Source organism: Shewanella sp. 2_MG-2023, assembly GCF_030548905.1.
In the GTDB taxonomy this organism is placed as follows: Bacteria; Pseudomonadota; Gammaproteobacteria; order Enterobacterales; family Shewanellaceae; genus Shewanella; species Shewanella electrodiphila.
The window spans coordinates 57,672-173,014 of record NZ_JAUOSO010000005.1 but is presented as its reverse complement, the minus strand read 5'-3'; the positions used below and the strand labels follow the sequence as shown (position 1 = coordinate 173,014).

The 115,343-nt window shown below is 40.9% G+C and carries 81 protein-coding genes, 1 tRNA gene and 1 riboswitch (2 of these 83 cut by a window edge); of the genes, 43 read left to right on the top strand and 39 right to left on the bottom strand.

Features of this window, described 5'->3' with window-relative positions; translation table 11 throughout:
* On the bottom strand, positions 1-4,131 hold the 5' portion of the coding sequence (locus Q4600_RS07265) for a PAS domain S-box protein (RefSeq protein ID WP_303514620.1). The gene continues 1,161 nt to the left of window position 1, outside the view; only the first 4,131 of its 5,292 coding nucleotides appear in the window; the start codon lies at positions 4,129-4,131; its stop codon lies beyond the left edge, outside the window.
* A 381-nt stretch (positions 4,132-4,512) separates the two neighbouring features.
* Between Q4600_RS07265 and Q4600_RS07260 the strand changes: the two genes are divergently transcribed.
* The 5 genes from Q4600_RS07260 to Q4600_RS07240 all read left to right on the top strand — a co-directional run bounded on the left by Q4600_RS07260 (position 4,513) and on the right by Q4600_RS07240 (position 12,520).
* Entirely contained in the window at positions 4,513-5,193 is a 681-nt protein-coding gene (locus Q4600_RS07260) for an ABC transporter ATP-binding protein (protein ID WP_229368535.1), read from the top strand.
* Positions 5,186-7,768: an ABC transporter permease gene (locus Q4600_RS07255; protein ID WP_303514628.1), complete on the top strand. Its 2,583-nt coding sequence runs from the start codon at positions 5,186-5,188 to the stop codon at positions 7,766-7,768. The genes Q4600_RS07260 and Q4600_RS07255 overlap by 8 nt, the downstream gene beginning before the upstream one ends.
* A 59-nt stretch (positions 7,769-7,827) precedes the next feature.
* The gene (locus tag Q4600_RS07250) at positions 7,828-9,000 is read left to right on the top strand and encodes a lipocalin-like domain-containing protein (protein ID WP_303514867.1); all 1,173 of its coding nucleotides are present in this window, start codon (positions 7,828-7,830) and stop codon (positions 8,998-9,000) included.
* 503 nt (positions 9,001-9,503) lie between these two features.
* Entirely contained in the window at positions 9,504-11,987 is a 2,484-nt protein-coding gene (gene napA, locus Q4600_RS07245) for a nitrate reductase catalytic subunit NapA (protein WP_229368533.1), read from the top strand.
* Positions 11,988-12,094: 107 nt separating this feature from the next.
* Positions 12,095-12,520 (top strand): nitrate reductase cytochrome c-type subunit, encoded by a 426-nt coding sequence (locus tag Q4600_RS07240; protein ID WP_303514633.1) that lies wholly within the window; start codon positions 12,095-12,097, stop codon positions 12,518-12,520.
* A 198-nt stretch (positions 12,521-12,718) separates the two neighbouring features.
* Here the strand turns inward: Q4600_RS07240 and Q4600_RS07235 are convergent, their stop codons facing one another.
* Positions 12,719-13,186, bottom strand: a complete 468-nt coding sequence (locus Q4600_RS07235) for a GNAT family N-acetyltransferase (RefSeq protein ID WP_303514637.1) — start codon at positions 13,184-13,186, stop codon at positions 12,719-12,721.
* Positions 13,187-13,773: 587 nt separating this feature from the next.
* Between Q4600_RS07235 and katG the strand changes: the two genes are divergently transcribed.
* Both katG and Q4600_RS07225 read left to right on the top strand, forming a co-directional pair.
* Complete coding sequence (gene katG, locus Q4600_RS07230; protein WP_303514642.1) at positions 13,774-15,921, top strand: catalase/peroxidase HPI; 2,148 nt, start codon at positions 13,774-13,776, stop codon at positions 15,919-15,921.
* Between the two features lie 148 nt (positions 15,922-16,069).
* The gene (locus Q4600_RS07225) at positions 16,070-16,540 is read left to right on the top strand and encodes a Dps family protein (protein WP_102526564.1); all 471 of its coding nucleotides are present in this window, start codon (positions 16,070-16,072) and stop codon (positions 16,538-16,540) included.
* 524 nt (positions 16,541-17,064) lie between these two features.
* Here Q4600_RS07225 and fusA read toward each other — a convergent pair.
* The gene (fusA, locus tag Q4600_RS07220; RefSeq protein ID WP_102526565.1) at positions 17,065-19,149 is read right to left on the bottom strand and encodes an elongation factor G; all 2,085 of its coding nucleotides are present in this window, start codon (positions 19,147-19,149) and stop codon (positions 17,065-17,067) included.
* Positions 19,150-19,602: 453 nt separating this feature from the next.
* Positions 19,603-24,159, bottom strand: coding sequence for a biotin carboxylase N-terminal domain-containing protein (locus Q4600_RS07215; RefSeq protein WP_303514648.1), 4,557 nt, complete (start codon positions 24,157-24,159; stop codon positions 19,603-19,605).
* 124 nt (positions 24,160-24,283) lie between these two features.
* Between Q4600_RS07215 and Q4600_RS07210 the strand changes: the two genes are divergently transcribed.
* From Q4600_RS07210 to Q4600_RS07160, 11 genes are all read left to right on the top strand, one after another.
* Entirely contained in the window at positions 24,284-25,195 is a 912-nt protein-coding gene (locus Q4600_RS07210) for a LysR family transcriptional regulator (RefSeq protein WP_102526567.1), read from the top strand.
* Positions 25,196-25,253: 58 nt separating this feature from the next.
* Positions 25,254-26,423, top strand: coding sequence for a hypothetical protein (locus Q4600_RS07205; RefSeq protein ID WP_303514652.1), 1,170 nt, complete (start codon positions 25,254-25,256; stop codon positions 26,421-26,423).
* A 162-nt stretch (positions 26,424-26,585) separates the two neighbouring features.
* Complete coding sequence (locus Q4600_RS07200) at positions 26,586-27,170, top strand: SprT family zinc-dependent metalloprotease (RefSeq protein ID WP_303514655.1); 585 nt, start codon at positions 26,586-26,588, stop codon at positions 27,168-27,170.
* A gap of 158 nt (positions 27,171-27,328) precedes the next feature.
* On the top strand, positions 27,329-28,048 hold the full coding sequence (locus Q4600_RS07195) for an endonuclease (protein ID WP_303514870.1): 720 nt from the start codon (positions 27,329-27,331) through the stop codon (positions 28,046-28,048).
* Between the two features lie 9 nt (positions 28,049-28,057).
* The gene (gene rsmE / locus Q4600_RS07190) at positions 28,058-28,792 is read left to right on the top strand and encodes a 16S rRNA (uracil(1498)-N(3))-methyltransferase (RefSeq protein WP_102526571.1); all 735 of its coding nucleotides are present in this window, start codon (positions 28,058-28,060) and stop codon (positions 28,790-28,792) included.
* Between the two features lie 37 nt (positions 28,793-28,829).
* On the top strand, positions 28,830-29,783 hold the full coding sequence (gene gshB, locus Q4600_RS07185; protein WP_102526572.1) for a glutathione synthase: 954 nt from the start codon (positions 28,830-28,832) through the stop codon (positions 29,781-29,783).
* Between the two features lie 76 nt (positions 29,784-29,859).
* Positions 29,860-31,362, top strand: a complete 1,503-nt coding sequence (locus Q4600_RS07180) for an alkaline phosphatase (protein ID WP_303514658.1) — start codon at positions 29,860-29,862, stop codon at positions 31,360-31,362.
* 232 nt (positions 31,363-31,594) lie between these two features.
* Positions 31,595-32,629 carry a methyltransferase gene (locus Q4600_RS07175; protein ID WP_303514660.1) on the top strand — a complete coding sequence of 345 codons (1,035 nt, stop codon included), beginning with the start codon at positions 31,595-31,597 and terminating at the stop codon, positions 32,627-32,629.
* Positions 32,630-32,805: 176 nt separating this feature from the next.
* Entirely contained in the window at positions 32,806-34,473 is a 1,668-nt protein-coding gene (locus Q4600_RS07170; RefSeq protein WP_303514661.1) for a DUF342 domain-containing protein, read from the top strand.
* A gap of 20 nt (positions 34,474-34,493) precedes the next feature.
* The gene (locus Q4600_RS07165) at positions 34,494-34,874 is read left to right on the top strand and encodes a DUF4144 family protein (RefSeq protein ID WP_303514665.1); all 381 of its coding nucleotides are present in this window, start codon (positions 34,494-34,496) and stop codon (positions 34,872-34,874) included.
* A gap of 125 nt (positions 34,875-34,999) precedes the next feature.
* Positions 35,000-36,130 carry a site-2 protease family protein gene (locus Q4600_RS07160; RefSeq protein WP_229368519.1) on the top strand — a complete coding sequence of 377 codons (1,131 nt, stop codon included), beginning with the start codon at positions 35,000-35,002 and terminating at the stop codon, positions 36,128-36,130.
* 181 nt (positions 36,131-36,311) lie between these two features.
* Here Q4600_RS07160 and Q4600_RS07155 read toward each other — a convergent pair whose 3' ends face one another.
* The 3 genes from Q4600_RS07155 to Q4600_RS07145 form a co-directional block, all read right to left on the bottom strand.
* Positions 36,312-37,451: a succinylglutamate desuccinylase/aspartoacylase family protein gene (locus Q4600_RS07155; protein ID WP_102526577.1), complete on the bottom strand. Its 1,140-nt coding sequence runs from the start codon at positions 37,449-37,451 to the stop codon at positions 36,312-36,314.
* Positions 37,452-37,472: 21 nt separating this feature from the next.
* On the bottom strand, positions 37,473-38,822 hold the full coding sequence (lysC, locus tag Q4600_RS07150) for a lysine-sensitive aspartokinase 3 (protein WP_102526578.1): 1,350 nt from the start codon (positions 38,820-38,822) through the stop codon (positions 37,473-37,475).
* A gap of 141 nt (positions 38,823-38,963) precedes the next feature.
* Positions 38,964-39,140: riboswitch (Lysine riboswitch) on the bottom strand.
* Positions 39,141-39,673: 533 nt separating this feature from the next.
* Positions 39,674-40,108 (bottom strand): DUF3293 domain-containing protein, encoded by a 435-nt coding sequence (locus tag Q4600_RS07145; RefSeq protein ID WP_229368516.1) that lies wholly within the window; start codon positions 40,106-40,108, stop codon positions 39,674-39,676.
* 682 nt (positions 40,109-40,790) lie between these two features.
* Here Q4600_RS07145 and arcA point away from each other — a divergent pair.
* Positions 40,791-41,507, top strand: coding sequence for a two-component system response regulator ArcA (gene arcA / locus Q4600_RS07140; RefSeq protein WP_102526580.1), 717 nt, complete (start codon positions 40,791-40,793; stop codon positions 41,505-41,507).
* A 284-nt stretch (positions 41,508-41,791) separates the two neighbouring features.
* Here the strand turns inward: arcA and Q4600_RS07135 are convergent, their stop codons facing one another.
* Both Q4600_RS07135 and Q4600_RS07130 read right to left on the bottom strand, forming a co-directional pair.
* Complete coding sequence (locus Q4600_RS07135; protein ID WP_303514672.1) at positions 41,792-44,068, bottom strand: S9 family peptidase; 2,277 nt, start codon at positions 44,066-44,068, stop codon at positions 41,792-41,794.
* Between the two features lie 105 nt (positions 44,069-44,173).
* Positions 44,174-44,308, bottom strand: a complete 135-nt coding sequence (locus Q4600_RS07130) for a hypothetical protein (protein ID WP_267869067.1) — start codon at positions 44,306-44,308, stop codon at positions 44,174-44,176.
* Between Q4600_RS07130 and Q4600_RS07125 the strand changes: the two genes are divergently transcribed.
* Positions 44,307-45,299: a class 1 fructose-bisphosphatase gene (locus Q4600_RS07125; RefSeq protein WP_102526582.1), complete on the top strand. Its 993-nt coding sequence runs from the start codon at positions 44,307-44,309 to the stop codon at positions 45,297-45,299. The two genes, Q4600_RS07130 and Q4600_RS07125, sit on opposite strands and share 2 nt — an antisense overlap.
* Before the next feature lie 93 nt (positions 45,300-45,392).
* Here the strand turns inward: Q4600_RS07125 and Q4600_RS07120 are convergent, their stop codons facing one another.
* The 6 genes from Q4600_RS07120 to Q4600_RS07095 all read right to left on the bottom strand — a co-directional run bounded on the left by Q4600_RS07120 (position 45,393) and on the right by Q4600_RS07095 (position 53,983).
* Positions 45,393-45,605, bottom strand: coding sequence for a hypothetical protein (locus Q4600_RS07120; RefSeq protein ID WP_303514681.1), 213 nt, complete (start codon positions 45,603-45,605; stop codon positions 45,393-45,395).
* A 33-nt stretch (positions 45,606-45,638) separates the two neighbouring features.
* The gene (locus tag Q4600_RS07115; protein WP_303514873.1) at positions 45,639-46,148 is read right to left on the bottom strand and encodes a thioredoxin family protein; all 510 of its coding nucleotides are present in this window, start codon (positions 46,146-46,148) and stop codon (positions 45,639-45,641) included.
* Between the two features lie 430 nt (positions 46,149-46,578).
* A complete protein-coding gene (locus Q4600_RS07110) occupies positions 46,579-47,823 on the bottom strand; it encodes a dicarboxylate/amino acid:cation symporter (RefSeq protein WP_102526584.1) in 1,245 nt (414 codons plus the stop codon).
* A gap of 579 nt (positions 47,824-48,402) precedes the next feature.
* Positions 48,403-49,623 carry a phosphoenolpyruvate carboxylase gene (locus tag Q4600_RS07105; protein ID WP_248956254.1) on the bottom strand — a complete coding sequence of 407 codons (1,221 nt, stop codon included), beginning with the start codon at positions 49,621-49,623 and terminating at the stop codon, positions 48,403-48,405.
* Entirely contained in the window at positions 49,620-50,309 is a 690-nt protein-coding gene (locus tag Q4600_RS07100; protein ID WP_303514683.1) for a hypothetical protein, read from the bottom strand. Before Q4600_RS07100 ends, Q4600_RS07105 begins: the two co-directional genes overlap by 4 nt.
* Complete coding sequence (locus tag Q4600_RS07095; RefSeq protein WP_303514686.1) at positions 50,309-53,983, bottom strand: ATP-binding protein; 3,675 nt, start codon at positions 53,981-53,983, stop codon at positions 50,309-50,311. The genes Q4600_RS07100 and Q4600_RS07095 overlap by 1 nt, the downstream gene beginning before the upstream one ends.
* A gap of 330 nt (positions 53,984-54,313) precedes the next feature.
* Here Q4600_RS07095 and Q4600_RS07090 point away from each other — a divergent pair, with 330 nt between their 5' ends.
* A complete protein-coding gene (locus Q4600_RS07090; protein ID WP_229368508.1) occupies positions 54,314-55,009 on the top strand; it encodes a hypothetical protein in 696 nt (231 codons plus the stop codon).
* Between the two features lie 161 nt (positions 55,010-55,170).
* Here Q4600_RS07090 and Q4600_RS07085 read toward each other — a convergent pair whose 3' ends face one another.
* The 5 genes from Q4600_RS07085 to Q4600_RS07065 all read right to left on the bottom strand — a co-directional run bounded on the left by Q4600_RS07085 (position 55,171) and on the right by Q4600_RS07065 (position 61,746).
* Positions 55,171-56,790, bottom strand: a complete 1,620-nt coding sequence (locus Q4600_RS07085) for a methyl-accepting chemotaxis protein (RefSeq protein ID WP_102526589.1) — start codon at positions 56,788-56,790, stop codon at positions 55,171-55,173.
* Between the two features lie 200 nt (positions 56,791-56,990).
* On the bottom strand, positions 56,991-58,100 hold the full coding sequence (locus tag Q4600_RS07080; RefSeq protein WP_303514691.1) for a GGDEF domain-containing protein: 1,110 nt from the start codon (positions 58,098-58,100) through the stop codon (positions 56,991-56,993).
* Between the two features lie 216 nt (positions 58,101-58,316).
* A complete protein-coding gene (ahpF, locus tag Q4600_RS07075) occupies positions 58,317-59,894 on the bottom strand; it encodes an alkyl hydroperoxide reductase subunit F (protein ID WP_303514693.1) in 1,578 nt (525 codons plus the stop codon).
* A 231-nt stretch (positions 59,895-60,125) separates the two neighbouring features.
* Positions 60,126-60,695, bottom strand: a complete 570-nt coding sequence (gene ahpC / locus Q4600_RS07070) for an alkyl hydroperoxide reductase subunit C (protein ID WP_102526592.1) — start codon at positions 60,693-60,695, stop codon at positions 60,126-60,128.
* Positions 60,696-61,002: 307 nt separating this feature from the next.
* Entirely contained in the window at positions 61,003-61,746 is a 744-nt protein-coding gene (locus Q4600_RS07065; protein WP_303514697.1) for a spermidine synthase, read from the bottom strand.
* Positions 61,747-61,908: 162 nt separating this feature from the next.
* On the opposite strand from Q4600_RS07065, the gene Q4600_RS07060 reads away from it, so the two are divergent.
* Positions 61,909-62,505 carry a mechanosensitive ion channel family protein gene (locus tag Q4600_RS07060; RefSeq protein ID WP_102526594.1) on the top strand — a complete coding sequence of 199 codons (597 nt, stop codon included), beginning with the start codon at positions 61,909-61,911 and terminating at the stop codon, positions 62,503-62,505.
* A 152-nt stretch (positions 62,506-62,657) separates the two neighbouring features.
* Here Q4600_RS07060 and Q4600_RS07055 read toward each other — a convergent pair whose 3' ends face one another.
* Both Q4600_RS07055 and Q4600_RS07050 read right to left on the bottom strand, forming a co-directional pair.
* Positions 62,658-63,395, bottom strand: coding sequence for a dienelactone hydrolase family protein (locus tag Q4600_RS07055; RefSeq protein ID WP_248956261.1), 738 nt, complete (start codon positions 63,393-63,395; stop codon positions 62,658-62,660).
* A 76-nt stretch (positions 63,396-63,471) separates the two neighbouring features.
* A complete protein-coding gene (locus Q4600_RS07050) occupies positions 63,472-64,461 on the bottom strand; it encodes a 2-hydroxyacid dehydrogenase (protein ID WP_303514704.1) in 990 nt (329 codons plus the stop codon).
* A gap of 187 nt (positions 64,462-64,648) precedes the next feature.
* Between Q4600_RS07050 and Q4600_RS07045 the strand changes: the two genes are divergently transcribed.
* The 5 genes from Q4600_RS07045 (at position 64,649) to Q4600_RS07025 (ending at position 70,999) form a co-directional block, all read left to right on the top strand.
* Positions 64,649-65,068, top strand: a complete 420-nt coding sequence (locus Q4600_RS07045) for a hypothetical protein (protein WP_303514706.1) — start codon at positions 64,649-64,651, stop codon at positions 65,066-65,068.
* 36 nt (positions 65,069-65,104) lie between these two features.
* Complete coding sequence (locus Q4600_RS07040) at positions 65,105-65,395, top strand: hypothetical protein (RefSeq protein WP_102526598.1); 291 nt, start codon at positions 65,105-65,107, stop codon at positions 65,393-65,395.
* A gap of 187 nt (positions 65,396-65,582) precedes the next feature.
* The gene (gene rluA, locus Q4600_RS07035; protein ID WP_102526664.1) at positions 65,583-66,260 is read left to right on the top strand and encodes a bifunctional tRNA pseudouridine(32) synthase/23S rRNA pseudouridine(746) synthase RluA; all 678 of its coding nucleotides are present in this window, start codon (positions 65,583-65,585) and stop codon (positions 66,258-66,260) included.
* Between the two features lie 155 nt (positions 66,261-66,415).
* A complete protein-coding gene (gene asnC, locus Q4600_RS07030; RefSeq protein WP_055022683.1) occupies positions 66,416-66,877 on the top strand; it encodes a transcriptional regulator AsnC in 462 nt (153 codons plus the stop codon).
* Positions 66,878-67,132: 255 nt separating this feature from the next.
* Complete coding sequence (locus tag Q4600_RS07025; RefSeq protein WP_303514717.1) at positions 67,133-70,999, top strand: S8 family serine peptidase; 3,867 nt, start codon at positions 67,133-67,135, stop codon at positions 70,997-70,999.
* Between the two features lie 101 nt (positions 71,000-71,100).
* Here the strand turns inward: Q4600_RS07025 and Q4600_RS07020 are convergent, their stop codons facing one another.
* Positions 71,101-72,423 carry an anaerobic C4-dicarboxylate transporter gene (locus Q4600_RS07020; RefSeq protein ID WP_248956264.1) on the bottom strand — a complete coding sequence of 441 codons (1,323 nt, stop codon included), beginning with the start codon at positions 72,421-72,423 and terminating at the stop codon, positions 71,101-71,103.
* Between the two features lie 647 nt (positions 72,424-73,070).
* Between Q4600_RS07020 and Q4600_RS07015 the strand changes: the two genes are divergently transcribed.
* Entirely contained in the window at positions 73,071-73,631 is a 561-nt protein-coding gene (locus Q4600_RS07015) for an outer membrane beta-barrel protein (RefSeq protein ID WP_303514722.1), read from the top strand.
* A gap of 142 nt (positions 73,632-73,773) precedes the next feature.
* Here Q4600_RS07015 and Q4600_RS07010 read toward each other — a convergent pair whose 3' ends face one another.
* A complete protein-coding gene (locus Q4600_RS07010) occupies positions 73,774-74,706 on the bottom strand; it encodes a LysR family transcriptional regulator (protein WP_303514725.1) in 933 nt (310 codons plus the stop codon).
* A 183-nt stretch (positions 74,707-74,889) separates the two neighbouring features.
* Here Q4600_RS07010 and Q4600_RS07005 point away from each other — a divergent pair, with 183 nt between their 5' ends.
* The 5 genes from Q4600_RS07005 (at position 74,890) to Q4600_RS06985 (ending at position 80,206) form a co-directional block, all read left to right on the top strand.
* Complete coding sequence (locus tag Q4600_RS07005) at positions 74,890-76,860, top strand: alkyl sulfatase dimerization domain-containing protein (RefSeq protein WP_303514729.1); 1,971 nt, start codon at positions 74,890-74,892, stop codon at positions 76,858-76,860.
* 48 nt (positions 76,861-76,908) lie between these two features.
* On the top strand, positions 76,909-77,388 hold the full coding sequence (locus Q4600_RS07000; protein ID WP_303514733.1) for a hypothetical protein: 480 nt from the start codon (positions 76,909-76,911) through the stop codon (positions 77,386-77,388).
* Positions 77,389-77,433: 45 nt separating this feature from the next.
* Entirely contained in the window at positions 77,434-77,940 is a 507-nt protein-coding gene (locus tag Q4600_RS06995) for a magnesium transporter (protein WP_248956269.1), read from the top strand.
* A gap of 4 nt (positions 77,941-77,944) precedes the next feature.
* Entirely contained in the window at positions 77,945-78,934 is a 990-nt protein-coding gene (locus Q4600_RS06990; RefSeq protein ID WP_303514737.1) for an efflux RND transporter periplasmic adaptor subunit, read from the top strand.
* A 75-nt stretch (positions 78,935-79,009) separates the two neighbouring features.
* Entirely contained in the window at positions 79,010-80,206 is a 1,197-nt protein-coding gene (locus Q4600_RS06985; protein ID WP_303514740.1) for an OmpP1/FadL family transporter, read from the top strand.
* 351 nt (positions 80,207-80,557) lie between these two features.
* Here the strand turns inward: Q4600_RS06985 and Q4600_RS06980 are convergent.
* Positions 80,558-80,642: transfer RNA gene (locus Q4600_RS06980), tRNA-Leu, on the bottom strand.
* 362 nt (positions 80,643-81,004) lie between these two features.
* Between Q4600_RS06980 and Q4600_RS06975 the strand changes: the two genes are divergently transcribed.
* Positions 81,005-81,136, top strand: a complete 132-nt coding sequence (locus Q4600_RS06975) for a DUF3149 domain-containing protein (RefSeq protein ID WP_065109785.1) — start codon at positions 81,005-81,007, stop codon at positions 81,134-81,136.
* Between the two features lie 124 nt (positions 81,137-81,260).
* On the opposite strand, the gene Q4600_RS06970 is transcribed toward Q4600_RS06975, so the two are convergent.
* The gene (locus Q4600_RS06970; RefSeq protein ID WP_102526602.1) at positions 81,261-81,872 is read right to left on the bottom strand and encodes a superinfection exclusion B family protein; all 612 of its coding nucleotides are present in this window, start codon (positions 81,870-81,872) and stop codon (positions 81,261-81,263) included.
* A gap of 94 nt (positions 81,873-81,966) precedes the next feature.
* Positions 81,967-82,761 carry a tRNA cyclic N6-threonylcarbamoyladenosine(37) synthase TcdA gene (gene tcdA, locus Q4600_RS06965; protein WP_102526665.1) on the bottom strand — a complete coding sequence of 265 codons (795 nt, stop codon included), beginning with the start codon at positions 82,759-82,761 and terminating at the stop codon, positions 81,967-81,969.
* Positions 82,762-83,206: 445 nt separating this feature from the next.
* Between tcdA and Q4600_RS06960 the strand changes: the two genes are divergently transcribed.
* Together Q4600_RS06960 and Q4600_RS06955 are read left to right on the top strand one after the other, a co-directional pair.
* Positions 83,207-84,265 carry a porin gene (locus Q4600_RS06960; RefSeq protein WP_102526666.1) on the top strand — a complete coding sequence of 353 codons (1,059 nt, stop codon included), beginning with the start codon at positions 83,207-83,209 and terminating at the stop codon, positions 84,263-84,265.
* A gap of 486 nt (positions 84,266-84,751) precedes the next feature.
* Entirely contained in the window at positions 84,752-85,774 is a 1,023-nt protein-coding gene (locus tag Q4600_RS06955; protein WP_303514747.1) for a porin, read from the top strand.
* 101 nt (positions 85,775-85,875) lie between these two features.
* Here the strand turns inward: Q4600_RS06955 and Q4600_RS06950 are convergent, their stop codons facing one another.
* Positions 85,876-86,535, bottom strand: a complete 660-nt coding sequence (locus tag Q4600_RS06950) for a thiopurine S-methyltransferase (RefSeq protein ID WP_303514750.1) — start codon at positions 86,533-86,535, stop codon at positions 85,876-85,878.
* A gap of 204 nt (positions 86,536-86,739) precedes the next feature.
* Entirely contained in the window at positions 86,740-87,090 is a 351-nt protein-coding gene (locus tag Q4600_RS06945) for a hypothetical protein (RefSeq protein ID WP_248956273.1), read from the bottom strand.
* Between the two features lie 301 nt (positions 87,091-87,391).
* On the opposite strand from Q4600_RS06945, the gene Q4600_RS06940 reads away from it, so the two are divergent.
* Complete coding sequence (locus Q4600_RS06940) at positions 87,392-89,200, top strand: protein kinase (protein ID WP_102526606.1); 1,809 nt, start codon at positions 87,392-87,394, stop codon at positions 89,198-89,200.
* A gap of 77 nt (positions 89,201-89,277) precedes the next feature.
* On the opposite strand, the gene Q4600_RS06935 is transcribed toward Q4600_RS06940, so the two are convergent.
* The 5 genes from Q4600_RS06935 to Q4600_RS06915 all read right to left on the bottom strand — a co-directional run bounded on the left by Q4600_RS06935 (position 89,278) and on the right by Q4600_RS06915 (position 100,919).
* Positions 89,278-91,656 carry a zinc-dependent metalloprotease gene (locus Q4600_RS06935; RefSeq protein ID WP_303514752.1) on the bottom strand — a complete coding sequence of 793 codons (2,379 nt, stop codon included), beginning with the start codon at positions 91,654-91,656 and terminating at the stop codon, positions 89,278-89,280.
* Between the two features lie 115 nt (positions 91,657-91,771).
* A complete protein-coding gene (locus Q4600_RS06930) occupies positions 91,772-95,476 on the bottom strand; it encodes a response regulator (protein ID WP_303514755.1) in 3,705 nt (1,234 codons plus the stop codon).
* 438 nt (positions 95,477-95,914) lie between these two features.
* The gene (locus tag Q4600_RS06925) at positions 95,915-96,670 is read right to left on the bottom strand and encodes an oligogalacturonate-specific porin KdgM family protein (protein ID WP_229368485.1); all 756 of its coding nucleotides are present in this window, start codon (positions 96,668-96,670) and stop codon (positions 95,915-95,917) included.
* Between the two features lie 91 nt (positions 96,671-96,761).
* A complete protein-coding gene (locus Q4600_RS06920) occupies positions 96,762-99,329 on the bottom strand; it encodes a hypothetical protein (RefSeq protein ID WP_303514762.1) in 2,568 nt (855 codons plus the stop codon).
* Between the two features lie 39 nt (positions 99,330-99,368).
* On the bottom strand, positions 99,369-100,919 hold the full coding sequence (locus tag Q4600_RS06915; protein WP_303514765.1) for a polysaccharide lyase 6 family protein: 1,551 nt from the start codon (positions 100,917-100,919) through the stop codon (positions 99,369-99,371).
* Between the two features lie 299 nt (positions 100,920-101,218).
* On the opposite strand from Q4600_RS06915, the gene Q4600_RS06910 reads away from it, so the two are divergent.
* From Q4600_RS06910 to Q4600_RS06900, 3 genes are all read left to right on the top strand, one after another.
* The gene (locus Q4600_RS06910) at positions 101,219-102,172 is read left to right on the top strand and encodes a polysaccharide lyase family 7 protein (protein ID WP_303514768.1); all 954 of its coding nucleotides are present in this window, start codon (positions 101,219-101,221) and stop codon (positions 102,170-102,172) included.
* Between the two features lie 107 nt (positions 102,173-102,279).
* Complete coding sequence (locus Q4600_RS06905) at positions 102,280-104,145, top strand: putative nucleotidyltransferase substrate binding domain-containing protein (protein ID WP_303514771.1); 1,866 nt, start codon at positions 102,280-102,282, stop codon at positions 104,143-104,145.
* Entirely contained in the window at positions 104,145-104,864 is a 720-nt protein-coding gene (locus Q4600_RS06900; RefSeq protein ID WP_102526614.1) for a 3'-5' exonuclease, read from the top strand. Before Q4600_RS06905 ends, Q4600_RS06900 begins: the two co-directional genes overlap by 1 nt.
* Before the next feature lie 229 nt (positions 104,865-105,093).
* Here Q4600_RS06900 and Q4600_RS06895 read toward each other — a convergent pair whose 3' ends face one another.
* Positions 105,094-105,585, bottom strand: a complete 492-nt coding sequence (locus Q4600_RS06895) for a GNAT family N-acetyltransferase (RefSeq protein ID WP_102359995.1) — start codon at positions 105,583-105,585, stop codon at positions 105,094-105,096.
* Between the two features lie 1,139 nt (positions 105,586-106,724).
* Complete coding sequence (locus Q4600_RS06890) at positions 106,725-107,978, bottom strand: alginate lyase family protein (RefSeq protein ID WP_303514779.1); 1,254 nt, start codon at positions 107,976-107,978, stop codon at positions 106,725-106,727.
* Between the two features lie 651 nt (positions 107,979-108,629).
* Between Q4600_RS06890 and Q4600_RS06885 the strand changes: the two genes are divergently transcribed.
* On the top strand, positions 108,630-110,408 hold the full coding sequence (locus Q4600_RS06885; protein WP_102526619.1) for a transporter: 1,779 nt from the start codon (positions 108,630-108,632) through the stop codon (positions 110,406-110,408).
* Positions 110,409-110,512: 104 nt separating this feature from the next.
* Here the strand turns inward: Q4600_RS06885 and Q4600_RS06880 are convergent, their stop codons facing one another.
* Positions 110,513-111,328, bottom strand: a complete 816-nt coding sequence (locus Q4600_RS06880) for a FadR/GntR family transcriptional regulator (RefSeq protein ID WP_229368476.1) — start codon at positions 111,326-111,328, stop codon at positions 110,513-110,515.
* Positions 111,329-112,095: 767 nt separating this feature from the next.
* Between Q4600_RS06880 and Q4600_RS06875 the strand changes: the two genes are divergently transcribed.
* Together Q4600_RS06875 and Q4600_RS06870 are read left to right on the top strand one after the other, a co-directional pair.
* On the top strand, positions 112,096-112,806 hold the full coding sequence (locus Q4600_RS06875) for a FadR/GntR family transcriptional regulator (protein ID WP_102526620.1): 711 nt from the start codon (positions 112,096-112,098) through the stop codon (positions 112,804-112,806).
* Between the two features lie 126 nt (positions 112,807-112,932).
* Positions 112,933-114,306 carry an MATE family efflux transporter gene (locus Q4600_RS06870; RefSeq protein WP_102526621.1) on the top strand — a complete coding sequence of 458 codons (1,374 nt, stop codon included), beginning with the start codon at positions 112,933-112,935 and terminating at the stop codon, positions 114,304-114,306.
* Positions 114,307-114,400: 94 nt separating this feature from the next.
* Here Q4600_RS06870 and Q4600_RS06865 read toward each other — a convergent pair whose 3' ends face one another.
* Positions 114,401-114,886: a VOC family protein gene (locus Q4600_RS06865; RefSeq protein ID WP_303514784.1), complete on the bottom strand. Its 486-nt coding sequence runs from the start codon at positions 114,884-114,886 to the stop codon at positions 114,401-114,403.
* Positions 114,887-115,240: 354 nt separating this feature from the next.
* A protein-coding gene (locus Q4600_RS06860; RefSeq protein ID WP_303514786.1) for a heparinase II/III family protein crosses the window boundary here: on the bottom strand, positions 115,241-115,343 show its final stretch. The gene runs 2,072 nt beyond the window's last position; only the last 103 of its 2,175 coding nucleotides appear in the window; its start codon lies beyond the right edge, outside the window — the gene reads right to left on this strand; the stop codon is at positions 115,241-115,243.

The window sequence follows — 115,343 nt, the reverse complement described above, 5'->3', positions numbered from 1 at the left end:
TCCCATGTCATTGATAGAATCTGTAAATTCCGTTGTTGCATGAGCTGAAACCATAATGGTAAGCGGTGGGTTTGCACTTTGCTGGATGATGGTTTCAGCTGTAGCAAGGCCATCAAGCCCTGGCATTTTCCAATCAATTAAGGCTAGTTGATATTCATTAGAATGGCACATTGATATCGCTTCTGTGCCATCTTTGGCCAGCGCGACGTTAAAGCCCATGCTTTTAAGCATAGTGTGCAAAATGTCTCGTGCGGTTTGATTATCATCAACCACTAAGATTTCCATCCCTTCCAGCTCTTGAGTCACTTTAAGCTGCAGGTCATCAGCCTTACTGACATTAGCAGAAAAGTAAAAAGTGCTGCCGATACCGCGCTTACTTTCAACACCAATTTCACCCTCCATCAGCTCTACAAGTTGCTTACAAATCGCTAAACCTAACCCTGTTCCGCCATACTTTCTGGTTGTTGAACTGTCAGCTTGGCTAAACGACTTAAACAGTTTGTTACATTGCTCCGGAGTTAAACCGATACCGCTATCTCTCACACTGAACTTAAGCTCAAGTTCATCACCTTGCTGACTAATAGATTCAATCGCTAAAATCACTTCACCACGATCAGTAAACTTAATCGCATTATTCATCAGGTTTATCAGCACCTGGCTTAACCTGAGCGGATCGCCCATTAAATGACTTGGAATATTTGGCGCAACAGAGAACAGCAACTCTAATTGTTTCTCAGCCGCTTTTGCGGCAAACATGTCACTGAGATCTTCCAACATGGTATCAAGCTGGAATGGCACGATTTCAATCTCCATTTTTCCAGCTTCAATTTTTGAGAAGTCCAAAATATCATTAATAATCCCAAGTAAGGATTTAGACGCTCGCTCTATTTTCTCAACAAAATTATGTTGTTTCTTATTTAAATCGGTTTGCAGACACAGGTGTGACATACCAATAATGGCGTTCATGGGGGTTCTAATTTCATGGGACATATTCGCTAAGAAATCACTTTTAGCTTTACTGGCAGCATCAGCTTCGTCTTTGGCTTGTTTCAACTCGTTTGATACTGTCATTAAACTGGTTATATCTGCCATTGAAACCACTGAAGATGTCACTTCTCCTTGCTCATTTTTAAGCGCGGCAAAGGTCATGTCCATCCAAATATTTTCACCATTTTGGCTGAGTACCCGTGGTTCAATATTAAAGTTTTCAAACGCCCCACTGATTAACAAATCAAATCTTTCTCTGGCTAATACTTTATCTTCTACAACCATGAACTCGAAAAACAGCTTACCTTCTAAATCATTGGAGTTGATGCCAATATTACGACCAAAATGCTCATTGCAATTAATAATCACACCATGAGTATCAATATTAACAATGCCCATCTCTGCTGTATTAAGTAAGGTGCGTAAGTGCTTTTCCCTATCAGCTAAACTAGTTTCAGCATTCTTACGATCGGTAATATTCATCAAATAGCCATTCCAGAGAATGGCATCATTTGCTAATGCTTGACCTTTAGCACCAGCTTGTAACCAAATCACCTCACCAGAGGGGTGTCGGTACCTAAATTCAGTGACCCAATGTAAACCGTCTTCGCCTTTACCCGACAAATCATCAATAACCGTTTGTCTTTCAGTGTCAATAATACGCCCGATTAATAAATCTAAATCTTGCATTAACATGTCGCGAGGAAAACCGATGATGCTAATACACGCCTCAGAGAGGAAGCTAAACTCTCGTTCAGTCTCCGAGTGCCATATCATTTGATACACTAAGTTAGGTAAGGATTCGGTGATGTTTTCTAACTGTTTTTGTGAGTTTTGAATCGCTTCTAAAGCCTTTTTACTTTCAGTGACATCATTAATACTGCCATCGAACCATAATGGTTTTCCTTGCTCATCATAGCTGGCTTTGCCTTTCTCATGGATCCATTTGACGCTACCATCACGATGAAAAATACGATACTCAACATCAAAGTTTTGCTGAGTTTCAATTGCCTGAGATATTGCCGTAAAACAATCGGCATCGTCATCAGGATGGATAATGGTATTAAACTGAAGTTTATGGCTTTCTATCAGATCTGAGGCTGGATAACCGGTTATGTCTGCGATGTTATTACTGACATATTCCATCGTCCAATTATCACTTATGCGGGTTCGATATATTGCACCCGGTATATTAGCCACCAAGCCTCTAAAACGGCTTTCGCTGTCTTTTATCTTACGTTCGATAGCCATCTGACTGGTGAGATCGCGAATAGTGGCAGCAATTTGTTTCTTGCCATCATGGGCTATCGGCAATAAGGCTAAGTTAATTTCTACCCTAATTTCTGTGTCATCTGATTTTAACGCCACCCAACCTTCTTTCGGGGTGGTGAAACGGGTTAACCCTTGCTCTAAAAAGACAGCCCTTACTGCATCATGCTTTTCTCTAAAACGCTCAGGAAATAGCAATTCAACATTAATATCTAAAAGTGCATCAGCTGGATAGCCAAATAATTCCTGGCAACGTGTATTAGTAAAAATAATACCGCCATGTTCATCAACAATTAACATGGCTTGAGGCGATGACTCTATCACTGCATTTGACCATAGCGCTGCAGAAAATTGCTCTGTCACATCAGTAAATAGCATCTCTACAGAAATGATGTCACCAGAGTCAGCAACAAGAGGCTGCATAAAGACATCCAAGCGTCTTATTTGGCTATCGGCAGCGAGCATTTCAACTTGGTGTGCAGGCACAATTTTTCCTTCCAGTGCTTGCTCCATATAATTCCAATTAACCTCATTAATTGGATCAGCAGTAAACATCCGCTGGTACTTCCTTTTCAAAGTATCAGCATCAACCCCTAGTACTTTCTTTACTCCATCACTCACTTGAGCTAACTGCCCTTTTGGGTCTAAAGAACAATAAAATGACTTATCACTCATACCATCGATTAGACTTGCAAAGCGGCTGCCAGTAGAGTCTTTTAACGCCAACTCTCTTTCTGCTAGTAGGTCAGCTAATTGATTAAACTTATTGGTTAATGTCGACACTTCCGAAATGTTAACTTTATCAGAGGGCAAGCGATCAATTTTCCCTTCACCAAAGTCCATAATGCCATTTTCTAGGTTTTCTAGAGGACGGCTTAAACGTTTAGATGCAAGAATGCTAGTGAATAACAGCGCAATTGATAACAACAATAATATGAAGGCTAATCTTGAAAGGTTGGATAGAAAATACTGATTGAGCTCACTGTCACTGGTCGCAATAACCACTTGCCAATTTAGCGATGACACGATTGCGACACTGACAAGAAAACGGTCGCCTGAAACAGTAATCGCTTCAGTTTGACCAGCTATGTTGTTTGCCAGTAAAGATCTTAATTGATCATTTTGTGGGTCATCAGACAGCCACTTGTCACTACTGCCTTTTAAATCACTGTTAGCCGAATCGTAAAAAATGACTTTGTCGTTGTCATCAAGAACGACTAAATTTTTACTTGGGATCTTCATTATTTGCGGCAGTTTGTTTAATGCAACATCTGCAGTAACGACTCCGTAACGATCATCAAGACTCCCGAAAGCTTTAGAATAAGTCACCATTAAGATGTTACTCGCGCCTTCGTCAAAATACGGTTCAGACCAAACACCAGTGTTACTGTTCATCGCATCAGTCCACCAGCTCCAACTACCATCGGTATAATCGTAAGCCTCAGCACCAATATCGATAATATTGATATCATTACCTTCCCGATATGCAAAGGGAGCGTAACGAAGTTTGTCGGTCAAAAAATTAGGACGATAAGCGATCGCACTGCCAAAAATACTCGGGTTACGCTGAAGTCGATTAATTAATAACAGCTCAATTTTTTCAATGTCACCATATATATTATTACTATCGATATAAGTTAAATAGTCAGAAAGACCGCGAGTAGTATTTTGAACGGAATCCAAAACAAAATTAAGGTGATTAGCAGAAAGTACCGCCTGTTGCTCTAGGCGTTGATATACATCTTCTTCATGTTCTAAGTAATTAATCCAGCCATTAAAGCCATAGACTAACGTCATGATTAAAATCAGCGGCAAGGCAATAAAAGCCAAAATTCGACTTCGAAAACTGTGTAATATCTGCTTATTTTTATCCATAAATACAAGTCTCATTTACAAGTCAAAATTTGATTATTGCCAATCTTAAACAGCGGTTTTCCTTAACTTGGCTTATTCATACCATGCCCACAGTAAATCATGGGCTGACATTAACCAATACATCATAAGAAGGATTGGACTGCTCAAAAAACACCCTTATTACTATAACCCTTAAGCCTATGATTGCAATTACAAATGTGCTGAAACAATAATCAAATATTTAATCTTCATTGTATTTAAAGCCTAATCAAGAAACATAAAACAGTACAACTAAAGTACTAATCTTGATTTATAAGGGATTTCTTCAGTTCATCAATATTCGATCTTTTATATAAAATCTATCGTATGATGATGTAATTCATAGATTTACTGGGCCTTAATATGCAAACAGTCGAAACCAATCTTGTTAGTCAACTCTCACTTGTTTCTAAAGGGTTTACTGACGGCGACAGATACCATCAGGTTCTCGATTGCGTAGATTTAGCCTTGCACTCTGGGGATACCATCGCACTCACAGGTCCTAGCGGAACAGGGAAAAGTACCTTACTCAATATTATTGCCGGATTTGAAAAAATCGATAGCGGTGAATTACAGCTTTTAGGCCAGCAAGCCCAGTGTTGGCAAGACAACCATTGGAGCCACTTTCGTCGCCAACAACTTGGCATCGTATTCCAACAGTTTAATCTACTTACCCCACTCAATGTCCTCGACAATATCCGATTTCCGTTACAGCTAAACAAACTCAAGTGGAGCCCTTGGGCTGATGAACTTATCAATCAACTTGATTTACGTGAAGTCCTTGCAAGGCCAGTAGAAACCTTATCAGGCGGTCAGCAGCAGCGGGTTGCGATAGCAAGAGCCCTCATTCATAAACCCAGTTTATTGCTGGCTGATGAACCCACGGGGAATCTCGATGAAAAAGCGGGACAGCAAGTGATGCAGTTACTATGTGAATTGGCACAAGCGGCTAATACAACAATATTAATGGTAACCCATAGCGATACTTGTGCTAATTACATGCAAAGGCGCTGGCATCTAGAGCAAGGAAAAATCCATGAGTAGCCTTGCCGAGATAAGATTAAGCTTAAATGTTTTCTTGGCTCATTATAAGCATGCTCCACTGCAAGCTGGTGCCATTTTGCTCGGCATCATTTTAGCCGTCACATTACTGATTGGGGTTAAATCAACCAATGAGAATGCTGTTCGTAGTTACAGTGAAGCAACCGAGTTACTCAGTCAGCGTGCAAGTTTGCTCATAACACCGAATCCAGGTGAGCGATATTTAACCGAAGAGGTATATTTTAGATTACGCCAATCAGGTATCAGCAACGCATTAGCGATAGTTAGTGGGCTCGCTGTAGATCCAGAAGGTCGACGCTGGCAGGTTCAAGGCAGTGATTTGTTTGCGGCAATCAACCTACAAACGACTCAAGCTACTGTAAATGAATCAATTACAAATGATGAAAATACCCGTCAGCAAAACAATCTAGTTAACTCAGATATTCCTATTGCTAAACTGCTTGCTGCTGAAAACATTTTATTAATGAGCCAATCATTAGCCAATAAAGTGGCACCTAATGGTGAGTTTTATCTGCAAGATCCAATAGATAAGCAGAAACCGATCAAACTTGAAGTGGTTGGCTTAGATGATGATTTAGGACTTGGTAATGCCATTGTTGCCGATATTTCTCTGGCACAAAGACTGTTAAATCAACCTCAACAGCTGTCTTACATCGCACTGTTTGATGAACCTGAGTCATTGATAAATCAAATAACTCAACGCAATCTATTGCAACAACAAGCCAATATTACCGAGCAAGACCAAGGCCAAGCGCTGCAAGAGTTAACTCGTAGCTTCCATTTAAACCTTAATGCAATGAGCATGCTTGCCTTTGTAGTTGGGCTTTTCATCGCCTATAACGGTGTCCGCTACAGCTTAATGAAACGTCAAAAATTACTGGTTCAATTACTACAACTTGGCATTCAAAAAAATCATTTAATGATTGCATTAATCTGTGAGCTGACTTTACTGGTGTTAATCGGCTCTATTATCGGGTTTATTTTGGGGCTTCAACTGAGTTTATGGCTACAACCAATGGTGGCAATGACCTTGGAGCAACTTTATGGCGCCAGACTTATGCCGGGATCTTGGCAGTGGCAATGGTTAGTTCAAGCGATGTTGCTTACACTGTTCGCAGGCCTGCTGGCATGTTTGCCACTCTATCGACAACTGACCAATCAGCCACTAGCGAGAATAAGCACTAAAATAGGCCAAGTCAGTCACTTAATCCGAACCCATCGAATCCAGTTTACAATTGCAATATCTAGTCTTGCTTGCTGTGCAATTGCCTTCCCTTTCGCAAAGCAATATCAAGTTAGCTTAGGGTTAATGGGCGTTGTGATTATTGCCATTCCTCTTTTGTTGCCCTTAACTATCTATAAAATCAGTCAATGGCTTGCTCGGCTTTGTCCTGCTGGAATTTGGCATTACATGATTGCAGAAACCAAAGAACTCATAGGCCCTTTATCACTCGCGATGATGGCAATGCTGTTAGCCTTAACTGCAAACATTTCAATGAATACCTTAGTCGGGAGTTTTGAGGTCACGTTAAAAACTTGGCTTGAGAGTCGCCTACATGCGGATTTATACATGCGTCCTGCCAGTGATAAAATCTTAGACATAAATGACTTTTTAGACCAAAACGACAAGGTCACTGGCATATATAACCAATGGACAATTAATTCCACCTATCAAAATATGCCGATAGAACTTGTCAGTCGAGACTTATATTCAACCAAGGTAACCAGCTCATTAAAAGCCCAAACCAATGATTTATGGTCTGAGTTTCAATCAGGTAACCAAATCCTCATTAGTGAACCCATTGCGATTAAATATGGTTTGAATTTGGGCGACAGCTTTTCTATTGCTCCATTTACCAAAGCGCTCTCCATTACATCACAGCCCATTTCATCACAGCCCAATTCATCGCTACCGACGATTGGTGGAATATTTTTTGATTATGGTAACCCTAAAGGCCAAGTGGTGATCGACCAGCTATTTTGGCAAAACATAGGCTTGCCTAAAAAACCCAAAAGTATTGCAGCCAGTTATCAAGGTGACGTTACTGAACTTGAACAACTATTAGTCGACACTAAGCTTATTGGCACTGCGCAAATGTACAATCAAGCCAAAATAAAACAGCAAGCGATTGCAATGTTCAAACAAACATTTTCCATCACTATGGTGCTGAATAGCCTCACTCTCATCGTCGCTGCAATTGGTTTATTTAGTGCCTGTTTAATGCTCACACAAGCAAGGCAAGCGCCGCTTGCAAAACTATATGCCTTAGGGCTCAGTAAAGGCCAATTAAGACTGATGACATTCGTGCAGATGCAGCTCATAGTATTGCTCACTTGCTTAGTGGCATTGCCAACAGGAGCAATCTTGGGTTATTTACTGATAAATAAAGTCACGCTGCAGGCCTTCGGTTGGAGTATCGCCATGCTATGGGACTGGCATGCCTACATTCGCGTGGTTGTTATTGCGCTCACCACAAGTGCTGTCGCTATTGCTATTCCTTTATATTGGCAGACAAGAAAACCATTGATAAATAGCTTGCAGCAGGAGGCATTATGAAGCGGTTGCCCGATATATCGTTAACAGTAATCAAAAATGCCCAACGGGCTAGCATATTCATGATTGCTTTAGTCACGTTAAGTGCCTGTCAGCCAGAGCCTGCATCATCTATTAGTATGGGCGGGATATTGGGTGATTCCTCCTCTCAATTAAACCAATACGCTACTGTTACCCCAGGTTATCAATTATCTTTTCCAGCAGATCATTTAAGTCATGATGATTTTCGCCAAGAGTGGTGGTATTTAACGGCCAATATGCAGACTGAATCAGGGGAGCAACTCGGTATTCAGTGGACACAATTTAGGATTGCACTTGCGCCCGAATCTGCGCAGTCTGCTATTTCAGACTTAGATGCTGCAAACTCAGATGCATTAAACCCTGAAGTATTAAACTCTGAAGCTTTAAACTTAGATAACTCAAATTCAGAAGCATCAAATTGGGCAACATCACAAATGTATATGTCCCATGCAGCATTAACGTCATCAGTAGCCCATCAAGCTGCAGAAAAATGGTCAAGAGGTCACCCAGAACTGGCTAACGTTAGCGCAAAGCCATTCACAGCCAAACTGGATGATTGGCAATGGTTGAGCGGATCAGATGGCCTTTTCCCCGCTACGTTATCTGTCGCAACGAATGAATTTAGTTATCAGCTTTCTTTAACCAGCCATGCGCCAATGCAATTGCAAGGTGACAAGGGTTACAGTATCAAAAGTGCTGATGCTGCTGTTGCCTCTTATTATTACAGCCAGCCATTTATTGATTTAAGCGGCACCGTCACAAGAAATGGAAAGCAAGAAGCTGTGACTGGTAAAGCTTGGTTAGACAGAGAGTGGAGTTCTCAGTTTTTGACTAAAGCACAACAAGGCTGGGATTGGTTTTCTATCCGTTTAGATGATGAGTCTGCATTAATGCTATTTCAGCTACGCGGGGCAAATAAAGATTTACCTGCTTTTTACAGTGCCAGAAGAATGTTTGCTGATGGCACAGGCCGCAATATCAGCGGCGATTCAAATGAACTCATCGCGATGACAGCACTTCAGTGGCAACAAACCGCCAGTGGGCGTTATCCAGTGAGTTGGCAGTTAAGTATTCCTAGTGAACAGATTGATGTCACAGTTTCAGCACTCAACCCTAACAGCAATATGCCTTTATCCATCCCTTACTGGGAAGGCCCAATTGAAGTGAGTGGCAGCCACAATGGCAATGGTTATATGGAGCTCACAGGTTATTAGTCAATATATTTTAACCCGTTGAATATCAACGAGCGATATATAAACCAAGATTAAGTCAACTAAAGGTATTAACTTATGCTACCCCATACGTAATACCCAGCCTCTTATATCAATTAATGATAATGACGATTTATCGATTTAATATATTCATGGCAGATTATAATTACATCAATGATTGCACAAAATAAAAACAATTAAAAAAAGTGTAATTTTGGCCTTGTATAAGCTTTAATTTCTACCATCTTCACCTAGAATCAATATACTGGTTAAATTACCATCAACTAATTAAGTGACTGAGTAACTTCTAAAATGTGCCACAGATCACATCGTAAAACGTGATCTACAACAACAAACACTCAGTATACTCATTGCGAGGTATACCCTTGCGAAATGTGAGGTTTAAACTCAATTCTATAGAGATGAAAAAGCCATTATTTGGCATACAAAACGATGATTAGCCTGTTTAAGGGCTAACAACTAACAGCAAAGAGTGAGGAAACACCATGAGCATAAGCCGTCGCGAGTTTCTAAAAGCCAATGCCGCTACAGCAGCCGCGTCGGCTGTTGGGCTTGCCTTACCAATCAAAATGGTCCAAGCAGAAGAGAAAGCTGCAGAAATAAAATGGGATAAAGCCCCATGTCGTTTCTGTGGTGTAGGTTGTAGTGTATTAGTCGGAACAAAAGGCGGTAAAGTTGTTGCGACTCAGGGCGATCCAGAAAGTCCGGTTAACAAAGGTCTTAACTGTGTTAAGGGCTACTTCCTATCTAAAATCATGTACGGTAAAGACCGTTTAACTTCGCCATTATTAAGAATGAAAGATGGCAAGTATGACAAAGAAGGTGATTTCACTCCTGTTAGTTGGGATGTTGCTCTAGACACTATGGCTGACAAGTGGAAAGAAAGCATCGCTAAAAAAGGTCCTACTTCTGTTGGTATGTTTGGTTCAGGTCAATGGACTATTTGGGAAGGTTACGCTGCATCTAAACTGCATAAAGCCGGTTTCTTAACCAATAACATCGACCCGAACGCACGTCACTGTATGGCATCAGCGGTTGGTGGTTTCATGCGTACCTTTGGTATCGATGAGCCAATGGGTAGCTATGATGACTTTGAAGCTGCAGATCACTTCGTGCTTTGGGGCGCGAACATGGCAGAAATGCATCCAATCCTTTGGTCACGCTTAACAGATCGTCGTTTGAGCCACGCTGGCAGCAAGGTTCATGTGTTATCGACGTTTGAAAACCGCAGCTTCGAACTTGCCGACAACGCAATGGTATTTAAGCCGCAATCTGACCTAGTTATCTTGAACTACATTGCTAACTACATCATCCAAAACGATGCGGTTAATAAAGACTTCGTTAGCAAGCACACTAACTTTGCTGAAGGTGTGACTGACATCGGTTACGGCTTACGCCCTGAGCATCCGCTTGAGCAAAAAGCGAAAAACCCAGGTAACGGCAAATCTAAGCCTATCTCTTTTGAAGAATACGCAAAATTCGTCAGTACTTATACTGCTGAATACGCTTCAGAAATGAGTGGTGTACCAGTTGAAAATCTTGAAGAAATGGCTAAAGCGTATGCTGATCCTAACATCAAGATCATGAGCTTATGGACTATGGGTATTAACCAACATACTCGTGGTGTTTGGGCAAACAACATGCTTTATAACATTCACTTGTTAACCGGTAAAATCGCCACCCCTGGTAACAGCCCGTTCTCACTAACAGGTCAACCATCAGCGTGTGGTACCGCTCGTGAAGTCGGTACATTCTCACATCGTCTACCGGCCGATATGGTTGTAGCAAACCCTAAACATCGTGCAATGACTGAAGAGTTATGGCAGCTACCTGAAGGTACGATTCCGCCAAAACCGGGTTATCACGCGGTACTTCAAAGCCGTATGCTTAAAGATGGCAAGCTAAATTGTTACTGGACAATGTGTACCAATAACATGCAAGCCGGTCCAAACATTAACGATGAAATTTACCCAGGTTTCCGCAACCCAGAAAACTTCATTGTGGTATCAGACCCATACCCAACAGTGACAGCAACTGCTGCAGATTTAATCCTTCCTACTGCGATGTGGGTTGAGAAAGAAGGTGCATACGGTAACGCTGAACGTCGTACTCATATGTGGCACCAGCAAGTTCCAACTCCTGAAGGTGCTAAGTCTGACTTATGGCAGCTTGTTGAGTTTTCTAAGCGCTTTAAAGTGTCAGAAGTATGGCCTGCAGAGTTAATTGCTAAAAAGCCTGAATACGCTGACAAGACTTTATATGACATTCTATTTGCAAACGGCGTAGTGGATAAATTCCCTAGCTCTGAATGTAAAGGTGACTACAACGACGAAAACGATGCATTCGGCTTCTACCTGCAAAAAGGTCTATTCGAAGAATATGCTCAGTTTGGCCGTGGTCATGGTCATGATTTAGCAGACTTTGATACTTACCATGAAAACCGTGGTGCACGTTGGCCTGTAGTCAATGGTAAAGAGACGGTTCGTCGTTTCGTTGAAGGAAGCGATCCATACGTTAAAGCTGGTGAAGGTTATAACTTCTACGGTAAGCCTGATGGACGCGCGGTTATTTTTGCACTGCCATTTGAGCCTGCAGCGGAAGAGCCAAATGAAGAGTTTGACCTATGGATGTCAACTGGTCGCGTACTTGAGCATTGGCATACAGCCAGTATGACAGCTCGTGTACCAGAGCTGCATAAGTCTTACCCTGATGCACAAGTATTCATGCACCCTAAAGACGCGAGCAGTCGCGGCCTGAAAAATGGTGATGAAGTGAAAGTAATTTCTCCACGTGGTGAAGTGAAAACGCGTGTTGAAACTAAAGGCCGTAACAAGCCACCTGTCGGCGTGGTATTTATGCCATTCTTTGATGCTAGACAGCTGGTAAACAAACTATTACTTGATGCAACGGATCCATTATCGAAAGAGACGGATTTCAAGAAGTGTCCTGTGAAGATTGTTAAAGCCTAATTTGACTGAAATGTGATGCCTTCTCAAAAGGAAAAAGGCATCACTAAATCACTAATTTTCTCTATCCATTTATAAACAGATATAATGGATATGACGGAGTGTAAACCATGAAGAAAATACTCAGCCTTGCTGCGATAGTGCTCAGTCTTAGCGCATGCTCAGGTCAACAAACAGCAGAAACAACAGCTCCAGTAACTGTTAAATCACTCGCTGGCGATGTAGCGATTACCGCAACAATGCCAGCAGATGCTAAAGCGACTTACCCAAGCCGTGGTACTGCTTTAGCAAGAGATTTTGTGCATATGCCACCGCTCATCCCGCACAGAGACTCATATAAAATTACAGCTAAAAAGAATGGTTGTTTAACCTGTCACAGCACTGAGAAAGCAGCGCGTATGAAAGCGACACCTGTTGATAAATCTCACGTCAAAGCTGATGGCACATTTGATGATAAATACTACTTCTGTGTACAGTGTCATGTGGCACAAGCAGACAACAAACAAGCGATTGTTGAGAATACACATACCAACTAAGCTTTATTAGGTTGCTATTTATAGAAAATAAAATGCCACCGTCTTTTGACAGTGGCATTTTTACTTCTTGATTCTTGCTTCTTGCTTCTTGATTCTTGCTTCTTGCTTCTTGCTTCTTGATTCTTGATTCTTGATTCTTGATTCTTGATTCTTGATTCTTGATTCTTGATTCTTGATTCTTGATTCTTGATTCAAGCATCAGCCAAGTAATTTACGCATCACAAAGTTATTAATTTTTTGACCTCTTACCGCCACACTTTGGGCCTCTTCTTCCACAAAGCCATAGCGACTGAAAAATGGTTTTGCGGTAATACTCACTTCAGCATATAAACTATTAAGCGTTAACTTTGCAGCCTTGTTGAAGATCGCTTGCATTAATGCATCACCCACACCTTGCTTTTGAAAATCAGCACTACAATAGAAATGATCGATATAACCGTCATCTTGAAGATCGGTAAAACCTGCGATAACACCATTAACTTCAGCCACAAACGGATTAATTTTTGTCACTCTTTGTGCCCAAGCGCTTTCATTGTATTCATGAGGCGCCCATGCCGTTACCTCAGCTAACGAATAGTGCTGACTATTAACATTATGGATGGTATTAAGCTTTAGCTGCCACAAAGGCTTTATGTCGCTTATGGTAAAACGCCTTACGTTAATCATGAGCCTTCCTTGATACTTGTGTTTTTACTTATATGATTGAACCCGATCTTTTCTCGACAGACAAACGCCCAAACGATATCTAGCTCTAGGCTTATTTTTTCCAACCTACATTCAGTTTCCACACAAATCAAAGAGTAAACCTTAACTCCCTCTATCACCTCGTTGTTGATAAAAACATCAAATTTACAATACTTGACCTGAAATGAGTGTTCATAAAACAGGCAAATAAAGTTAGATCAACGTCACAAGTCAGCTTTCAAAATTGAAGTAGCATCAAAAGCCAAAGACATAATCAATACGACAACCGGATATCAATTTTTGTAGAAATAGATCGCTTATTGAGTAAGCAAACGTACTAATCAATGGCTTTTTATAAGAGAACATCACGCTCATAGCACACTTATGCTGTTTCATTAATTGTAACGAGTTAACAGTAATTTAATTTTCCCTAATTAAGCAGTACACGAATAAAGCGATTACGCTGATTTGTTTAATCAATTTTAAAACAACACAGAAATACTCAATACTGTAAATATTAAGTTTGAGAATGGTTTGCACATTATTTTATGGATGAAGGAGATTAACCGATGACTAAAGGTAAATGCCCAGTAATGCACGGCGGCGCAACTGAAAGCGGTATGTCCAATATGGAGTGGTGGCCTAAAGCCCTGAACCTCGACATATTACATCAGCACGATAGTAAGACTAACCCACTTACTAATGATGTTAACTATCGAGAAATAGTTAAAACACTGGATGTATCTTCCCTCAAAAATGACTTACATGCTCTCATGACTGATAGCCAAGCGTGGTGGCCTGCTGATTGGGGCCACTATGGTGGTTTGATGATACGCATGACTTGGCATGCTGCAGGGACTTATCGAGTTGCAGATGGCCGAGGTGGTGCTAGCACGGGTAATCAACGATTCGCGCCACTTAATTCTTGGCCTGACAACGTTAACCTAGATAAAGCCAGACGCCTACTTTGGCCAATAAAGAAAAAATACGGCAATAAGCTCAGTTGGGCAGATTTAATCGCTTATGCCGGCACTATTGCCTATGAATCAATGGGTTTGAAAACCTTCGGATTCGCATTTGGACGAGAAGACATTTGGCATCCAGAAAAAGACATTTATTGGGGCTCAGAAAAAGAATGGCTTGCACCAAGTGGCGGTGAAGGCAGTCGTTATTCTGGAGAACGTGATTTAGATAACCCCCTTGCTGCCGTCATGATGGGATTGATTTATGTTAATCCTGAAGGCGTAGATGGGAAACCAGATCCCCTCAAAACAGCCCAGGACGTTCGAGTAACATTTGAACGTATGGCAATGAATGATGAAGAAACTGTTGCTCTTACAGCGGGCGGACACACAGTAGGTAAGTGCCACGGTAACGGTGATGCTAATTTATTAGAAGCAGATCCAGAAGGCGCTGAAATAGAAGACCAGGGCTTTGGTTGGTTAAACAAGACTAAACGAGGTATTGGCCGAAATACCGTATCAAGTGGTATTGAAGGTGCTTGGACAACCCACCCAACAAAGTGGGATAACGGTTACTTCCAACTATTGCTAAACCATGAGTGGCAACTACAAAAAAGTCCCGCTGGTGCATGGCAGTGGGAACCTATCGATATCAAGGAAGAAGATAAACCTGTCGATGTTGAAGATCTAACAACCCGATACAACCCGATCATGACCGATGCCGATATGGCCATGAAGGTAGATCCTGAGTATCGAAAAATATCTGAGCGATTTTATCAAGATCCAGCCTATTTCTCAGAAGTCTTTGCTCGTGCGTGGTTTAAATTGACTCACCGAGACTTGGGACCTAAAGCTCGCTATATCGGACCTGATGCACCGCAAGAAGATTTAATTTGGCAAGATCCAGTTCCTACTGGTGCAACTGATTATGATATTCAATCAGTTAAAGACAAGATTATAGAATCAGGACTCAGCACTAACGAGATGGTAACCACAGCTTGGGACAGCGCTAGAACGTTCCGTGGTTCTGACAAGCGAGGCGGCGCCAATGGAGCACGCATTCGTCTAGCACCTAATAAAGACTGGCAAGGTAACGAACCAGAGCGTTTAGCTAAAGTGCTTTCTGTCTATGAAGATATTGCTAATCAAACAGGTGCCAGTATTGCAGACGTTATTGTATTAGGTGGTAATGCGGGCATTGAAGCTGCAGCCAAAAAAGCAGGTGTCGATATTGTTGTACCATTCTCTGCTGGACGCGGCGATGCTACAGATGCAATGACAGATGCAGCTTCTTTTGACGTACTTGAGCCACTTCATGATGGCTTTAGAAACTGGCTGAAAAAAGACTATGTGGTCAGTGCAGAAGAACTCTTGTTAGATCGTTCTCAACTCATGGGACTAACTGCATGTGAAATGACATTACTCGTCGGTGGTATGCGTGTTATTGGTACAAACTATGGCGGTACTAAACACGGAGTCTTTACTGATAACGAAGGCGCATTGACCAACGACTTCTTCGTTAATCTGACCGATATGAAGTACAGCTGGAAACCAGCTGCAAAGAACCTATATGACATTGTCGACCGTCAAACTGACCAGCTAAAGTGGACTGCCACTCGCGTTGATCTTGTCTTCGGCTCAAACTCTATCTTACGTGCTTATGCCGAGTTATACGCACAAGATGACAACAAAGAAAAGTTTGTAAACGACTTCGTCGCAACATGGGTGAAATTAATGAATGCTGACAGGTTTTAAACAAAGCTAACCGCCTAACACCAAACTAGCCTGTGGTGAGTAGCACGCCTACTCAGCCGCAGGAAGACTTTTAAACATATTAATTTTTACACCTCAAGTAACACTTAAGGTGTAACAGCTTACAAATATCAGATACGAGGAATGAGTTATGACAGATATTGATATTGGCATTAGTAAAGAAAACAGAGCAGAGATTGCATATGGTCTAAAACGATTGCTTGCTGACTCTTACACCTTATATTTACAAACTCATAATTTCCATTGGAATGTAACAGGCCTGCAATTTCGCGAATTACACTTAATGTTCGAGGAGCACTATACCGAACTAGCAACTGCAGTCGACGACATAGCAGAACGTATTCGTACGCTTGATGAACCTGCTCCAGGTACTTATAAAGAGTTTGCCGAACTCAGTTCAATTACTGAAGTTGATGGTGTACCTACATCAATAGAAATGGTTAAGCTACTGACAAAAGGACATGAGCAAGTGATAAAAACGGCGCGAAGCGTGTTAAAAATAGCCCAAGAGGCTGATGATGAATCAACGGCTTCACTGGTGTCAGATAGAATGGGGATCCATGAAAAAACGGCTTGGATGTTAAGAGCAACCGTTAAGTAATAAACCCTTATTTTAATACTTACTCTCTGCAGAGAAATGGAGCTGTGCTAATTATTATATTGGCACAGTTTCATTATCAACACCTGCACCTGCCCGCAGTCAACACAGTCAACACAGTCAACACAGTCAACACAGTCAACACAGTCAACACAGTCAACACAGTCAACACAGTCAACACAGCCAACACAGCCAACACAGCCAACACAGTCAACCAGTGATTAAAGCCCTATCTCAATGCTTTTAAACTACAGCTTGCAACAACCGATTTCAGAATAGACGATTCAAGTTAGCAACCGCAGTTTTCTACTAAATGCTGACATTGTCTATTAATGACTTTTGTCGGTAAGCATGATTCTAAAGAGTAAATAAATGAAGTAAAAAGAAATGAATTTCTTCTCTCACCTTCTCAGTTAATACAAAGTTAATACAAAGTTAAATACTTATTTGAATCTAAGCTTGAAAATGACCCATAAAAAAACCGCTGCAAAGGCAGCGGTTTTTTAATTAAAGAGTTTAGTTAATAATTACTTATTAGCTTCACGTTCTTTAACTTCAGCAATTACTTTTTCAGAAACACTGTTTGGACATGGTGAGTAGTGAGCGAATTCCATAGAGAATTGGCCACGACCTGATGTCATAGTACGTAGTGAACCGATGTAACCGAACATTTCTGATAACGGTACGTCAGCTTTAATACGAACACCAGTAACACCAGCCATTTGGTCTTTGATCATACCACGGCGACGGTTAAGGTCACCAATAACGTCACCGACGTTATCATCTGGGCTGAATACATCAACGTTCATGATAGGCTCAAGAAGTTGTGCACCGGCTTTAGGCATAGACTGACGGAATGCGCCTTTAGCAGCAATTTCGAACGCGATAGCTGACGAATCAACTGCGTGGAAAGCACCATCTAAAAGTTCTAATTCAACATCTAATACTGGGAAACCAGCAACAGTACCAGTTCCCATCAATGATGCGAAACCTTTCTCAACTGCAGGCCAGAATTCTTTCGGTACGTTACCACCAACAACTTTAGAGCTGAAAGTGAAACCAGTGTTTTGCTCACCTGGACGGATGATGTAGTCAATTTTACCAAACTGACCAGAACCACCAGACTGTTTCTTATGCGTGTAGCTATCTTCGATTTCACGAGTAATAGTTTCACGGTAAGCAACTTGAGGTTCACCAACGATTAAGTCAACACCGTAAGTACGCTTAAGGATGTCTACTTTAATGTCTAAGTGAAGCTCACCCATACCTTTAAGGATGGTTTCGCCTGAATCTTCATCAGTTTCTACGCGGAAAGATGGATCTTCTGCAATCATTTTACCGATAGCGATACCCATTTTCTCTGAACCACCTTTATCTTTAGGTGCTACAGCGATAGAGATAACTGGCTCTGGGAATACCATTGCTTCAAGAGTACAAGGATGTTTAACATCACATAAAGTGTGACCAGTTTGAACATTCTTCATACCAACGATAGCGATAATATCACCAGCTTGCGCTGAATCTAATTCGTTACGCTCATCAGCTTGCATCTCAACCATACGACCAACACGTTCAGTTTTACCTGTAAACGAGTTAAGGATGGTGTCACCTTTCTTGATTTTACCTGAGTAAATACGTACGAAAGTAAGTGCACCGAAACGGTCATCCATGATTTTGAATGCTAAAGCTTTGAATGGCTCGTCAACTGAAACTAAAGCGTGCTCGCCTGTTTCGTTACCTTCTTCATCAGTAAGAGGCTGAGGATCAACTTCAACTGGATCAGGTAGGTAGTCAACAACAGCATCAAGAAGAAGCTGCATACCTTTGTTCTTGAACGCAGAACCACAGTATGTTGGGAAGAATGCCATTGTACGAGTACCCTTACGGATACAACGCTTGATGTCTTCCATAGCAGGCTCTTCGCCTTCCATGTAAGCTTCCATTAGATCGTCGTCTTGCTCAACAGCAGTTTCGATTAACATTTCACGGTATTCTTCTACCATGTCAACCATGTCAGCTGGAACGTCTTCGATCTTGTAGTTTTCAGCTTCACCAGTTTCATCCCATATCCAAGCTTTACGAGTTAATAGGTCAACAACACCTGTAAACTCATCTTCGATACCAATCGGTAAAACCATAACTAATGGGTTAGCTGCAAGAACATCTTGAGTTTGCTTAACAACGCGTAAGAAATCAGCACCCATACGGTCTAATTTGTTTACGAAGATGATACGAGCTACTTCTGATTCGTTAGCATAGCGCCAGTTAGTTTCTGACTGAGGCTCAACACCACCAGAACCACAGAATACACCAACACCACCATCAAGAACTTTAAGCGAACGATATACTTCAACAGTGAAGTCAACGTGGCCTGGAGTGTCGATAACGTTAAAACGGTGGTCATTCCAGAAACAGCTTACTGCTGCTGACTGAATGGTAATACCGCGCTCAGCTTCCTGTTCCATGAAGTCAGTAGTAGATTCACCATCATGCACTTCACCGATCTTGTGGATCTTACCGGTTAGCTTAAGGATACGCTCGGTGGTCGTGGTTTTACCCGCGTCAACGTGAGCGAAGATACCAATGTTTCTGTATTTGGATAATTCGGTCATGATTCAACTTTAATGATTAGTTAAGAGGTACACGGAGTATGAAAAAAGCTTAACACACCGCACATCTGGTTATTTTAGGCGCATATTGTAAGTGGGAACCTTCAAATGCGCAAATAGGACTTGCAAAATTTATCACATTTTGCAAAAAAAAATTGCCTTTAATTTCATTATTCCTAAATAAAACAATAAAATAAAAGTTATTGTTTATTTTTCAAACAACTTAGTTTTTCAGACCCAAATCGTGTATTTTTTATGACGAATAGGTTGAGTAAGACATTTTTTCTGCAATCGGCAACAAAAAAGCGAATTTGTATCAATTAATTCAATCTTAATTACGTTAATTTGTGTCGAGTTCAATCTTGCATAGCGATAAAAAATCCCCAGTTTTTCAACTGAGGATTTAGTTAAGCAATTTAGTTAGCGTAATAGCATTGCTATCACGCTAATTGATTGTTACTCACCATCAATAGGTAAAATAACAAACAGTAAATCGCCTTGAGAAACCTGCTGGCCATTACCATTCAGAATACGCTCAATTCGGTATTTCTGATTTTCAGGGTACAGCACAGCGTTTTGACGGTTAAATCCAGCTAGAGTTACTTGCGAGAACATCTTCATCGCTTCTGTAAGCGCTAAATTCTGATCCACAGTAACAATGTCACCTTCTTTAACAAAGTCTGGCTCACCTGGTGCTGGTGAGGTATAGAAGATACCTGCACCTTGTGCCAATACTTTAAGCTCATTACTTTCAGCAACACGCAGTGATTCAGTGTCTAAACCTACTGTTTCAGCAGCCGCTTCCATCTCTGCGACAAGTGCAGGCACGTCTAGCTCAGCCATTAGGCGTGGTAAGTAATTGGTATCGTAAACACCTTCATTAAACGTCGCATCCTTGAGGATAAGCTTCAATAATGGAATGTTAGTTGCGATACCTTTAATTACTACGCTATCAAGATAAGCTGACATCTTAGTCACAACATCTTCACGTGATTCACCGCGAATAATGATTTGAGCAATTAAGCTATCGTAGTAAGGCGATACTTCTTTACCAGTCTCAGCGATAGAGATAATTTCAATACCTTCACCTTCAGGCATGATGCACTCAGTGATCATTCCTGGATTAGGTAATAACTGCAGCACACCATCGCTATCAAGCGCGGCTTTTTCAGCAGTCACACGCACTTCCATCGCGTAACCTTGATCAACAGGTTGTAAATCTTCAATTGAGCGGCCCGCAGCAATATCAAACTGCGCGCTAACAATATCAATACCTGAAGTTGCTTCAGTAACAGGATGCTCTACTTGAAGACGTGTGTTCATTTCCATGAAGTACACTTCGTTAGCATCAAGGTTGTAAATAAATTCAACCGTACCAGCGCCCATGTAATCAGTCGCATCACCTAAGGCACGAGTATATTCAAGTACACGTTGTTTCAGCTCTTCAGGCAACATAGTAGAACCAGACTCTTCAATCACTTTCTGGTTGTTACGTTGTACTGAACAGTCACGAATACCCAATACTTTGGTGTTACCAAATTTATCGCGTAGTAACTGTACTTCGATGTGACGTAGAGACGTGACATACTTCTCTAAGTACAAGTCACCATTACCAAATGCTGCAGCAGCTTCTGTCGATGTCTTTTGGAATAATCCAATCATATCTTCAGGTTTAGTTACAACTTGAATACCTTTACCGCCACCGCCTTGTACTGCTTTAAGCAATACTGGATAGCCAATTTCAAGCGCAACATTCACCGCTTGTTCAGCATTGGTCAAAATACCGTGCGAACCAGGTACTACAGGTACATTTTGGTCTTGTGAAGTTTTAATCGCATTCGACTTGTTACCCATCGTCGTCATTGAATGCACGCTTGGACCAACAAAGTTAACACCGTTGTTCACACATAAAGCGGCAAATTGTGGGCTTTCAGATAAGAAACCAATACCTGGGTGAAGCGCATCAACATTTTCGTAATCAGCGACTTTAAGTACTGAATAAGCATTCAAGTAACTTTCGTCTGATGTATTACCACCAATACAAACCAGCTTATCGTTTACTTTAAGCATGTCAGCTGGGACTGAAGTCATATCTGGATCTGATGCCACTAACACAACGTTAATCTTGTTGTCGTGGGCCTTACGGATCAATTTAACTGCTGTACAGCCACGAGCATGCACTAAGACTTTATCGATAGGCTTCATCAGCTCACGAGGATCGTCTTGAACAATCTTTTCTTCTATTGCTTTTACTTCAGGCACTAAGCTTGATAGTGCTTTAGCAATGATTTCATTGGCATGTAAATTAGGTAGCGGCATTAATGGGTCAATGCTTGATAAATGGCTATCTAACGTATCGCTGAACGGGTTGTGAACCAAGCCAGTCATTGCACCAGGTACTTTCGACAAGTAGTTCGATAGCGTTGCTGTAGACGGTAAGTAAGCAGGTACTACCATTTGGCCAGCAAATGGCATGTTGGTGCCAGATAGGTAATAAGTTTGCACTAATGGATGGGTAACAAAACTTGCTTGTGCACCACCGGTACAATCACCAAAACCGAACATCAACACTGGTAACTCGTTATCACGAACAAAACGAGTGATACGGTCATTAACCACAGCCATTGAGAATAGTGCAGCTGCACCTTCTTTGGTTTGCATACCACCAGAACTGATGAAACACACCACTGGCAATTTACGCTTAGCACATTCAATTAATAGCGCGCTGAATTTTTCAGCACTGGCCATATCGAATGCACCCGCTTGGAAAGCAATATTTGATACGGCAACACCAACGCGATGTTTGTTATCACCATGCTCAAAGTCAGCGACACCGGTAATCAAACCACATGGGCGAATGCCTTTGTCTAATGCATCTTCAATTGATAAACGGAAACCTGGGAAGTTAAGTAAGTTAGCCGACATTTTGTCGCCATTTAACTCTTCAAATTCGCTGAAGAACTTACCTATAACATTCTCCCAACCCATTTTTCCTTGGCGCTTTTCGTCGCGAAGTACTTTTTGGATTAATAGATCTTGATAGCCCATGGTGAGGCGGTTCCAGAAATCTTTACGACGACCAATACGCACAGGGTTAATTGCACCGGTGTACTTGCTTTGGTCTTCTTCACTGTCAAAGTATTCAGGTAATAAACGCTCAAAGAAATAGGTCAAGATAACGAATAAGCTGTCGTTTAATTGTGGGTTACCAACACTCTTCCATTGCTCTACACGTGTCAGTAATTCTGCACGGTTAGATTGGTCCATGAAGAATTTAAGCCATTTATAGAACTTAGCTTTATCGTTTGCGTCATCATTTTTTGAGAGTGCAATATCGATAGAGGTATGTAGTAGCTTATCAACTGACTCACGAGAAAGACTCTTAGACATCATCGCTTCTTTCGAAATCGACGCTAAGTTCTGAACCACATTGTCGTATAACGCATTAAAGATAAGTACGTTATGACATTGCCAAATGAAATCTTCACGCAGCTCATCGTTAACCACAATATCCAGTACTGTTAACTGGTTTAATTCTGGCCAAGGTGCTTGCGTTTTAGATGCTGGCAGTGATTCAAGATGCTTAATCAAGCCTTTGAAGTTGTTAGCTGCGTTACTCTTCCAGCGATGGTATAAAGACCAACCAATGTTGAACAATAATGCCTTACGGGCTTTCTTATAGTTCTCTTTTGGCTCACCCAAAATGAAACGTGTAATCACGTTACGCTCAGTAGAGATTTCATTACGCTTACTATCGAACGTGCCCCAAAGCTTATTCAATTCTTCATCGTAAACGAGTTTATCAGGTGTTGATAACCAAGCTTGGAAGACACTGTCTTGCTCTTGTTGGATACGCTCAAGTAAGTCCCCTTCTGGCACACTCACTTTTGATAAACGACCGTACTGTTCAACAGAAATTGAATGAATACGGCTACGCAGTGTTAGGTAACGTAAATAACGGTATGCACTACCAAATAAGTTGTGGTGCATGGTTGGGCTGCTAGCAACGGCCAAACCTTGGTTATTCTCTAACGCCACTAAGTTCTTAGATGGGTCCAAGTAACGGGTCAAACTACGATCGTAATGCTCACGTAAGTCTTCTGATTCACGTACGAAATTAATGGCAGCAGTTTCTACCGCTTCGATACTACTGATGATGGCGCGGCGTAAATTATGCTGACGCTCATCTTTATCGTATGGAGAGAAGTCAACGATACCATCGATACAACCTGCAGTAAGTAACTCTTCAGGCGAAACACCCACTGATTTGGCACATTCTTGCCAAGATAAGTTGTACTTACGCGCGATAGATTGCAAACCTTGTGGCTGAATCGTATTGAAAATACCATCGCGTAATGAAAGTAAGATATTCGCTGCAGCTAATGGAATTGCGCCACCTGAGTAACCTGCGCCGATAACAATACCGACGGTAGGCACGTCAACGTTAGCACTTTCAGCAATCGCTTTAGAAATTGTGTGAGCTTGGTTTTGGCTGTTAGCGACTTCACCCGCATCGGCACCTGGAGTATCAATTAAATAAACGATTGGCATTGATAGTTCAGAGAAGTGACGAATAGCTTTACATGCAGCTAAGTGATGTTCTGGCATCCAAGCGCCATTACCCGTGGTTCTTTCTTGGGCAATAAAACCAACACGACGAGTACGAGAACCAAAGTTTAATTCGATTTCCGCACTGTAGAATGCACCAAGGTGAGTTTCGCTAATCATCTTACCTTTAAGATCAGCAATAACACGCTTTGCACTTGGGCGATTCTTATCTTGAGTTGGCTGAATGACTTTCGTCACGTAGGTATCGACATCTAATGTCGCTAACTCTTTTAAGTTTGATTGAATTGCATCTTCAGATAACAATCCTTTAATTTCTTCGGCCAAAGATTGCTTGCTATGAGCAGGAAATAATGAAAAATCTTTAGCTAAATGTTCCGCTTGTAAAAATAGCGGATCAGCCGCTTGAGCTGTTGTCTTGTTTACGGGCTGCTTTTTGCTAGTCATCAAAAGATCCTCTGCTTATATAGCCTCTAAAATTTTTAGACGGTAAATATAACTTTGTTCCCTGTCAAATTACCATTAAACTATCGGAGACGCTTTGTTCCATTTTTGAGACAGTGAGGCTAAGGTGCCTGATTTAAACGGTATGATGCTGTTTGCAGCAGTAGTTAGAGCAAAAGGTTTTTCCCAAGCAGCCCGAGACATCGGACAACCAAAATCAACCATTAGTCGCAAGGTTGCTCAGCTAGAAGAGCAGCTAGGCGTGCGGTTACTGCAACGTGACACCCGTAATTTAAGTCTCACTCAAGTCGGTTCGTTATTCTTTCAACACTGTGATTCTATCAGTCAAGAAATCGATGCAGCCAAAGCCATTATTGAAAATACCCATAGTGATATCTCAGGTTCACTACGAGTGGCCATACCAGTCTCATTCTCCCAAGAAGTGATCGCTAACTTATGCAGTAGCTTTATGCGCCTTTATCCTAATATCGAACTGGACGTTCAATTTACCGACAGTAACGTTGGCTTAGTCGGTGAAGGATATGACATCGCCATTAAATATGGTCCACTAGAATCTTCTGACTTAGTGGCTAAACTGCTATTTGAACGTCAACCTATTTTAGTCGCAAGTCCCGGATATCTCAAAAAATCAGGCACCCCTGCTACCCCACAAGAGTTGGCACAACACAGCGGCATATTATTAGGCACCAGTTTATCCGCGCCAATTTGGCCTGTGGGTAAAGGTAGTCGCAAGACCATGGCAAGCTTTCAACGTAAAGTGAGAGTGAACAGTGCCAGTATGGTCAAACGCTTAGCACAAGATGACTTTGGCATTGCGATGTTATCAAATAACAGTTGTAAGCAAGAGCTTGCTGCAGGCAGCCTAGTGCCGATATTACAAGAATGGCCAATGGAATCATTTAAAGTTTATGGCGTCTATTCAAGCCGTAAGCAATTAGCCAATAATATTAGTGCCTTTCTAGACTTTTTTGCCAAACGATATAGTAGCCAAGAGTCTTTGCAATCAATAATGAATTAGTATGAAAGCCGTGGTAAATTAAACCATAACAACGAAAAGACATCCTAAAGGAATAGCCATGTTCAAGCCCTTAATTATCAGCACCTTAATTGCTGCAGCACTGTTAACGTCAGCAGCCAGTTGTGCCAAAAATGATGCCGCAAACCTAGACGTTGAAGAATTACGTTTACCTAAAGTGATGGATGTTATGGCGGATGTGGCGAACCGTTTTGATAATTTAAATAGTCAATTAGATAGCCAGCTTAGTGCCTCAACAGATGAGTTAGCCATTACCCAAATGGTTGCCTCACAAGGTACAAAATTATGGCAACAAGCTGTCGCAGATGTAAAAGCGGGCAACTACGATGACCGCGCGCTTTACTGGAGCCGATTGGCAATGCGCCAAACCTTAAAAACCGCTGATGCAGGCTATAACATCGTCCCTTGGCAACGAGACATTCTTGTTAAGGCATTTGAAAAGTCTTCTCGTGGTTTAAGCGATATTCACTTTAAACCAGAAACTCGCATCAAAATTTTACTGACAGGTTTTGATCCTTTCTTTTTAGATAAAGACATCACCCAAAGCAATCCATCAGGCTTAACAGCATTAGCACTCGACGGTATGACGTTTGATGTTAATGGACAGCAAGCACAAATTGAAACCGTGATGATCCCAGTCAGATTTGCCGACTTTGATAACGGCATTATCGAATCATTACTCACACCAATGTATCGCGATAACAGCATCGATATGATTTTCACTGTGAGTATGGGACGCGATGACTTTGATATTGAACGCTTTCCGGCTCGCGGCAGAAGTGCAGCAGCCCCAGATAACTTAAATGTTTATACTGGCGCGAACAAAGCAGCACCTAAAGCGCCGTTTTTTAATGGTGGCACATTAAATGGTCCAGAGTTTGTTGAGTTTTCCTTACCTGTAAGCGCCATGCAAAAAGCAGAAGGCCAATGGCAGGTGAATGATAATCATCAGGTCACTACTATCAGCCGTGGACAGTTTGATGCGAAATCAATTTATGAATTGGCAAATGAAACCTCGGTAGAAGGTTCAGGTGGTGGTTATTTATCAAATGAGATTTCATACCGCAGTATCTTACTCAAACAACAATTTAACCGTGATATTCCAGTAGGTCACATTCATACCCCGAGAGTCAGCGGCTATGATGCAGATACTGAATGGGCTATCGTTGAGCAAATCGTTGAAATGGTAAAACTGGCAGCAGCTGAATAATCAATGCTATAAATGGATTTGCTGCAACCGGATTGCAGCAATCCAGCTCCACAAAATATACTCACTGATATCGCCATTGTTGGGTACCACTCTCCATAACAATGTATTGTGATTATACATTCATGAACCACGATTATTTGAGTCAGGTACAAGCCAGCTTCTATGTTCAAAACCTTGTTTAGTCGCCCAACAAAGCTCTCTTCTACCAAAGCAAGCAGTGTGGGTTCATCCCATGCCCGCTCTATAGCTAAAAGCTGCCTACCTAAAACTGAAGTTCAACAATCTGTACTTAAAAAGATTGAAGCTGATTACCAACAGGCAGAGGCAATTCTCGGCCGTCAATTCCCAAGACCCATTGTTCAATTTACCTTAAGAGGAAAAAGTGCAGGTACAGCACATTTACAGCTGAATAAATTACGCTTTAATCCTGTGTTACTTGAAGAAAACAGTACGGAATTTATTGAACAAGTCGTGCCACATGAAATTAGCCATCTGTTAAGTTATCAATTATTTGGGCGAGTAAAGCCCCATGGCGTTGAATGGCAGCGCATCATGCACCAAGTTTATAACGTCCCAGCACACACCACTCATCAACTTAATACCCAGTCTGTAGCAGGTAAACAGTTCGAGTATTATTGTGCATGTGGCCCAGTGCAGTTATCAATTAGACGCCACAATAAAGTATTGCGCAATCAAACCCAGTATCGCTGTAAAAACTGCTCGCAAGTGCTGGCAGCAAAAGCATAATAAATAGCTTATTTGATTAGTTAATCTGATTGCATCACAGGTACCAATCCCTTACCATCCTTCGCAAATATCAACTGATACCAACCCGTATCAATTGTGCCGTATTAATGAAGTTAGGGTTTATTGTGTCGTACCATAAAACAAACAAAATATATCAACTGCCAACACTGCTGTTTATCTTTCTTGCTGTCATTATCACAAGTTATAGCGCGCAAGCAGCAAAGCACCCCACTAGTTTTAGAAGTGCTAAAAAAGTCGCTCAAAAAATTTATAGTACTTCTTTGCCTATGACGAGCTTCTATTGTGGTTGTGATATCAATGTCGTTGGTAAACAATGGAAACCAGATTTAGAAAGTTGCGGTTATCAAGTCCGTAAGCAAATCCCAAGAGCCAATAGAATTGAATGGGAACATGTAGTCTCGGCGTGGGAGTTTGGTCATCAGCTGCAATGTTGGCAAGATGGTGGGCGTAAGAATTGTGGCAGAACCAGTAGCCAATTTAAAAAAATGGAATCTGACTTGCACAACCTAACCCCTGCTGTCGGTGAAGTGAACGGCGATAGAAGTAACTACCGATTTAGCGAATGGAATGGACAAGCCACTCAATACGGCCAGTGTGCTATGGTAGTCGACTTTAAAGGTCGTAAGGCTCAGCCGCCAAAGCAAAGTCGCGGCGCCATTGCTCGAACCTATTTTTATATGCAACAAGACTATGGATTATCTATTTCTTCCAGCCAAAAACGTTTATTTGAAGCATGGAATAAAACTTATCCAGTTGATCAAGTAGAATGTCTACGGGATCAACTTATTGCAAAAAACCAAGGCAATCATAATAGTTTTGTTTTAAAACAATGTCAGAATCTCGGCCTCATTGATTAAGGATCTACTATGCGCGTCCCAAGAATTTATCAACCTATCAATGAACTTACTGTTAATCAGCAAGTAAAACTAGACGAAGATGGTGCTGCACATATCGGCCGAGTGTTACGCATGAATGAAGGTGACAACATTAGCCTGTTCTGTGGTGATGGCTATGATTATCTTGCAACCATTGTCAGCGCGAATAAGAAAAACGTCACCGTTGAGATTATCGAACAAACAGCTAACGAATCTGAATCTCCTCTGAATTTGCATTTAGGTCAGGTAATTTCTCGAGGTGACAGAATGGACTTCACCATTCAAAAATCAGTTGAATTAGGTGTTACCACGATTACACCGCTGTTTTCTGATCGATGCGGCGTCAAACTCAGTGGCGAGCGCCTAGAAAAGAAAATCAATCAGTGGCAAAAAATTGTCATCAGTGCCTGCGAACAATCAGGGCGCAGTTTTGTGCCTACAGTCAGACCTGCAATGACTTTAAGCCAATGGTGCGCAGAGCAAACAGATGCAGTAAAGTTGAACCTGCACCCTCGGGCAGCACATGGTATTAATGGTTTATCATTAAAAAATAACAAAGTGCGGTTATTAATTGGCCCAGAAGGCGGTCTATCAAAAGAAGAGATCGCCATGACAGAAACGCACCTCTTTACAGACGTATTACTTGGCCCACGAGTGTTACGAACAGAAACAGCTTCACTAACTGCGATTACCGCTTTGCAACTAAGATTCGGTGATATCGGTTAATCAATGATATAAGCATTGAGAAAATAAGGATAAAAGTATGATCAAGCTCGGCATAGTAATGGATCCAATCAGCGACATTAACATTAAAAAAGACTCTAGCTTTGCCATGTTAATGGCTGCTCAGTCACGCGGTTACCAACTGTATTATATGGAAATGCAAGATCTTGCCATGGTAAATGGTAAGGCAATGGCCAATATGCGTTCGTTAACAGTTGAAAATAACGCCGACAAGTGGTTTGAATTAGGTGAAAGCATCGACACACCACTTGCTGATTTAGACGTCATTTTAATGCGTAAAGATCCGCCTTTTGATACTGAATTTATCTATGCCACTTATATGCTTGAACGCGCTGAAGAAGAAGGCGTTTTGATCGTCAATAAGCCGCAAAGCCTTCGCGATGCTAATGAAAAGCTATTTACTGCTTGGTTCCCAGAATTTACCCCAGAAGCCGTTGTCACGCGCGATGCTAAACGTATCCGTGATTTCTTAGCTGAACAAGGCGATATCATTCTTAAGCCACTTGATGGAATGGGCGGCGCTTCAATTTTTCGCGTCAAACAGGATGATCCGAATATTGGAGTGATTTTAGAAACCTTAACCGAACACGGCACACGCTATGCGATGGCGCAAGGCTTTATCCCTGAAATTAAACAAGGTGATAAACGCATTTTAGTGGTTGATGGTGAACCCGTGCCTTATTCATTAGCGCGTATTCCAATGAAAGGCGAAACTCGCGGAAACTTAGCAGCTGGCGGAAGCGGTGTACCACAACCTTTATCAGAAAGTGATTTCCATATCGCTCGTACATTAGGTCCTGAGCTCAAAAAACGTGGGCTTATTTTTGTCGGTTTAGACGTGATTGGCGACAAACTCACCGAAATTAACGTTACTAGCCCCACTTGTATTAAAGAAATTGAAGCTGCATTTGATGTCGACATTACTGGCATGTTGATGGATGCCATTGAAGTACGAGTTAATAAACAAGCTTAATCTGTATCCAGCCTATTAACATTGCTGATAGGCTGGTGCTTTAAGTTTTGAACACGATAGTTTTTCAGGATTTACCATGCTAATAAGAACAACACTGAGCTTAATACTCGGGATAACCCTGTGCTTTTCAAATAGCACATTTGCTAACGAACAATTACTAGCAAAAGCTGATACTAAAGCTGAACAAACTGCATCACAGATCCAAGTGCACGTCTCTAGTGTATCGGACACTTCAATTATCAAAGCATCTGACAATGCGGCGAAAAAAGTAGATAACGAAATCGACCCAACCACATTACCTGCTGATATCGTGGCGCCTATTACCAATATCGCCAGCAAACAAGTCAGAGTATCAACAGCACCATCTAAACCTAAAAACATGGTTATTATGATTGGTGATGGCATGGGACCCGCTTATACAACTGCCTATCGTTATTTCAAAGATAACCCTGAAACAGAAGAAATAGAACAAACAGTCTTCGACCGTTTGTTGGTTGGTATGGCAAGTACCTATCCAGCTTCTGTAAGTGGCTATGTCACCGACTCAGCGGCTTCGGCGACAGCACTTGCCACTGGTTTTAAAACCTATAATGGCGCGATTTCTGTTGATGTAGAGAAGCGTCCTCTCAAATCGATAATGGAGATGGCAAAAGAGCGCGGTTTATCAACCGGCCTTGCCGTCACTAGCCAAGTGAACCACGCCACGCCTGCGGCATTTTTCGCACATAACGAGCACCGCAGAAACTATGTTGAAATAGCTGAAGCTTATTTAGATTCAGATGCAGATGTCATATTGGGCGGCGGGCAAAAATATTTCTCTGATAGCTTACTCAAGCAATTTACTAACAAAGGCTACCAACACATTACTGAATTTTCAGAGCTTGAAAACATTTCTCAACCTAAAGTCCTTGGTCTATTTGCTGAAGTGCAATTGCCTTGGGTCATTGACGATAAGCAAGGCTACAAACTCAGTACATTAACCAAAAAGTCTTTGCAGTTATTATCTCAAAATGAACAAGGCTTTGTGTTAATTGTTGAAGGCAGCCTGATTGACTGGGCAGGACACTCCAATGACATTGCGACGGCAATGGGCGAGATGGACGAGTTTGCTAACGCAATTGAAGTGGTAGAGCAATTTGTACGTGAAAGCCAAGATACCCTAATGGTCGTTACAGCCGATCATAATACCGGTGGTTTATCGATTGGTGCTAATGGTGAATATGCTTGGAAACCAGAGATACTGCATAACATTAACGCTTCACCAAACAAGATTGCAGAGCAGCTTATCGGCACTGATGATTGGCAAGCCAGTTTTAATAAATTTGTCGGCTTCGAAGCTTCTGAGCAAGAACTTAGCACTTTAGATACAGCGAGAATGCAAGGTCAAAAGCAGCTGACTAAGTCAATCATGACCATTATTGATTTACGTACTAACACTGGCTGGACTTCAGTGGGACATACTGCATCAGATGTACAAGTATTTGCTGCAGGGCCTGGTTCACGTTTATTCAGTGGTCATCAAGATAACACTGAAATCGCAACTAAAATGATGAGCTTATTACCGCAAATCTCAAACTAAACAATCACTTAATTAGATTTTTAATCAAATTAGTACTGATATTAAGAGCAACCCATTAAATCGATGAGTTGCTCTTTTTATTTGCTCACCATTTACAAGTTTTGCATCAAGAAGCACACTATTGAGTTGTACTGACGTTGCTCATTTTCAGTGAGTTTAGAGATAAACACTGCACGACTTATTTGCTATAATCCGCCAATAACTATTGGGTTAATATATTAAGGTCGATTCTGTGCTCACCAACACTTCTCAAGTTCTGCTACGAAACATTCAATTTGTCGAAAACCAGAATGTACTGATTCTAAATCATGAAGCAGATGCCTTAGCTGTTGAATTGCTGGATACTGCTAGCTCAGTGACTGCATTAGCCTTAGATTTTAATCATCATCAAACAATAGCAAAACAGACAAAAGCAAACCTACACTGTTATTTTGGCCATGACGTCCCTGTAGATGCTCAGTTACAAACTTTTGATACTGTGGTGATTTACTTCCCAAAAGCAAAAGCTCTCGCGCCATACCTTTTCCTGTTGGCTGCCAAGCACCTTAATGTTGGCGGTACACTCATTGTCATTGGGGAAAACAAAGGCGGCGTAAAGTCTCTGGCTAAATTACTACCAAACTATTATTCAACCGCGTTAAAACGCGATAATGCTCGTCATTGTTTATTGTTTGTCGCTGAACTTATACAAGCAGCACCTAAGCTGAATATTAATGACTGGGTGAGTCAATATCAGTTGGCCACACCTCAAGGTAATATCACAATCTGCAATTTAGTGGGCGTGTTTAGCGAAAAGAAACTTGATCAAGGCACAGAGCTATTGTTATCACACCTACCCGAGCTCACAGGCAGAGTACTCGACTTTGGTTGTGGCGCTGGCGTTATTAGTGCGGCGATGCTAAAGGCTAACCCGAGTCTTAATATTGATTGTATCGATATTAATGCCATGGCATTAAAAGCTTGCGAGCTGACACTTGAGGCAAATGACATGAAAGCCAATGTATATGCTTCAGATGGGTTTAAACAAATATCTGGTAAATTTGATGGCATCATCTCAAACCCACCCTTCCATGACGGTTTAGCGGCAACCACACAAATTGCTAAAGACTTCGTAAAATCAAGCGCTAACAGCCTGTCAAATAAAGGGGTTTGGCAAATCGTTGCTAACAGAAACCTCCCCTATGCAGACACAATTGCTGAAGAATTCGGACAAGTGAACGTGCCAGCTGAAAACAATAAGTACAAACTATATTTTTTTCATAAGTAACAAAGTTTTAACAGTTATTAGGTTTCTAAGAAAAATATATCATTTAGTGAAAAAACAACTGCGTTCTGACTAGTTTTTATCATAAAAAACCGCTACATTTTGTTAGTTAATAACAAGAACGTCACTAAGGCGCATTGACCTGATAACCTTCTCAGGCTATGAATAAAAGGTATTTTATGTTGGATTGGAGCTTAGCGGTTTTTAATGAAAACCAAACTCAAGTTGAGTTTCGTGTTATCCCCAACACTCATGGGCCAGTGTCTGAAGACGATGTCAGTAAACTGCTAACTCAACCTGAGTTTGCCATGCTGCGCCCCATGCAGCACAACATTCATAATGCTGTTGCCGAAATCAATGCGCTATGTGGTCAAGATAACGGTCAACATGAGTTATTTTTTGTTATTGCTGAGCGTGCTGATGGCAAAGTCATCATAGATATAAACGAAGATAAAATGTCTGCCTCGATGACGTTAGAAGCTGCTTGGGGCGGCAAAGATCCATCACTGCCAATGATCCTCAACGGACTTAAATCTTACAAAGTAAAAATGGGCTTAAGTAAGCCGAAAATTCAATCTCTTATTCAGCAATTAGCCATTCTTCCCCCAGGTGAGTCTTGTGACAGTGTTATCGCCGTCGGTAAATTACCCGCCAACGGTATTAATGCTAGCTTGAGTAGAAAAGTTCCACTTGCTCGTGAGCGATTATTGCAACCACAAGAGCGTGAAGACGGCTCGGTAGATATGCGTAACCTAGGCGCCATGATAATGGTTAAACCTGGTGATGTATTAATGGTTAAAACGCCTGCAACTTCTGGCACTGCTGGATATAACATCCATGGTGAAGCCATATTACAGGTTGAAGGAAAAGATCTGTCGATGCAGCCTGGTAGTGGCACAGAAATCGACCCTGAAGATCCATATAAACTGATCGCTACGGTGGCAGGTCAGCCTGTTGAAAACAAAAAAGGTATGCAAGTCGATGACGTGCTGCAAATTAAAGATGTCGACGTAAAGTATGGTCATGTTGATTTTGAAGGCAGTATTTTAATCACAGGTGACGTTCATGAAGGTATGAAAGTAAAAAGCAGTGGTGACATTACGGTCATGGGCTTTGTTGAATCAGCAACCTTAGAAGCCGATGGTGATGTTATTGTCAGCAAAGGCATTATTGGCAGGCAGATTAAAGAACATGAACTCAGTAATAACATCACAGCGCAAGGGCAAATTTGTGCTCAGTTCGTACAATATTCAAATTTAACTGCCCACAGTGATATTTTAGTGACTAAGCAACTTCTGCATAGTCATTCGCAATCGGATAGCGTTATTACTGTCAGCGATCCTAGCGCAAAGCGCGGTGATTTAGTTGGCGGTAGAGCAACCGCTAAAAAAGGCATTAAAGCTGTCGCCTTTGGTGCAACCGCAGGCACAAAAACAGAACTTTATTGCGCTATGCACCAAGCAGAGCTTAGAGCAGAAGTTAAAGAGTGCGATGCTAAAGCGAAAAAATTAGTTGTGATGGGGCTTGATATCGAAGCTCGGCTCAGAAAACTTCCGCCTAAATCAGAATGGCAAACTGACGCTGGCATGATAGAGCAAGTGAAAATGATGCTCGATGAAAAGAAAGAAGTCGCGAATAACCGTGCTAAAGCAGAGTCTGAGTGTAAACAGTTACAACAAGAGGTCGGAGGTTATTACAGCAAGCACTTTATTCAAGCTGAACAGCATATTTTCTCCAATGTCGAAATCCATATTGGCCCTGCTCAAAATCGAACCCAAAGAGAGCATGGACCTTGTCAGATTAAAAACCTTCATAATGAAATCAGTTTTGATTACGGTAGCCATTAAAACTGATGGTGATAAATGCTATGGATAACATTTGTTGGCCTGCAATTATCAAGCAACAAGAAAGTGAAGAGCTGATTTATCTAGCCAGTGAGAGAGATTGGCTAGAGTTTTGTTGCTTGCAACCACACATCTATGATCACCAAGATCAGCTATTAGACACTGCAGGGCTAACCTTTAATATTGTTATCGAACCGACGATAGACTCAAGCTTGATGCAGGTACCACAACCCACAGCGGAATTACCTCAACTTGAAATAAGCCAACACCCTATCGATATTGTCAGTTTTATCCATTTGGTTCGACAACACGCAGTATTAAACGGCCATTGCTGTAGCGCTAAAATTGTTTTTAGTGATATAAAGCAAGGGATTGAAGCTGTCGCTTATCTTGAATCTATTTAGCTTGAGTCGCCTTTGCCTATCAGGCAGAATGCCTAGCGTTTTTAATAATTGCATCGAACAATGTATCAATTAAATCACACCACCAATCATCAACTTCTCATCATAACAATGGAACAGCTAAATTTATGGAACTGCTGAATATAGAATGCCTTGGTAAACGCCTACGATTAGAAGGCTCCATGGCGGGCTGGCAACAACTATATTGGGACAATCAATTAGTCTCGCAAAAGTCAGCATCTGTAGATAATCAGGCTTTTAACATACATGAGTTTGAGTTATCACGGCCCGCTTCCATGCAAACATCGAGCACTGATGATGTCATTACAGAAGCCAGTAGAAACATCATAAAAGTCCGTCTCGAAGCCGATGTGCAATGGCAGCCGTTTCTCATAAACTATGTAGTGCTCGTCGATAAAGACACCATTGCTGAAGGACAACGTAATACCAAGGATATTGAACAACAAGTTCCTGAAGTTGCCCCAGTAAAAAAACAACAATTCAGTATGGTGGGATTGGCATCTTTAGGATTTAAATTACTTAAAAGTGCCAAAGTGGTTAAAGCGATGCTGGCAGCTGCGAGTGTTGCTGCCTATTCGTGGCTTTTTTCAATCGAGTTTGCCTTGGCATTAATCGCTTGTTTGGTTATCCATGAGTACGGTCATATCAAGGCAATGAAACACTTTGGCATGAAGACTAAAGGCATCTATCTCATCCCATTCATGGGTGGTTTAGCGGTCAGTGACGAGCGCATTAATACCCGTTGGCAAAATGTAGTGATATCTATCATGGGGCCCACATTTGGCTTAATAATGTCGATAGGTTGCATGATAGCTTACTGGGTCACTGGCAATATATTCTTCGCTGGCCTCGCTAGTTTTAACGCCTTACTAAACCTGTTTAATTTACTACCAATTTTACCTTTAGATGGCGGTCATATTTTAAAAAGCATTACCTTTTCGATGAACAGCATGGTCGGGCTTATCGCCTGTATGGCTGGCGCAGCAATCGGTGTGTTCATCAGTTACAGTTTAGGTTTAGCATTACTTGGTTTCTTGTTATTAATCGGTAGCCTAGAAATTGTGTTTGAATGGAAAACCCGCCATCAAAGTCATTTATTACCGTTAGATAGATACGGCCAGATATTTTCTACGATTTGGTATTTTTTAACTGTGGGTATTTTGATTGGAATTATCTGGTACTTTGCAGGCTCTGGTGATGACATGCTGGCTATGCCACTTGAAATATTGAAGAGTTAACAAGAATTAAAGTGGGTTATTTCGAAAGTTTAACCCACTTACCTTACGCAGTTTATATTTGGTATTGAGTGTCCCAAATGATAGCTAAGTTCTAGTCCTAAGTTCTAAGTTCTAAGCACTACGCCCTAAGCCTAAGCCTAAGCTCTAAGCTCTAAACTCTAAACCCAGGAAAAATCATACATCATTTAATCTCAAACACATTCGTCATCACTTTATACAGCTCAGTACCTTGATGCACTGATGCCGAAGCAAAGTGCAAAACAGGCACGCAATCACAAGGTAAACTCACTGACGTTAACGCTTGTTCTGAGCCATATTGATCAAGTCTTAATAGGGTAACTAACGACTCACCTGCTGCCAGCGGCTTGCCCACTTCTGCACAATATTCTACTAATCCCGCTTTTGGTGCATGAAACTTTTTGTAATCTTTCAAATAACAGCCCCAGCGCGGCATCTCAGCTGGTAGCACTTTCTCTTCAATCACACCTCGGTGACTCAAATAAGCCAAAATTCCTAGCGCATCTTCTTTAGCGTCGGCCATATCAATGCGCTCTTGGCTAGCCAGTTCTAAGGTAAATGCGGCAACCGGTACATCAAAATGACGTTGTTGGGTGGCGCAATATTGTTGAAGCTGCCACCATGGATAAAAAGCGGCTTCGTCCATCGCACCGCCAAATTCATTTGGAATTATCAATGAAAAGGGAATAGAGAAGAATCCAGCGGCTTCAACATCATATTCAGGACAATATAAATGTTTGGCTGATTTCGGACCAGTATGTAAATCTAATACAATATCAGCGTCGTGGGCCATTGATTGCAAGCTAACCGCAAGGCGGTGTCCTGTGCTTATGCCCCAAGTATTGGCGATACGTTGTTGACAGCTACGGGTTAATAATTCACGAAAAGCCACGACTAACTCAGCATCTGATAATCCTTGGTTTAGTTCAAACCATTGAGGAATATTGCTAATAATATCAGCATGTTCATAATATTCACGATTCCAATTGACCCCAGTGATCGGGTCAAACCGCCCCAGGGTAAACTCGCCACTTTTTTGGTTTATACCTAGTGGGTTAGCAAGTGGAAGACAGCGAATATCACCTAAAATAGTGTATGATTCTAGCAAGGTCATTAGCTGATAAATAACCGCATTACCTTGTACTTCTGCGCCATGAACATTTGCTTGAATGTACACAGAAGGCGCAGCGCTATCGCTTCCTTTAAAACTAAACAAAGGCGCTGTAAGCGCTTGACCAGTGGCCAATTCTCCCAACTCAACTTGCGAAGTCAGTGCTTTAGAAGTACCGGTTGATGCTGTCATTTTTAACCTTATTGGCATTACTTATTCAAATAGATTTTGATGCAATGAATTTACTACATCTGCCGCTTCTGATTCAGCCACTAACACACATAAGTTGTGTGGGCTCGCGCCTTGACAGATCATGCGAACATTATGGTTTTCTAGTACTGAGAATACACGACTACATATGCCAGCTGTTGAAGCGATTTTATTACCAATAATCGCGACTAAAGCGAGATTATCTTCTACTCTAACTCGGCAATGCTGTGATAACTCTTGCAATAACGACTCACTTAATAAGCCTTGACCGCTTGAATCTGAACCGGTTTTATCCAGTGTCAGCGAGACATTAACTTCTGATGTGGTAATTAAATCAACAGAGATTTTATGCTTAGCAAGCGTTGCGAAGGTTTCCGCTAAAAAGCCCTGAGCATGTAGCATTTGTAAGCTATGTAAATTTAGTAATGTTTGATCACGTCTTAAAGCAACGGCGCGAAAAACAGGGACCTCTTCAACTTGATGACGGATCCAGGTTCCGCCCTGCTCAGGTGCTTTACTTGAACCTACAAAGACTTGAATTTTTTGACGAACAGCAGGAAGAATAGTCGCAGGATGCAATACTTTGGCGCCAAAAGTCGCCATTTCAGCGGCTTCATTAAAGCTGATTTCAGGGATCGGTCTAGCATTAGGGGCCAAACGAGGGTCAGTAGTATAAATACCAGCAACATCAGTCCAAATCTCTACCGCATCAGCTTTAAGCGCTTCAGCCAATAAAGCTGCTGAATAATCACTGCCACCACGGCCTAATGTTGTCGTGTGCCCTTCACTGTCTGCACCAATAAACCCTTGAGTTACAATGACCTGTTCATTTAAAAGCGGCGCTAAATGTTCAGCGGCTAAAGAAGCAATACTCTCTATCTGTGGCTCTGCACGGCCAAAGTGACTATCGGTTCTCAGTACTTGTCTTACATCAAATGCACTCGAAGGCGTGCCTTTTTGGCGAATAACTGCTGAAAATAACAATGAAGAACATTGCTCACCCATTGAGAGTAACTCATCAATAATGGCTTTGCTTCTATCTAGCACTAACGCATCACTAAGTACTGACATTCTACTGAGTAGCTTATCAATTGTTGCCGCCACATCTTGTGGGCGCTCTAGCTTATCAACAATGTCATATTGAACTTGGGCAATTTGAGTCAACAAAGCCATACGGCGTTGGTCATTTACGTTGGCTTGAGTCAACTCAACCAGTAAATTAGTCACGCCACTTGAGGCACTCACGACAACAACACGAGTATTAGAATTAGCAAGAATGATACCTGCACAGCGATTCATTGCAGAAAAATCGGCAACCGATGTGCCTCCAAATTTAGCAACAACTAAACTCATGACAGCACCTCAGCAATAGGCTGACTAGCATTTACAGATTGAACAATAAGATTTAAAAACATGATTACGCTCCGAACTTACTTCGTTCGAAGAGCCTGGTGCAGTGATAACGCACCCTTAGAGAAGGGAAACAGCAATCTTTTCACCAGAAGCTCTCCACCAATTAATAGGTGACAATCGTTAGGATTCAGCCTAATCGACCGATATGAAGTTAAACCAATCACTTCGAATATCTCGGCGCTAATCTCCCTCATAAGTCATCATCGGAATAGGTTTTCCTCAGACTCACTACCTAGCTAACGCTCCTCTTCTGTTTCTCCCAATGGAAGAAAGTGAAAAATACCAATAAATGACCATCTAAGTCAATTCAGACTTGTAATAAAGTTACTAAATAACAGAATACTGAAAATACGACATTTAAATGCTTAATCAAACAGGAGAGCTTTTTTGAAGGAATTGATAAGATAAATACTTAAATTACAGCAACAAAGAAGAATACAAAAAACAATCTAATGGATAGTTGAAGCAAATATTATACATCTGCAATAACAAAAATAGCGATTACTGCTCAATGATGTCTTAAAAGGGTTTATATACCTCGCCAATGAATACGTATTTTCAATGCAATTGTGAACCGTCAGTAAGTGATAAATAGTTAGCTCTACAATCCGCTTTCAGAATGAAGCTGTTATTCAACCTTAATCTGCTCTTGCTAGAATAAAACCTACATAAAGATACCATTAACGACTTCTGGGCAGAGATCTCACCTTAATCAACAATACCTAATTAACAATACCTAATTAACAATACCTAATTAACAACAATACTTAATTAGCAATAATATCTAAAAATTACTCGTGCAAATCTGGTAGTTCATTCACTAGCTGGGTACGTGTTGTAAAGTCGCCAATCATCACTTCATCATCTGGCGCATCTCCGCAAGCCACTAGAGACAATAAACCTTGGTTCACATAATAAATCGCATGTTGTTTGAACTCTCGCCCTAATTCTAACGCCTGCTGTTTATCAATAAAGACTGCCCAGCTTTTTTCCATATGCGATAAATCAGGAGCTGCGCCAATAAGTGAACGATATGGACTGTTATATTGTTCAATTTTTCGCTGTAAACGACGGTCTAATAACCGATTTTGGCAAGGAGTGAGCACACTACCAAGAGGATTGTGTGCGGTGACAATGGCGAAAGGAATATCATTAGATAAGCGCTGCGTGAGTAAAAATTGTGTTCCTTGATACTTGTGCCAAAGGCTATCAATTAAATTATCCATTATCTAATATTCTCTGTTAATCCCAGTTAAGTGTAGCAAACCCTTATTCACGCTCATAGTCCATGTGATGCAAGTCACAAGAACAATAATTAAATTAAACAGCAAAATCAAAGGCTTATTAAAAAATTCAATTTTGTAACAATTCTAATGCGTAAATTTGTTAACATTTCATTTGTTAACAAATGCCTAAAACGAGTACAATAATCACCACTAGCTAGATTTTGCTACATAACTATAAGTTGTGGCACAAGCTGTTACATTTATCGGTACATTTTTTCACCATTAAATAATCAAGCTTGAGCATTTTGTTCTACATTTTTAGATAACATTAAATATAGAACATTATTAAATTGCCAAGGAACTTTTATGAGCAATTTAATCTCATAGTGTAACGAATCATTGTTTTAATAGATCTTTAGACTGATTGTGAGTGAGTTAAGACTCAGCATACAATGAGAATATGGATTTTTTATGATCACATTTATGTCACGTATGTCTCTTTTAATAATGTATTAAGCTGAGTGTATATAATGTAGCTAGTCATGAAGCGTGTTTTGTTCAGGGCAGACATAGATAAACACCTATCGTGAAATTTATAAATTATCGGCGTTTCATTAATAAACACGCCAACGCCCTAGTGCAACATGACTAGAATCAATTGTTTTTAATTTAGGTAAATAACATGCAAAACCCACACATTCTTATTGTTGAAGATGAAGCTGTAACCCGTAATACACTGCGTAGTATTTTTGAAGCAGAAGGGTATGTAGTAACTGAAGCAAACGATGGCGCAGAAATGCATAAAGCCATGCAGGATAATAAGATTAATCTTGTTGTTATGGATATCAATCTTCCTGGTAAAAACGGTTTATTGTTAGCTCGTGAGCTTCGTGAAATTAACAATATCGGCCTTATCTTCTTAACTGGTCGTGACAACGAAGTTGACAAAATTCTTGGTCTTGAAATTGGCGCTGATGACTACATCACTAAGCCATTCAACCCACGTGAATTAACTATCCGTGCTCGCAACTTATTAACTCGCGTTAATAGTGCTGGTGCAGAAATCGAAGAAAAAGGTTCTGTAGAATTCTACCGTTTCAATGGTTGGAGCTTAGAAATCAACAGCCGTTCTTTAGTAAGCCCACAAGGTGAATCTTATAAGCTTCCACGCAGTGAATTCCGCGCGATGCTTCACTTTGTAGAAAACCCAGGCAAAATCTTAACTCGTGCTGACTTGTTAATGAAGATGACTGGCCGTGAGCTTAAGCCACATGACCGTACTGTTGACGTAACCATTCGTCGCATCCGTAAGCATTTCGAAAGCTTACCTGATACGCCAGAAATCATCGCGACTATCCACGGTGAAGGCTATCGTTTTTGCGGTAACTTAGAAGATTAATTTTCGCTTATAGCGGAAATAAAAAAAGCCAAGTCGATGACTTGGCTTTTTTATTGGCTGTAATTCAGCTTAACGGACAAACTATATTACGAATATTCTTTGGCTAAAGCTCAATCTCGAAACGAAGGGGTAAGCTACGTTTTAAATACCGAGACGTTACTTCTTATGAATGTAGTTTAACTGATCGAATTATTTACGCCTTTTGTCTTTAAACAATTCAATTAAGCTCATTAAACACAAAGCCCCCGCTATCACATTGAGGGCTATTAGTACCGCTACCGTCATTACTTCAACTCATTTTCCAAGAAAGCAGCCAATGACTTATAAAGGTGATTTCTAACTTTTTCACCACGCATTGAATGTTTCGAACCTGGATAATCCATCATCTGAAATAATTTACCTTCATCCTGCAAGGCTTTATAAACGCGAGTGCTGTTTTCAAACAACACATTATCGTCAGCCATGCCGTGATACATCATCAATCCTGATTGATAATTTTTCACATAAGGTAAAACACTACTGGCATCATAACCTGTTTGATTTCTTTCAGGATGACCCATGTAACGTTCTGTGTAATGCGTATCATATAAACGCCAATCTGTGACCGGTGCGCCAGATATTGCAGCCTTAAAATAATCAGGTGCTTTAAATTGCGCCATCAATGCCATGTAACCGCCATAGCTATGACCATAAATCGCAATATTGTTTCCATCGATATAAGGCAGACTACGTAAATGATCTACGCCCACTTTCTGATCTTCGACTTCTGCATCGCCCATGTTTTGGAAAATAACATATTCAAACTCAGTACCACGGTGCGCAGAGCCACGATTATCTAATTGAAATACCGCAAAACCTTGTTGCAGTAGATACTGAGTAAAGTAATCCGCTTCGCTCCAACTATTCACCACTAATTGCGCATGTGGACCGCCATAAACGCGAACAACAACAGGGTATTTCTTACTGTCATCAAATGGTACAGGTTTAAATAAACGATATTGCAGTGCTTGGCCGTCTTCAGCTTTTAGCTCTCCAAACTCAGGCATTTGCCAAAGACCCGCAAAGTCATACAAAGGGTGTGACTGATTAACTTCATTTTGCTCAACCCAAGCTAATTGCTTACCTTTTTCATCGTGTAAGCTCACTTGTGGCGGCTGACTTAGGCTATTAAAGTAATCTAAGTAAACAGGTTTATTATCTGCAAATACCGCAGAATGCATGCCGTTACGGCTGGAGAGTTTTTCGATTTCGCCACCAGCTAATGGCACTCGGTATAAATGACGTTCAACTACAGAATCTTTACGACCAGAGAAATAAACCCATCCTGCTTTTTCATCAACTAACTCAAGCGCATCAACCGCCCAATCACCTTGGGTTAATTGCTTTAATACTTTGCCATTTACATCGAACAAATAAAGGTGGTTAAAACCATCACGTTCTGACGCCCAAATAAATGACTTTTGCTGTTTTAAAAACTGTAAATCATCATTGAGGTTAACCCAAGCTTCGCTTCGTTCAGCCACTACCGTTTTTGCAGGGTTATTGCTTTTAACATCTACAATGCGTAAATCAAGCGCTTGCTGATCGCGGCTTTGCCACTGAAATGATAAATGCTGACTATCAGGTAGCCATTTGACTCGCGGCAAATAAATATCTTTGTCTTTACCTAAATCGATCCATGAAACTTGTTGCTCTTTTCCTTCTTTGGCAAGCGTAATCACGCCTAACTCTATTTCAACGTTTGTTTTACCCGCATATGGGTAACGCTGCTCGGTGAGTTTAATCCCGTCTGCATAAATTTCATTACGTGTGACTAATTCAACGCCTGACTCATCAATACGAGTAAACGCGATAGATGACTCGTCTGGCGACCACCAATAACCTGTCATACGGCCCATTTCTTCCTGGGCGACAAATTCTGCCATACCATTTTTAATCGGACCTTTGCCATCAAAGGTCAACTGAGTCAGTTTTGAGCTAGCGAGTTCTAGTACATAAATGTTTTGTTCGCGCACAAAAGATACATACTTACCTTTTGGCGATAGTCGCGCATCAGTAACGAAACCTTCGCCAGTATCAAGCTCCACCGCTTTGTTATCAGCAATGGTAAAATAATATAAAGTGCCAGCAGCTGGGATCAATAATGCTTCGCTGTTATCAGCCCAGAAGTACTCCATGATCCCTTGACCATAAATACGTTGGCGCTCGCGGCGTGCTTTTTCTTCATCTGATAATTCACCCGAAGCTAATTTATCGGCATTGAGTAAAATACTGCGCTTTGCCGTTGCAATGTCCATTTGCCATAAATCGTAGAAGTGTTGATTATCTTCACGACTTGCAAGGTATGTCACCAATCTACCATCTGGAGACAACTTCAGTCCTCTAGGGCTTGCACCAGCTAAGGCTGGCGAAGCATGAATTCGTTCAATAGTAAGCGGAGTGTTATTACCTGTCATATTCATTGTTGAGGCCAATACGTAGGTCGAGAAAAGAGAACTAGTCATTACTAGCGGAATTACGGATAACACTGAAAGTGCCGTAGATTTCCATTTCGTCATCATGGTCATTCCTTACAAAAAATGATGGTGTAAATTTCTTATTGTTATTATTTTCAATTTAACCAAATACCAACCTAAAGTAGGTATTTTGCGTGAGTTTATAACAAATCAGTCCGAAGTCATATATTGCTCATCTTTTTCACGCTGTAATGTCACCCGAACTAAGGTATTATCTGTGGCAATAAAATAGAACATTAACCACTGGTTACCGACCTTAACCTCTACTGTCTTAGGAACAAGCATGCAAACTTTGACACAAACCCTTACAAAACAAGCTGTATCAGAATCTCTTTCACAATTAATTTTGAGCTTAGCTGACTGTTCAAAAGAAATTAGCCAAGCAGTTCGCCATGGCGCACTAGCAGGCGTTTTAGGTGCAACTGAACAAGAGAATGTCCAAGGCGAAACACAGAAGAAACTCGACGTTATCACCAACGATATGCTCAAAGATGCACTCAAAGCCGAAGGTAATGTGCGTGGTCTAGCATCTGAAGAAGAAGACTATGTGGTTGAAGTGAATAAGCAAGGTGAATACCTTGTGTGTTTTGATCCATTAGATGGTTCTTCAAACATTGATATTAATTCTTTGGTAGGCACTATTTTCTCAGTACTACCAGCACAAGCTGGTGAGTTAACTGAAAACAGCTTTTTACAAAATGGTCGTCAGCAAGTTGCTGCTGGTTATGTTCTATATGGCCCATCAACCATGATGGCATTAACGACAGGTAATGGCACTCAACTTTATACTCTAGACCCTGATACTAATGAATTCTTGTTAACAGATCCGAGTGTTAGCATCAGCCAAGACACTGCTGAGTTTGCCATCAATATGTCAAACCAACGTTTTTGGGAAGCGCCAATGCAAACTTACATTAGCGATTTGTTGCTAGGTAAAATTGGCACTCGTGAGAAGTCTTTCAATATGCGCTGGATTGCAGCCATGGTGGGTGATGTACATCGCGTGTTATGTCGTGGTGGTATCTTTATGTATCCAACCGATAACAAGAACCCTGAGAAGCCGTATAAGCTACGTTTGATGTATGAAGCTAACCCAATGGCATTATTAGTAGAACAAGCCGGTGGTAAAGCCTCAACTGGTTATGGTGACATCTTAGATATTGAACCAGAAGCCATTCACCAACGTGTAGCGGTAATTTTAGGATCAGCTAACGAAGTTGAAACTTGCTTAAGCTATCACGGTCTTGATTACAGTAGTGAACCTGAAATCAGCTAAGCTGCTTATTTTAAACCTCATCTTTTAAGTGAGGTTTAACTAAAAAACCGCCAGTTGGCGGTTTTTTTTTATTTCGAGTGTTAGGCCCGGTTATTACTGCCAGCTAAAAAGAGCATAATCGGGCAAATTCAATTTTGCTGCAGGATCTTCGGCTAACTTTAGTTTCATTGCGACAATATCCTTTTGTAATTGCGTGCGAAATTGCCACACTTCAGTGGCGACAGCTTGCAACTCATCCGACTTATCTACACTCCCCTCTCGCACCGCAGCCCAAATCGGTCTTAAATGATCAAAGCCCTGCTTCATTTTCGCCACATTTTTTTCGGTAAATTGATCAATTTACGCAGAGCTATGTAATGGCGCGACAGGTTGGCTACCAATACTTGAAAAGAACGCTAGATAATCATCCATGGGAACACTGTCAGCACTTTGCCATTTAGATAAGTTTACCTCATTGAGGAGTTGACTGGTTTCAGGATTAATCACCATCACTGTCGGCGTGCCAAAGTAGGCAGGATAGGCATATTTTTGAGGTAAATAATGTAAGTCATCAAAGTAGCCCACATCAATAAACACAGTTTCAAAGCGATCGGATAGTATGGTTTGCATTTGATTTGTCGAAAACTTAGCAGCAAGACCACGGCTGTCATGGCACCACTGTGCGCCCATCACCACCAATAACAATTTACCATTTGCTTGAGCAGTAGATTGAGCCGATGCTACTCGCTCCATATCATTATCATGAGCAATAAACGTATATTGTGGCAGTACTTCACCATGATGCGTCGTTGACTGACATCCCATCAATAACATTAATGGTATTAAAATAAATCCAATCCCTAATTTCACGTAACCTTCCCTCTTGATTTTTATTCTCGTTATCTTAGGGCCTGTTGATCTTTCAAGGTTATTTTTGCAGCGAATTGTTGGCCATTTATGCAAGGCAGAGACTTTGTAGTGTAGTTATTCTACATAAAAAGTCGATAACGCAGTAAAAATGACCAACAAACGCTGCCCAAAGGGGTCGACTAAAAGCGTTTTACTCTTTGTTGGATGCATCTTTGCCAATAAAAGGGGCTTAGATGACTAGGCATCAATCCATCCGCCTCAATTAAAACGCTTTTACTTCGAACAAAACTTAACCAGCAAAGATCAACAGACCCTAACTAAGCATATACAAAAAAGGTCTGCTAATGCAGACCTTTTGTTAACCCCATGTTCAACGAACGGTTAAGCATAGGGTTAACCGTTCGTTGAGCCCCAAAAGACTCAATCAAACTTAAGCTTTTTCAGCTTCAATCTGGTGCGGTTTTTCAGTTTGGTCGACAATGGTTAATACCGCTGTATCACCAACAACATTACATGACGTCAGCACCATATCGATGATACGGTCCAACGCAGCGACAATAGCAAACGCTTCAACTGGTAATCCCATTTGGTGAATAAGCACACCAATCATCACCATACCGCCACCAGGAACACCACCTGCACCCACTGACAATAAGAAAACACTGAACAATAAGGCTGGAATTTGATCGCCACTAATAGGCATACCAAAAGCATTGGCAACAAAGAAGATTGCAATAGTGATGTAAATTGATACACCGCCCATGTTCATCGTCGCGCCCAGTGGCACACCAAAACCAGCAACTGCGCGGTTAACACCTAACTTATCAGTTAAGGTTCGCATGGTGACTGGAATTGTTGCATTTGAACTCGCAGTTGATAGCGAGAACAAGATTTGCTCACGGGTTTTTTCACGGAATTGTTTCGCTGTTACTTGGGTAAAGAAGCTTACTGCATATGGATAAACCACAAAAATCCACAGTAATAACAACCCAAGAATTAGCAGTAAATATTGCACCACGCTGAAGAAGATTTCAGGCTCTAACGTCGCACCAAGCTTGAACATCAATGCAAACACACCTATTGGTGCAAGGTTCATCACCACTGATATTAAACGCATCATAATGACGTTAGCGGTTTGAAAGCCCTTCACTGCGCCTTTAGCAACTTCACCTAATGACTTGATCACGCCGCCTAGCAATAGCGCCATGAAAATGACTTGCAGCATATTGCCTGACGTAAATGCAGAGAACGGGTTATTCGGTACGATATTGACAATCAAGGTCATCAAATTAGGCAGTTCAGTGGCGGTAATATCCACACCACCAGCACTAGACATATCAACGCCTTTACCTGGCTCGATTAACATTGCTACCGCAAAAGCAGCCGTAATCGCCACTAAGGTATTAATAATGTAAAAGCCAAACGTTTTGCCACCAAGACGGCCGAAGCTTTTTAGGTCTTGTAGTTCACACACGCCGCAAACAATACTGACAAATACTAGCGGCACCACTAGCATCATGATCATATTGACGAACATTTTACCAATGCCAGAAGCGACTTCGACTAATGTCCCCGAAAAGAACGCCACATCATTTAGCGCAAATTGAACGATACTACCCAGTAGTACCCCTAAGAATAACCCGATAAAAATTCGAGTCGATAATGATTTGGTCATAATTTTCTGTATTCCTAGTTCAAGCCGACTTCAGAAAGAAAACACCTAAAAACGACGATAAAATTTGTTTTAATTATTTTTAACGACAAGGATACTGAAACAAGATGCAACATAATTCAATGTTAGAGATCAATAAGTTGTTATAAGGAATGAAACTAGATATTTACAGTGAGGTATAATTGACTGTTTTAAAACAACTAAACCATTAAATTTAATAAAATTGACTGTTATGCCAGTTTTCAAAACCAAAACACAACTCCATAACAGCGAGATCCGTTAGTTAAATTACCAAATTAAGTTAAATACACTGGCTTACTGCAATATGTTTTGCCTTGATGCCATAACACTCGTAAGCAATAACATTTGTTACTAAATAAAATTAATCATAATGTTATCAGTAAGATCGATAAATGTATCAATATAAAGCCATATGAGTCGCTACTGTTAAATCATCACAGTCAACTCAGCTTACTGAATGCTAGCCAATAAAAAAGCAGTTAAGTTGCCTTAACTGCTTTACCCGCTAACAAGCTTATTTACGTTTTGAGCGCCTTTAATGCAAATTCAAAGCTCGTCTTTTTATGCTAGCCATAGCTCAACATCGTGGATCATAAAGTTACCATTATAAACAGGATCAGGTTCACCTATTGGTTCCAACTCAAAATAGGCTTTATGCTCGTCGGGTAAGCCTTCATAGCCACCAATAACTTGATACAGCCAGTTTTCGGATTCCCACTCAAGCTTATTCGCTTGTAGATACTCAAGCGCCGATTGGCGAAGACCTGAATCAATGACTTCACAGAAATACTCATCGACAGCTAGCTTCAATGGATTATCTGGGATATCGAAATCTTCCACTGCAGTCATTGTGGTTTCAACATTATGCTCACGCACTTTACTTGGTAACAAGTCCCGACTAATGGCTTTAATTTTTGATACCGTATCAAGCAAGGTTAACTCATGCTGACTGTTATGCACATCAACACTGGCAGGCTTGATGATCGCTTCAGCGCAATTAAACAACCTAGGAACATGCTTATGGCCAACATGATTTTCTGGCTGATAATCAGGGTGTAAATCAGTGTGCAGTAAAAACCCTTTCAACAATCGAGTTCGGCCTTGGATTTGTCTAAATCGCCCTAAAAGCTCCAATAACCTGCCCTGTACCGCACTGATTTCTTGAGTGCACTGACTTAAAGTTTCTTGTAAGTTAGTGACCAGCAAACGTCGTAACTCACGAATATCACCGGCAATCTCACTTAATTCGCTGAACTGGAACATCTCCAGGCCGTTAAGTAGCTCAGAGACCTGACTTTGGGCTAATTCATTTTCGCGAATTTTAGCGTTAATACTTCCCACATAGCCAAACTCATTATTGATCCGGCTCCATAACACCCTAATGGAGTACCTTAGGCTATCGGTAAAGCTATAAACATGTTCACTTAAGTCAGCTAAATACGCTTCAGCGGCACTGTAATCGATATTATGACGGGCTTCTTTATAATGATCAGCCAAAGTCTTAATGGTGCTAAATGCGGATCCCACATTTGAATCAATCTGCCGATTACGTTCATCACTTAAGGCTTCTTCTAGTAAAGCCCGCACCGAGCGTTTTAGTCGCAGCTCTTCGTCTGGTTCTGGTCGCCATAAAATACCGCTCTTTTTCAGTTTCTCAATCACCGCAACATCATGAGTAGATTCACTGACCGAGCCTGCTAAATAGGCATCCATAACCACATCAGCATGACGACTGAGCTGTTTGAGCAGCTTAACCCCGGCTTGATGTAAATTATTACTCATACTAAATCCCGTTGCGTGGCCGTTTCAGCTTGAGCTTCAAGACTTAGTCCTTCGGTTTCATCAATAAAGCGAATCACCTCATACAGGTAATCAAGCTTACCCGTGGCGATGTAAATCTGCTTTTCGCTGTTTGGCTTAATCAAGTAACCCAGTTCAACTAACCGCTTAAATACCAATTTAATTTGGTTATCGACATTGCTACTGGTTGAGCCAAATAGTCGATACTGGCTTAATTTAGCCAGTTGTTCCATAAAGGCTGGCGTATCTTCAATACGCGCCTGCAGCTCAGTTAATCTTATTGGTGCGCCTTCACTTAAAGGGGCATCTTGGCCACTGCTCTCTTGCACCAGTACTAACCATTCCACCAGCGGAATTAACGCTGAACAAATGTCTTTAAACTGACTCGAAATAACCTTCTTTTCTTGATCACCTAGTTGCTGGTAACCACAAAAAAATACATCGCCTTCAGCAGCCGATGAAATCGTGCGATTAATTTGGTTAAGATATTGCTCAACCTTTTCAAAGGTAGTGCTATTTTTAAGCGCGCGCCAACCATCTTCATTGGTTGTGCGGCAAATAAACTCGCCGCGTAACAACTGTTCAATCAATACCCCTGTGCCGACCAAAGGCGTGTCTGAAGAGACAGAGCTTAATGAGTTTGAAGTAGACGTTATAGACTCAGACATTACACAGCCTCCTTGTTAGCTCGTTGGCTTAATCGTTCTGCCAGAGGATTACTTTTAGGCTTAACCACTTGCAGTTTTCGGGTTTGTTTATTGATAATATAGCGGTTAGCAAACAAGTTAAGCACTTCAGATTCTGGGTTAGGGAAGGCGCCCAAAACACTGATATTGTTATTCACACAAGCATCAAAAATCTTCTTCACATTGGTGTGATGCAAAGTGCCTAATTCATCAATTGGCCAATGAATAGTGACATCTGCTTTACCGCGTAATAAGCGCGTAAATGCCAATAAGAACTTACACAAGATTAAGTAAGCCATACCATGACTTGATGACTCATTAAGCTGTCTATCGGTGCGGATAATCAAATCGCTATTGCCTTCTTTTAGGCGCAATTCAATTTCCAGTAATTTAGCAATACCACCAGATAATGCTGAGCGACCAATGATGTCTAATGCTCGGCGCATACTTGAGGTGTAATGCTCATCAGGCAATTGGCTAAAACCATCCGCTTTCCATTGTTTAAAGGCTTTCACGAACACTTCTAATTCTGGCCAGAACTCTAATTCACTAATACGCGAACGAATCCTCACTGCCGACTCTGAAACACCATCAAGGAATAACTCTTCGCCGACTTCGCGCGTAATCCGCGCGCTTTGTGAGGCAATACGGCGATCGATATCGGCGAGCACATCATAATAAGCGGTTAAATCGATACCAAAAATACGCCCTTGCTCACGAATAGCCATCAGTGATTGCGGCACCATCACATTCAGCAGTTGCTCAAGTTGCGGCACTAACTTACGGTAATCCAGTAAACGGATCCCTTTATCGTTAGTAAAGCTCGACTCATCCCGAGCACGCTCCCAAAACTCAGCTAAACTCGAACCAGATTTACTGACAATCACCGAGTCAAAGTGTTCAACATATTGCTTAACTGAACCCAATAAATAGTCGCGTTGCAGAAGTAACTCTTCACCTTGCCTTAAGCGTTCACCAATACTGCCATCAGCTTCATCTTTGCTAGGTGGTAGTTTCAATTCCGCTAACTTTCGCATTACTGCACGTAATTTAGTTAAGTTTTCGGATGCATCGACTTGCGCAGCATCTGAAGCTTTTTTCTTGGTTTCAAGCTGCTGTTTACGTTGCTTCACATCTGCTGTTTTATTTGCAAGCTGCTGCTCTAACTCTAGTGCGGCTTGTTTGACTTTAGATAAGTCGGTTTGCAGTTTAGGTTTAGTGATCATCCATGCATTTTGATACCAATGGTCATAACGCAACACATCACTTCGACGTTTTTCAGCGTTACTGATTTGGCTTTCTAATTCACGGATGTTTCCTTTAAGCGCAACAATCGCTGCTTCATCGACACCGCGAGATTTAAGCTCGTTCTTGTACCAAGTATCACAAGCTTTCTGTTCTTGTTTGGCGTTACTGCGGCGAGTCTCAATATTGGCTTTGATTTGCCCGAGTTGGTTATCCAGTGCGCCAACCACATCTTGCCAGTAAGCATTTTTTTCCATTCGCGCTTCAAGCGCTTGCTCTTTTTGCTCAGATAACCAAGCTAAATGGTGATTATGTTGCTGCTTAAGTTCGTTATCTAACTGAATAAGACGCTTGCTTGCATGGGCTTTTCTATCAGCCAAAGCTTGATTGATTTGCTCTTGAGTACTGCGTTTTTCATCAAATAAACGCCTAACATCTTCACGACTATTTTTATAAGCTGTGCGGGCAAAGGTAAGCTCTTTATTAAGATTATCGAGCTCATCGTTGATGGCAACCAGCTGATCTTCGTGCTCAGCTTTAAGCTCTTCAGCTTGGGCTAAAGCATCTTCAGCTTTATTGAGCCTTAAACGCAAGTCTTGTTCAGAGGCGGCATAATCTGGCACCTCAATCGCTTTAAGATCTAAGCCAATACCAAATAACGACTCGTCATTATTTCCTGAAACACTTGGATGTAAGTCTGTTCGATGGAGTAATTCTGGCGCAATCACTTTACCAAAACTTTGCTCCCAGCCCGGTGACTCTTTGCGTAGAAACTCAAGTAAAGTATGTGACTGAGGAAATAAAACACCTTTAACATCATCCACATCGCTTAGTCGCTCATTTACTCGAACACTGGCGATGCGTAATGCTTCGCTGACTTGATCGCGCTTTGCTCTGAGCTTGCGTTCATCACTCGATAAACGATCCACTTTTTGATTACATATTTCTTGCTCTTCATCGGCGCGACTAATTCGTTCATCGAATACTGCCAGCGTCATTTTTTCTTCTTCGGTATACGTTACGCCATCAATCTGATGACTTAATTCACCGCGAGTTAATTTGAGTTGGTACTCTTGTTCAGCAAATGCCGCTTTACCAGCATCGGTTTTATCACGCCATAAATTCTCTAGTGCCGCTAAATCTTCTGACGACGCTTCACGCTGACTATCACGGTTTTCACGCGCTTCATCTTGCTCTTCATGAAGAGATTCCAGCTCACGGTGCAGTTGCTCTGCAATTTTGCTGCGACGAGAACTGTAAGCTGCTTCAATATCTTGGTGCTTTTCAGTTTGTAGCTTATGGCGCTCTGTGAGGTTTTCTAAATCACTGCGCCAATTATCCAAACTGTCTAAATCAGCTTTAGCTTGCTCAATATTGGCATTTAAAAAGCCTTCGTATTGATCTTCAATGGCATCCAGTTCAGCTTCATACTTACGTGTGTCACCTTGCGCAAAAGATAACTCCTGACTGATCTCATCACGTGCTTCTTTCCACTCTTCATCTAATAATCTCAGCTGTAAACTGGCATCTTTAGATTCATTTTGATTAATATCTTGTCTTTCAGCTTCAAAGGTTTCATCTGCGCGATAACCTTTAGCCAATGTCCCTAAACGCAATTCAGCGCTCAGTAACTGGTTAAATTCTTGTTCTAATTTCTCAAACTCTGGGCGAATTTGTTCAAAGCCTTGTACCAATTGGCTTTCACGGATCCAATTCTCGACACGCTGCGGATTAAGGCGAGACGTTGGCGGATTAACTCCGTCTTCTTCTAAAATAGCCGCAACCATCGACTTAACGGTTTCCATTTTTCCTTCTTTGGAATGGACCGCTTTAGCAAGTTTCTCTATATGACGTAATGAATATTCACTGTCACACAATGAAAAGTGATGCGCATAGGTGCGTAACTCACCTTTATTACCACCTGTAGTTAATAAACTGCGATCGTGTTGGATAATCGCGCGATATTCACGGGTGTTCAGTAGATTAGTATGAGTGACTTGAGCACGTTTCATTTCTCGGCCAAGTTCAGCCATGGTATGACAAATAATTGTATCGCCATTACGGTTTTTAACGTAATCATCTAACTCGAAGCCTTTAGCAATAAAGCGATAGTTAACGCCTTTGCCGTCACCAGCTGACGCCATAACCGCTTGATACAACTTGCCATCACTCTTTTGATACTCATAAATGATATAGCTTGAATCGTGAGGTAAGTACCAACGCTCGAAACTGTCACGGGTAGAAGGAACAACGCGGCTTGGGTATTCGCCATAAAACACGGGAACCAGTCGCTGTAACGTGGTTTTACCCGACGCATTGGTACCACAAATATTAGTGTGTCCATCTAATTGAAGTTCTACTACACCTGGGAGGTGAGTATTAATTAACACGATTCTGATCAAGCTTGGCATTGGAGTCCTTTTGCGCAGTCAGCTAAAGCTACAAACTAGATTTTAAGGCACTTTTTAAGCGCTTTTCTTATGAGCTTGGCTTATGATTTTTTACCTATTGGTAATAAGTTAAATCAAAGCGATGAATGAAGCAATTTCGCCGATTATAATGTTTGAGATAATACGCTAACAAGACGAAAAGTGGCGCCTAACAAAGCAGCAAACAGTGATGTTTAATTCATTTATTCCTAATGGAATAAGCGATATTCCAAATAGCGCAACCAGCTTTGATAGAATGGGGGATATTTATCTCTGTACATTGCTCATCAATCAATAGGTTTCCCTTTTCGTATGGCAAAATCTCATTTACTCACATCATTTTCAATTTTGTGTACGCTACCTGCTTCTTTGCTAGCTACCGCTGACGAAAAGCACCATGAAGATCCGACTAAAATTGTCACTAAAGCGGGTGTCGGCTATAACGATCAATTTACCTTTTCGGGATCTATTGGCCTTGATGCTACGCGAATGGTAAACGCACGCATTAATGATGATGGCAGTGAATGGCGCATTGGCGGTTCTTGGTTATTTGATTTTGGTATTGTGAACTTTAACTTTAATCGCAATGAATACGACAATGATGCGAGCTCTAACGGTTATAGTGTGGGTACATTTATTCCATTGAGTTATTTCGGTTTTACCCCTGGTGGCTGGCAAATATTTCCTATGGCCGGCTACAACTATACCGATGGCGACATTGCCGAAGAAGACGTTATAGATGATAACGGCTTTATTTTAGTTCCTAAAACCAGCCATGGTGCATATCTTGGCGCTTTTGCGATGAAGCCTCTCGGAGAAAGTTGGACCTTAATGGCATTTGGCGGTGGCGCTGCCGGTAGTGACAGTTATTCTAGCTATTGGGCTGGCGGCGGTGCGAGTTATAAAATTAATCAGCAGCAATCATTTAACTTTTATGGCTTTATCTCTGAGAGTGACTACGGAAAAACCAATAAAATCGGGATTTCTTATACTTATCAATTTGAGTAAAATGTTTTCTGAGGTTTTGTTTACTTTTATCTCAAAACCTATGATCAAAAAAGCCACCTGACGGTGGCTTTTTAGTGACTGTTTTTTGCTACTATTTTTAAAGGCTGTTTTTTATGACTAATTTTTAGTAACTGTGAATTTATCCTACTGCTTATATTTCGTTAGAGCTTAAACTGAGAGGTCGCACTTTGAAGCTCGTCAGAGAAACCTAATAAGCCTTCTGATACATCTTGTACTTCAGCAAGGATATCTAAAGTTTGAACAAATGAAGCATTCATTTCAACCACGTTATGACTCACTTGCGCCGCAACCGCTGATTGCTGTTCTGTCGCCGCGGCAATATGGGTGTTCATGGTATTAATACTGACAATCTGTTCTTGAATTGACTTAAGCACATCGCCAGTTTCACGGGCATGTTTCTCATTGTCTGATGCTTTACCAATAGCGACATCCATGGTGCTAACCGAAGATTCAGCCGCTACTTTTAAACGCGATAGCACTTCGCGAATCTCTTTAGTTGCATCAGCAGTTTTCGACGCTAATGCGCGGACTTCATCAGCAACAACCGCGAAGCCGCGCCCCTGCTCACCCGCTCTTGCTGCTTCAATAGCAGCGTTCAATGCTAAAAGGTTAGTTTGTTCGGCAATTGAGGTAATGACATTCAAAATTGAATTAACGCTTTCGGTATCTTTGGCTAATTCATTTATCGAGTCTGAAGCCACTTCAATTTCAGCATTAAGCTCTTGAGAGATATTAATTGTACTGGCCACCACAGCTAAACCGTTTGTCGCTTCTTGCTCTGCGCTATCTGCAGCTTCCGCTGCCTGTTGAGCGCTTTGGGAAATTTCATTAACAGAAATACCCATTTCTTCCATTGAGTGTTGCACTGCTTTTGCATCTAAGCTTTGTTTTTCTGTGGCTTGCGTGGCTGTTCCCATACGCTCTTTTAAAGACTCTGCGCTTTGCAGTAATGGCGCTGTCACACTGACGACTTGTTGAATCGCATCAGCAAGAAGACGTAAGAAACGATTGAAGTTAGAAGATACCTGCCCTAGTTCATCACGACCAGTGACATCTAACTGATGGCGCAAATCACCTTTACCGTCAGCTAATTCACCCAAAGAGTTAGCTAGATTACCTGCTGAACCACTTAATGATTTTGCGATTGATATAGTCGCAATAGCCATAATTAATAACAGCACTAAGCCAATTGATAATGTCAGTGCCAAGCTGCTTTCAGAACGACTAACTGACTCTTGAATGGTGTTATTAAATTCAGATACTTTATCGGTTTTATATTGCTGAACACCATTGATAAGCTTGTCGTAAACTTGAGTTTTATTGGCAATAATTTCGCCGACTTTACTCATATCAAGGGTGTTATCTATCATCCCCTTAGCAAGATCATAGGTTATGTCATTATATTGGGAGAGTTCTCGATTCAGTGTTGATAATCGTGAAGCTTGTTCATTATCAAGCCCTGTTAAGCTATTAATGTTCTTCTTTAATGATTCAAAGGTCTTGTTAGCATTATCAATCAGGTCTTCATCAGCAAAAGACACAGCCTGAGTATAAAGCTCATCAAGTCTTTGCACATATATTACGTTTTGATTGGCGAGTTCAACTCGTTGAGAAACCTTATCTTGCATGAAGGTCATCGTATCGTTGTTTTTATTAATTGCTACGATACTGATCGTTAAATTAACAGCGAAAATAATCACTGATAATACAAAAATTAAACCGATTTTTTTAAAAATAGACATATTGCTAAACCAATTCATTTATTGCCCCCAAAGCACTAAAAAAGTAAATTCATGACTTAACAAAGTCATTCAAATTGACTACAACACATTGAATTTAAATTAGTAAATTGTGTAATAGTGATTATGTGATGTAACGACAAAGAATAAAGAAAACAAGCAACTGTTGACTATGGAATTGTTACAATTGTATATATCGGCTTTACAGAGTAAATCTAAAGCTAATGAGCAATATTATTTCTTGAACTGTCTTTAACTTCATACAGTTTATCGTCGGCATGCTTAACTAATCGCTCAAGTGTCATGCCCGAATGCCATTGGACGACGCCTTGAGATAGGGTCACAAACTCACTTGCTAATGAATCAGGATGTTTAAACGCCATTTGGCTTAATTGTATTTTGATATTGTTAGCGACATCTATCGCACCAGAAAGGTCTGTTTCAGGTAATAAAACGATAAACTCTTCGCCACCATAACGGGCGCAAACGTCTCTTGGTCTTTTAATTTGTTTGGTCAATAACTTAGCCAGTTCGACTAAACATTCGTCACCTCGTTGGTGACCTAGATAGTCGTTGAGTTTTTTAAAGTAATCGATATCCATTAAGATAATCGACAGAGGTAAGCCTGTGCGTTCAGAGTGTTGAATTTCTTTATTCAACATTGAGTCAAAATGGCGTCGATTACTCAGCTTGGTTAAGCTATCCGTTAGTGCCAACTGATTTAATTCGCTTACCAAACGCTGATTCTCAACATCTTTAAACACCGCTTTTCTGAACCACTTTTCTACTACTTGTTGACCAGAAATAATCACAGCAAAAAAGCTCAGCATTTTAATCACAGGAAGAAATAAGTCGATAGAAAAGAAAAAGACTCTCGCAATCACTAAATAAGCACCAATAATTAATACGGGGACAATCAGTAATCCTCGTGACGGAAATAACGCCACCACAAAAGAAATTAAAATCAAGTGGATCAATGACTCAACGGTTGTTTGAGCAGACAATGCTTGAAATAAAAACAAATTACACACTAATACCCAACAGAGAACCAAGGCGAAAATGAAGGCATAAAATCTTTTGTAATTATTTACTTGAAGGTTTTCTGATAATGCGAAATTGTGAATAAGACCGAACAGTGAAATTAACGTAATTGGAGTGAGGCTGAGCGAAGTAAAAACGATGTCTTTATCTGGATTATTGATCACAATAGAAACAAAAATCACAATAGTGAGAATGAATGATAAAACACTAAGCCATCGGCAACTTTTTGCTAAGTATTGTTGCGTCTCTATATGCAACTGGAATTCAAAAGTTGGTGTCTTCGTTTGCATGTATCTGATTATTTTTTGAGTTATTATGATTTGATTATAGCTATTTTTTAATCACTTGCGACATTAAGTGTAAGATTAAACACTGATTTTAAATTGAGAGTTTTTACAAACACAAAAACAGCAACTCCTTGCAACATTTTATCAGCTGGATTAACTCACAGACATAAAAAAAGCCAACCTAAGTTAGCTTTTAACATTTCCGAAAATTTGATTTATTTAAGCAGCGATTTCAGTTGCTTTAGTCTGCTCATCTTCACTGTGTCGAATAAGGTAATCGAATGCACCAAGCGAAGCTGTCGCCCCACTGCCCATCGCAATAATAATTTGCTTATACGCTGAGTTAGTCACATCACCAGCAGCAAACACACCAGGTATTGAAGTTTGACCCTTGCCATCGACGATGATTTCTCCGCGACCAGTCAATTCCACAGTATCTGTTAGCCATTCAGTGTTTGGCACTAAACCAATTTGTACAAAAATACCCGCTAGCTCAACATCATGTGATTGATTCGTTTTGCGGTCGGTATATTTAAGACCCGTTACACGTTTACCGTCACCTATAACTTCGGTAGTCATAGCCTGAGTGATGATATCGATATTACCCATAGAGTGGGCTTTACGTTGCAGCACTTCATCTGCACGCAATGTGGTATCAAACTCAAGAACAGTAACGTGCTCAACGATATTGGCTAAATCAATCGCAGCTTCGATACCTGAATTGCCGCCGCCAATCACCGCGACACGTTTTCCTTTAAACAGTGGACCATCACAATGTGGACAATACGCAACACCGCTACCACGATATTCTTGTTCGCCAGGTACGTTCATTTCGCGCCAGCGAGCTCCGGTGGCTAATAATACTGTTTTACTTGATAACTTAGCGCCACTTTCAAGCTCTAATTCAAATAAGCCGCCGTCTTTTAAAGACAATGCACGCTGATTATCCATAATATCAACGTCATAATCTTTTACGTGTGCTTCTAAATTAGCAACCAACTTAGGGCCTTCTGTCTTTGAAACAGAAATAAAGTTTTCAATACCGACAGTTTCAGCCACTTGGCCGCCAAATTTATCAGCAACAATACCCGTTCGAAGTCCTTTACGTGCTGCATAAATTGCCGCAGATGCACCCGCTGGGCCGCCGCCGACGACAAGCACATCAAAAGCTTCTTTATTGTTAATCTGTTCGGCTTTTCTTGCTACAGCATTAACATCAAGTTTATTTAATATTTCTACTACGCTAATGGCGCCTACCGAGAATGGTTCGCCATTCATGTATACCGTTGGTACCGACATGATATTGCGCTCATTGATCTCATCTTGAAACAAAGCACCGTCAATCATCACATTGGTAATATTTGGATTAATTGCCGCCATCATATTTAATGCCTGAACCACTTCAGGACACGTTTGGCAGCTCAGCGAAACGTAGGTTTCGAAATGAAATTCACCAGGTAAGGATTTAACTTGCTCAATCACTTCATCGGCAAGCTTAATCGGATGACCACCAGAGTGAAGCAATGCAAGCACTAATGAAGTGAACTCATGTCCCATAGGCAAACCAGCAAAAGTAATATTAGTGTTTAGCTGCGGGTTAATAATACTCATGGATGGGGTTCTTGAACCCGTTTTTTCCGTCAAACTCACTAAGTCAGATAGTCCTGCGACATCTGTAGCAAGTGACAATAATTCTTGAGATTTTGGGCTAGCGTCTGCTGACACGACAAGTTCAACTGGGCGCTTGAGGTTTTGCAGATAGGTGTTCAGTTGATTTTTAATATTCGTATCTAACATACGTGTGCTCCTAAAAAGTAAATAAGTTGAGCAAAAAAATGTGTCAATCTCAGTAACTCCAACAAGGTGATGAAACTTGTTTGAGCCAAGGGGGCCTAAGATTGACAGGAGATGATTTGGAACAATGGAGATAATCTAATTGAAACCGTTTTATCAAATATTGGCTCACTCATGATGATGAGATGAGCAAGCCAATGCTGATAATATTTTACGCTTAGATTTTAGTGACTTTTAGATTTTACCTACTAAGTCAATTGATGGAGCAAGTGTTTCTTCACCTGGCTGCCATGCTGCTGGACATACTTCACCATCGTGAGTTGCAACGTACTGGGCAGCTTGGATTTTACGTACTAACTCAGATGCGCTACGACCAATACCAAGGTCATGGATTTCAGCTACTTTTACTTCACCTTCTGGGTTCATTACGAAAGTACCGCGAAGTGCTAGGCCATCTTCTTCAATCATTACACCGAAGTTACGAGTGATTGCGCCAGTTGGGTCACCAATCATTGGGTAATTGATTTTGCCAATTGTGTCAGAGCTTGCATGCCATGCTTTGTGAGTAAAATGAGTGTCAGTTGATACTGAGTAAACTTCAACGCCCATTTCTTGTAACTTAGCGTAATGGTCTGCCATGTCGCCTAACTCAGTAGGACATACAAATGTGAAATCCGCAGGGTAGAAGAAAACAACTGACCACTTGCCTAGCAGGTCTTGCTCAGACACAGGAACAAATTCGCCATTGTGAAATGCTGTTGCTGAGAATGGCTTGATAGTTGAATTGATGATTGATTGAGTCATTGTATTGCTCCGTAAATTTAATTAAGTGTTTAGCTGTATCCGTTTGATGGGATAGATAATAGCGACAACTCAGAATTAAATATAACGGATAAAAACTATCACCTTAATCGGTTTTTTAGAATGACGATAAAGTTAGGGTAAGTGTTATCGGATTTTCCGATGACCAATTTCAACAGTCTAAATAATGAAGATTAAAACAAGCATCCACCAAATAATAGATTATAAAACAACCACTTACCAAGTAAGAGTAACGAACTAACAATCACATCATTAATTACTATCACTCAAGTTTCATATTCTAAAACCTTTATTCCCATTGGGTGAAACGAGTCAGTGAACGCCCTACAGGGTAATCAAGTTGCTGTGACAATTGCTGTAGCTGCTGTTTGTTACTTGCGGCGCTGAATGAGTGAGGTTGTTTACTGGCATAAATCACCCAGTTACCCCCGCCTGTTAGGGTTGCATACACATTCGCAAACTGCTGCGATAGCGTTTGCTTTAACAGCTCGCTTTTACTGTGCTCTTTCCAACAATTTAATACCAAAAAACCATCAGCTTTAAGGCCTTTATGGCAATGCTCAATAAACTCCTTGGTTAACTGCTTTTCATCAACACCTTGTTCGATATACATGTCTGCAAAAATGATGTCTACTCGCTTATGATCGCCTTTAGCGAGAAATTCACCACCATCTTGATGAACAAGATTAAGCTTTTTGCCAATTGGTAATTGAAAATAACGTTTAGAAATATCAATGACATCTTGTCGAAGCTCCACAGCAGTGAGCTTAATCCCCGCATCAAAACGCCTTAAAGCATGCACCAACCCACCGCCACCTAGCCCTAGAATAATTGCACTTTTAGGTGTTGAGAAAAGTAATACCGCTAGCATTGCCTGAATATAAGTATGCTGAGGAACATGAGGCTTAGCTTTAAGAATTTTGCTTTGTTCGTCATTATCACCAAAGGATAAAATACGGTAGTCGTTATCTTCTAATACGAATATTGGGCCGATCTCATCGCTGCACTGGTGTAACTGCTGGTAATCTAACATTTAACTGACTCTAGTGATCCGACTGTAAATTTTCTTATATTCAACATGACGAATTTGATTGCAAGCTGGACAGTTTACAGGATAAATTCTAACTCTCATCGTCTGAGTTCAAACTTAACAAGAACAATCTGAAATCTAGCCCCAAAAGAGTAAATAAAGCCTATGACGACCCAAATTTTAATTAGTTGTATTTGCTTAGCGGTGTTTTTCTTTGTGCAACATCAATTAAAGCAAATCATCACTAAGCAATCAGAGAAGAAGCAAATAAATGAGGTCAGAACCCGACTTGTCACTCGGCTCTTATCATATTTATTATTTTTCATTACGGCATCGATTATGGCGGTGTCATTAGGGCTAGGCTATCAAGAAGTTTCCCTATTTGTATCATCAGCTTTTGCTGTGCTTGGGGTCGCTTTGTTCGCTCAATGGTCAATTTTGAGCAACATCACTGCTGGAGTGTTGATATTTTTTGCGTGTCCTTACCGTATTGGCGAAAAAATTAGGATCGTTGATAAAGATGAAGATATGACGGGTATTATTGTCGAGATAAGCTTATTTCATGTCATTTTAAAACGAGATAAGGGGGACTTAATGACGTACCCCAATAGCTTAATGTTGCAAAAAGCGGTGATAAAACTGCCTCATACGAATTCAAAGGCTGGTAACGAGCACCAACCTAAAAAAGATGTTACTCAAGTAGCGGGTAACAATGTCGAAGCTTCAACTGTCAGCGAAACAGAAAACAATACCGTAAGCTAATCAATTTTTGACAAGTCTGACTCACCGTATGCTAGTGCATAAGGCCAGATTTATGAGTTCAAGTTTATGAGCTTAAGTTTATGAGCTCAAGTTTAAGAGTTTAAGTTTCAGTTTCAGTTTATGAGCCCAAATTAATGGGCTCTATTCATCGGTTAGCTTAATACTCTTTGAAAAAATGCCACCGCTTGCAAATACATTTGAAGTGCTAGCGCCGCATCATAGCGTTCGCCCTCGTCACGCATAAAGGCGTGTTGGGCATTCACTTCTTGCCAACTAAAGTTGATTTGCTCTTGCTCCAACTTTTGATAAATCAATTTACGTCCTTCACTGGATACGTGAGGATCTTGTTTACCAAAAATCATTACTAACTCACCAGCGATGTCGCCAGTTCGTGTCAATGAATCATTGCCTTGCTCGCAAGGTAACGTATTTGAATGAATATCCGTTGGGTATAAACAAAATGCGCCACTGATATCGGCATTAAGCGCTGCACGATAGGCTAAATGGCCACCAATACAAACGCCCATTACTCCAACCTGACTGGTGCAATATGCCTGACTACGGGCAAACTCCACCATTGCTTCAGTATCACTGTCATGATGCTCTAGCGGTTTAGCAAATTTATCTGCATTACCTTTGTCTTTTCCAGCATCATCATATTCCAGCACAGTTCCAATTGGGTTTAGCTCATGAAACACTTCAGGCACCATAACAACAAAGCCATGGCCAGCTAAAATTGCAGCGCTTCTAGCAATCGGGGCTGTTTGCTGAAAAATTTCCGAGTAGAAAATAATCGTTGAATACTGGCCTGACTCGTCTGGGCGATAAACATACGTGCGCATCACGCCAGTTGCCGTTGCTATATCATGCACTTCTTTGGTAATGATCATAATCCCTCTTTAATTTTAATCCTTTCACAGTAAGTCAAATGGCTATTCTAGAGCCTGTTTACGATATTAAACCAGCTTAATTGAGTTCGTTATCTGAATGGTGACTCGTCAATAAATCAGTGATATTTTTCAAGGTCGTATAGGCAATGGCATTAAGTGCTTCATCAGTTAAGAATGCTTGGTGACCAGTAAAAATAACGTTGTGACTGGCAGACAAAATTCTGAACACATCATCCTTAATAATTTCATTTGATTTATCTTGGAAAAATAGCTCTTTTTCATTTTCATATACGTCTAACCCTAGCGAGCCTAACTGACCCACCTTTAATGCTTCCATGGCATCAATCGCATTTAATAAGCCACCACGACTGGTATTGATAACCATGACGCCTGGTTTCATTTTATTAAAGCTTTTTTGGCTCAATAGATGGTGATTATCTTCTGTTAGTGGGCAGTGCAAGCTTATGATGTCGCACTGTGGATACAGTTCATCAAGGCTGGTGTACTCAACGCCTAAACCTTTAACGACTTCACTTGGATACGGATCGTACGCAACAACTTTACAGCCAAAACCCAGTAAGATTTTGATAGTGGCGATTCCAATTTTCCCGGTACCAATAACGCCAACTGTTTTGCCATGCATGTTGAAACCGACCAAACCTGACAAGGCAAAATTAGCATCTCGGGTGCGTTGGTAAGCTTTATGAATTTTACGGTTTAAAGTTAGCATGATGGCAATGGTGTGTTCGGCGACAGATTCAGGCGAGTATGCAGGGACATTAACAACCGTGATGCCTAATCGTTTAGCAGCATCTAAATCGACATTGTTAAAGCCAGCACAACGCATGGCAATAATTTTAGTGCCTCCTTTGGCCAGCTCAACTAAGACTTCTTCACATAGAGAATCATTGACGAAAGCGCATACCACTTCAAAACCATCCGCTAATTTGGCATTTTGCATACAGAGTCGATAATCAAAGTATTCAATCTTGGCACCAAAGTCTTTATTCATCGCATCAAAATGTTGAATATCATAATTTTTTGCGCTGAAGAATCCGATTTTCATTTAACAGTCCTTAGTCAACAAGCTCAGGGGCTTGTCTTAACACACCGATTAACAATTCACGGTGTTATTTTTATAAAATGTCATCTAGCTAGCATACCAATAATTTAGATTTTGCTATAGATCGCTATTCATTCAAGATGAATTTGCTAAGCTGTTACCTCATTAACATCTCAATTATGTGTAATTCATGTCTAAAAAGCAGCATCAAGAAGTTTCTGAATTCCAATTTTGGCTACAACGCTTAGGCAAAACCAGTTTAAGAGCCTTACATATTGTCGGCATTGTCGGTGCTGGCGGTGGACTATTACTGGGAATAGAACAAAATCTTTGGATCAATTACTGGATTTTAGCCATGACTAGCGGCGTGGCATTATTTGCTTGGGAAGTGATTAGAGATTGGCGCTGGTTAATTCAATTGAAAGGCGTGTTAACGATCTTCAAAGTTTTATTGCTGGGTTTATTTATTCCAATGGCAGATTGGAAGCCTGAAATAACAATTTTTATCGTGTTGTTATCGGTCGTAGTATCCCATGGTCCTGCTGGATTACGTCATTATTCTGTGGTGCATCGAAAAGTAATACATGGCAAAAAGGAAATTAAAGGTTAATCTAGTATTATCTTTTGTTATTTTTAAGGTAATAGGATGTTTCCTTATCCGGAGCAATATCGTTTAGCAGCCCCACCGTTAACTACAAGTTTCATGGTGTTTTGGGCACTACTAAGCCACAGTATTTTTGCTGATGCCAGCCCGTTTGCACTTTATCCTTTATTGTCCCTATTCCCACTGGTACTCATTGGGCATGTGTATTTGATTTGGAATGCACAAGGGATGTCGCGACTTGACCAAAGTTTTTACGCACTAGTCCATGTCCCGCTGGCATTTGTTGTCTGGACCTTTACCATTATGCACGTCAATGGCAACGCATTTTCATAAGTGTTTTTGGATAAGCGACTTATTATAAAGGTTAAGTGAACAACGATTTTTATAAACCTTTGGGCGATATAACTAAAACGTTGGCGTCAAAGCACACTAGGGCGTGCAAGCAGTATCATTCATAGATTGCTTGCACTTACTTAAGCTGAAAGGTATCTTTGCCGCGCATTCTTGTAAAGGGCTTACCATGGCAGACTTCATCTACACTCCCCCTACCGATCCTTGGCTCGATATTATCCATGAAGATAAAGATATTATTGTGCTCAATAAGCCTTCAGGACTCTTGTCTATACCTGGACGTGATGCCCAATACCACGACAGCATTTATAGCCGTGTATTAGAAAAACACCCCAATGCTCAAATCGTACATCGACTGGATATGGCAACATCTGGTGTCATTGTAGTGGCACTGCGTCGTAACGCTGAGCGAGAATTAAAGCGCCAATTTAGAGACAGAGAAACAGCTAAAACTTATTATGCCAGAGTGGCAGGCCACCTTAATCCTGAAATAAAACAAGTCGATTACCCGCTTATCTGCGATTGGCCCAACCGGCCTAAACAAAAAGTTGATCATAAGCTCGGCAAACCTTCTTTAACTCATGTCGAAATAATCAATTATGCTAAGCAGTCAACGCTGGTAAAGTTAACCCCTATTACTGGGCGTTCTCATCAACTACGCGTTCATATGTTGGCATTGGGTCATGTGATCCTAGGCGATGGCTTTTATGCCGACCCATTAGCGAAACGTTTATCTGAACGATTATTGCTGCACGCCGCAGAGCTCACCATTCATCATCCATATAGCCAACAGAAAATGACATTCAATGCTGAAGTGCCCTTTATTCATCCCGTTGGATTGCAATAATACTAAGTTTACCCCAGTCCTTTTCTTGATAACTGCAGTCATCAACCTCAACAGTTTACGTTATGCATAAATTGTTCATGAGAACTTTTTGATAGCCATTGTTCATTATTCATCGTAAATTAATGCCTAATTATAATTTAATTAGGCATTTTACTATGGAAACTCCATTTCAAAGAGATCAGCTAGACAATCAAATTCTTGAAGCATTAATGGAAGAAGCGCGAACCCCCTTTGCTGAGCTCGCTAAACGTTTTGCAGTAAGTGCCGGTACGATTCATGTACGCGTTGAAAAAATGAAACAAGCAGGCATTATCACAGGTGCAAGGATAACAGTGGATCCTAAAGCTTTAGGCTATGACGTTTGTTGTTTTATTGGCATCAATTTAAAAAGCGCAGGGGATTATCCTGCTGCCATATCAAAGTTAAATGCGTTAGAGGAAGTTGTTGAAGCATATTATACCACTGGTAATTACAGTGTTTTTGTAAAGGTAATGTGCCAATCTATCGACGGATTACAGCATGTTTTAATCAATCGCATCCAATCTATTGATGAAATTCAATCAACAGAAACCTTAATTAGCCTACAAAACCCCATTGTTAGAGGTGTTAAGCCTTAGTGTATTTTATTCTTGCCTATAACCAACTTAATTGAGGTATACCTCTAAAGTAATAATTATAATTTACGATAAATTTATTAATTTGTAACAACTTTGATTACCTTTGTTAATTATTTGTGTTAAAAAGTCATTGAGTGCATCAAAGAATGCACCAAACGCATTAATGTAAAAACATAATAAACAGCATTGCCACCGACCTAGTCTCTACCCTACAAATGCTTGGACGTGGTAAATGCTTTAACCAAGGAAGAAGTTGTGAAGACTAAATTATCTATAGCGATATCAGCAGCGTTACTCTCTAGCGCTAGCTTTGCAAACACCCAAATGACAGGCAATAAATATGATTTAGAAATATTGTCTATTGACCAACATAAGAAACCAGCAGTAAAGCTGAACAATATTACAACACCACAACGATTTATTGTTGAGCTGTCTTCTCCTGCTGTTGCAGCGTACCAAGGCGGCACAGCGAACTTAGCAGCAACTGCCGTTTCAGCTAAAGACACTAAATTAAACATTCAATCTACCGCTGTACAAAATTATGCTTCGCACCTTGCTACAGAGCAAAAAGCATTCACAAATGCATTAAGCAGTGTGTCTGCAAACAGCAAAGTCGAACGTCAATTTAAAACACTGTTCAATGGTGTCACTGTTACTGGTCAAAACCTAACTGTAGAGCAGTTAATGGCGATCCCAGGTGTTAAGTCTGTTTATCCAGAAACCATGTATGACATCAGCATGGATGCCTCACTTCAAGTGATTAATACTGATGCTATGTGGGAAACGGTCAGTGGAATGGAGAATGCGGGTAAAGGTATCCGTGTTGCTGTCATCGATGGCGGTATCCGTCCTGAAAACCCAATGTTTGCAGATGAAGGCTTTGAAGCACCAATGGGTGCTATGCCAACTGATGACTACTGCTCAACGACTGATGAGTCTTTTTGTAATAATAAACTCATTGTTGCCCGCTGGTCTCAACCCACTTTTGAAGTGTGTGCCGATGAATATATGAGCCCGCTAGGTTTCGGTGGTCATGGTACTCACGTGGCAGGTACCGCTGTAGGTAATCAAGTATCAACTCAATTTAACGACATCGATGTAGAATTATCAGGTGTGGCGCCTGCTGCATACTTAATGTCATATAAAGCATTATATTCAAAAGCTGATTGTACTGGTGGTAGCGGCTCTAACATCATGTTAATGGAAGCGCTAGAACATGCGGTTAATGATGGTGCAGATGTTATCAACAACTCATGGGGTGGTGGCGCAGGTGCAGATCCAGCAAGCAGCCCGTATAAAACAATGTTCGAAGCCGCAGAAGCTGCTGGCGTCATTGTGGTATCAGCAGCAGGTAACGATGGTAATGGTGCAAGCACTATTGGCTGTCCTGCTTGTATTGAATCAGGTATTGCCGTAGCAAATAGCACAACGGGTCGTTATTTTGCCAATAGCTTTAATGCCGGCGGCGAAGATTTATTAGCAATTCCTGGTTCTGATACTGTCATTGAAATGGATGTCACGGCACCTGTTATTGCAGCTATAAATGTTGATGAAATGAACTTTGAAGGTTGTGAAGCTTTCCCTGTTGGTAGCTTTAAAGGCAGCATTGCACTAATTTCACGTGGTTTGTGTGCTTTCTCAACAAAAGCAGAAAATGCTATTAATGCAGGCGCTGAAGCATTAGTTGTTTACAACAGTAACCCTGGCGCGCCAATTACTATGTCTATGCCTGATGTGACTTTCCCTTCAATAATGATATCTAACGATGATGGCACTGCAATTATTGATGCTATGGGTGAAACAGCAACTACAGGTACTGTTGGCTCTGAAATTAAGCGCATAATGGTACCAGCTCTAGCAGATACTATTAATAGCTCTAGCTCACGTGGTCCAAACGGTAATCAGAATATGCTGAAACCTGATTTAGCAGCACCGGGAACCAATATCTTGTCAGCTTATTCCCCTGATGATGGCGGCGAAGATTTCAACATGATTTCTGGTACCAGTATGGCAAGTCCTCATGTTGCAGGTGCTGCAGCAATGATGAGACAACTTCATCCAGATTGGTCTGCAAATGACATTAAAACAGCATTAACATCTACTTCGACTACCGAAGGCATTTTAGATGATGATGCAACGACTGCGGCAACACCATTTGCGATGGGTGCTGGTCGTATGGATTTAGATGCTGCAGCTAAAGCAGTACTAACCTTCGATAAGCCTTCAATTGCAGCTGATTCATGTGTTGGCCCATGTACTTTCACTCGTACTGTCTACAACAAGAGTGACGAAGATACATCTTGGTCATTAGCAGCAAGCAGTGATTCTGCAGGCATTACAGTATCACCGTCGATGTTGGATATTCCAGCAGGTGGCTCTGCAACGTTTATGGTGACTGTTGATTCAACCTTCTCAGATTACGGTGACTGGATATTCGGTAATGTAATGCTAACAAGTGCTGCAGGTCTGCAAAATGCACACCTACCATTAGCAGTCCTTGCTCAAGAGTCTAGTGATGCTTCACTGATTTCTATTTCATCAGATGACAGTGATTTAACTACAGCTGATGATATGGAAATTACCGCAGTATTAAACAACACCATGTTTGAAAATACGGTCACCTTCACAGCTAAAGCACCTGAAGGAACAATGCTAACCTCAGAAGATGATGTTTCAGTTAGCTTAACTAATGCCACTCAAAATGGCTTTAGCGTCAATGAAGATACTGGCGTTATTACCTGGGTCGGTAGTCTTGAGCAATCTGAAATGTCTATCGATGCGTCAACAGGTACCTACCCGAGTATTTTTGATGCTGACTTAGTATTTGTGCCTGCTTGTGATGAAGGTTGTGATGAAAAATCATTTACCTATGAAGGCTTACCTGAGTTCAAATTTAATGGGGTAACATACGACACCATCACAATATCTGACAATGGTATTGTGTTAGTCGGCGGCGGAAATACTGCTGGCACTTGGAATAATAGAGAGCTACCAGACAGCACAAACCCAAATAATATATTAGCACCATTCTGGTCTGACTTTGATTTGAGTGATGGCACAGCTACTGATACTGGTGGTGGTCAACTAGGCCTGAATGTTATTAGTTTATCAACAGGTACTTTCTTAGTTGTTGAATGGAAAGATGGACAGCTTTATGCTGACACATCTGGAACAGGTTATTCATTTAGTGTTTGGATTAAGGCTGGCGATACGGAAGATGTTTCGTTCAATTATCTGAACATTCCTGATATGCCAGCAAACGTATCAATTGGTGCAGAGAATATGGGCGGCACAATTGGCACCACATACCATTACAACGGTGAAGGTTCAGCAGTCACTTCAGGTGATTACTTACAAGTTCTATCTTCAGCAGCTGGCCAAGTTAAAATTGACTATAAAGCAACAGCAAGTGAATTTGACTTAGGCACTATGGACTCTTCAACTACTGTTGAAGAAACTGCTGTGACATTCAATGTACTAGATAACGACACAATGCCTGACCAAAAAGTGGCTCGTTCACAAGTTACTGGCGATGGTATTACAGCGACAGCTCAACGTATTATTAACACTGCAGCTTCTGGTGACTTAGGAAGTGTTGCAATAGTCGATGAGCCTGCAAATGGTACAGTCACTGTGACTGAATCTAGTGAAGTAACTTATACACCAAATAAAGATTTCTTCGGCAAGGATACCTTTTCATATAGCGCAACTGATGCTGCTGGAACTGTAAGCACTCCTACTGAAGTGGTTGTTGATGTTACTAATGTGAACGATGCACCTACTGTATCTCCTGCAGACAAATCAAGCATTGAAGGACTTACTGTAACTGTTAGTGCTAATGGTAATGATGTAGATGGTGATGACCTGACCTATAACTGGACTCAAATATCTGGTACTGATGTCAGTTTTGAAAATGGTAATGCATCAATCAAATTCACTGCCCCAGCAAAAGGTGCTCTTACATTTGAGGTCACAGCTTCTGATAGTGAACTAGAAAGTGCAACTTCTACGGTAACAGTCAATGTAGATTCTAAACCGAGTGACAGCAGCGGCTCTATGGGCTGGTTAACGACATTACTTCTTCCTTTAGCGGCGTTCCGTCGTCGTAAAATGAAGTCGTAATTGATATTTAAGCTTTAACGTAAAAGCCCAGCAATTGCTGGGCTTTTTTATACCTGAAACATCAAAGATTATTCAGACAATTTCTCTACTCATATCATCAATTAGTGGTTAATCACCAATGTCGAAATAAAGTAACCTAATACCGTTGCTGTCGTGACTCCGATAAAACCTGGGATAAGGAAGCTATGGTTAAGAACATATTTGCCAATATTCGTTGTGCCAGATCTATCAAAGCTGATTGCGGCTAAATCACTTGGGTAGAATGGGAAGAAGAAGTAGGCATAACACGCTGGAATCACACCAATAAGCACAGGTGCAGGGATACCTAACGCAAACCCTAGTGGGAACATAATAGTGAGTACTGCAGCTTGGCTTTTAAGGAAGATTGATGCCATAAACATCGCAATAGCAAATGACCAAGGGTAGGCACTGACTAAATCACTGAGCGAACTCACTAAGTAGGCCTTATGATGGCCAATAATAGTGTCACTTAACCATGCAATACCAAAAATGATCACCACTGCAGTCATTCCTGCAGTAAAGACATTACTATTAACAATCTTTTGCGGTGACACCTTAGTTGCCAATAATATAATCGCACCAACAGATAACATCATAAACTGAATTGCTACCGACATTTTCACGCCTTCTGGCAACACTTCCTTGCTGAACATCGCAATCATGATGACTGATAAGATACCCGCTAAGAATAAAAACAGACCCCGTTTAGCAACCGAATCGGTATGCGCTTGATCGCTAGACTCTACATCAGGATCAATTAGGTTACTGCGAAACTCTTCATCTTTAAGGCGTTGTTGAAACGCTTCATCTTTATCTAAATCTTTACCTCGATTCAAACTCCATGCACAACCTGCAAGCACACCGATTAAGGTAGCAGGGATAGTGACTGACAATACATTGATCAAGCTAATATCGAGGCTATTATCCATTGCAGTCGCCATTACCACTGCGGCAGCAGCAGCAATTGGACTTGCTGTAATCCCCATTTGCGAAGCAACCGTAGACATTGCCAATGGGCGCTCAGGACGAATACCTTTTTTATAAGCAACATCATAAATCACTGGTAAAAGTGGATACACCGAGTGACCGGTTCCTACTAACACTGTTAATGAATAAGTACACAAAGGACCGAGGAAAGTAATTTGATTGGGGTGTTTTCTTAATAGCTTTTCAGCATATTTAACCAGTAGTTTAAGACCGCCAGTGGCTTCAAGTGTTGCTGAAGCCGCCACAACAGCAAGGATAATCAGCATAACACTGACTGGAGGTGAGCCTGGAGCAACCCCAAACACAAACGCTAAAACAGAAACGCCTAATCCACCTAATAAACCGAACGCGACGCCACCATGGCGAATACCAACAAATATTACCGCCAACAACAACAGCATATGAACATAAAACATTAGCTAATCTCCTTAGCAAACATTAAGTAATTGCAGCGACTCCTACTGCATTAAATTCATTTTCTATGTCATAAACAAATTGGTTATCTATGCGTTGTAGGAATCGCATATTATCATTAGCATAAACAAAGAAAATACAGTTGAAGGCTGACAGAGTGGTTATTATTTTCACAGCCTTCATCTTGTTTATACATCAAATGCAGTCCATCAAATATCAGCTAAAAACCATACAGTGACCTTGCGCAAGGATTTCAATAACAGCTTGTAAAATTTGTGATCTGCTTACACCTATACCGAGCAAAGGCTCTAATTTTTTAATTTAAAAATCACAGAAAACCAAGTAAACATATCAAAAAAGACAACATATTAAATTAGTAATTAATGATATTGAAATAAGGTTTAAATTACTGTTAAAGCTAGAATTGAATAACAATAGCTATATATGAGGAATTAAATTTATTTAGGGTAATCACTACAAACTTATCTATTTATAATAATGAACCCACTAACTAATAAAAATAATATTATTAATTAAATCACCAACAAGTCATTTATTTTTACTCTTAAACTCATTCAGTTCTGATACAGCTTAGTCAGACTATGATTGCTCCAACAAAACGAGATAACTATTTTTACTTGGAGTGATTATGAAAACTAAACAACTTATTTTAGCGGGTGTAGTAACGTCAATGATGTCTGTCCCAGCAATGGCATCTGATTGGTTTGTTGGTGGCGCGGCTGGATACCAAAAAAATACTTACAAGCTAGACTCTTCTGTCGACGGTGAAAAAGAGAAAGAAAGAGATATGGCCTATCAACTTCGTGTTGGTAAGTATATTAACGACAATAGCCGTGTATATGGAACATATGGCTACAACTCTGAAGACATAGGTAAACAGCAGACTTTCTTATTATCTTATGATTACCTAGTCCCACTCGGACAAAGTAATGTTAACTGGTTTGTGGGTGCAACAGCCGGTATGACTCATACCAGTATCAAGGAAGCAGATTTAAGCTCTGGTGACAATTTTGTGTGGGGTGGTCAAACAGGCTTTATGTACAACATCAACGACAACTGGTCGACTGAAATTGGTTACCAATACCTGAAACAAGACTACGAGAAAGATGTTGCCAATGGCGCTAATACCGGTACATTCTCATTAAATGATACCCAACAAGTTTATTTAGCCATTGATTATAAATTTTAATCTTTAGCGGAATGCCTCAATAAAGAACATTCCATCTAATCAAAAGAATAAAAAGCTCAGTTTTGCTACTGAGCTTTTTTGTATGTCTAAATAAAGAACCAAAGCATACTTTCATTTCGCAAATTAACACTCACCTATAAACTTACTCAGGAAAGTTCTCTTGAAGATAATTATGAATCTTACTAGAGATCGTGACCAATTCATCTCGAAGCCAGCTGTGAGCAGGATCTTGATTGAGCTTTTTCAACCAAATAAGATAATTTGATACTTTTTTATATTCAAAAGGAGGGCGAAATAACTGCAACTTTAGCTGTTCCTTAAACTGTAAAGCTAAAGAAAGTGGCACCACACTAATATAATCTGACTGACTAACAACCAATAAGTTACTGAAAAGTGAGCGTCCATGATAAGCCACTTTACGCTTGGACAAATTAAGGTTGGTATAGTGACTTAAGCTATAGAGATGGTTACGAGTTCTCTCTAAAATAGCATGCGATTCCTGCATGTATTGCAGCTCTGAAATACACCCTTGAATTCTAGGATGTTCCTCGCTACATATCACCACGAACTCATTATCAAATAGTTTCAAGCTTTCAACATTAGGGTGTTCGAACGGCAAAATATCAATCATCAAATCAAATTTTTGCTGTAACAACACCTCATAAAAATTATCGTCTTTATCCATTTGGTCAAAGACTTCCAGTGATATACCTTTATTTTCAATTAATGAAAACTGCTTTAATAGCACCCCTTGCATATGTTCAGGAGCTGTTAGCACAAAACGGCGACTAGAACGCAATGGGTCAAAGTTTCCAAACGAAGTAAAAACACCATTAAGTTGATTTATCGGAGCTTGAATTTGTTGATACAAACTAAGTGAGTAACTTGTTGGCACCACCCCACGGCCTTTTCTGATGAACAGATCTTGCCCAATCTCCTCCTTCAACCTTCCAAGCATGGTGCTCACTGTAGACTGATTAGTATTCAGGTTTTCTGCTGCTTTACTTAAACTGCCATCTTCCATGACCTGTGAAAACACAGCGAGCAGGTTAAAGTTAGGAATATCATTTTTCATTTGCTGTCCTGAATATCCGTGGGGGTCTTAATATTTCGCAATAGCAATATTTCACAATAGCAATATATCGTAATTACGATATTACGAAATCGTAATAGCCTATATATCAAAGATTACTATCGAATTAACATGACGTCATTAAATAAAAGAAATTCATATTAGTTCAATAATCTGAGGTATCACATGACATCTTCACTGAAAAAACTGTTAATTTCTGTCGCGATCAGTTCTGCATTACTCCCTGCATCTGTCGCGTTTGCAACTCCAACTACTGAAGCCGAATCGGCAACTGGCCAGTCTCTGCAAACAAGTTCAGCCGCACATTATCAAAACATTGATTTTAATAAGCGCTATAACGATGGTGTGTTGTTTGAACATGAATCTAATTTGTTTTGGGGTAAAGGCGAGCGCATTAAAGTGCTTTCTAAAACAGGTGAGACATTAGCTTATGTTGAAGACTCTCCTCTAGTACATGATGCGCTAACAAAGCATAGTCGTAAAATGGATCAAGCCATCATTCAAGTCGATGATAACGTATTTCTTGGATACGGTTATGGTCTTGATACACCTGTGATGATTGAAGGTGATGACGGCATTATCATTGTCGATCCAGGTGAGTCAGTACAAATGGCTGCCTCTGTGAGAGATGCTTTTAGAGAAATCACCGACAAACCTGTTAAAGCCATTATCTACTCTCATAACCACATTGACCACATTTCTGGTGTTCGTGCTTGGGTAACCGATGAAGAAGTCGCATCAGGCGAAGTGAAAATTATTGCTCAAGAAGGACTAACTGCAGCAGTGGCTAACTGGTCTTCAAATCTAGGCACCTTATTTGGTCACCGCACATCTTACACAGGCGCAAAACATGTGGAAGAAGGTGAACACGGTACAGTGAACGACGGTTTAGGCCCTCGCTTCATGCAAGGTGACATCTCATTCATTGAGCCAAATGTCACCCTGAAAGATCGTTTAGACATCACTATCGCAGGTGTTGAACTACAAATCGTCAACGTGCCTTCAGAAACAAAAGACGAAGTTGTTGTTTACTTGCCTAATCAAAAAATTCTTCACGCAGCTGAAGTACTACAAGGTGAGAACTTCCCGAACTTACACACTATTCGTGGGACCAAGTTCCGTGATCCTGCAATGTGGTTTAAAGGCATTGATGTAATGCGTGGTTTTGATACTGAAATCATGATCAACTCTCACGGACGCCCAGTTGAAGGTAAAGAAGCTGTAGCAAACGTACTAACCTCTTACCGAGATGCAATTCAATATACCCATGACCAATCTATTCGTTACATGAATAAAGGCATGACACCAGATGAACTTGTTGAAGTAGTAAAACTGCCTAAGCATCTAGCTGAACATCCTTGGCTTGGTGAGCATTACGGCACTGTCGCTCATGCTGTTCGTCAAATTTATGTTGGTTATGTAGGTTTCTTTGAAGCTGATCCATGGCAGTTAGAGCCAATGGCATACGAGCAACGCGCAAAAGCATTTGTTGAATTAATGGGTGGTAGAGACAACATCATTAAAACAGCAAAAGCAGCAATAACTGCTGAAAACTACACCTTTGCAGCAGAGATCTTGTCGTACCCAATTACGATCAACAAGCAAGACACTGAAGCACGTGAAATGAAAGCTAAAGCTTATAAAGAATGGGCAGCAAATCAAGTGAACATCAACTGGCGTAACTGGGCATTAAATGCATCAGCTGAGTTAGAGGGTACACGTGATTTTTCTAACCTGATTAGCTTTGCCTCTGTAGATGTATTAACTGCACTACCTAGCGCACAAATTTTCGACATGATGACAGCAACATTAATTGCAGAAAAAACACTCAATGTTGCAACTGCGATGACATACAAGTTTGCTGACACCAATGAGTCAATGACTATTGAAATCCGTAACGGTATTGCACAGTTACATACTACACCATACTCAGGTGCGGATATTCAGATAGAAACCACTCGTAAAGTGTTAAACCAAATCCTGATTGCAGGTCCTAAAGCACAACAGGTGATAGGCGAAAACTTAGGCTCAGGCAAGTTCAAGTTTACTAATGGCGATATCAAAGATTTTGGATTGTTCATGAGTTACTTCGACAAACCAATGACGCCAGAAGAACTTAAATTAATTGTTCGATAACACGTCAACTAGAGGGGTTGTATAGCCCCTCCGTTTTAGGTGGTCACTATGTCTCGTCTATTACTATTACTTATATGTTGGGTGCCATTTTTCGCAAATGCATGCGGCATACACCAAGACACAGGTTTATTCCTTGTCACCGAACCAGGGTCACTCTCAGTATTTGAAAGCACCGTTAATGCAAGACAAAACGGTAGATTTAATAGCTTAAAAAGCCCTGAGCACGTCAAGGTTTACCAGTTCACTAATGTGCTATCAAACAGCAATCAAAAAGTTTCTTTCAGTTTATTTGAGCCAGTAAAAGGCCATTACAGTGAAGTCTTGATTTCTGAGCACACCAAATTACAACACCGAGAAACACAGCCCTCACCTACTGAGCTATTGCTAATCGCTGAGCTAGATGTACTTGAGGCGTTAGCCACTAAACAACTTAGTTGGTCTGATGCAAAAACGCTTGGTTTAGTCCGCATCAATGGGCAAGCCAAAGACATAGCAATGCTCGAGCGATGGTTTGTAGATTTATTTTAATCGGCTCGCGGTAATTAATGCATATTGCATTTGCTAAGGAATGTTATGAACGTAATTAAAACCATTTTATCTAAACTAGCCACCATCTTTATGGTGCTTATCAAATTCGTATCCTTTATGGCATTGATGCTTGGTGGCGCATATTTATTAGCGCCTATGGGGCTCATTAATTCTAAAGATATCGATATGAGTCTTTTTACTAATACGCCAAATGACACCATGATGATTCTGTTTAACTCAGAGTATTTCAGTGGCTACTTATTTTCAGTCACCATTGCCCTGGTCATCTTTGTTATCTATCTACTTTGGTCAATACATGAAGTGGCAGTCCATCGCACAGAAAAAATGCACAGCTCTCACGTCCAGCTAGTGTTTGCATTGTCATTATGTGGCCTGTTCATCCATAAAGCTTGGTGGGTATTAGCCATCATTATCGCTTTTGCCAACTGGTCTGAAATTGGTGAATCCATAAGCAGCGTGATTAGAAACAGTCGAAATAAAACCAACGACTTAAAAAACACCTCGAATGAAATAAACAAGGTAGAGGACTAATACTATGAAAGAAGTCATGATCCCTTACATCTTATTAATGTGGATACTCGTATCAACAGGTGCCATTAAATGGACCTTACGCAGTTGCTTTTGGATTGTCTCTGGCGGCGTATTAATTCTGGTTATATTGGGCGTACTTTCACGCCTTTGGGCGCCGGTTGATTTAACTTATTCCTCAACCGTCAAAGCACCTCATGCAGTGCTATCGCCTTTGTTCGGTGAGGAAATTGATGAAGTACATGTTCGTCATAACCAAATCGTCAAACAAGGCGAAATTATTTATACCCTTGTAGACACTAAATCTAACGCTGAAGTTGAAAAAATTAAATCCTCAATCGTTACGCAAGAAGAAAGTATCGCCCAGTTTATTAGAGATTTAGAGCGAACAAAGACATCGCCAGACATTTTTAAAAAACGAGACGTTGAGTATTACCAATCACAACTGCGTATTGCCAAGGCAACTCTCATATCGCTTCATGCCGACTTGGAGCAAACCCATTTTGAGCAAAGCCGAAAAACTGTTCGAGCTCAGTTTGATGGCCAGGTAGCGGTAGTCAATGTCGCTGACGGAAGCCGTGTAGGTAATATGCACCTTTATGATACTGGCAAAAAGTTTATTGAAATGCGCATTCCTGATCAAACGTTTCGCTACGTAGAAAAAGGACAATTTGCAGAATTTTATGTTGATGCTTATCCCGGTGAAGTATTCCGAGCTCGCGTTCACAGCTTTACGGCTGGTACAGGTGAGTCATCGATTTCACCAATTCAAGGGCCACAAAGTGTTAGACAGCATGTTGGAGCCAATACCAGTAGTCATGGACGTACAGTGATTCTTGAGATTTTTGAGCCTGAAGGCAAAATTATCCCAATTGGCGCAACGGGTTCTGCTTGGATTGCAGCAAACAAACCACACCCATTTTTCAGTTTTATCGATGTGATTGGCGCAGCAACGGTTCGTCTTCATTCATACAAGTCCTACTTAAATGCGATGTAACTTTTCAGGCTCGCCTCATAACTGAGGCGAGTACCCGTTAATTATATTAGTAAAGACGAATTAATAAGGTTATCCATGAATACTAAAATCACAGTCCCGTTACTTTTATCATTATTAGTGGCAAACAATGCATTGGCAGGGGCTTATATGTTCCCAGAGCTGGGCGGCGTGAATGTAAGTACGGCAGGCGCCGGTGCTCAAGCTTTGGCAGAAGGCGCAGAAACGGCGTTTGCAAACTCAGCTGCTATGACCAAGATTACTCAGCCCACCTTAGCTTTTAATATACAAGGCATGGTGTCAGACATTGCATATAATGATACTGGTTCTGATGGAATATTTGCTGGCGGAGAATCTTCAACTCAAGCTGGAACAGCAATGCCAGCTGGCGCAATGTATTACGTCACACCAATTAATGATAGTTGGAGTGCAGGTATTGCTCTGGTATCGGCAGGTGGATCAGTCATTGATTACGGGGCTGACTTTTCGGGCGCATTATTGTTGCAAGACGCTCAGCTCGTTACCGTACAGTTAAACCCAAGTGTCGCTTATAAAGTTAATGAGCAGTTATCTCTGGGTATTGGCCTAGTCGCTGAGTATGGCCAGCTTGAACAAAATTTTGCAGGAACTGACAAGTTTAAGACCCAAGCAACGGGTAGTGATCTAAACATTGGCTATACCTTAAGTGGACTGTACGAGTTTAACGATGATCATCGACTCGGCTTTTCATACCGTTCAGAAATAGAACATGGCATGGATGGTAACTTAACCATTGCCAACCAAGGACTTGACTCTTCAGTTGGTATCATTATGCCTGCCACTGCGTCTTTAAGTGGATATCATAATGTCACTGACAAAACGGCTTTGCTATGGAGTTTAGGCTGGACCCAGTTTAGCTCTGTTGCAACAACCGATATTGAACTGGATTCCCGTATTGTCGAGATCCAAAGGCAGTGGGATGACACAGTAACCGCATGCGTTGGGGGCTACTATCAACTTAACGATAAATGGCGACTAGAAGGTGGTATATCTTATGAATCATCACCGCAAGATGACCCAAGGATGCAATACCCAGATGTGCCAACTGGCGAGCTTTGGAAATATGCAATTGGTGCCACATATGATTTAAACCAGAACTGGCGCATGAATTTTTATTATGAATACCTTGACGTAGGAACCCCAAGTATTGAATTTCAGCTAGCAAATTCAACGCTTAGAGGAGATTACTCAGCAAATATTCACTTCTTTGGTTTGATGACAAACTATCGTTTTTAACTGTAAAGAACAGCTTATAAAATATTTTTCGATAACACTGACGGGGCATATACTGCCTGTCAGTTTTTCAACAAAGTAGCTTAACTGAACTTTAGCCAAAAACACCAAGCTAGTTTTTAGTAACTTAAGCCTCTAAACAGCCAGCTCATATTAGTCGAAAACAGCCACGCTAAAGCAAAGCAAATCAAAGCAAATAGCACACAGCAAAAAGACAACACAGCAGGCGCCAAATTATTTCTTGGCAAAAAATCGTCACACTTGGAGGTTTTTGAGGTAAATATTGGAGGTTACACATTGATTCTGGATGCCCAGAAATAAAAAAACCTACTATTTAATAGTAGGTTAGAGAGATGGTACCGGTGGGCGGACTTGAACCGCCACGCTCGAAAGCAACGGATTTTGAATCCGTCGTGTATACCAATTTCACCACACCGGCATCATATTGATGTCTCAACAGAGCTAGGCTCAATCGAGAGTCAGAATTATACCTAGGCCATTAACAATGGCAAGCTCTTTAATGCGCTATTTAGCCTATTTACTTTCAACAGCTCAAATCTCATTCAACCAGCGCTCTTTGCTGCGCTAAGCTGACTCTAAACAACAGCTCACACATCCCTTTCGAAAATTCGGTTCTAACTCGACATCATGTAAATAGTGATCGATTGCAGAGTTTTCTAATTTTTAATTCATTACATTAGCATTCTAGCAATAACCGACAAGTTAATTGATCGAGATCATAATTGTTAAAAGATGTATCTAGTATGTTATTTATGACTTCACAATAAAGGAGATAATAAAATGGCATTCTGGTTAGATTTAATGTTTGGTAATGCAATAGGTTTGCTATCTATGATTGTCATCTTCTGCACTATGGGAATTATGTCTTACATGATGTGGATGTTTATAGTGAAGTCGGCTCCAAAGAAATAGGTGTTACTTATTTTTATTTTAGTCAGTTTTTTTTGTGTTTTTTAGCAAATAATTAGGGGGCAATTAGCCCCCATTTTTCTGCCTAATAAACATGAAATCAATGGTAAGTGATCATGGTTGGTGATTAAGCAGCATGTTTTCTAGGTTGCACTAAACCATTAATGAATTGCGGTCTAGCTTTAATCAAATGCGACAATTCTTCTTTACTAGGCTCACCAGCAGGTAATCGTAATACATCACGATTCAAATACACTCTCGCTTTCATCGAAATTTTATACTCAGCTGTCGGGCCTTGTATCGCGTAATGACGTTCATTACCCACTAACTCAAGAATACTCGTCGCAACTAATCCTTTCACCGCGAGTTCGTTTTGAGGTAATGCCAAAATAGTGGCACCTTGAAGGAAGAATTCACGCAACAATGCACGCTCTGCAGGATCCAACAATTTAACTTTAGACTCAATGGTTTCTATCGCGCGCTTTTCACGTAAATAATTAATAGATTCATCAACAACAAAAGTGAATAACTGACTTAAGAAGAAAGCTGCGCCGACAATGAGACCTAGGCCAATAAAATGACCATATTCGTTCACTAGGTTATCTAACGATAAAGTCTGCAAGACATGAGAAGGGGCAAACAACAATACAGCACAAGCAACAACCCACCAGAGCATTACACTGACAAGCACACGCTTTGCGTTGGCAAATTTTAAGTTATCTAATTTAATTTTCATCATCTCGCTTCCAAAGTGTCAGATTTTTGAATCTAATACTTCAAAAGCAATTTTGATGCCAAATAGTACGCATTAATCAGCTTATTAAAACAATAACTTACTTTTCAGCTAGCCTTGCTAACACACGACTCGCAGCAATAAAGCCAAATGTGCCTGTAACCATTGTCACAGCGCCGAACCCTGATGCACAATCCATACGCATACTACCTTCTGCTGTCGCTTTAGTACTGCATACTGAACCGTCACTTTGAGGGTAAACCAGGTGTTGAGTAGAAAACACCGCATCGACAGCAAAACGTCGTTGGACATTTTTAGTAAAATTATACTCACGACGTAAAATCCCTCTCACTTTAGCAAGTAATGGATCTTGGATCGTTTTAGCTAGATCGGTAAGTTGGATTTGAGTGGGATCAGTTTGCCCACCAGCGCCGCCGACAGTGACAATTTTGAGTTTATTTCTTTTACACCAAGCAATTAACGCGGCTTTTTGTTTTACTGCATCAATACAGTCAACAACATAATCGATCGATAAAGGATCGCTTTTAGTTCCGAGGTACTCTGCTAGGTTGTCAGCAGTAACAAAATCCTCAATCTCATTGACGACACATTCAGGATTGATGTCGCGAATACGCTGTGCCATCACTTCAACTTTAGATTCGCCCACTGTTGATGTCGTCGCATGGGATTGGCGATTAATATTAGTGACACAGATATCATCCAAATCAATCAAGGTAATCTGCCCAATTCCGCTTCGGGCTAATGACTCAGCAACCCAGGTCCCTACCCCACCAATACCAATGATAACAACATGAGCATTTGCAAAGTTTTGCAGTGCATTTTGACCATATAAACGGCCTATACCACCAAAACGATTTAAATAAGATTCTGACAACATGTAACGCTCTTGAGTACTCACTAATAAAGGGGCGATATTTTATCCGAAACTGATACAAACCGATATAACTGAACAGTGAAAAATGAGAGTCGATGTCTTTATTATTACTTTCGTTGAATTCAATAACCATACGACACAGTTGTTACCTACAGACGCCAATTAAGTAAACTTAATTGATTTACCGTTAAACAAGCTAAAAAACATGTTACCCATAACCGTAAACCTTGTAAATCAATATGATACATATCGAATAAAACCAGCCTTTAGTGACAATAATCACACTTTTTAGTGAAGCTTTTATGTCAGTATCTGCCGCAGATAAAGGATCCTAAATAATAGCGCTTACCGCTAAATTATTAGCGAGTCGCTATTGTTATCAATGTTGCGCACAACTGATGAGTGCGTAACAAAATCAAGCCCTTACCAAAGGAAGATTAAGATGATGAAAAAAAACCTGATCACTGCTGCTATTGTATCTTGCACAGCAATGACCTCTTTCACTGCGTTAGCTGATGGCCCAAATTTTTATGGTCGCGCAGATCTTGCATTAACAAATTCTGATTTAGGTGTTGCGACACAAAATCAAAAAGACGGCACAGTTATCGAGAATAACTTTTCTTGGTTAGGTGTTAAAGGCAGTGAAAAAATCAATGAAAACTTCGAAATTCTTTACCAAATGGAATTCGGTGTAAGTAACTTTGATAACTCAGGCGATACTTTCGCAGCTCGTAACACTTTTATTGGTCTTAAAACCAATGCAGGTACGGCTTTAGTGGGTCGTAACGACACTGTGTTCAAAGCTTCTGAAGGTGGCTTCGATTTATTTGGTAACAGTAACTCTGATATCGATTTATTAGCAGCAGGTCAAACGCGTTCAGGAGACGGTATCAGCTACTACTCTCCAAAAATTGCTGACATGGTGACGTTCAACGCAACTTACTTAATGGATGACAACTATGAGTCACAAAGTGATTCAATGTATGCATTAAGTGCAACGCTAGGTGATAAAGCACTTAAGTCACAAAACTTCTATGCCGCTGTTGCTTACCAAGATGGTATTACAGATGTCGAAGCGTACCGTGGTGTGGTTCAAGCTAAATTCGGTAACTTCATTGTTGGTGGCTTATACCAAAACACTGAAAGCTTAAAAAGCGAGTTAGCTCACCTAGAAGGTGACTCTTACTTCATCAATGCTGCATATGTAATGGGCAACCTAAAGCTTAAAGCAATGTACGGCTACGATGATTCAGGTCTTGGTAAAATCGTTGACCGCCGCACCGGTCAATTAGAAAGCCAAAGTGATGTCAACGTGTTAGATGCACGCAAAGACGTATCTGACGTTGAAATCCAGCAGTTCAGCATCGGTGCTGATTACCGTTTAAGTGCTAATACATTAGTATACGGACACTACACTAAGTACGATGGCGACATGAAGCTAAATGGTGTTGTTGAAGACTTAAGTGATGATATTTTCACAGTTGGTGTTCGTTTAGACTTCTAAACTGTCCTTAAGCTGTTGAAAAATATTACAACGAATTGTTAAGCAATTGCTAAAGCGACCTAACTAGGTCGCTTTTTTTTGCCCTAGACATTCCAATTGAAATTTCCAATATGCAAAACTGCATAACTCTAGCTGACACAAGCCACAAAACTTAACACTTTAGCTACAACTTAACTAACCAGAAAGTCAACTACACCAAGCCTTACACGATATTGACAATTTGTGGAACCTCTATAAATAGGTAGTTTGCTATATTGGTGTTAACTAATGGCTAAAAGTATCGAACTTGTCACATTTTTTCATCAAAACATTACGTTATCCCATAAAGTTTGACATAGCCCACAACTTAAACAGCTCAAACCTGTAAAAATCCTCTCAAGTTCACGTCGTTGACCTATTACTATTTAGATAGTTCCGTGACTGAAATTCACTAAAACACCCCCACTTAAAGGGGATAGAACCTCAGGTTCTAAAGGGAGTATGAAGATGAAAAAGACGCTAATCTCAGCATCTGTAGCCTCAGTAATTGCATTAACTTCTTTCGGCGCTGCAGCTGAAGGCCCAAACTTTTACGGTCGTTTAGACTTAGCTGTGACCAATTCTGACACTGGTGCAACGACTCAAGAAGGAAAAGAAGGTACTGTATTCGAAAACAACTTCTCTCACATTGGTGTAAAAGGCAGCGAAAAAATCTCTGATGCTTTCGAAGTGCTATACCAAATGGAATTCCAAGTTGAAAACACGTCTTCAAGTTCAGATGTTTTCAAGGCTCGTAATACTTTCCTAGGTTTAAAATCTGACTTCGGTACAGTTTTAGTGGGTCGTAACGACACAGTATTCAAGCAAGCAGAAGGCGGCGTTGACGTTTTCGGTAACACCAATGCTGATATTGACCGTCTTGTAAGTGGTCAATTCCGTAAAGCTGATGGTATCTGGTACTACTCTCCAAAAATCGCTGATTTAGTTACATTAAACGCGACTTACCTAATGGAAGATAACTACACAGACGCTAATGGCAACGAATCTTATGAAGATCAGTACGCACTAAGTGCAACCATTGGTGACAAAAAACTTAAAGCTCAAAACTACTATGTAGCAGCGGCTTACAACACTATTGGTGGCATCGATGCTTACCGTGCTGTTGCTCAAGTTAAACTAGGTGATTTCAAAGTGGGCGGTTTATACCAAAACACTGAAAGCCAAACTACTGATCAAGAAGGTGATTCTTACTTCTTAAACGTAGTTTACAACCTAAATGGCGTAAACTTGAAAGCTGAATATGGCGTTGATGAAGCTGGTTTTGGTAAATACTACAGCAACATTGCAGAAGTTGACGGTTCTGACATCAACGTAACTTCAATCACTGTCGGTGCTGACTACCGTATCTCTAAGTCAACGCTAGTATATGGCCACTACGCTATGTACGAAGGTGACCACAAAGTTGCTGGCGCTAAAATCGATTTAGAAGATGACAATATCTTCACTATTGGTATGCGTTACGACTTCTAATTGATTGAGTCACTAGACTCATTTCAATATAGCTATACAAAAAAAGCGACCCTGAGGTCGCTTTTTTTATGGTGTCATTTTAGTGAACTTAACAAATAAGATTACCCTTTACGGGTTAACACATAAGCCGCTTCATTAAGCCAAGGAACATTCTTTTTCACAAAACGCTGATTATCAGCCAGCACATCAGCGCACTCAAGTAACTCAACCTCAAAATCAGCTGCAAGATGCGTCTCTATCCATTGCGGGCTAACGGCAAATGGCGGGCCATTGAGCGCAGATTGATCATAATCCAGTGTCACTAATAAGCCCTTAACGCCAGCAGGAATAAGTTCAGCCAGTTTTTTAGCGTACTGTTGACGCATGGCTTCTGGCCACGCAATGAGTGCGGCGCGATCATAAAATGCGTTAATTGACTGGGTTGATTCGTTAGCTAAAGTAAAAATATCACCCTGGATCAGTGAAACCTGCTCAGTTGAGTAAGCTTGATGTTCACCGTGAGTTTGACGATTAACTGGTAGGTTGTTTTCTTTGAAAAAGTCTTCGACAGCAATTTGATTTAACTCGCAGCCAAGCACACTATGGCCCTGCTCCGCTAAATAACACATATCTAAGGATTTGCCACATAAAGGTACAAATACTTCCGCAGATGGTTCTAGCGATAAACGCGACCAATACTTAAGCAGAAATTCATTAATTTGAGGTTGATGGAATCCAATTTGTTTCAAATCCCATTTTTCGTGCCAAAAGCTCGGCTCCATGATAACAAACCCTTGTTCAGTAACTAATGGGCTTCACTGTAATCACAAAAATACTGAGATGCAACACACCATATAAGCTTGGTCACTCACACAGCGTTAGCAAATTGACTTATCATCAAGCCAAATACGGCAATCGTCACTTAACTTTTATCAGCTCAGGACACTCAAGCTAAGCTAATTTATTGAGCAATAAACCTAGGGGACTTACTCAGGCTCACCCTCTAGCACAAACTGGACTTTCTTAAGCCATTTACAGTTGTCACATTGGCAGTTACGACGAGAAAGATGATGCGGACTCAAATTAGAATCAACAAAATCCACTGCTATTAATAGTTGCTGCTTCAATTCATCAACGGATTTTTTCTCTATGGCAACTAGCTCATCATTATGATTCATCCAGATACACTCTTCGCCTTGATGGCAAGTGGTACACTGTTCATCACTGGCATTATAAAAGACGGCATGTGGACAATGCGTCACTTCCATTGACTGTAAAATTCGCTGACGAGGAAACCTAAACAGTGGAATTAAATCTGCTTTATTGATGGTAGGCATAAGCGCTCCTTGATTAAACCGAATCCGTTGATTCAGTTAAATAGTACCTGTCTATGACCAAAAACAACTTGATTCAAGTCAAAGTTTACAACACCGTTTATTTGAGATAGGTAGCTTTACTCTGAATTGCTAATATAAATACTTAAATAGCGCCGACAATAATTGATCCTGCCGCACTTTTAGCATTTTATGAATTCTTAAACATAAAAATTTACCATCAATACTTGCCTGATAAATCTAAATATGAGTTTATGGTGTTTCTAACACATTAAGCCAATGAGTTAGCTAACTGGAGTACAAAGTGCAGACACCTCAGCTACAACACTTTTATATCAATGAAGAACAATCTGTCTATTTATTAAAAGCTGAAGATGCACGTAAACATCGCGCTTGGATAAGACTATGTAACCAACAGCTGAGTAAGCTAGGATATGCGGATATCGAGTTTATTGGTAAAGGCGCCTATGGCTTCGTGTTTGCTGGTACCAATGATATTGGTGAATCCCACGTGTTTAAATTTTCACGTATTACCCTCCCCCGAAGCGTTCAAGACCGACTGGAAGAAGAAGCGTTTATGCTCAGCCAGTTAGTTCACCCAAACGTTCCTAATGCCATCAAGTTTGAACGTGTTGGCAAGCAAGGGATCATGGTAATGGAGCGTGCTCAAGGGGAGGATTTAGATAAAATTTGCCACCGATTAGGCGTACTGCCTGTAGCGATGATTATCAGTATTGCCCGCCAATTAGCTAACTTACTTTATTATCTGCGCACCGGTAAATGTCTTGTCCATGGCGATATAAAACCCTCTAACTTAGTTTATGATATTAAAAACGATCATTTGTCGTTAATCGACTGGGGATCGGCAGTGTTCGCTCAGCGAGATGAACACAACAAAGCGGTTGAAGATAATGTCATGTCGTTAATGTCCAGCGATCAACACCATACCAATGCCAGAATGGGCGATGTCTATTTTATTGGCTCCGAGCAGCTAAATGGTGCGCTCTCAAGCCCACGCTTTGACGAGCAAGGTGTAGCCGCAACCTTATACGCGTTAGCCTCAGGACAAATTAGCCGTTTCGGCAGTAAAGTGATACCAGCGAGCAGCTTAGGCCTGCCTATTGAGCTGGCCCGAACATTAGATGGCATGCTAAGTGATGATGTTGAAAGGCAAAACCTTGCTGGAGATTATTTCCTTAAGAGCATGCGCCACAACCATCGAATGCACCTACCTGATTTACAAACCCAGCCGCTGCATGAAGACATACCGCTGTGGGTATTACCCAAACAGAAACAAGTTGAAACCGTGAGTTATAGCTCTCGAAAATCATTTTTAAAAGAACATAACACCCAAGATCCTATTGCTAAAATGGACGACGTACAGCTGGAAAAGTACTATCGAAACTTTTTAGCTGGCATGGGAGACACTGAAAAAGGCTTCGTAGCTGCAGTGGGTAAACTGGCGCAATATCCAATTGTTGGCGGTCTTGCTATTCACTGGCGTAAAAGCGGCGTGTACATTGATTCAAATCTTGCCATATACGACCCTGATACCAAAGATGTGCTCATAAAAGCAGTCAATAATATGGTCACTTTAGCCCGTGGAATAAAACGGATCGGGGTATTTAAGGCCTGTTTTTTTAATGCAAAAGACACCTTACATCTTGAGAGGGACACGCCTTCTGAGCCATATAAGATGATCAATGATGCCCAACTTAGTTTTGAAGTGGGTGATGTCCCCGCATCTGAAGGACGTTCGAGATTACACTCCTACTTTGAAGACGGTAAAGATCCTGAAGAAAACCTTGAATTGCCCACTGAGATCATGACCGAGCTTGGCTGGATTAACCAAATTCATCACACTGGTTGTATTATTTTTGAAGCGCTACCTAATCACCTTAAAGTGCACAGTTATTTACGTTTACTCAATCCTCGTAAACAAGCTGCATTTAGGGCTTCATTAGATCGAATTCTCCATCATGCTAGCAAAATACAAGGTCATGGTGTGTCAGGTTTTATGAAGCTGCCCTATAAAAACACCCGACAGTTTTCGCATATCGATCAAAAAAGCGATCATTTTTACCCTAAAAACCCTAAGCAAGCGCAAAGCTAACCCGCTTTGAACAGCGCCTCACACAAAAAAGCCTCATTTCGTAATGAGGCTTTTTACTATCGCATCAGTGAAACCCTTTAAATAGGTGAACCAGGCGGCATTTTTAGTGGCTTAGTAATAAAGCGATATTCTTTCGACTCTATCCCTTGAGCCAAGCCTTGTAACAGCCAATCAAAATGCGCAGCTTGATAGTTGCTCGCACGGTTACTGCGGCGTTTGAGCTGTTTCTCAACATAATGCAGCCTTGCAAGTAATTGAGCTTTTACTTCCGGCGAGGTTTTCTCATTATGATAACTGGCTAACAATTCATCCATAACCACTGTATTGACTCGCATTTGCACCGCCAATAACTGACCGCGCTGCAGATCTTGATAAACCGTTTTCGCCAATAGTTTATCCACTAAACTCACTACAGATAACTGCTCTGAATCATCCATATAGCCTTGATTTACTCTATTTAGTCGTTCAGGTGCTAGTAACCTATTAGCAATTTGGCGGCTCAGTACTTCTGCCATGCCTATAGGATCTGTTAATACACCAATACCAGAATCAAAGCTTTCTCGCGTTTTTCGATAGTTACCCGCTTTCGGCACTAGCATTTCTGTCACTTCTTGTGGAACTGATAAACTCTGCGCCGAAATCACCTCTAACAGTGAAGATAAAGCGGCATGCTGCAACTTTGGTGAAAGGTAATGCCAGCGTTCAGCTGAACCTTGCTGCTGGTAACTGTAATCACTACCACCAATCCATTTAGCCGCGGCATCTATCTGGTAACGCGTCAGTAGATAGATGGGCACAAATGCATCACTCAGCTCACCTAATGGCTGTTCTTGCAGTAAAGCTTGAGCATTAAATTGCTCAATGGCGGTGCGACGAACTTGCTCTAATCGGGTTAACTCAGCCGCAGCCGAAGCTCCAGTGTCCCATAAACTTGCATAAGCGTGACTGGCTGAAGGTGAACGAGAATCAGCTTCGCCAATATAGCGTAGGCCTTGAGTTCTCGCTTGTCTGACCAACTCTTCCATGTTCGCTTCATTGCCGTAACCATAGGCAATAGTGAACTTATCCCATGCGCCTATACCCTCAGCATATGGCGCTGAGATATCAATTTTATCACCGTTAAGTGTGGCATTAGGGTGTGGATAATCCATCACAGATGCATTGTCATTGGTCGATGCAGCAAAGTTATGGTCAAGGCCAATTGTGTGGCCAATTTCATGGGCCGACAGCTGACGAATACGGGCTAGTGCTAATGCCATAGATGCATCACTTGCCGCTTCTCTGTCTTCCCAGCCAGCTGTTAAACCACGCGCAATTAAGTGATCTTGTTTAACCCGCAAACTGCCTAGAGTCACATGGCCTTTAATGATTTCACCGGTGCGAGGATCTTTGATTGATGCGCCATATGACCAACCGCGCGTCGCTCTATGTACCCACTGGATCATGTTATAGCGAATATCTTGTGGGTCAGCATCTTCAGGCAACATTTCGACTTTAAAGCCATCAATAAAACCTGCTTCAGTAAAGGCTTCTTCCCACCAGCGAGCACCATCTAACAGTGCAGTGCGAATAGGCTCTGGCACACCAGGGTCGAGATAATAGGTAATAGGCTTGATGACTTCACTGGGCGCTATACCTGGAGTGACTTTTTCTAAACGATGTCTGAGTAAATAACGCTTACTGAGCGGAGAATCTATTGCAGCAGAGTAATCATAATATTCACCTGACAAATACCCACTCATAGGTTGATATTCGCGAGGTTGATAACCTTCCTCTGGTAGCGCCACAAATGAATAGCGCATTCTTACCGAAACAAACTTGCCATCAGGGGTTACTTGCCTGACTTGCTCGCCTTCTTTGTTGCTAGTGAAGGTTAATAAAACGTCCACATCGGCATTCTTTTCAAAGGACTTTATCCCCTCTTCCATAATGACCGAACGCGAGGTATCTAAACTGTAATGACCTTGCTTAGTATCAGCAAAACGCTGCCCGACGCCGTGAAGATCATTAAGGACTAAATCATTCACCGACACTAATGGCGTTTTGCCATCTAAGACTTTGCCGCGCCATAACACTGATTCAGCAAAAGCTTCTTTAACCGCTAATTGCTCCGCAGGATTGTCACTGCTGGCACGATAAAAAGTGTTTAATTGCTTTAATAATATGAAAGGACCTTGGCGCTCAAACTGCACCATTCTGGTTTCACCTAATTGGCCACGATCTAGCCCGATATCATTAGAGCCAACGCCGTGGGGCAAGCTAGTTATCATCAAAAAAGGTTGATTTAACTTTTGGGCCTCTAAAAATAGCTCTCCTGATTTGTTTTGGTAATAGAAATTAATAAACCCAGAAGCTTTCTCACTTTGCTTAATCACGGTTTGCGCAGGTGTCGCCGCATACGTCATGATGGGAATGGCGGTTAATGCCAATGAAAGTGCGATGCTGTGGCGGATCATTAAACTATCTCCAAATCGAATAAACAGGGTCTACAAACAAATAAACAACTCAAACTTTAAGCAAGTTAATACAAACAACTGTGCTAAGCCAGATTTAAATCTGGCTTAGCACTTATCACTTATGGCTATTCTTATAATCTATCCAATGCTCAAGCGAATCAAATAACTCATTCAAGACGATAGGTTTGGTAATATGGGCATTCATACCCGCTTTTAAGCTCTTTTCTCTATCGCCTGACATTGCATGAGCAGTCATGGCAATAATGGGCATTTGTTCACTGGAATAACGTTTACGCAGTTCCTGAGCGGCTGTGAGACCATCCATCACTGGCATTTGAATATCCATCAATACCGCATCAAATGGCTTACTATCAATTATATCTAGCGCGATTTGACCATTATCGGCCACCACTACTTCATAGCCAGCACTTTTCAATAACTCTGTAGCGACTTGCTGATTAATAAAGTTATCTTCAACCAATAGTACTAAACCAGCTTCTTTAGTTTGCTCAGGATCTTCCTCGACTACTGGCGCCACATTGAGTTTAGGTTCAGCGGCAAATGCACCGATGATTTCGTCAAATAATGCCGAGGCTTTAAATGGCTTTTGTAACACGGCAAACACACGGCTTTCATCAAATTCAGCTTCTAATGGCTCGGCTGAATAAGCCGTCATTAAGATGATGACTGGACGTTTTTTAAGACGACCATCTGCCACCATCTCATCGATAATATCGATAACATCAGCGCCGCCCATTTCAGGCATCATCCAATCTAGCAGCAGCAAATCCACTGAGCTATGGGTTAGCACATCAATGGCTTCAGCGCCGCTTTGCGCTGTTTTAACATCAAAGCTAAAGTCATCCATAACGGTTGAGTATATTTGCAATGCACTTGGGTTATCATCAACTACTAAGGTGGTTAAGTTATTCAACTGCTCAGGCACCACTAACGGCGCAACAACATTCTCTTCGGCAATTTCAAAGCTAATATTGAAACTAAAGGTACTGCCTTGATTTGGCTCTGATGACACTTCCATCGTACCGCCCATCAGCGACACTAAGTGCTTACTGATCGATAAGCCTAAGCCTGTACCACCGTATTTACGAGTTGTAGAGCCGTCGGCTTGTGAGAAGGCATCAAACAACTTAGCTTGTTGCTCTTTGCTAATACCAATCCCGGTATCACGTACCCAGAATTTAAGGTTGATACGGTGATCGCGCTCACCGACATCTTCACAGCCCAGTTCAATTTCGCCATTTTGGGTAAACTTGACTGCGTTAGATAATAAGTTAACCAATACTTGGCCTAAACGCAGCGGATCGCCACTAAGAATTAAGCCTGCGGTCACTGGGGCATACAGTAATAACTCTACCCCTTTCTCTTGTGCTTTTTGCGCGTTCATATCAATGACGTGATCAAGCACCTTATCAAGCGGGAATGACACTCGCTCTAACTCTAGTTTACCCGCTTCAATCTTGGAGAAATCCAAAATGTCATTGATGATCCGCAGTAAAGACTGAGCCGAGAAACCTGCCTTGTTAAGGTAATCTTGCTGCTGCGGTGTTAGCTGAGTACGCTGCGCTAGCTGCAACATACCGATAATCGCGTTCATTGGGGTGCGGATTTCATGACTCATATTAGCCAGGAATTCACTCTTATACATATTGGCAAGTTCAGCGTCTTGCTTCGCTTCAAGCAAGGCCACCTCATTACTTTTTTGACGAGTAATATCTTTGTGGGTACCCAACATACGTTTCGATTGACCGTCATCGGCAAACTCTACCGCACGACCACGTGATAATACCCAATGGTACTCACCGGATTTCGCTCGCATCCGATACTCAATCTCGTAGGTGCCTTCAGGTTTTTTGGCATAGCCACTGCGGTATTCTTCAACACGCATGCGATCATCTGGATGAATTAACGCATCCGTTGATGAAATAAGCGCAGGGAATTCATTTGGCTTATAACCCAGCATTGAATAGAAAGCAGGGTTACAAATCAGCTGCTCTGAATCTAAATACCAATCCCATAAGCCATCTTCTACCGCATCCATCGCAAGATGATAACGCTCTTCAGATAAGCGTAACTGCTCAGCGGACTCATACTCACGGGTCACATCACGCCAAACCGAAATAAGCCCTAATAGCTCGCCACGACGATTGTAGAAAGGTAACTTTAAGGTATCGAGTAATACTGTCTTGCCGCCGATATCGACTTTTTCTTGATAACGCAGCAACGAGCGATCACTTAAGACTTTCTGATCTTCTTCACGAATACGTGCGCCTTGATCATGAGTTGCATCAAGTGATAGTTGGCCTACTAGTTCATTTTCTTTACAGCCAAGCATGTATTCAGCTGACTTATTACAGCCTAAATACTTACCCTCTTTATCTTTATAAACAATCGCCTCGGGAATTGAGTCAATCAAAGAACGCAGTAATGCAAATTCACGTTCTCGACGCTCTGTGGTATCACGCAGTCGTTGAGTACGCCGCGCAACGAGATTATCAAGGCGCTTATTCTGCTCAGCTAAGTGGCGGGTATATTGTTTGTTTTCTTCAAAAATGCGGCTGACCAGTAAAAACCACGGCTCCCAACCTTCGGTAATTTTCTTTGGCGCAGCAATCGGCTCACGGGAACACTCTTCTAAATGGGTCAGCAGGCGAGATGCTGGATTAACGAATGAGCGACGAGTCTGCCAATGCACTATCGTCACCAATACTGATAACGCTAAAACAACTAATAAAAACGTCAGCTTTAACTTATCCCACGCATCTTGGAATAACACATCTTCATCTTGTAAATACAATAAACGCCAAGGTGGATTTTGCAATGCAACTGAATGGATGTAATAACCATTACGTAATATGCCATCGTGGGCATCGAATAGCTCAGACTCAGGTAGCGAGTGTAACTCTGACGGGATCCGCTGACTAATGTGATAAACACGGTTCATATCATTGGCGTCGAAGTCACTGTGAGAAAGGATATTGTTGTATTGATCCAGCAATATCACCGTGCCCGGCATTTTAAAATACATGCGCATTTGCTTAGCAAGCGATGCCAGTGTCATATCTAGGTTGATTGAACCGATAAAATCATCTTCAAGATAAACCGGTAACCCTAATGTAGTTAACAGTCCTTGATCGGCTAAATCAACATACGCTTCGCGCCAGAATACGCTGCGCTGTGGGTTCATTGCGGGCGTTGCAAGTTGGAATTGTTTCTTGTTTAACAGTTCTTCTCTAAATCGGGTCTCATTGGTCGACCACGGAAATGAAGACATTATCCGTTGTTTAGAGATGTAGTAAATTGATGATGCTTTTGGCGCTGCTTCTTTAGCAACAGGGAAAGACAATGACAGTTCAAACAGCATTTCTAATTCTTGATAGAAGGTATCACTGCGGCCATCTAACGAGCCCATACCAGTGATCCGCCCCATATTGGTAAAAGGTTCACCGCTAATGGCGTAGCTAGGTTCTAAGGTAAAGAACTGGCCATCTTCATTGAATTTTTCATACTGAGGCAAACGATCTTTACGCACTAATTCGCCCAGGCGTAAGTTATCAACCGCCACATTACGTAAACTTTTAACCGCGCGAATACTGGACTCAAGCAGTAAATCAATTTGCAGTACATGACGTAAGACTTGCTCTTCACGCTCTTTAATTAATTGCGTTTTTTGACGTTCAAATAGCATCCAAGCCGATAATAGCGCCATAACAATAACGCCAATATAGGTATAAAAAACAGCTCGATTGTACTTTCGTTGAATAAGCGATTTTAGATGTAAATCTGGCTCGGTCGATTTCATTGAAATCCCTATGGTTTACTCAATAGCGTCGATGTTCAAAAGAAAAAGGAGAGGCGCTACATAGTTTAATTCTGGTTTATTTATGCATATTATCAGGAAGCTATTCTTAAGCACATGAATAACCTAGATCAATCGTTAGAAAACATGTCATTTTAATCAGTTTATAAATAGCTTCTAAAACATAGCAAATTATCACTATAGAATCATGGTGATTTTACCTTTAATACCAAGAAATCTGATTCCTTATTTTGTGATAGATAAAAGCTTCAATTTCTCTGCCCTTATCCCAATTACTCACTGCAGAATTAATATTCGCTAGCGTTAAGTGAAAACTGAAAATTAAAAAGTTGCCTCAAAACAATAACAACGACTAAAAACAAAAAAACCGACAATGCCAACGCATCACCGGTTTATCATTTACGGCTAATTTCTCATTAACTAGAAGCGGAACTTATAACCAAACTCAATGGCATTATCACGTTCACCATACCACTCATAATCACTGCCTAAATGGCTGGATTTAAGGAGTTCAGACTTAATTTTATACTTGCCATAGAATGCATGAGCACGAGCATTTGGCAGACGGTATTCCGCGCTAAATTCATGCTCCCATACCGTGCCTTTGTTGTTATCAAATACGTTGTCATCCAGCTTGTCTTTGTAAATCGCATCATAAACAAATCTAAAGTCATTCCACGTATACGTTAACCACAGGTCATAACGCATTTCTTTACCCACAGCATCATCATAAACACCGCTACTTAGGCTCAAACGATCTAAATCCTCTGAGTAGCGGGCACGGAATTTCATTTGAAAATCTTTGGTTATGCGGTAGCCATAAAAAGCGCCAAGACGAAGCTTTTTAGCGTTTTCTTTGATTTGGTAATCCAATAATGGACCAACTTCGTGTTCATTCTTATCGCCCCAACGATGACGATAACCCGTTTTAACAGTAAATTCATATTGATCAGGTGCATAACCTGTTTCAAGCTCAGTTTTACTGCGGTCATATTGCCATACTTGTTCAAAGCCGAAGTTAAAACCGTTATCCATTCTGTGGCTAAACTCGAGTTTAGGACGATCTGTACGGCCATCTAATACTTTATGTTCCCACTTCATTGTAATGGTGCTGTTCGCTAGTGCTGAACCACTCACCATACTTAATAAGCCCAAGGCTAAAATTGATTTTTTCATCTTAAAATATCTTCCTGTAGGTAGTTAAATACCCGGCATGTGCATCGCACATGCCTTATCAATATCGAATAAATTACAATTCAAGGCGTAATTAGTTGTGAGTGTTACCAGTAAATACATTGGTACTTTCAGCTGGTAAACGAGCGAAAATAGCAGCATCACGCACACCTTCGCCCACATCATTAACCGCTTCTAGGGTGTAATCAGTGAAGGTGTTGTTGCTCACAGTGACAGCACAAGTATTTTCGTTGTCAGCGTCTTTAATGACACCGCTACTTGAATCCCCGATTTTAACTGCGGCCGTTTCTTTATTACCATCACCAATGATGCTGAAGGTGTTGCCATCAATCAGCGATCCCATGCGACCCTTACTAGAACTACACGTCAGTTTCACCATGTCGTTTTGTAAGTTACGGCTTTGAGTAAGGAACTCACTACCCGTTAGGTTGATGAAACCGTATGAACGGATCCAAGCGCCTTTGTTTTCGATTTGATCTTGTTCAGTGATATTTGAAGCGTCGAATGAAAGGTTATCCAAGATGATTGGCATACCATCCTCACCGACTTTTTGAATATTAATGACTGCTTCTTTGGCATCATCGGTCGCGCCACATTTAGCTATGGCGTCATTATTAAACGTGATGTTTGTGATTTGTGCACCCGCCGCACCATCAACCACATCAATACAAGCACTACCAGAAATAGCCGCGCCAGTTTGACCTGTTAACGTGATGGCTCTATCGATGGTAATCACACCTGTTGAATATTCAAAGCTTGCGCCTAAAGTAATGGTGCTACCCGCTGTTGCAGCTTGAATTGCCACATTAACTTCATCAACATTTTCAGGGTAAGTCGGCTCAGGATCTGTGCCGCCACCTGTTACCGTGTTATTGGTTTCAGTCGTATCACCAAAGACATCGTAAAGTGCTGTGCCAATATCGTTGTTTTCGCTGATTAACGCATTGAATTTATCAAAGGTATTGTCAGTGAACTCAGCGCCACAGTTTTTATCTTCTTGGCCTAAGTTACTTGGCACACCAATGGTTGCAGCGATTGTCATACCTGAAGTGTTATCAGCGCCCAAACCAAAAGTGCTACCTGAAATGATTGAACCACGTGGGTCACTGTTTGAGCCACCACGAGAAGCAGAGCTTCCGCAGTTTAGATATACAATATTTTGCGCATCGGCTGATTTATTGACAAATTCAGAGTCAGAAATATCGACTAAACCACGAGAGTAAACCCAAGCATCACTCTCACCCGTTGATTCTTCGAACCCGCTACCGTCAAAGGTTAAGTTTTCAAGCGCAACTGCTGTTTTATCTTTACCCACTTTACCGATGTTAATAATAGAAGTTGAGGTGCTTTCACCCGAACCACAGTCATTCATCACGATATTTTCAAAGCCGATGTTAGAAATCTTTGCTTGATTACCGTTACGTAAAATTTCAGCTGCTTCTGTTGGAATATCGATACAAACTGCGCCAGAGAAAATAGCTTGCTCTGTCTCAGTCACAACGCCTTCTGAATCAGTTGATTGTAAGGTAATAGCTTGATTGATAATTAAGGTTCCGGCATCAGCAAAGTTACCAGCAACATCTAAACTAATAACAGTGCCTGAACTTGCCGCATCAATTGCTGCATGTAACTCAGCAACCGTTGTCACCACATCAGGCGCTTCTGGTGGAACACCTGGGTCGGTATCACCATCAGTTAAGGTATTGTCAGATTCAGTGGTATCACCAAATACATCATAAAGTGCAGTTGATTGATCGCTAGTCTCGCTGATTAAAAAGCCAAATTTTTCGAATGTATTGCCTGTAAAGGTCGCAGCACAATTCTTATTTTCTTGACCTAAGTTGCTAGGCACACCGATTGTGGCCGCTTTAGTCGCATCATTTGCATTGATTTCAGCCAGTGCAAAGATATTGCCAGCCATGATAGAGCCAAGATCATTGGCGTAACTACCGCCTCGAGATGCTGAACTACCACAGTTCAGGTAAATCATACTTTGTGCATCTGTCGATTTATTGGTAAATACACTGTCTGAAATATTCACTAAACCACGAGAATAAACCCAAGCAGCACTATCACTGGTAGACTCTTCGAAGCCAGTGCCATCAAAAGACAGGTTATCTAAAATAACCGCTGTTTTATCTTTACCGACTTTACCGATATTAATAATTGAATTAGAGGTGCTTTCACCTAAGCCACAGCTATCCATGACGATGTTTTCAAACGCCAAGTTTGAAATACGCGCTTGCTCACCACCACGAAGAATTTCTGCAGCTTCAGTAGGAATATCAATACAAACCGCGCCAGATAAAATCGCCTGCTCATTTTCTACAGGATCATCAATTGCGCCATCGGCATCAGAGGTAATTAGGGTAATGGCTTTATTAATAACAATAGTGCCAACATTTTCAAAGCTACCATCGATATTCAAGCCGATAACAGTACCCGCTTCTGCGGTATCAATTGCTGACAATAACTCAGCTGAACTTGAAGCAACCACATCGGCTACATCAGGTGTTTCAACGGGTGGTTGCCCTGGATCTGTTCCACCATCCCCTGGAGGTTCATCATAAAAGTCACAACCTGCTACTAAACTTGTCGATAAAGCAATGGCCACTAAAGCCGATATTTTTTTAATTCTCATTTTACTGCCCCATTAATGAGTTTAACGTTCATCTTTTTATTATTTGATGCGATAGCTCGCACCCGTATCTTGAGTCGTTAGTACTTTCAGTCCTTTAGCACCACCATCGAAATTAGTTGCTTCAAGCAAACCATTTTCAGCGCGCTGTAGTTGAGGATTACGGTAAATAACCCCGTCCCATGGCAGTTCGATGCCCGCCACTGGGCCATAGTACAAATCATTTTCGTAAGTAGGGTTCACCAAAGGTGCAACGCTTTCATTACCCGTGAGAGCCAAAGTTCTTGAACCTTGTGCATAAGACAGGTTGTTCTTAAAGCTCAGATCGGTGCCCGCAAAGATGGTGCTCACTTTGGCATTGTCATAAAGGCTGACGCGGTGAGTTTTGGTGGAATAAAGGAAGTTTTGGCGAGAGTCGATAATGGTGTTGTTTTCAATTTTAACTTTATAAGGTGTAGCCTGTTTATTGAGCTCTTTACCTTTCACATCATTATTTAAGGTTTCACCTGCTGCAACATCAGTGATACCAGTGTTCACAGCGATACCGCCACGCACATCACCAGTGCCCATTACTCGTTCAATGTAGTTATTGCGAATCGTATGACCAGCATCATAGAAACGAATACCACCAGATTGCTTTTTGTTGTTACCTAAAATGACATTGTCTTCTACTACATTGTCGGTACCGTGACGCAGTGAAATCATCGAAGCATTATCAACAAAAGTATTGCCTCTAAGCGTGTTACCGCCTGATTTCAATGAAACTAATTCAGTCTCACCATCACACTTCAAAAATAAATTACCTTCGATTAAGGTTTTTGAAGCGTAAATTGAGCTCTTAGAGTCACCTAAACGAATGGCTTCCCAGCTATTTGAGTTATAACGAACCGCATCAGGGTTATCGAACTCATTAAACTGGTTATGTTGCTGATTATAAAAAAGGTTACCTTTGATGGTATGGTGGTCAGGCGTGGTATCGCCTTTCTTTTTCTGCACGCCAATCAAGGTGCCACGTTTATGTTTCCCTTCAAAAGTATTATTGATTAAGCTGTTATGCTTTCCATATAAAGAGATCCATAAGTACTTTGGATATTCAGCGCGTTTGTCGTCTGGCTGATAAAGGTAGTCATCATTGAAGAAGTAGAAAGTAGAATTAGTTAGCGTATTATTATCACCACGGAAGACCACACCGCCCATTCTTTCTGCTGGGCCTCCATCGGTAAATACCACACCGTCTAAGGTAATATTGTCACCACGAAGATTAAACTGTACTAAACCGGTAAACCAAACTTCCCCAGGGTTCGCAGCTTTAATCGTGACGTTATTTGCTTTGATATCAAATTTGCCAAGGTTGGCATATTTTCCAGCATCGATAACGAGCGTTTCACCATCTTGGAGTGTGAGTAATTTATCTTTTAATGCTGCAGCATCAGCACTTTGCAAAGATGACGCAGCAATAGCACTTTTATTATTTTGCTCAACCATTGGTCCTGTGATTGTTGCTGTCCCCACAACATCAACCGCAGGCTCGGTAGCTGCACAACCTGCCAGCAATACCAAAGAAATAGCTGAAGCGATAATACGCTTTTTCATACTTTCCCCTTTCCTATTTGTATTATTTAACACAAGCTTATTTGTATTATTAATCTTTTGGTAGGAAAAACTGTGAGATTGTTCATAAACTAACTAATTAGGAGTATATAATTGATTATTCTTTGCAACCAAAGCAAAAAAACGTTTAACAATGAGACTTCCAGGGTAAACTTTAATCACAAAAATTAACAATGGTCTCATTAGCTGATTGCTAATTGAGTAGAATATTAAAAATTTCTCCCACAAATTCGTTTGAAAAAGTAAGATATATTGTCTTACAAATAAGGAAGGTTATCGTTATGTTAATGCGAATATTTATCTCTAATGTATTACTTATACTTCTTTTAGGTTGTTCAGGTTCTTCTGATTCACCTGAAACGCCACCTGAAACGCCTCCTGAAGTGCCTCCAGAAGTGCCTCCGTGCGAAACCTGCAATTGGACAATTGAGCAGTGGAAATTGACTATTCCTGAGAGCAAAGACAGCTTTTATGGTTCAGGCGGAACGAGTGCTGCAGAACTAAAACCTGGGACATGCAGTAATAATCAAACCTTCTCAAATGACACAGACATCACTTATTTCTGGACTGAAACCAATCCACAGCAAATGGTGTTTAACCTTGATTTAGGCATAGATGGCGCGACGACACCCAATACCCAGTATGTGCGTTCTGAATTACGTGAGCTATATCGATACGATACTGAAAGTGCATGCTCTACAAGCAATCAAAATTGGTCTATTAGTGGTGAGCATCAATTAATGGCATCGCTGAACATCATTCAATATCCACAAATCTCATCGACGACACCAAAAGTGATTGTTGGCCAAGTACATGGCAAAGATATCAAGCAAGCATTGGTAAAAGTATTATGGGAGGGCGAGGATAAGCCTGTCAGAGTCATATTAAATGACACGTTCAATCCTAATAATGAGACTTGTGATACTTGTCAGCCTTTCAGTATCGAATTAGGCACAGCCCCAGCGTACGAAGATTGGCAATACTCGATTCATCTTGATACTGATGGCGTAACGCTTTCAACTACAATTGCAGGCGCTACAACTCAAAAAACGTTAAAATGGGGCGAACCTGTGATCGCAAATAATGGCCAAGAATACACCTTAGATACCGCTTGGCTTGATGAAGAATATTACTTTAAAGCTGGCATATACCCTCAAATAGTGACGTCGTCGAACTATGTTGGACAAATATTTGAAGTCGGCTTTACCGAACTTAAGGTAACTCATACTCCATAGCTAGGCATGATCGTAACTGTCCAGGCTGCATAAATTTTCATGCAGCTTGAGAAAATTGAGTTTAAGCTATGTAAGATCATGAGTTATTCATTATTTAAGGTATAAAAATGGACGAATCTTTACTTCCTAATGTCATCCAATTTATTGGACAAATCGATCCATTTGATAAACTGCCTAAAGCCGTAGTTCGCGACCTTGCTGAAGTGGTTAAAATTATTTATGTTTCTCAAGGTGAAGTTGTTGATTTATCTTCAGATAATCAAGAAAAGCATTTGTATATTGTGCGCTCAGGCGCAATGGAGCAACGTAAAAAAAGTGGTGTGTTACGCGCCCGTCTAGAATCAGAAGACTTATTTGGCTTCACCTTTTTAGATTCTGATGTTGATGACGACCAAGGTTATCAAGCTATCGCCATTGAGCCCTGCTTACTGTACCTGATCCCTCATTCAGCACTGCAAAGCTTGTTTACCAAAACACCTGAATACGCAGAACATTTTGCATCACAAGCACAAGTACGTTTGAACTCAGCATTAGACGTTGTCTGGTCAAATAAAGAAAAAGGCCTGTTCATTCGCAAGGTAAAAGATGTCGCCAGTGGTCGTATTGCTGTGGTCACCGCCGATATGAGCATTCAAGCTGTCGCCCATGAAATGCGCATGATTAAACGCACATCCTGCGCTGTCATTTACGAAGATGACAAAATTGTCGGCTTGATTACCGACCGTGATATGACCAAACGCGTCATTGTGGAAGGCTACCCAATTGATAACCCAATTAAAGATGTGATGACATCGAATCCGCTCACTGTCGCACCCGATGATCTTGTTCTGCAAGCTGCCTCACTAATGATGCAATACAACGTGCGTAATCTTCCTGTCGTCGAAGACAACAAAGTCGTCGGGTTATTAACTACGACACACTTAGTGCAAAACCACCGTATGCAGGCCATTTTTCTAATTGAGAAAATTAAGTATGCTGTCAGTGTCAAAGAACTTGCTGAATTAAACCCTGAGCGCCAAGCCATTTTCGAAGCCTTAGTAGAAGGCAAAGTGGTACCTGAAACCATCGGCAAAGTAATGGCGATGATTTTCGATGCTTACACTCGACGATTAATCAATATCATGATTGATCAACTGGGTCAGCCGCCCTGCGAATTCGCCTGGATTGTCGCAGGTTCCCATGCCCGCAATGAAGTACATTGCTTAACGGATCAAGATAGTGCAATCGTGTTAGCCGACAACGCCACTGCCAATGATCGGATTTACTTCAAACATTTAGCCGAATTTGTCACTCAAGGGCTTAATCGTTGTGATTACCCACTTTGCACGGGCTTTTATATGCCAACCACAGAAAAGTGGTGCCAACCATTATCAATGTGGAAGCAATATTATAAAAAGTGGGTCGCTAACCCTGAATACGAACGCCTACTCAATATCAGTGTATTTTTAGAGATTAGAACTGCATTTGGTAATCAGCAGTTTGAACATGAATTACATGAGTCTATGCATAACCATATACGTGCAAATGCAGAATTCTTGGGGATCTTAGTCAAAGACGCGACAAATACCAGTCCACCCCTCGGTATCTTTAATTCATTAGTGCTAGAAAAAAGTGGTAAAAATAATAAGACACTGAATATCAAAAAATATGCGATTAACTTAATTATCGATCTAGCAAGGATTTATGCCTTAGCTGTTGGCAGTGATGCTCTGCAAACAGAGGCTCGTTTCCAAGCGGCTAATGATGCGGGAGTATTAAGTGATGATGCCTTTAAAAATATTATGGGCGCATACCGCTTTATTTTGTCGTTCAGATACAGTCATCAACTAACGGCATTAAAGGAAGGCAAAGTTCCTAATAACCATATTAATCCAGATACTTTTGGTAGCTTCGAGCGTAAACATTTAAAAGACGCCTTTCGGATCATTGCCGATCAACAAGATGCCGCTAAACTGCGCTTTGGAAATATCTAATGGCTCTTTTAGACTATTTCCATCCTCTGTCGGTTTTAAAAAGGCAACGTGAAAGCTTTCTTATTAAAGACAGCTCAATGCAAAATCTTCTTAAGCCGACCAAAGCAGAGCTGCCAGAACTTAAGGCATTATGCAAAGACTTAACCTACGTGGTACTCGACATCGAAACCACTGGCTTCGATCCTGTTGATGATGACATTCTCAGTATGGGTTGGGTAGTGATTAACAACCAACAAATTGACTTAGCCAATTGCCAACACCTTTATATTAAGAACTGTGACAAAGTAAAACCTGAATCCGCAGTCATCAATCACATCACTCCACAAATGTTAGATAACGGCATTTCACTGCATGAGGCAATGAACTATTTTTTCACTCAATTGGGCGACAGGGTATTAGTGGCCCACGGTTCAGTGATTGAATCGGGGTTTATAAACTACTACGCCAAAAAGTATTGGCAACTGCCTACGCTGCCTTTACTTTGGCTCGATACTTTATGCTTAGAGAAGCATTTTGCTACCGCTATAGATCATTACTCTGATGTCGATCTCACCTTAGCGGGCACCCGCAAACGTTATGGCTTGCCTGAATATAATAGTCATAACGCATTAGTCGATGCGCTCGGGGCGGCAGAATTATTGTTGGCGCAACAAAAAAGGTTATCTCGAGGCAGTCGTGACAGCTTTGCCCGACTCTATCGATTAAGTCAGAAGAAATAGCTAAAAATACACCAGAGAAGTGAACGACCATATTAAAGTTTGATCATTTTCAAACATATTTTTGGACAGAAATAATTTAAAGCTGAAACTCTGAAAGCAACAACTTCCATTAGGGAAAGTATGGCGACCTGATATGTGGTAACGCCGCGCTCAGCCGCCGGAGGTAACTGGCGCTTTTTGTGATCCGCACAAAAGGTGACAGTTGCCGGAGGTCGGTTGCAGCGCCTTGTTATGTTTTGACTAGCCATTTGTACATGACTAACGCGTTTACATAGCCTAATGACGGATGATTAAAAGCCTTTGGTAACTGCCCAACAGTCTCAAACCCGAGCTTATTCCATAAACGAATTGCACCTTCATTGCTTGAAGCGACAAAGTTAAATTGCATGGCTTTGTACCCTAGATCTGTAGCTATTCTCTGGGAATGCTCACACATTGTGGTAGCTAGCCCTCTGCCTCTGGCTGCAGTGGAAACCATATAACCACAGTTGCAAACGTGATTTCCAGGCCCTGCCTGATTTGTCTTTAGATAATAAGTGCCAAGCGTTATGCCTTCTTCTTCGAAGACAAAAACCTTTCTTGGGGTTTCCATCCAAATTCTCTCTGCCTGTTCCTTGATAGTTTCTGGGTCATAGGCATACGTTTCTCCAGCAGACACTATTTCACTGAAAATTGGCCAGATACTTTCCCAATCTGCTTTAGTCGCTTCTCTAATGTTCATAGCTCGATCTCTCTAGAAAAACATAACATTTGTATAGTGCGCATGCGCGTTTATTTGGCAAACGCGCATGCACATTTAATAAACCTATTATTTAAGCCTTACTAAAGTAAAGCGATTGATTTATAAGCACTCTACCAGAGTGGTATTGGATAAACGAGCACAAATATTTGCAAAGTGAGCATTGAAATTGATGCCTTATCTGAAGTAATCAGCAGCAGTCACTTATCGATTAACAAAAGTAGGTCAATGGGCTTGTTATTTATCTGTACTGCTTATCGGCTGTAACTCTCAACGGGACAAAAACGTTTAAGGTCACCAATTCTATATTTCATTTATATTGGCTCAGTTACAGCAGACCATTACTTCTATCTAATCCATTGCCTGCCGCAGGCTTATGTGCAGATACAGCTGCGAGACGCTACAAGTACGTCCATGTAAGCTCTGCCAAAACATCCATGTTTTGGAAGCTCGCTGCTGCATCTACACTGGGATTATTATCTCTTCGATTTGACTATATTTGTGACAATTTAAAAAGCTAAATTACTCAAGTTGCGTGGGTGCTTTTGATCTTCTTTGAATGTTCAATTTGAAATGAGGTAAGCAAGAAAATTACGTGAGTCCAGACATGGATGTCTGGCTAGCTTTCGAGGGGAAGGGACGCCCCATCGTAAGCGTTAGTGATTTTTGTAGCTTGCCGAAGCGGACTCAAAATGAAGTTTAAAGCTGGGTGATTCTCCGTTGGAAATTTTGCTGTTTAAATTTCGCCGGAGCTGCGGGGTGTTCTAAGAGGGAGTCGCAGTTCACTCCCTTTTAGTCTGGTGTGGGCGAAGCGCCACGACTTTGATTTAGATTTTTATCCAAATAAATAAATCATTAGCTAACGAAAGCTGCTAACAAATCTTAGGGCAGAAATGTATTACTCCTCCCCAGGTTCTGCCTGCAAAAATGCCACAAATATAAATCTATATTAAAAATGATCAGACTTTATTGTGATTTATCACACGTTAATATGAACCCACAACAATTCATTACTGGGTGAACAATTCTTTGTGATCAATTCTTGTAATAAAAAATCCCTGAAACTAAAAAGCGAATACCTATATCAGTATTCGCTTTTCATTTTAAGCAGTCAGAATCAGTTAGTTTGAACGATACAGCAGTTCAATCTCACGCTGTGCCCATACCTCAGCTAAGTTTTTACTCACTGAGTAATCTGTAAAGTCAGTGTCTTTCGCCAAGTTAATCCATTGCTCGTTATTCAACGCTTGACCTGCTTTTAGGTAAATCGGTGACATACGGGCAATTCTGCGGCTGTCTTTTTCAGGAAAAGGCCAACTGGCTTTAGGATCATTGTAATTCACCATAAACTCGATGCCTTTTGATAAAGACACGCCTTGATCATTTTCATAGTGCCACAAGTCAACATCAACCTTATCACCAAGTTGAGCAATGCCTACTAACGGATCTAAGCTGAAGTAATGGTAATGATAAGAACGAGTTCTTTGCGCTTCATGTGGCTGCGAGCCATCTTCAGCAAACTGAGTATCAACACGAACTTTACCTTTTTGAACCATTTGCTTAGTTAAATGTGTATTACCTAAGAAGTATGCAATGCCTGCCATTTGATAATCATACCAAGTGCCGTGGTTATTAGGTGCATAAGCCTCGCCTTTAGGGCCACCACTTAAATCGTCTTCTATTAACCAATCAAGGTAATCGCTGTACCATTGCTCTATCCCCTGCTCGTCTTTATCTGTCCACGAGGGTGACTGAGATAAAATAGCTATCGCATCTAAATTACGTTCAACCAAGGTACGAGTATCGATCAAACCACTGCGACGTCCGTCTGCCACACCTGGTACACCTTGACCAAAATTCACATTGGGATTCATGCGTGTGTCTTCATCTATATACCAAGCACGAACTAATTCAATCGCTTTATTGGCGTAGGCTTCATCTTCACTAAAGTAATAACCTAATGCTAATGCCCGCACTGTACGAGTAAAAGTGCCAATTCTTACTGAGTCCGTTTCATCAGATTTAGACGCTGGATTAGTTTTCCCATCAAAGCGTATCCAAGGTAGGCCGTCAGCTTTAGATTCATCTGGCCACCAATAAGGACTAATGCTCATATAATCATTTTTATCGCCACTAGGAGGTGTGAAGCCTTTATGGGCTACACTGAAAATACCTGCCTTTTTGCCGATATCTGCTTCTTCAAGTAGTTGCTGGTAACTGCGCTGCATTGATTTAGGTGCATTTTCTGAATGTAACAAAGCACGATTAGCTGCCAATGTGGCTTCATCTAAAAAAACAAAATTTGCCGCCAATACAGGACTCGTTACAAATACACTCATTAAAGCGGCTGCGCACAAAGATTTTGGGACTTTCATTTACTTCCTCCAGCTATTAAGTAATACAAATATAGCATAAGACAAAAATTATTCAGTGATACAGGTCATGTAAAATTACTATCTTTATGTAACCAAATAAATATACCACAGCAAAAACAACAACTTAAAAATACAATTAATTATTGGCAATAATTTCTATAACGAAATTTGATGTGCGTCTCACAATTGATATTGTATTATGTTAGTATCATTTTATTGATTTATTGGGAAATGGTTTCACTGTATCGACTTTGTCTAAGAGAACTTGGTTAATACACTCCCATTTATCGTTTTCATACAGCGAGCTCGAAAAGCCAGCACCTAAGAATATTTGGGGCGTGCAGTCTTCGACCCGCAATGAAGTTACCACCCTAAGAAGAATAACTGCGGTCAAGGTAACAACGAGGTTAGCGACCCAATTTAATAAGTCAGTGTGACAAATAGATTTTAGGTTATTGCAGCTATGATATGTGCTTTAGCAAATGCATCCACTACTCAGGATGCTAAATCGTTGATGAAATAAGAATGTTTGAAGTTTTAAAGTTTGCACTTTTAATAAGGTCAGTCTGATTACTGAGTAATTAAGGCTTTTTTTCAGCATTATTGCTGATGTTGGTTCCCATAGATTTACTCTTAGAAAAGGTTATAAAAATGGAGCTAAATACACTCATTGTAGGCATCTATTTTCTATTCTTAATTGCAATAGGCTGGATGTTCCGAACATTTACAAGTAATACAAGTGACTATTTCCGTGGGGGCGGAAGTATGTTGTGGTGGATGGTTGGGGCGACTGCCTTTATGACCCAATTCAGCGCATGGACCTTTACTGGCGCAGCTGGTAAGGCATACACAGACGGCTTTAGTGTCGCCATTCTTTTCTTAGCCAACGCCTTTGGTTATTTAATGAATTACGTCTACTTCGCGCCTAAATTCCGTCAACTACGTGTTGTCACGGTAATTGAAGCAATCCGTATGCGCTTTGGTAACGCCAATGAGCAAGTATTTACCTGGACTGGTATGCCAAACAGCGTAATCACTGCGGGTATCTGGTTAAATGGTCTCGCCATTATTGCATCAGGTATCTTCGGTTTTGACATGACCACAACCATTATTTTGACTGGCCTTGTTGTATTGGTTATGTCAGTTACTGGTGGTTCATGGGCGGTTATTGCATCTGACTTTATGCAAATGGTTATTATCATGGCTGTAACGATTACCTGTGCGGTAATGGCTTACGTTCACGGCGGTGGTATCACTAACATTATTGAAAACTTCCCAACGGATTCATTTATTGCTGGTGGCGATCTTAACTACTTAAGTATCTTCGCAGTATGGGCAGTATTCATTTTCTTAAAGCAGTTCAGTATTACCAACAACATGTTGAACTCTTACCGTTACTTAGCAGCTAAAGATTCAAAGAATGCACGTAAAGCCGCATTACTGGCCTGTGTATTAATGAGTATTGGCCCTGTTATTTGGTTCCTACCTAGCTGGTACTTAGCGGGTTCTGGTGTTGATTTAGCAGCGATTTACCCTGAGGCGGGTAGTAAAGCGGCTGACTTTGCATACCTATACTTCGTACAAGAATATATGCCTGTGGGCATGGTTGGACTATTGATTGCCGCAATGTTTGCCGCAACCATGTCTTCTATGGATTCAGGTCTGAACCGTAACTCAGGTATTTTCGTTAAGAACTTCTACGAGCCAGTCGTTCGTCCACATGCTAGCGAAAAAGAATTGATGTTAGTGTCTAAACTGACTTCAACTTTCTTCGGTATTGCCATTATCTTAGTATCGTTATTTATTAACTCACTTAAAGGGTTAAGCTTATTCGATACCATGATGTACGTTGGTGCCTTAATTGGCTTCCCAATGACTATTCCAGCATTCTGTGGATTCTTCATTAAGAAGACGCCTGACTGGGCAGCATGGGGAACCTTAGTGGTCGGTGGCTTTGTTTCTTATATTGTTGGCTTTGTGATTACTGCTGAAATGGTTGAGAACGCTTTAGGTCTAGAACAAGCGTTAACTGGACGTGAATGGTCTGAAATTACGGTTGCGATTGGTCTGATGGCACACGTAGTCTTCACCGCTGGTTTCTTTGTCGCTTCAACTTTATTCTACAAACCTTTGACAGAAGAACGTCAAAAGAATGTTGATAAGTTCTTTGAAAACCTTGCTACACCACTGGTTTCTGAAGGCAACGCTCAAAAGCAACTGGATAACAAGCAACGTCGCATGTTAGGTACATTAATCGCTGTAGCAGGTATCTTTGTCATGGCAATGTTCCTTCTACCGAATCCTTTCTGGTCTCGCATGATATTTGTATTATGTGGTGTGATTGTCCTCTCGGTTGGTTTACTGCTAGTTAATGCCGTTGATAGCAGCATTGAAGATGCGGCGGCTGCGGAAGAAGCAGAAGCTAAGTAAAACCAATAATGGCATTAAGACAATAGACTAATAACCTGTTGTCTAACCCAACAAAAAACGCAGACCTAGGTCTGCGTTTTTTTATGTCCGATTAACGAGCTAACTTACTCTTTAATTCGGTGATTGATTGACTGTAAATGCTCTCGAGATGTTTCGCGAGCTTTGGTTGAATCACCAATCATAATGGCTTCATAAATCAACCTATGCTCATTAAAACAGGTGCCACCTTCTTCAGATGAATAAGCAATAAAGTGCTCAAACATGGTGGTGAGAATATTGCCAAAAGGCAGGTAAAAGTCATTACCAGTAGAGAAGAAAATAATCCGATGGAATTGAATATCAATGTCAATCCATGCTTCGATGTCTAACTCAGGTGCTGAATTCAACTCACTCATTTTCTGAAACACTGAAGACAACTCTTTACGCTGCTCGACAGTGGCATTTTGCGCCGCTAATGCACAAGCTTCTGGTTCAATTGCACGGCGAAAGCCTAAAAATTGGTTACAGAAGTCATTAATGTCAGTCAGCCCTTCCATCCACTCAATTAATTGTGGATCTAAAAAGTTCCAATTAATCTTCTCAACCACTCGTGTACCGATTTTGGGACGTGACTGTAGCAAGCCTTTTGAAGTCAGTAATTTCACTGCTTCTCTTAACGCTGTTCGACTAATACCAAATTGTTCGCACAATACCATTTCACTTGGAATGATACTGCCTTGAGCAAGTTCACCTGAAAGGATCGCACGAGCGATTTCGCGGGCAACGTGTAAATGTAAACTACGTTTAGCCCCTGAAATTGAATTGAAGCTATTCGCCATTTGCTTATACAACGCTGTTATTGGGATAATTGCGCCAATATAACATGATAAATATGAGACGAGAATGCTTGAAAACTGTACTTTAACACTGATTTTCAACAAGTTTCATGCTGCCTACCTTTGATAAATCATACAAATAAAATCAAGTTCATTCGGTCTTCAAACCCATATGACAATTTAACATGTGAAAAACAATCTAAAGAAAAGACAAAATATTTATCTTTTTTATAACTATCATATCGTTACTGAGTTTACTCGATTGTACATATTTTGACTCTTACCATGGCAAACTAAGTAAACTTGTTTTAACTGAATAACTTAGAGCTTATTCAGTCTTTAGAAGTACTTACTCTGAATATTTGTACGACAATATAAAGCAGAAATCATCCAACTTAGTCAGCTTTAAACAAGCTAAAGATAATAAATAAAAATTAATCTTTTATTCATATATGTGAGTCTAAACAGCTTTTAACACCCATTGGTAACATAAACAGGTTTTATAAAAACACGGTATATTGTAGTATAATACAACAGGAAATGGTGAGTGTAAGGAGTCTCAGAATGAGTGAAACGCTTACCTTTATTTGCTTACATGATAAGCAAATAATCTGCGATTCCGACTGTAAACACTCATTCAATTGTAAAGGTATATACATGATTTGATGCTTATCAAGTTCTGCGAATACCCCGTTCCATAACAGCCTTTTTAGCCATGAGCCAACAGGCAAATGTCGCTGATACGTAATACCATTTTATAACTATCTATGATGAGCATTAAACCCACTGCACTACAACTCATGTGGCTTAGAAGTGTTCTGATCTCATCGATATTTTGAGCCAATTTTCATTTTAAAAAGGATCGCAAGATCATGTTCATACAAGTAGAAGATTCAAGCAGACGAGTCCATGTGCAAGTTGCTAGACAAATTGCGCGTAAAATTTTGTCAGGCGAGATTGAGCCTTTGCAGAGACTTCCTTGTGAAATGGATTTATGTGAAATGTTCGGCGTTAGCCGCACAGCATTACGTGAATCAACTAAATTGCTATCGGCCAAAGGCTTGATTGAGTCACGTCCTAAAGTGGGTACGACGGTAAGGGCGCGTGCAAATTGGCATTTTCTTGACCCACAGTTATTAGACTGGATTCAAGGACTTGAAAATACTGAAGTGTTCTTAAGTAAGTTTTTAGGATTACGTAAAGCCATTGAGCCCGAAGCCTGTGCACTGGCAGCCAGCTACGCCACAATTGAACAACGTAAGCAGATGTCGGTATTAATGCAAAATATGATTAAAGCTGCTGAAGAGTTTGATTATGAGCAATGGACCATTAACGATCACTTGTTCCACCAAACGATCTACTTATCGACAGATAATCAGTTTTATATTCCTTTCGGCAATATATTAACCACCATCTTTAAGTTGTTTATCGATCACTCAGCTGAAGGTGGCCGCTTTTGTATTAACGAACACAAAGGCATTTATGACTCGATTATGTCTGGTGATGCCGACCAAGCACGCAGTTATTGTCAGGAATTATTACGCGATGACAATCAAAGGTTCTCTGAGGTCCCTACTGCTTAATATTTACTAAGGCTTCTGCTTAAAAAGTGAGGTTGCTATCAGTTAACTGCAAACTGAAGTACCAAGTACAGAAGCCCTAGTTCAAGGAAGAATGAATGACAAACTCGATAATAATGAAAGGTGAACATGCAGTTCATTAATCGCTATATTCATAACCAATATGTTCGCAATAACATTGCCTTAGCTTGGCCTTTAGCATTAAACGCCCTGTTGATGCAGTCAATGCTGATGATAGACACCCTATTAGTATCACCACTGGGTGAAATCCCGTTGGCAGCAATGGGAATAGCCACCACCATTGTGGCGTTTATCATGGGCATTCAAATGGCATTGGCCAATGGATCGCAACTGGTTATGAGCCGTGCCGTTGGTTCTAAAAACGCCCTGGCACTGACTAAATCATGCTGGTCTGGCATGAGTATCAATTTCTCTGTCGCATTACTGTTTTGGTCTGTACTTCTGTTATTTGAAGAATCTATAGTCGCGCTAATTACCCAAGATGTCGCCTTACAGGCTGAAGTACTGCGCTACTTAAGTGTCGCCAAGTATGTGGTGCTCTTTAACGCTGTAACCCAAGTTTGTATTGCCCTCTTTAATAGCTTGGGCAAAACAAAAATCGCGTTTAAAGGCTATTTGATTGAGCTCCCTATTAATGCAGTTTTGTCATACGCTTTCATATACGGCACAGCATTCACCCCAGAGCTTGGCGTTGTCGGCGCTGCTGTGGGTAGTTTAGTGGCTATTTTCGTGCGCTTTATTTACCTCGCTCTGTGCGTTTCCACGTTAGATAATATCTCGTTAAAGCTTGCATTGAATATTCATGAAGCACTGATCAATGCGCGCAAACATTTTATGGAAATTTTTCCTGTTGCAGCCAATGTCACCATGCTGTCTATTGGTGTCAGTGTTTATCAGTTACTTTACTCGCAGCTATCAATTAACGCTTACGTAGCCATCACCTTAGTCTTGCCTTGGATGCGAGCAGGTGGGCAATTTATTACAGCCTGGGCCCACTCTTCTGCCATTTCAATCAGCCAGGCCATTGGTTCAAAGAAGCTGCATGATTTAGAAGATAATGTGAATATCAGCATTAATCTTGCTGTGGCAATTTCACTGATGACCATGGGCTTTTTCTTCATTTTAAGTTTTTGGATTGCCGATATATACCCTGATATGGCAGACGAAACCTATCAGGCGTTAGCCATTATTGCGCCAATTTATATTATTTTGCCTTTGGTTCGCGGATACAACACAGTACATGGGCATGTGCTCAGAGCAATGGGGCATACTACTGCGGTATTTAAGATTAACTTTACGGGTCAGTGGCTCATATCAATCCCTTTATGCGCCCTGCTTATCTTGTACTTTGATGCATCAATATTTTGGGCATTTGCAATTCAACCTTTTGAAGAAATCATTAAAGCGTTTCCATTTCGATTTTTAGCCAGAAAAGCGGTCAAAGAGTTTAGTCATCACGATGCTGAAAAGCTCAGTTATTAATCTGAATTCTAGGTTTAAGCTTACCTCTGTACGGGACAAACAGATAAAACAAAGGGGCTAACTTCTCAGTTAGCCCCTTTTTGCAGTATAAGTATTACTCGTAATCAGCTGCGTATGTTTCTTCATACGTGTGCGAGTATAATTCGAATAAGTTTCCAAATGGGTCTTCTAGATAAACCATTTGTGCAGTGTTGTTATCACTTTCTGGATGGTAACGCATGATGTCCATACGGACTTTACCGCCAAGCGCTTGAGTGCGTTTGATAACACCGTGAAAATCATCAGTTTGCAAACAAAAATGGAATATACCAATGCGTGAGAAGTCTACTTCGTGACGCTCTTGACGATCTTTCATTTCAAAAAGCTCAAAACCAATGCCATCTGATGTAAGTAAGTGAGCAATGTTAAAACCTTTAAAGCCTTCACCAAATACCGCGATACACATTCTACCGATAGCCGTTTCACGTTCTTCTTTCACTTTAGTGTTGCCCATGACAACCTTCATATCTAAAGCTTTAGTGTAAAACTCAACCGCTTGGTCCATGTCACCGACCATAATACCGACGTGATTCATTCTCATAACTTACCTCAAATTCTATTAGTGAAACCATGTTCTGTTTCGATGAGGTAATATTAAGCCCAACCATTAATAAATAAAAATTATTAGATTTTATTAAAATGATTATTTTTATTTATCAAACTTTTCATTTATCACAAGTTACATTTATCACATAGTTTATGGTTCAGTCTTACTAGAGTTATTCATTGCATCCCTTTAACTCAAAATCTTAATGATGGCCTTGGATACCCTGAAATACGCCCAATAAAAATGGGAAGCAACTGCTTCCCATTTATGACTAAGATAAACTTGCTTAAATAAACTGTTTTTTAAGCTGCTGCTTAAGCTGCTTTAAAGCTATCAAATAACAGCCGTTTACGCTGGCTCTACATCTGTAGGCTCGACTTGAGCAAATGCCCCAGTCCAAGTGTAGTAGTGAGAATCAAACTTCACGGTGCGGGTTTCAGCATGCTTGGCT

Bases quoted from the DNA above. Each gene is read 5' to 3' on its own strand.
- Q4600_RS07260 (WP_229368535.1), top strand. From the start codon at position 4,513: ATGCAAACAGTCGAAACCAATCTTGTTAGTCAACTCTCACTTGTTTCT.
- Q4600_RS07255 (WP_303514628.1), top strand. From the start codon at position 5,186: ATGAGTAGCCTTGCCGAGATAAGATTAAGCTTAAATGTTTTCTTGGCT.
- Q4600_RS07250 (WP_303514867.1), top strand. From the start codon at position 7,828: ATGATTGCTTTAGTCACGTTAAGTGCCTGTCAGCCAGAGCCTGCATCA.
- napA (WP_229368533.1), top strand. From the start codon at position 9,504: ATGAGCATAAGCCGTCGCGAGTTTCTAAAAGCCAATGCCGCTACAGCA.
- Q4600_RS07240 (WP_303514633.1), top strand. From the start codon at position 12,095: ATGAAGAAAATACTCAGCCTTGCTGCGATAGTGCTCAGTCTTAGCGCA.
- Q4600_RS07235 (WP_303514637.1), bottom strand. From the start codon at position 13,186: ATGATTAACGTAAGGCGTTTTACCATAAGCGACATAAAGCCTTTGTGG.
- katG (WP_303514642.1), top strand. From the start codon at position 13,774: ATGACTAAAGGTAAATGCCCAGTAATGCACGGCGGCGCAACTGAAAGC.
- Q4600_RS07225 (WP_102526564.1), top strand. From the start codon at position 16,070: ATGACAGATATTGATATTGGCATTAGTAAAGAAAACAGAGCAGAGATT.
- fusA (WP_102526565.1), bottom strand. From the start codon at position 19,149: ATGACCGAATTATCCAAATACAGAAACATTGGTATCTTCGCTCACGTT.
- Q4600_RS07215 (WP_303514648.1), bottom strand. From the start codon at position 24,159: ATGACTAGCAAAAAGCAGCCCGTAAACAAGACAACAGCTCAAGCGGCT.
- Q4600_RS07205 (WP_303514652.1), top strand. From the start codon at position 25,254: ATGTTCAAGCCCTTAATTATCAGCACCTTAATTGCTGCAGCACTGTTA.
- Q4600_RS07200 (WP_303514655.1), top strand. From the start codon at position 26,586: ATGTTCAAAACCTTGTTTAGTCGCCCAACAAAGCTCTCTTCTACCAAA.
- rsmE (WP_102526571.1), top strand. From the start codon at position 28,058: ATGCGCGTCCCAAGAATTTATCAACCTATCAATGAACTTACTGTTAAT.
- gshB (WP_102526572.1), top strand. From the start codon at position 28,830: ATGATCAAGCTCGGCATAGTAATGGATCCAATCAGCGACATTAACATT.
- Q4600_RS07180 (WP_303514658.1), top strand. From the start codon at position 29,860: ATGCTAATAAGAACAACACTGAGCTTAATACTCGGGATAACCCTGTGC.
- Q4600_RS07170 (WP_303514661.1), top strand. From the start codon at position 32,806: ATGTTGGATTGGAGCTTAGCGGTTTTTAATGAAAACCAAACTCAAGTT.
- Q4600_RS07165 (WP_303514665.1), top strand. From the start codon at position 34,494: ATGGATAACATTTGTTGGCCTGCAATTATCAAGCAACAAGAAAGTGAA.
- Q4600_RS07160 (WP_229368519.1), top strand. From the start codon at position 35,000: ATGGAACTGCTGAATATAGAATGCCTTGGTAAACGCCTACGATTAGAA.
- Q4600_RS07155 (WP_102526577.1), bottom strand. From the start codon at position 37,451: ATGACAGCATCAACCGGTACTTCTAAAGCACTGACTTCGCAAGTTGAG.
- lysC (WP_102526578.1), bottom strand. From the start codon at position 38,822: ATGAGTTTAGTTGTTGCTAAATTTGGAGGCACATCGGTTGCCGATTTT.
- Q4600_RS07145 (WP_229368516.1), bottom strand. From the start codon at position 40,108: ATGGATAATTTAATTGATAGCCTTTGGCACAAGTATCAAGGAACACAA.
- arcA (WP_102526580.1), top strand. From the start codon at position 40,791: ATGCAAAACCCACACATTCTTATTGTTGAAGATGAAGCTGTAACCCGT.
- Q4600_RS07135 (WP_303514672.1), bottom strand. From the start codon at position 44,068: ATGATGACGAAATGGAAATCTACGGCACTTTCAGTGTTATCCGTAATT.
- Q4600_RS07125 (WP_102526582.1), top strand. From the start codon at position 44,307: ATGCAAACTTTGACACAAACCCTTACAAAACAAGCTGTATCAGAATCT.
- Q4600_RS07130 (WP_267869067.1), bottom strand. From the start codon at position 44,308: ATGCTTGTTCCTAAGACAGTAGAGGTTAAGGTCGGTAACCAGTGGTTA.
- Q4600_RS07120 (WP_303514681.1), bottom strand. From the start codon at position 45,605: ATGAAGCAGGGCTTTGATCATTTAAGACCGATTTGGGCTGCGGTGCGA.
- Q4600_RS07110 (WP_102526584.1), bottom strand. From the start codon at position 47,823: ATGACCAAATCATTATCGACTCGAATTTTTATCGGGTTATTCTTAGGG.
- Q4600_RS07105 (WP_248956254.1), bottom strand. From the start codon at position 49,623: ATGAGTAATAATTTACATCAAGCCGGGGTTAAGCTGCTCAAACAGCTC.
- Q4600_RS07100 (WP_303514683.1), bottom strand. From the start codon at position 50,309: ATGTCTGAGTCTATAACGTCTACTTCAAACTCATTAAGCTCTGTCTCT.
- Q4600_RS07095 (WP_303514686.1), bottom strand. From the start codon at position 53,983: ATGCCAAGCTTGATCAGAATCGTGTTAATTAATACTCACCTCCCAGGT.
- Q4600_RS07090 (WP_229368508.1), top strand. From the start codon at position 54,314: ATGGCAAAATCTCATTTACTCACATCATTTTCAATTTTGTGTACGCTA.
- Q4600_RS07085 (WP_102526589.1), bottom strand. From the start codon at position 56,790: ATGAATTGGTTTAGCAATATGTCTATTTTTAAAAAAATCGGTTTAATT.
- Q4600_RS07080 (WP_303514691.1), bottom strand. From the start codon at position 58,100: ATGCAAACGAAGACACCAACTTTTGAATTCCAGTTGCATATAGAGACG.
- ahpF (WP_303514693.1), bottom strand. From the start codon at position 59,894: ATGTTAGATACGAATATTAAAAATCAACTGAACACCTATCTGCAAAAC.
- ahpC (WP_102526592.1), bottom strand. From the start codon at position 60,695: ATGACTCAATCAATCATCAATTCAACTATCAAGCCATTCTCAGCAACA.
- Q4600_RS07065 (WP_303514697.1), bottom strand. From the start codon at position 61,746: ATGTTAGATTACCAGCAGTTACACCAGTGCAGCGATGAGATCGGCCCA.
- Q4600_RS07060 (WP_102526594.1), top strand. From the start codon at position 61,909: ATGACGACCCAAATTTTAATTAGTTGTATTTGCTTAGCGGTGTTTTTC.
- Q4600_RS07055 (WP_248956261.1), bottom strand. From the start codon at position 63,395: ATGATCATTACCAAAGAAGTGCATGATATAGCAACGGCAACTGGCGTG.
- Q4600_RS07050 (WP_303514704.1), bottom strand. From the start codon at position 64,461: ATGAAAATCGGATTCTTCAGCGCAAAAAATTATGATATTCAACATTTT.
- Q4600_RS07045 (WP_303514706.1), top strand. From the start codon at position 64,649: ATGTCTAAAAAGCAGCATCAAGAAGTTTCTGAATTCCAATTTTGGCTA.
- Q4600_RS07040 (WP_102526598.1), top strand. From the start codon at position 65,105: ATGTTTCCTTATCCGGAGCAATATCGTTTAGCAGCCCCACCGTTAACT.
- rluA (WP_102526664.1), top strand. From the start codon at position 65,583: ATGGCAGACTTCATCTACACTCCCCCTACCGATCCTTGGCTCGATATT.
- asnC (WP_055022683.1), top strand. From the start codon at position 66,416: ATGGAAACTCCATTTCAAAGAGATCAGCTAGACAATCAAATTCTTGAA.
- Q4600_RS07020 (WP_248956264.1), bottom strand. From the start codon at position 72,423: ATGTTTTATGTTCATATGCTGTTGTTGTTGGCGGTAATATTTGTTGGT.
- Q4600_RS07015 (WP_303514722.1), top strand. From the start codon at position 73,071: ATGAAAACTAAACAACTTATTTTAGCGGGTGTAGTAACGTCAATGATG.
- Q4600_RS07010 (WP_303514725.1), bottom strand. From the start codon at position 74,706: ATGAAAAATGATATTCCTAACTTTAACCTGCTCGCTGTGTTTTCACAG.
- Q4600_RS07005 (WP_303514729.1), top strand. From the start codon at position 74,890: ATGACATCTTCACTGAAAAAACTGTTAATTTCTGTCGCGATCAGTTCT.
- Q4600_RS07000 (WP_303514733.1), top strand. From the start codon at position 76,909: ATGTCTCGTCTATTACTATTACTTATATGTTGGGTGCCATTTTTCGCA.
- Q4600_RS06995 (WP_248956269.1), top strand. From the start codon at position 77,434: ATGAACGTAATTAAAACCATTTTATCTAAACTAGCCACCATCTTTATG.
- Q4600_RS06990 (WP_303514737.1), top strand. From the start codon at position 77,945: ATGAAAGAAGTCATGATCCCTTACATCTTATTAATGTGGATACTCGTA.
- Q4600_RS06985 (WP_303514740.1), top strand. From the start codon at position 79,010: ATGAATACTAAAATCACAGTCCCGTTACTTTTATCATTATTAGTGGCA.
- Q4600_RS06975 (WP_065109785.1), top strand. From the start codon at position 81,005: ATGGCATTCTGGTTAGATTTAATGTTTGGTAATGCAATAGGTTTGCTA.
- Q4600_RS06970 (WP_102526602.1), bottom strand. From the start codon at position 81,872: ATGATGAAAATTAAATTAGATAACTTAAAATTTGCCAACGCAAAGCGT.
- Q4600_RS06960 (WP_102526666.1), top strand. From the start codon at position 83,207: ATGAAAAAAAACCTGATCACTGCTGCTATTGTATCTTGCACAGCAATG.
- Q4600_RS06955 (WP_303514747.1), top strand. From the start codon at position 84,752: ATGAAAAAGACGCTAATCTCAGCATCTGTAGCCTCAGTAATTGCATTA.
- Q4600_RS06950 (WP_303514750.1), bottom strand. From the start codon at position 86,535: ATGGAGCCGAGCTTTTGGCACGAAAAATGGGATTTGAAACAAATTGGA.
- Q4600_RS06945 (WP_248956273.1), bottom strand. From the start codon at position 87,090: ATGCCTACCATCAATAAAGCAGATTTAATTCCACTGTTTAGGTTTCCT.
- Q4600_RS06935 (WP_303514752.1), bottom strand. From the start codon at position 91,656: ATGATCCGCCACAGCATCGCACTTTCATTGGCATTAACCGCCATTCCC.
- Q4600_RS06930 (WP_303514755.1), bottom strand. From the start codon at position 95,476: ATGAAATCGACCGAGCCAGATTTACATCTAAAATCGCTTATTCAACGA.
- Q4600_RS06925 (WP_229368485.1), bottom strand. From the start codon at position 96,670: ATGAAAAAATCAATTTTAGCCTTGGGCTTATTAAGTATGGTGAGTGGT.
- Q4600_RS06920 (WP_303514762.1), bottom strand. From the start codon at position 99,329: ATGAGAATTAAAAAAATATCGGCTTTAGTGGCCATTGCTTTATCGACA.
- Q4600_RS06915 (WP_303514765.1), bottom strand. From the start codon at position 100,919: ATGAAAAAGCGTATTATCGCTTCAGCTATTTCTTTGGTATTGCTGGCA.
- Q4600_RS06910 (WP_303514768.1), top strand. From the start codon at position 101,219: ATGTTAATGCGAATATTTATCTCTAATGTATTACTTATACTTCTTTTA.
- Q4600_RS06905 (WP_303514771.1), top strand. From the start codon at position 102,280: ATGGACGAATCTTTACTTCCTAATGTCATCCAATTTATTGGACAAATC.
- Q4600_RS06900 (WP_102526614.1), top strand. From the start codon at position 104,145: ATGGCTCTTTTAGACTATTTCCATCCTCTGTCGGTTTTAAAAAGGCAA.
- Q4600_RS06895 (WP_102359995.1), bottom strand. From the start codon at position 105,585: ATGAACATTAGAGAAGCGACTAAAGCAGATTGGGAAAGTATCTGGCCA.
- Q4600_RS06890 (WP_303514779.1), bottom strand. From the start codon at position 107,978: ATGAAAGTCCCAAAATCTTTGTGCGCAGCCGCTTTAATGAGTGTATTT.
- Q4600_RS06885 (WP_102526619.1), top strand. From the start codon at position 108,630: ATGGAGCTAAATACACTCATTGTAGGCATCTATTTTCTATTCTTAATT.
- Q4600_RS06875 (WP_102526620.1), top strand. From the start codon at position 112,096: ATGTTCATACAAGTAGAAGATTCAAGCAGACGAGTCCATGTGCAAGTT.
- Q4600_RS06870 (WP_102526621.1), top strand. From the start codon at position 112,933: ATGCAGTTCATTAATCGCTATATTCATAACCAATATGTTCGCAATAAC.
- Q4600_RS06865 (WP_303514784.1), bottom strand. From the start codon at position 114,886: ATGAGAATGAATCACGTCGGTATTATGGTCGGTGACATGGACCAAGCG.